This is a genomic window from Pseudomonas sp. 21 (genome assembly GCF_000955805.1).
Taxonomy (GTDB): domain Bacteria; phylum Pseudomonadota; class Gammaproteobacteria; order Pseudomonadales; family Pseudomonadaceae; genus Pseudomonas.
Map to the genome: position 1 here is coordinate 640,944 of NZ_JYOA01000003.1, position 113,893 is coordinate 754,836.

Annotated in this window: 103 protein-coding genes; 67 read left to right on the top strand and 36 right to left on the bottom strand. The window is 64.5% G+C overall.

Annotated elements, in window-relative coordinates; genetic code table 11:
* Nucleotides 1–39 precede the first annotated feature (39 nt).
* From dapC to map, 3 genes are all read right to left on the bottom strand, one after another.
* Nucleotides 40–1,236, bottom strand: a complete 1,197-nt coding sequence (dapC, locus tag UB43_RS08565) for a succinyldiaminopimelate transaminase (RefSeq protein WP_045210000.1) — start codon at nt 1,234–1,236, stop codon at nt 40–42.
* Between the two features lie 39 nt (nt 1,237–1,275).
* The gene (locus tag UB43_RS08570; RefSeq protein ID WP_045210001.1) at nt 1,276–3,975 is read right to left on the bottom strand and encodes a [protein-PII] uridylyltransferase; all 2,700 of its coding nucleotides are present in this window, start codon (nt 3,973–3,975) and stop codon (nt 1,276–1,278) included.
* Between the two features lie 146 nt (nt 3,976–4,121).
* The gene (gene map, locus UB43_RS08575; RefSeq protein WP_256205123.1) at nt 4,122–4,919 is read right to left on the bottom strand and encodes a type I methionyl aminopeptidase; all 798 of its coding nucleotides are present in this window, start codon (nt 4,917–4,919) and stop codon (nt 4,122–4,124) included.
* A gap of 303 nt (nt 4,920–5,222) precedes the next feature.
* Between map and rpsB the strand changes: the two genes are divergently transcribed.
* From rpsB to ispD, 23 genes are all read left to right on the top strand, one after another.
* Nucleotides 5,223–5,963, top strand: a complete 741-nt coding sequence (gene rpsB / locus UB43_RS08580; RefSeq protein WP_045210003.1) for a 30S ribosomal protein S2 — start codon at nt 5,223–5,225, stop codon at nt 5,961–5,963.
* Between the two features lie 125 nt (nt 5,964–6,088).
* Entirely contained in the window at nt 6,089–6,958 is an 870-nt protein-coding gene (gene tsf / locus UB43_RS08585) for a translation elongation factor Ts (protein WP_017521180.1), read from the top strand.
* Nucleotides 6,959–7,164: 206 nt separating this feature from the next.
* Entirely contained in the window at nt 7,165–7,902 is a 738-nt protein-coding gene (gene pyrH / locus UB43_RS08590) for a UMP kinase (protein ID WP_017521181.1), read from the top strand.
* A gap of 1 nt (nt 7,903) precedes the next feature.
* On the top strand, nt 7,904–8,461 hold the full coding sequence (frr, locus tag UB43_RS08595) for a ribosome recycling factor (protein WP_045210004.1): 558 nt from the start codon (nt 7,904–7,906) through the stop codon (nt 8,459–8,461).
* Between the two features lie 16 nt (nt 8,462–8,477).
* Nucleotides 8,478–9,233, top strand: coding sequence for a polyprenyl diphosphate synthase (gene uppS / locus UB43_RS08600; protein ID WP_045210005.1), 756 nt, complete (start codon nt 8,478–8,480; stop codon nt 9,231–9,233).
* The gene (locus UB43_RS08605; RefSeq protein WP_045210006.1) at nt 9,227–10,042 is read left to right on the top strand and encodes a phosphatidate cytidylyltransferase; all 816 of its coding nucleotides are present in this window, start codon (nt 9,227–9,229) and stop codon (nt 10,040–10,042) included. The genes uppS and UB43_RS08605 overlap by 7 nt, the downstream gene beginning before the upstream one ends.
* Nucleotides 10,039–11,229: a 1-deoxy-D-xylulose-5-phosphate reductoisomerase gene (gene ispC, locus UB43_RS08610; protein WP_045210007.1), complete on the top strand. Its 1,191-nt coding sequence runs from the start codon at nt 10,039–10,041 to the stop codon at nt 11,227–11,229. The genes UB43_RS08605 and ispC overlap by 4 nt, the downstream gene beginning before the upstream one ends.
* Before the next feature lie 16 nt (nt 11,230–11,245).
* Nucleotides 11,246–12,598, top strand: a complete 1,353-nt coding sequence (rseP, locus tag UB43_RS08615) for an RIP metalloprotease RseP (protein WP_045210008.1) — start codon at nt 11,246–11,248, stop codon at nt 12,596–12,598.
* 73 nt (nt 12,599–12,671) lie between these two features.
* Nucleotides 12,672–15,059: an outer membrane protein assembly factor BamA gene (bamA, locus tag UB43_RS08620; protein WP_045210009.1), complete on the top strand. Its 2,388-nt coding sequence runs from the start codon at nt 12,672–12,674 to the stop codon at nt 15,057–15,059.
* A gap of 48 nt (nt 15,060–15,107) precedes the next feature.
* Complete coding sequence (locus tag UB43_RS08625; RefSeq protein WP_045210010.1) at nt 15,108–15,611, top strand: OmpH family outer membrane protein; 504 nt, start codon at nt 15,108–15,110, stop codon at nt 15,609–15,611.
* Nucleotides 15,611–16,672, top strand: a complete 1,062-nt coding sequence (lpxD, locus tag UB43_RS08630; RefSeq protein ID WP_045210011.1) for a UDP-3-O-(3-hydroxymyristoyl)glucosamine N-acyltransferase — start codon at nt 15,611–15,613, stop codon at nt 16,670–16,672. The genes UB43_RS08625 and lpxD overlap by 1 nt, the downstream gene beginning before the upstream one ends.
* Nucleotides 16,673–16,720: 48 nt before the next feature.
* A complete protein-coding gene (gene fabZ, locus UB43_RS08635) occupies nt 16,721–17,161 on the top strand; it encodes a 3-hydroxyacyl-ACP dehydratase FabZ (RefSeq protein WP_024766076.1) in 441 nt (146 codons plus the stop codon).
* Complete coding sequence (gene lpxA / locus UB43_RS08640) at nt 17,158–17,934, top strand: acyl-ACP--UDP-N-acetylglucosamine O-acyltransferase (RefSeq protein WP_045210012.1); 777 nt, start codon at nt 17,158–17,160, stop codon at nt 17,932–17,934. The genes fabZ and lpxA overlap by 4 nt, the downstream gene beginning before the upstream one ends.
* A 2-nt stretch (nt 17,935–17,936) precedes the next feature.
* The gene (gene lpxB, locus UB43_RS08645) at nt 17,937–19,079 is read left to right on the top strand and encodes a lipid-A-disaccharide synthase (protein WP_045210013.1); all 1,143 of its coding nucleotides are present in this window, start codon (nt 17,937–17,939) and stop codon (nt 19,077–19,079) included.
* Nucleotides 19,079–19,690, top strand: coding sequence for a ribonuclease HII (rnhB, locus tag UB43_RS08650; RefSeq protein WP_045210014.1), 612 nt, complete (start codon nt 19,079–19,081; stop codon nt 19,688–19,690). Before lpxB ends, rnhB begins: the two co-directional genes overlap by 1 nt.
* Nucleotides 19,691–19,844: 154 nt before the next feature.
* On the top strand, nt 19,845–23,375 hold the full coding sequence (gene dnaE, locus UB43_RS08655) for a DNA polymerase III subunit alpha (protein WP_045210015.1): 3,531 nt from the start codon (nt 19,845–19,847) through the stop codon (nt 23,373–23,375).
* Between the two features lie 114 nt (nt 23,376–23,489).
* Nucleotides 23,490–24,440, top strand: coding sequence for an acetyl-CoA carboxylase carboxyl transferase subunit alpha (gene accA / locus UB43_RS08660; RefSeq protein WP_045210016.1), 951 nt, complete (start codon nt 23,490–23,492; stop codon nt 24,438–24,440).
* 69 nt (nt 24,441–24,509) lie between these two features.
* The gene (tilS, locus tag UB43_RS08665) at nt 24,510–25,829 is read left to right on the top strand and encodes a tRNA lysidine(34) synthetase TilS (RefSeq protein WP_045210017.1); all 1,320 of its coding nucleotides are present in this window, start codon (nt 24,510–24,512) and stop codon (nt 25,827–25,829) included.
* Nucleotides 25,830–26,000: 171 nt separating this feature from the next.
* Nucleotides 26,001–27,629, top strand: coding sequence for a CTP synthase (locus tag UB43_RS08670; protein WP_024766069.1), 1,629 nt, complete (start codon nt 26,001–26,003; stop codon nt 27,627–27,629).
* Between the two features lie 2 nt (nt 27,630–27,631).
* Complete coding sequence (gene kdsA, locus UB43_RS08675; RefSeq protein WP_045210018.1) at nt 27,632–28,477, top strand: 3-deoxy-8-phosphooctulonate synthase; 846 nt, start codon at nt 27,632–27,634, stop codon at nt 28,475–28,477.
* 104 nt (nt 28,478–28,581) lie between these two features.
* Complete coding sequence (gene eno, locus UB43_RS08680; RefSeq protein WP_045210019.1) at nt 28,582–29,871, top strand: phosphopyruvate hydratase; 1,290 nt, start codon at nt 28,582–28,584, stop codon at nt 29,869–29,871.
* Nucleotides 29,872–29,934: 63 nt separating this feature from the next.
* Nucleotides 29,935–30,219, top strand: a complete 285-nt coding sequence (gene ftsB, locus UB43_RS08685) for a cell division protein FtsB (protein WP_017521200.1) — start codon at nt 29,935–29,937, stop codon at nt 30,217–30,219.
* Nucleotides 30,216–30,914: a 2-C-methyl-D-erythritol 4-phosphate cytidylyltransferase gene (gene ispD / locus UB43_RS08690; RefSeq protein WP_045210021.1), complete on the top strand. Its 699-nt coding sequence runs from the start codon at nt 30,216–30,218 to the stop codon at nt 30,912–30,914. Before ftsB ends, ispD begins: the two co-directional genes overlap by 4 nt.
* A 151-nt stretch (nt 30,915–31,065) precedes the next feature.
* On the opposite strand, the gene yedF is transcribed toward ispD, so the two are convergent.
* From yedF to UB43_RS08705, 3 genes are all read right to left on the bottom strand, one after another.
* Entirely contained in the window at nt 31,066–31,314 is a 249-nt protein-coding gene (gene yedF / locus UB43_RS08695; RefSeq protein WP_045210023.1) for a sulfurtransferase-like selenium metabolism protein YedF, read from the bottom strand.
* Nucleotides 31,280–32,506 (bottom strand): selenium metabolism membrane protein YedE/FdhT, encoded by a 1,227-nt coding sequence (yedE, locus tag UB43_RS08700; protein ID WP_045210024.1) that lies wholly within the window; start codon nt 32,504–32,506, stop codon nt 31,280–31,282. The genes yedF and yedE overlap by 35 nt, the downstream gene beginning before the upstream one ends.
* A gap of 89 nt (nt 32,507–32,595) precedes the next feature.
* Nucleotides 32,596–33,480 (bottom strand): LysR substrate-binding domain-containing protein, encoded by an 885-nt coding sequence (locus UB43_RS08705; RefSeq protein WP_045210025.1) that lies wholly within the window; start codon nt 33,478–33,480, stop codon nt 32,596–32,598.
* A 216-nt stretch (nt 33,481–33,696) separates the two neighbouring features.
* On the opposite strand from UB43_RS08705, the gene UB43_RS08710 reads away from it, so the two are divergent.
* The 8 genes from UB43_RS08710 to rpoS all read left to right on the top strand — a co-directional run bounded on the left by UB43_RS08710 (nt 33,697) and on the right by rpoS (nt 40,723).
* Nucleotides 33,697–34,809 carry an S-(hydroxymethyl)glutathione dehydrogenase/class III alcohol dehydrogenase gene (locus tag UB43_RS08710; RefSeq protein ID WP_045210026.1) on the top strand — a complete coding sequence of 371 codons (1,113 nt, stop codon included), beginning with the start codon at nt 33,697–33,699 and terminating at the stop codon, nt 34,807–34,809.
* Nucleotides 34,810–34,854: 45 nt separating this feature from the next.
* Entirely contained in the window at nt 34,855–35,706 is an 852-nt protein-coding gene (gene fghA, locus UB43_RS08715) for an S-formylglutathione hydrolase (RefSeq protein WP_045210027.1), read from the top strand.
* A gap of 59 nt (nt 35,707–35,765) precedes the next feature.
* Nucleotides 35,766–36,239 carry a 2-C-methyl-D-erythritol 2,4-cyclodiphosphate synthase gene (ispF, locus tag UB43_RS08720; RefSeq protein ID WP_024766061.1) on the top strand — a complete coding sequence of 158 codons (474 nt, stop codon included), beginning with the start codon at nt 35,766–35,768 and terminating at the stop codon, nt 36,237–36,239.
* Nucleotides 36,236–37,294, top strand: coding sequence for a tRNA pseudouridine(13) synthase TruD (gene truD / locus UB43_RS08725; RefSeq protein ID WP_045210029.1), 1,059 nt, complete (start codon nt 36,236–36,238; stop codon nt 37,292–37,294). Before ispF ends, truD begins: the two co-directional genes overlap by 4 nt.
* Nucleotides 37,282–38,040, top strand: coding sequence for a 5'/3'-nucleotidase SurE (gene surE / locus UB43_RS08730; RefSeq protein WP_045210030.1), 759 nt, complete (start codon nt 37,282–37,284; stop codon nt 38,038–38,040). Before truD ends, surE begins: the two co-directional genes overlap by 13 nt.
* Nucleotides 38,041–38,065: 25 nt before the next feature.
* The gene (locus UB43_RS08735) at nt 38,066–38,701 is read left to right on the top strand and encodes a protein-L-isoaspartate(D-aspartate) O-methyltransferase (RefSeq protein ID WP_088418250.1); all 636 of its coding nucleotides are present in this window, start codon (nt 38,066–38,068) and stop codon (nt 38,699–38,701) included.
* A gap of 73 nt (nt 38,702–38,774) precedes the next feature.
* Nucleotides 38,775–39,623 (top strand): peptidoglycan DD-metalloendopeptidase family protein, encoded by an 849-nt coding sequence (locus tag UB43_RS08740; RefSeq protein ID WP_082085806.1) that lies wholly within the window; start codon nt 38,775–38,777, stop codon nt 39,621–39,623.
* A gap of 95 nt (nt 39,624–39,718) precedes the next feature.
* The gene (gene rpoS, locus UB43_RS08745) at nt 39,719–40,723 is read left to right on the top strand and encodes an RNA polymerase sigma factor RpoS (protein ID WP_045210031.1); all 1,005 of its coding nucleotides are present in this window, start codon (nt 39,719–39,721) and stop codon (nt 40,721–40,723) included.
* 435 nt (nt 40,724–41,158) lie between these two features.
* Here rpoS and fdxA read toward each other — a convergent pair whose 3' ends face one another.
* Entirely contained in the window at nt 41,159–41,482 is a 324-nt protein-coding gene (gene fdxA / locus UB43_RS08750) for a ferredoxin FdxA (protein WP_015476292.1), read from the bottom strand.
* Nucleotides 41,483–41,547: 65 nt separating this feature from the next.
* The gene (gene mutS / locus UB43_RS08755) at nt 41,548–44,121 is read right to left on the bottom strand and encodes a DNA mismatch repair protein MutS (protein ID WP_177329781.1); all 2,574 of its coding nucleotides are present in this window, start codon (nt 44,119–44,121) and stop codon (nt 41,548–41,550) included.
* Nucleotides 44,122–44,203: 82 nt separating this feature from the next.
* On the opposite strand from mutS, the gene UB43_RS08760 reads away from it, so the two are divergent.
* The 3 genes from UB43_RS08760 (at nt 44,204) to recX (ending at nt 46,327) form a co-directional block, all read left to right on the top strand.
* Entirely contained in the window at nt 44,204–44,716 is a 513-nt protein-coding gene (locus UB43_RS08760) for a CinA family protein (protein ID WP_045210033.1), read from the top strand.
* A gap of 85 nt (nt 44,717–44,801) precedes the next feature.
* A complete protein-coding gene (gene recA / locus UB43_RS08765; RefSeq protein ID WP_045210034.1) occupies nt 44,802–45,857 on the top strand; it encodes a recombinase RecA in 1,056 nt (351 codons plus the stop codon).
* A gap of 5 nt (nt 45,858–45,862) precedes the next feature.
* Nucleotides 45,863–46,327 (top strand): recombination regulator RecX, encoded by a 465-nt coding sequence (gene recX, locus UB43_RS08770; protein WP_017518009.1) that lies wholly within the window; start codon nt 45,863–45,865, stop codon nt 46,325–46,327.
* A 62-nt stretch (nt 46,328–46,389) separates the two neighbouring features.
* Here the strand turns inward: recX and UB43_RS08775 are convergent, their stop codons facing one another.
* Together UB43_RS08775 and UB43_RS08780 are read right to left on the bottom strand one after the other, a co-directional pair.
* Nucleotides 46,390–47,463, bottom strand: coding sequence for an LOG family protein (locus UB43_RS08775; RefSeq protein WP_045210035.1), 1,074 nt, complete (start codon nt 47,461–47,463; stop codon nt 46,390–46,392).
* A gap of 167 nt (nt 47,464–47,630) precedes the next feature.
* A complete protein-coding gene (locus tag UB43_RS08780; protein WP_045210036.1) occupies nt 47,631–49,052 on the bottom strand; it encodes an MBL fold metallo-hydrolase RNA specificity domain-containing protein in 1,422 nt (473 codons plus the stop codon).
* A 125-nt stretch (nt 49,053–49,177) separates the two neighbouring features.
* On the opposite strand from UB43_RS08780, the gene UB43_RS08785 reads away from it, so the two are divergent.
* Nucleotides 49,178–51,583 carry a xylulose 5-phosphate 3-epimerase gene (locus tag UB43_RS08785; RefSeq protein ID WP_045210038.1) on the top strand — a complete coding sequence of 802 codons (2,406 nt, stop codon included), beginning with the start codon at nt 49,178–49,180 and terminating at the stop codon, nt 51,581–51,583.
* Nucleotides 51,584–51,622: 39 nt separating this feature from the next.
* Here UB43_RS08785 and UB43_RS08790 read toward each other — a convergent pair whose 3' ends face one another.
* Together UB43_RS08790 and UB43_RS08795 are read right to left on the bottom strand one after the other, a co-directional pair.
* Nucleotides 51,623–51,838 (bottom strand): DUF3820 family protein, encoded by a 216-nt coding sequence (locus UB43_RS08790; protein ID WP_045210039.1) that lies wholly within the window; start codon nt 51,836–51,838, stop codon nt 51,623–51,625.
* A gap of 9 nt (nt 51,839–51,847) precedes the next feature.
* Entirely contained in the window at nt 51,848–52,255 is a 408-nt protein-coding gene (locus UB43_RS08795) for a quorum-sensing-regulated virulence factor family protein (RefSeq protein ID WP_017518004.1), read from the bottom strand.
* 299 nt (nt 52,256–52,554) lie between these two features.
* Here UB43_RS08795 and UB43_RS08800 point away from each other — a divergent pair, with 299 nt between their 5' ends.
* The gene (locus UB43_RS08800; protein ID WP_045210040.1) at nt 52,555–53,271 is read left to right on the top strand and encodes a tRNA-uridine aminocarboxypropyltransferase; all 717 of its coding nucleotides are present in this window, start codon (nt 52,555–52,557) and stop codon (nt 53,269–53,271) included.
* Nucleotides 53,272–53,434: 163 nt separating this feature from the next.
* Here the strand turns inward: UB43_RS08800 and UB43_RS08805 are convergent, their stop codons facing one another.
* A complete protein-coding gene (locus UB43_RS08805; RefSeq protein WP_045210041.1) occupies nt 53,435–54,319 on the bottom strand; it encodes a DMT family transporter in 885 nt (294 codons plus the stop codon).
* Nucleotides 54,320–54,584: 265 nt separating this feature from the next.
* On the opposite strand from UB43_RS08805, the gene erdR reads away from it, so the two are divergent.
* Both erdR and UB43_RS08815 read left to right on the top strand, forming a co-directional pair.
* Entirely contained in the window at nt 54,585–55,235 is a 651-nt protein-coding gene (gene erdR / locus UB43_RS08810; protein ID WP_024765291.1) for a response regulator transcription factor ErdR, read from the top strand.
* Nucleotides 55,236–55,343: 108 nt separating this feature from the next.
* Nucleotides 55,344–55,715, top strand: a complete 372-nt coding sequence (locus tag UB43_RS08815; RefSeq protein ID WP_024765290.1) for a diacylglycerol kinase — start codon at nt 55,344–55,346, stop codon at nt 55,713–55,715.
* A gap of 96 nt (nt 55,716–55,811) precedes the next feature.
* On the opposite strand, the gene UB43_RS08820 is transcribed toward UB43_RS08815, so the two are convergent.
* Nucleotides 55,812–56,738 carry a LysR family transcriptional regulator gene (locus UB43_RS08820; protein ID WP_045210042.1) on the bottom strand — a complete coding sequence of 309 codons (927 nt, stop codon included), beginning with the start codon at nt 56,736–56,738 and terminating at the stop codon, nt 55,812–55,814.
* Between the two features lie 222 nt (nt 56,739–56,960).
* On the opposite strand from UB43_RS08820, the gene fpr reads away from it, so the two are divergent.
* Nucleotides 56,961–57,737: a ferredoxin-NADP reductase gene (gene fpr, locus UB43_RS08825; RefSeq protein WP_045210043.1), complete on the top strand. Its 777-nt coding sequence runs from the start codon at nt 56,961–56,963 to the stop codon at nt 57,735–57,737.
* 173 nt (nt 57,738–57,910) lie between these two features.
* On the opposite strand, the gene UB43_RS08830 is transcribed toward fpr, so the two are convergent.
* Nucleotides 57,911–58,324 carry a VOC family protein gene (locus tag UB43_RS08830; protein WP_045210045.1) on the bottom strand — a complete coding sequence of 138 codons (414 nt, stop codon included), beginning with the start codon at nt 58,322–58,324 and terminating at the stop codon, nt 57,911–57,913.
* Nucleotides 58,325–58,384: 60 nt separating this feature from the next.
* On the opposite strand from UB43_RS08830, the gene UB43_RS08835 reads away from it, so the two are divergent.
* The gene (locus tag UB43_RS08835; protein ID WP_045210046.1) at nt 58,385–58,687 is read left to right on the top strand and encodes a putative quinol monooxygenase; all 303 of its coding nucleotides are present in this window, start codon (nt 58,385–58,387) and stop codon (nt 58,685–58,687) included.
* A gap of 8 nt (nt 58,688–58,695) precedes the next feature.
* Here UB43_RS08835 and tsaA read toward each other — a convergent pair whose 3' ends face one another.
* Together tsaA and UB43_RS08845 are read right to left on the bottom strand one after the other, a co-directional pair.
* Entirely contained in the window at nt 58,696–59,394 is a 699-nt protein-coding gene (gene tsaA, locus UB43_RS08840; protein ID WP_045210047.1) for a tRNA (N6-threonylcarbamoyladenosine(37)-N6)-methyltransferase TrmO, read from the bottom strand.
* 57 nt (nt 59,395–59,451) lie between these two features.
* Nucleotides 59,452–60,225, bottom strand: a complete 774-nt coding sequence (locus UB43_RS08845) for an SDR family oxidoreductase (RefSeq protein WP_045210048.1) — start codon at nt 60,223–60,225, stop codon at nt 59,452–59,454.
* Nucleotides 60,226–60,397: 172 nt separating this feature from the next.
* Here UB43_RS08845 and UB43_RS08850 point away from each other — a divergent pair, with 172 nt between their 5' ends.
* Nucleotides 60,398–61,981 carry a glycosyltransferase family 39 protein gene (locus tag UB43_RS08850; protein ID WP_045210049.1) on the top strand — a complete coding sequence of 528 codons (1,584 nt, stop codon included), beginning with the start codon at nt 60,398–60,400 and terminating at the stop codon, nt 61,979–61,981.
* On the opposite strand, the gene UB43_RS08855 is transcribed toward UB43_RS08850, so the two are convergent.
* Genes UB43_RS08855 through rimO form a run of 3 tightly spaced genes read right to left on the bottom strand, consistent with a single transcriptional unit; the run spans nt 61,929 to nt 64,142 of the window.
* Nucleotides 61,929–62,297, bottom strand: a complete 369-nt coding sequence (locus tag UB43_RS08855) for a DUF2784 domain-containing protein (protein WP_045210050.1) — start codon at nt 62,295–62,297, stop codon at nt 61,929–61,931. The two genes, UB43_RS08850 and UB43_RS08855, sit on opposite strands and share 53 nt — an antisense overlap.
* A gap of 7 nt (nt 62,298–62,304) precedes the next feature.
* The gene (locus UB43_RS08860; protein WP_045210051.1) at nt 62,305–62,766 is read right to left on the bottom strand and encodes a DUF1456 family protein; all 462 of its coding nucleotides are present in this window, start codon (nt 62,764–62,766) and stop codon (nt 62,305–62,307) included.
* Nucleotides 62,767–62,819: 53 nt separating this feature from the next.
* Nucleotides 62,820–64,142 (bottom strand): 30S ribosomal protein S12 methylthiotransferase RimO, encoded by a 1,323-nt coding sequence (gene rimO, locus UB43_RS08865; RefSeq protein ID WP_045210053.1) that lies wholly within the window; start codon nt 64,140–64,142, stop codon nt 62,820–62,822.
* 244 nt (nt 64,143–64,386) lie between these two features.
* Between rimO and UB43_RS08870 the strand changes: the two genes are divergently transcribed.
* A complete protein-coding gene (locus UB43_RS08870) occupies nt 64,387–66,291 on the top strand; it encodes a potassium transporter Kup (RefSeq protein WP_045210054.1) in 1,905 nt (634 codons plus the stop codon).
* Nucleotides 66,292–66,553: 262 nt separating this feature from the next.
* Here the strand turns inward: UB43_RS08870 and UB43_RS08875 are convergent, their stop codons facing one another.
* The 4 genes from UB43_RS08875 to UB43_RS08890 all read right to left on the bottom strand — a co-directional run bounded on the left by UB43_RS08875 (nt 66,554) and on the right by UB43_RS08890 (nt 69,319).
* A complete protein-coding gene (locus UB43_RS08875; protein WP_045210055.1) occupies nt 66,554–66,820 on the bottom strand; it encodes a DUF2790 domain-containing protein in 267 nt (88 codons plus the stop codon).
* Between the two features lie 254 nt (nt 66,821–67,074).
* Entirely contained in the window at nt 67,075–67,305 is a 231-nt protein-coding gene (locus UB43_RS08880; protein WP_045210056.1) for a cytochrome Cbb oxidase CcoQ, read from the bottom strand.
* A gap of 1 nt (nt 67,306) precedes the next feature.
* Nucleotides 67,307–68,734 carry a cytochrome-c oxidase, cbb3-type subunit I gene (ccoN, locus tag UB43_RS08885; RefSeq protein ID WP_045210058.1) on the bottom strand — a complete coding sequence of 476 codons (1,428 nt, stop codon included), beginning with the start codon at nt 68,732–68,734 and terminating at the stop codon, nt 67,307–67,309.
* A gap of 150 nt (nt 68,735–68,884) precedes the next feature.
* Complete coding sequence (locus tag UB43_RS08890) at nt 68,885–69,319, bottom strand: NUDIX hydrolase (protein WP_045210059.1); 435 nt, start codon at nt 69,317–69,319, stop codon at nt 68,885–68,887.
* Between the two features lie 121 nt (nt 69,320–69,440).
* Here UB43_RS08890 and rluB point away from each other — a divergent pair, with 121 nt between their 5' ends.
* Nucleotides 69,441–70,871 (top strand): 23S rRNA pseudouridine(2605) synthase RluB, encoded by a 1,431-nt coding sequence (rluB, locus tag UB43_RS08895; RefSeq protein WP_045210061.1) that lies wholly within the window; start codon nt 69,441–69,443, stop codon nt 70,869–70,871.
* Nucleotides 70,872–71,035: 164 nt separating this feature from the next.
* On the opposite strand, the gene UB43_RS08900 is transcribed toward rluB, so the two are convergent.
* The 4 genes from UB43_RS08900 to ubiG all read right to left on the bottom strand — a co-directional run bounded on the left by UB43_RS08900 (nt 71,036) and on the right by ubiG (nt 74,398).
* Complete coding sequence (locus UB43_RS08900) at nt 71,036–71,962, bottom strand: GGDEF domain-containing protein (RefSeq protein WP_045210254.1); 927 nt, start codon at nt 71,960–71,962, stop codon at nt 71,036–71,038.
* 266 nt (nt 71,963–72,228) lie between these two features.
* Nucleotides 72,229–72,972, bottom strand: coding sequence for a YciK family oxidoreductase (locus tag UB43_RS08905; protein WP_045210062.1), 744 nt, complete (start codon nt 72,970–72,972; stop codon nt 72,229–72,231).
* 53 nt (nt 72,973–73,025) lie between these two features.
* Nucleotides 73,026–73,703: an N-acetylmuramic acid 6-phosphate phosphatase MupP gene (gene mupP / locus UB43_RS08910; protein ID WP_156160373.1), complete on the bottom strand. Its 678-nt coding sequence runs from the start codon at nt 73,701–73,703 to the stop codon at nt 73,026–73,028.
* Nucleotides 73,700–74,398 carry a bifunctional 2-polyprenyl-6-hydroxyphenol methylase/3-demethylubiquinol 3-O-methyltransferase UbiG gene (gene ubiG, locus UB43_RS08915; RefSeq protein WP_045210066.1) on the bottom strand — a complete coding sequence of 233 codons (699 nt, stop codon included), beginning with the start codon at nt 74,396–74,398 and terminating at the stop codon, nt 73,700–73,702. Before ubiG ends, mupP begins: the two co-directional genes overlap by 4 nt.
* Nucleotides 74,399–74,408: 10 nt before the next feature.
* On the opposite strand from ubiG, the gene UB43_RS08920 reads away from it, so the two are divergent.
* Nucleotides 74,409–74,642 (top strand): hypothetical protein, encoded by a 234-nt coding sequence (locus UB43_RS08920; protein ID WP_156160374.1) that lies wholly within the window; start codon nt 74,409–74,411, stop codon nt 74,640–74,642.
* Nucleotides 74,643–74,780: 138 nt separating this feature from the next.
* Here UB43_RS08920 and UB43_RS08925 read toward each other — a convergent pair whose 3' ends face one another.
* Complete coding sequence (locus UB43_RS08925) at nt 74,781–76,106, bottom strand: TRZ/ATZ family hydrolase (protein ID WP_045210069.1); 1,326 nt, start codon at nt 76,104–76,106, stop codon at nt 74,781–74,783.
* Between the two features lie 152 nt (nt 76,107–76,258).
* Between UB43_RS08925 and mtnA the strand changes: the two genes are divergently transcribed.
* From mtnA to cmk, 7 genes are all read left to right on the top strand, one after another.
* Complete coding sequence (gene mtnA, locus UB43_RS08930; protein ID WP_045210071.1) at nt 76,259–77,335, top strand: S-methyl-5-thioribose-1-phosphate isomerase; 1,077 nt, start codon at nt 76,259–76,261, stop codon at nt 77,333–77,335.
* Nucleotides 77,336–77,568: 233 nt separating this feature from the next.
* Entirely contained in the window at nt 77,569–80,343 is a 2,775-nt protein-coding gene (gyrA, locus tag UB43_RS08935) for a DNA gyrase subunit A (RefSeq protein ID WP_045210073.1), read from the top strand.
* A 14-nt stretch (nt 80,344–80,357) separates the two neighbouring features.
* Complete coding sequence (gene serC, locus UB43_RS08940) at nt 80,358–81,443, top strand: 3-phosphoserine/phosphohydroxythreonine transaminase (RefSeq protein WP_045210075.1); 1,086 nt, start codon at nt 80,358–80,360, stop codon at nt 81,441–81,443.
* Entirely contained in the window at nt 81,443–82,540 is a 1,098-nt protein-coding gene (pheA, locus tag UB43_RS08945; protein WP_015478144.1) for a prephenate dehydratase, read from the top strand. The genes serC and pheA overlap by 1 nt, the downstream gene beginning before the upstream one ends.
* 87 nt (nt 82,541–82,627) lie before the next feature.
* Nucleotides 82,628–83,740 (top strand): histidinol-phosphate transaminase, encoded by a 1,113-nt coding sequence (hisC, locus tag UB43_RS08950; RefSeq protein ID WP_045210078.1) that lies wholly within the window; start codon nt 82,628–82,630, stop codon nt 83,738–83,740.
* A complete protein-coding gene (locus UB43_RS08955) occupies nt 83,733–85,958 on the top strand; it encodes a bifunctional prephenate dehydrogenase/3-phosphoshikimate 1-carboxyvinyltransferase (RefSeq protein WP_045210080.1) in 2,226 nt (741 codons plus the stop codon). Before hisC ends, UB43_RS08955 begins: the two co-directional genes overlap by 8 nt.
* The gene (gene cmk, locus UB43_RS08960) at nt 85,958–86,647 is read left to right on the top strand and encodes a (d)CMP kinase (protein WP_045210081.1); all 690 of its coding nucleotides are present in this window, start codon (nt 85,958–85,960) and stop codon (nt 86,645–86,647) included. Before UB43_RS08955 ends, cmk begins: the two co-directional genes overlap by 1 nt.
* 199 nt (nt 86,648–86,846) lie before the next feature.
* Here cmk and UB43_RS08965 read toward each other — a convergent pair whose 3' ends face one another.
* Nucleotides 86,847–87,407, bottom strand: coding sequence for a hypothetical protein (locus UB43_RS08965; protein ID WP_045210083.1), 561 nt, complete (start codon nt 87,405–87,407; stop codon nt 86,847–86,849).
* Between the two features lie 693 nt (nt 87,408–88,100).
* On the opposite strand from UB43_RS08965, the gene rpsA reads away from it, so the two are divergent.
* The 3 genes from rpsA to rarD all read left to right on the top strand — a co-directional run bounded on the left by rpsA (nt 88,101) and on the right by rarD (nt 91,686).
* Nucleotides 88,101–89,783: a 30S ribosomal protein S1 gene (rpsA, locus tag UB43_RS08970; protein ID WP_045210085.1), complete on the top strand. Its 1,683-nt coding sequence runs from the start codon at nt 88,101–88,103 to the stop codon at nt 89,781–89,783.
* Nucleotides 89,784–89,923: 140 nt separating this feature from the next.
* Nucleotides 89,924–90,793: a carboxylate/amino acid/amine transporter gene (locus UB43_RS08975; protein ID WP_045210086.1), complete on the top strand. Its 870-nt coding sequence runs from the start codon at nt 89,924–89,926 to the stop codon at nt 90,791–90,793.
* Nucleotides 90,790–91,686, top strand: coding sequence for an EamA family transporter RarD (gene rarD, locus UB43_RS08980; protein ID WP_045210087.1), 897 nt, complete (start codon nt 90,790–90,792; stop codon nt 91,684–91,686). The genes UB43_RS08975 and rarD overlap by 4 nt, the downstream gene beginning before the upstream one ends.
* 42 nt (nt 91,687–91,728) lie before the next feature.
* Here the strand turns inward: rarD and UB43_RS08985 are convergent, their stop codons facing one another.
* The 3 genes from UB43_RS08985 to UB43_RS08995 form a co-directional block, all read right to left on the bottom strand.
* Nucleotides 91,729–92,298 (bottom strand): C40 family peptidase, encoded by a 570-nt coding sequence (locus UB43_RS08985; protein ID WP_373420686.1) that lies wholly within the window; start codon nt 92,296–92,298, stop codon nt 91,729–91,731.
* 379 nt (nt 92,299–92,677) lie between these two features.
* Nucleotides 92,678–93,082 carry an NUDIX domain-containing protein gene (locus UB43_RS08990; RefSeq protein ID WP_045210089.1) on the bottom strand — a complete coding sequence of 135 codons (405 nt, stop codon included), beginning with the start codon at nt 93,080–93,082 and terminating at the stop codon, nt 92,678–92,680.
* Nucleotides 93,079–93,624 carry a dihydrofolate reductase family protein gene (locus UB43_RS08995; protein ID WP_156160375.1) on the bottom strand — a complete coding sequence of 182 codons (546 nt, stop codon included), beginning with the start codon at nt 93,622–93,624 and terminating at the stop codon, nt 93,079–93,081. The genes UB43_RS08990 and UB43_RS08995 overlap by 4 nt, the downstream gene beginning before the upstream one ends.
* A 171-nt stretch (nt 93,625–93,795) precedes the next feature.
* On the opposite strand from UB43_RS08995, the gene UB43_RS09000 reads away from it, so the two are divergent.
* A complete protein-coding gene (locus UB43_RS09000; RefSeq protein WP_156160384.1) occupies nt 93,796–95,133 on the top strand; it encodes a DEAD/DEAH box helicase in 1,338 nt (445 codons plus the stop codon).
* Nucleotides 95,134–95,193: 60 nt separating this feature from the next.
* On the opposite strand, the gene UB43_RS09005 is transcribed toward UB43_RS09000, so the two are convergent.
* Nucleotides 95,194–96,858, bottom strand: coding sequence for an MFS transporter (locus UB43_RS09005; RefSeq protein ID WP_045210095.1), 1,665 nt, complete (start codon nt 96,856–96,858; stop codon nt 95,194–95,196).
* A gap of 220 nt (nt 96,859–97,078) precedes the next feature.
* Here UB43_RS09005 and UB43_RS09010 point away from each other — a divergent pair, with 220 nt between their 5' ends.
* A complete protein-coding gene (locus UB43_RS09010; RefSeq protein ID WP_045210096.1) occupies nt 97,079–98,374 on the top strand; it encodes a phospholipase in 1,296 nt (431 codons plus the stop codon).
* 57 nt (nt 98,375–98,431) lie between these two features.
* On the opposite strand, the gene UB43_RS09015 is transcribed toward UB43_RS09010, so the two are convergent.
* Together UB43_RS09015 and UB43_RS09020 are read right to left on the bottom strand one after the other, a co-directional pair.
* A complete protein-coding gene (locus tag UB43_RS09015; protein ID WP_024766324.1) occupies nt 98,432–98,695 on the bottom strand; it encodes a DUF2790 domain-containing protein in 264 nt (87 codons plus the stop codon).
* Between the two features lie 465 nt (nt 98,696–99,160).
* Nucleotides 99,161–101,308, bottom strand: a complete 2,148-nt coding sequence (locus tag UB43_RS09020; RefSeq protein ID WP_045210097.1) for an FUSC family protein — start codon at nt 101,306–101,308, stop codon at nt 99,161–99,163.
* 347 nt (nt 101,309–101,655) lie between these two features.
* On the opposite strand from UB43_RS09020, the gene UB43_RS09025 reads away from it, so the two are divergent.
* The 11 genes from UB43_RS09025 (at nt 101,656) to argR (ending at nt 113,739) form a co-directional block, all read left to right on the top strand.
* Nucleotides 101,656–102,603 carry a LysR family transcriptional regulator gene (locus UB43_RS09025; RefSeq protein ID WP_045210098.1) on the top strand — a complete coding sequence of 316 codons (948 nt, stop codon included), beginning with the start codon at nt 101,656–101,658 and terminating at the stop codon, nt 102,601–102,603.
* A 216-nt stretch (nt 102,604–102,819) separates the two neighbouring features.
* Complete coding sequence (locus UB43_RS09030) at nt 102,820–103,851, top strand: TRAP transporter substrate-binding protein (protein WP_045210099.1); 1,032 nt, start codon at nt 102,820–102,822, stop codon at nt 103,849–103,851.
* 45 nt (nt 103,852–103,896) lie between these two features.
* Complete coding sequence (locus UB43_RS09035; protein ID WP_045210100.1) at nt 103,897–104,535, top strand: TRAP transporter small permease; 639 nt, start codon at nt 103,897–103,899, stop codon at nt 104,533–104,535.
* Nucleotides 104,532–105,812 carry a C4-dicarboxylate TRAP transporter large permease protein DctM gene (dctM, locus tag UB43_RS09040; RefSeq protein ID WP_045210101.1) on the top strand — a complete coding sequence of 427 codons (1,281 nt, stop codon included), beginning with the start codon at nt 104,532–104,534 and terminating at the stop codon, nt 105,810–105,812. The genes UB43_RS09035 and dctM overlap by 4 nt, the downstream gene beginning before the upstream one ends.
* 150 nt (nt 105,813–105,962) lie before the next feature.
* Nucleotides 105,963–107,918: an acetate--CoA ligase gene (acs, locus tag UB43_RS09045; RefSeq protein ID WP_045210102.1), complete on the top strand. Its 1,956-nt coding sequence runs from the start codon at nt 105,963–105,965 to the stop codon at nt 107,916–107,918.
* A 573-nt stretch (nt 107,919–108,491) separates the two neighbouring features.
* Entirely contained in the window at nt 108,492–109,271 is a 780-nt protein-coding gene (locus UB43_RS09050; RefSeq protein WP_045210103.1) for an ABC transporter substrate-binding protein, read from the top strand.
* A gap of 140 nt (nt 109,272–109,411) precedes the next feature.
* Nucleotides 109,412–110,101, top strand: coding sequence for an ABC transporter permease (locus tag UB43_RS09055; protein WP_045210104.1), 690 nt, complete (start codon nt 109,412–109,414; stop codon nt 110,099–110,101).
* Nucleotides 110,102–110,117: 16 nt separating this feature from the next.
* A complete protein-coding gene (locus tag UB43_RS09060; RefSeq protein ID WP_045210105.1) occupies nt 110,118–110,816 on the top strand; it encodes an ABC transporter permease in 699 nt (232 codons plus the stop codon).
* 10 nt (nt 110,817–110,826) lie between these two features.
* Nucleotides 110,827–111,939, top strand: coding sequence for a succinylglutamate desuccinylase/aspartoacylase family protein (locus UB43_RS09065; RefSeq protein WP_045210106.1), 1,113 nt, complete (start codon nt 110,827–110,829; stop codon nt 111,937–111,939).
* A 17-nt stretch (nt 111,940–111,956) separates the two neighbouring features.
* Nucleotides 111,957–112,721 (top strand): arginine/ornithine transport ATP-binding protein AotP, encoded by a 765-nt coding sequence (gene aotP, locus UB43_RS09070; RefSeq protein WP_024766334.1) that lies wholly within the window; start codon nt 111,957–111,959, stop codon nt 112,719–112,721.
* A 34-nt stretch (nt 112,722–112,755) separates the two neighbouring features.
* Nucleotides 112,756–113,739 carry a transcriptional regulator ArgR gene (argR, locus tag UB43_RS09075; protein ID WP_045210107.1) on the top strand — a complete coding sequence of 328 codons (984 nt, stop codon included), beginning with the start codon at nt 112,756–112,758 and terminating at the stop codon, nt 113,737–113,739.
* Nucleotides 113,740–113,893: the final 154 nt, after the last annotated feature.

The following is a 113,893-nucleotide window of genomic DNA, read 5'->3' on the forward strand; positions in this document are numbered from 1 at the left end:
TCGCGCCCATGGGGCGCTCCTACAGGAGGCGGCGTGCTATCAGAGGCTCTGCACGTACTGCTTGATGCGCTCGGCCGCTTCCACGCATTCGGCCAGCGGAGCCACCAGCGCCATGCGCACGCGGTTGGCACCGGGGTTCTCGCCGTTCACTTCACGGGACAGGTAGGAGCCCGGCACCACGGTGACGTGTTGCTGATCGAACAGGCCACGGCAGAACTCGGTGTCGGCCACCGGGGTCCTGGCCCACAGGTAGAAACTGCCGTCCGGGCGCTGCACGTCAAGGACGCCACCGAGGATGTCCAGCACCGCGTCGAACTTCTCGCGGTACAGATCGCGGTTGGCGCGCACGTGGTCCTCGTCCTTCCAGGCCGTGACGCTGGCCAGCTGGGTCTGAACCGGCATGGCGCAGCCGTGGTAGGTGCGGTACAGGAGGAATTTCTTCAGCACTTCGGCGTCACCGGCGACGAAGCCCGAACGCAGGCCCGGCAGGTTGGAGCGCTTGGACAGGCTGTGGAATACCACGCAGCGCTTGAAGTCCGAGCGGCCCAGTTCGGCGCAGGCGGTCAGCAGGCCGGCCGGCGGGTTCTGTTCGTCGAAGTACAGCTCGCTGTAGCACTCGTCGGCGGCGATCACGAAGTCGTGCTCGTCGGCCAGGGCGATCAGCTGCTTCAGGATTTCCAGCGGAACCAGCGCGCCGGTAGGGTTGCCCGGCGAGCAGAGGAAGAGGATCTGGCAGCGTGCCCAGACGTCCGCCGAGACGGCGTCGAAGTCCGGGTTGAAGCCGTTGTCTTCCAGGCACGGCAGGTAGTGCGGCTCGGCGCCGGCCAGCAGGGCCGCGCCTTCGTAGATCTGGTAGAACGGGTTCGGGCTGATCACCAGGCCCTTGGCGTTGCGGTCCACCACGGTCTGGGTGAAGGCGAACAGCGCTTCACGGGTGCCGTTCACCGGCAGCACGTGGCGCGCGGCGTCCAGCCAGCCGGCTGGCACCTGGAAGCGGCGCTCGCACCAGGCGGCGATGGCTTCGCGCAGGGCGGGGATGCCCAGCGTGGTCGGGTAGACAGCCAGTTGGTCGAGGCTGTCGGCCAGTGCCTTGGCGACGAAGTCCGGCGAGCGGTGCTTGGGTTCGCCGATGGACAGCGCGATGGGCTTCAGCTCCGCCGGCGGCTGGGCGCCGGCCAGCAGGGCGCGGAGCTTCTCGAAGGGGTAGGGCTGGAGCGAGTCGAGGGCAGGGTTCATGGCAAGGCTCTTTCTTTCTGACTTTTTACAAGGTCGGGATTAGATGCTGATGCGGACCGGCATCGTCTGCTGGCCGCCGTCGGAGAGGATGTCCACCAGGGCAGTCTGGATGCGCTTGCACAGCTCCGGGTCGGAGAGCGGCTGGTTGTGCGCATCGGTCACGAAGAACACGTCCTCCACGCGCTCGCCCAGGGTGGCGATCTTGGCGTTCTGTACCGACAGGTCGAAGTCCAGGAACAGCCCGCCAATGCGCGCCAGCAGGCCGGGGCGATCGGGGGCGGTGACTTCCAGCACGCTGACCTGGCGGGCCGCGTCGGTGGAGATGGTCACCTGCGGGTTGAAGGCAAAGTGCTTGAGCTGGCGCGGTACACGGCGCTGGATGATGGTCGGGTACTCGTCCGGGTCCTTCAGTGCGTTGACCAGACCTTCGCGAATTTCCTCGACCCGGCTGGGATTGTTGCCGATCGAGCCGCCATCGGCATCGAGCACTATGTAGGTGTCGAGGGTGAACAGGCTGGTGGAGGTGATGATCCGCGCGTCCTGAATGTTCAGGTTGAGCTGGTCCATCGCCGCCACGGTCACGGCGAAGAAGTCGTGCTGGTCGCCGGCATAGATGAAGATCTGCGTGCCGCCCTCGAATTCGCGCTGGGCGGTTTCCTTGATCAGTACCAGCGGGGTGCCGTCGTCGGGGTGCTGGAGGATGGCTTCGGTGTGCCACGCCACGTCGGCGGCGCTGTGGCGCAGGAAGTAGTCGTCGCCCAACTGGCTCCAGAGCTGCTCGGCGTCGTCCTGGTCGATGCCGCCGCGCACCAGGATGTCGATGGCCGCGCTCTGCGTCTGTCGGATCTGCTCCTCACGGTCCACCGGGTTCTCCAGACCGCGGCGCAACGCGCGCTTGGTCTCGGTGTAGAGCTGGCGCAGCAGGCTGGCGCGCCAGGAGTTCCACAACGTCGGGTTGGTGGCGTTGATGTCGGCCACGGTGAGCACGTAGAGGTAGTCCAGGTAGGTCTGGTTGCCCATCAGCTGGGCGAAGTCGTAGATCACCTGCGGGTCGGACAGGTCCTTGCGCTGGGCCGTGGTGGACATGATCAGGTGGTTCTGCACCAGCCAGGACACCAGGTTGGTGTCCCACGGCGGCAACTGGTGGCGCTGGCAGAAGTGCTCGGCGTCCACCGCGCCCAGTTCCGAGTGGTCGCCGCCGCGGCCCTTGGCGATGTCGTGGTAGAGGCCGGCGATGTAGATCAGCTCCGGCTTGGGCAGGCGTTCCATGATCTTGCTGGCCAGCGGGTACTTCTCCGCCATGTCCGGGCGGCGCAGCTTGCGCAGGTGCTTGATCAGGTTGAGGGTGTGCGCGTCCACCGTGTAGATGTGGAACAGGTCGTGCTGCATCTGCCCGACGATCAGGCCGAACTCCGGCAGGTAGCGGCCGAGGATGCCGTAGCGGTTCATCCGCCGCAGGTTGCGGTGGATGCCTTCCTGGCACTTGAACAGTTCGATGAACAGGCTGGTGTTGCGGATGTCATGGCGGAAGTCGTCGTCGATCAGGTGCCGGCTGTCGCGCAGCAGGCGGATGGTGTCGGCGCGCACGCCCTTGATCTCCGGGTGCTGGGCGAGCAGCACGAAGATTTCCAGCAGGGCGAACGGGGTGCGCTTGAAGACGTTGGCGTGGGTGACTTCCAGGTAGCCGTCGCGCAGCTGGAAGCGGCTGTTGAGCGACTGGATCTGGCCGTTCTCGCCGGCCCGCAGTATCACTTCCTCGAAGTGCTGGGTGATCAGGTCGTTCAGCTCGGAGACGGCCATCACCACGCGATAGTACTTCTGCATGAAGCGCTCGACGGCCAGCTTGGCGTCGTTGCCTTCGTAGCCGAGCATCCCGGCGATGCGCCGCTGATGGTCGAACAGCAGGCGGTCTTCGGCGCGGCCGGCGAGCATGTGCAGGGCGTAGCGGACCTTCCAGAGGAATTCCTGGCTGGAGGCCAGTACCGCGCACTCGCTTTCCACCAGGAAGCCTTCGCGGACCAGGGCGTGCAGGTTGAGGCTGCCGAAGTGGCGGCGAGCGACCCAGAGCAGTGTCTGGATGTCGCGAAGGCCGCCGGGCGAGCCCTTCACGTTGGGTTCGAGGTTGTATTCGGTGTCGTTGTATTTGGTGTGGCGGTGGATCTGTTCCTTGCGCTTGGCCAGGTAGAACTGCCCGCTGGGCCACATCTGTTTCGTACTGGTGGCTTCGAGCATGCGCTGGCGCAGGCTGTCCGGGCCGGAGATAGTCCGGCACTCCATCAGGTTGGTGACCACGGTGAGGTCGGCGCGCGCTTCCTCGGCGCACTCGGCCACCGAGCGCACGCTCTGGCCGACTTCCAGACCGATGTCCCAGAGCAGGGTGAGGAAGCCTTCGATGGGCTCGCGGAAGCTTTCCTGGTCTTCGCTGTCCAGCAGGATCAGCAGGTCGATGTCCGAGTGCGGGTGCAGCTCGCCGCGCCCGTAGCCGCCCACGGCAACCAGCGCGATGTCGGCGTCGTCGCCCCAGTCGAAGCGGTTCCAGGCCTGCTGCAGGATCTGGTCGACGAACCAGGCGCGGTCCTCGATCAGCCGGCGGATGTCGCGGCCGCCATTGAAGCGGGCGTCGAGCACCTCGTTGGCCTGACGAATGGCCTTCTTGAAGGCGGCGATAGGGCTGGATTTGAGGGCCAGTTCCGCCTGGAACTGCCCACGGTCGAACAACTCGGGATCCACCTGCGGCATGGCGGCCTTCCTGATCAATGGCTTAGGGGAGGGCAGGGGCAAGAGGGCGATCGGGCCTGGGCGCTTGGCGCCAGGCCCGGCAGCTGTGCCGGGCCGGGATTTCTATGTTCTACCCAGCCGTCGGCGAGATTGCAAACCGCTTCCGGTCAGGCCGGCGTGCGCGGGAAGCTTTCGTCGTTGCGCAGGGTCAGGATCTCGTAGCCGTCGGCGGTGACCAGCACGGTGTGCTCCCACTGCGCGGACAGCTTGCGGTCCTTGGTGATGGCGGTCCAGCCGTCACCCAGCAGGCGGGTTTCCGGGCGCCCCTGGTTGATCATCGGCTCGATGGTGAAGATCATGCCTTCCTTGAGCTCCAGGCCGGTGCCGGCGCGGCCGTAATGCAGTACCTGGGGCTCCTCGTGGAACACCTGGCCGATGCCGTGGCCGCAGTACTCGCGCACCACGGAGAAGCCGTTCTTCTCGGCGTACTTCTGGATCACTTCGCCGATGTCGCCCAGGCGCGCGCCCGGCTTGACCACGTCGATGCCCTTGTACATGCATTCCTGAGTGATCTGGCACAGGCGGTCAGCCCATTCCGGGGTCTTGCCGACGGAGAACATCTTGCTGGTGTCGCCGTGGTAGCCGTCCTTGATCACGGTAACGTCGATGTTGACGATGTCGCCTTCCTTGAGCGGCTTCTCGTTGGGAATGCCGTGGCACACCACGTGGTTGATCGAGGTGCAGATGGACTTGGGGAAGCCCTTGTAGTTCAGCGGCGCGGGAATGGCCTTCTGCACGTTGACGATGTAGTCGTGGCAGATGCGGTCCAGTTCGTCGGTGGTGACGCCGGGCTTGACGTGTTCGCCGATCATTTCCAGCACTTCGGCGGCCAGACGGCCGGCGACGCGCATTTTCTCGATGTCTTCGGGCGTCTTGATGGTGACGGTCATGCGACTTCTCTTCAGGCGCTGCGTGCGCGCGGGTAAATGAGAGGAATACGCAAGTCTATCAGATTTGGCGCCCTTCTATTAAGGGTGGATGGCCGGCAGGGCGGTCGGACGAGGCGGCAGGGGGAGGTGCCGGGCGTCCTTTCGGGTTTTGTTCTGGCCGAGGTTGTGGTATAAAGCGCCCCGCTCTGAAGGCTACGGCCATTTCGGGGCATTAACCCACACATGCATCGACACGATGGCCTGGGTGCCTTTCGACACAGTCGGAGGGTTGGCCGTTGGGATGCATGGAGGCCTAACCCGACTTATCGAGGAACTATCATGTCCCAAGTCAATATGCGCGATATGCTGAAGGCCGGTGTGCACTTCGGCCACCAGACCCGTTACTGGAACCCGAAAATGGGCAAGTTCATTTTCGGCGCGCGTAACAAGATCCACATCATCAACCTCGAAAAAACCCTGCCGATGTTCAACGAGGCCCTGACCTTCGTTGAGCGCCTGGCCCAGGGCAAGAACAAGATCCTGTTCGTCGGCACCAAGCGTTCCGCCGGCAAGATCGTTCGCGAAGAAGCTGCCCGTTGCGGCATGCCGTACGTCGACCACCGTTGGCTGGGCGGCATGCTCACCAACTACAAGACCATCCGTCAGTCGATCAAGCGTCTGCGCGAGCTGGAAGTGCAGTCCCAGGACGGCACCTTCGCCAAACTGACCAAGAAAGAAGCTCTGATGCGCTCCCGCGACCTGGAAAAACTGGATCGCAGCCTGGGCGGCATCAAGGACATGGGCGGCCTGCCGGACGCTCTGTTCGTGATCGACGTAGACCACGAGCGCATTGCTATCACCGAAGCCAACAAGCTGGGCATCCCGGTTATCGGCATCGTCGATACCAACAGCAGCCCGGAAGGCGTTGACTATGTTATCCCGGGTAACGACGACGCCATCCGCGCCGTACAGCTGTACCTGGGCTCGATGGCTGAGGCCGTGCTGCGTGGCAAGAACGCCGGTGGCGTGACTGCTGACGAGTTCGTCGAAGAAGCACCGGCCGAATCCGCCGAAGGCTGATTCCAGGACGTCCAGACGTCCTACGGTGAGCAGGAAGGGGGCTAGGCCCCCTTTTTGCCACCCTGAGAATTCCGCCCGGGTTGCCGGGCGATCTGGTTTTGAGAACAACTCAAGAGGATTTCGAAATGGCAGAAATTACTGCAGCACTGGTCAAGGAACTGCGTGAGCGTACCGGCCAGGGCATGATGGAGTGCAAGAAGGCACTGGTAGCCGCCGAAGGCGATATCGAGAAAGCCATCGACGACATGCGCGCTTCCGGCGCCATCAAGGCTGCCAAGAAGGCTGGCAACATCGCCGCCGAAGGCGCCATCGCCGCCAAAGTGGCTGACGACGGCAAATCCGCCACCATCATCGAAGTCAACTCGCAGACCGACTTCCTGGCCCTGCAGGACGACTTCAAGAACTTCGTCGCTGCCAGCCTGGACAAGGCTGTTGCCCAGAAGCTGACCGACGCTGCTCCGCTGATCGCGGAACAAGAGCCGGCTCGTGAAGCCCTGGTTGCCAAGTGTGGTGAGAACGTCAACATCCGTCGCCTGGCTCGCACCGAAGGCGAAGTGGTTGGCGCCTACCTGCACGGCCACCGCATCGGCGTTCTGGTTACCCTGAAGGGTGGCAATGCTGAACTGGCTCGCGACATCGCCATGCACGTCGCTGCCAGCAACCCGCAGTTCCTCGATCCGTCGCAGGTTTCCGAAGAAGCCGTTGCCAAAGAGAAGGAAATCTTCCTCGCTCTGAACGCCGACAAGATCGCTGGCAAGCCGGAAAACATCGTCGAGAACATGGTCAAAGGCCGTATCTCGAAGTTCCTGGCCGAAGCCAGCCTGGTCGAGCAAGCGTTCGTCAAGGATCCGGAAGTCAAGGTTGGTGACCTGGCCAAGAAAGCCGGCGCTGAAATCGTTTCCTTCGTTCGCTTCGAAGTAGGCGAAGGCATCGAGAAAGTCGAAGCTGACTTTGCTGCCGAGGTTGCTGCTCAAGTAGCCGCTTCCAAGCAGTAATAGACAGTCTCACGACTGTCGCCCCGCAAGAGGCTGCCCGCTAACGCGCGCGGCCTCTTTGCCAAACTGGGGAAACCAAAAGGGGCGGTTTCCACGGCGCAGGCCCGCAAGGCGGGTTTAAAGGCGCCGTAAGGCTGGCTGGTCCAAGCTTTCCGCCAAGCGCCCTCAAGGTGCACAGCATTCAATCGCCGCAGGAGAAAAAGGTCATGGCTCAGCAGCTGAGCGCTCGTCAACCTCGCTATAAACGCATTCTTCTAAAACTGAGCGGCGAAGCCCTGATGGGCTCCGAGGAGTTCGGCATCGATCCCAAGGTGCTGGACCGCATGGCGCTGGAGATCGGCCAGCTCGTCGGTATCGGCGTGCAGGTCGGCCTGGTGATCGGTGGTGGCAACCTGTTCCGTGGCGCGGCGCTGTCCGCGGCCGGCATGGATCGCGTCACCGGCGACCACATGGGCATGCTCGCCACCGTGATGAACGGCCTGGCCATGCGTGACGCCCTGGAGCGCTCCAACATCACCGCTATCGTCATGTCCGCCATTTCCATGGTCGGCGTGACCGATCACTACGACCGCCGCAAGGCCATGCGCCACCTGAAGAGTGGCGAAGTGGTGATCTTCTCCGCCGGTACCGGCAACCCGTTCTTCACCACCGATTCCGCCGCCTGCCTGCGCGCCATCGAAATAGATGCTGACGTAGTACTCAAGGCGACCAAGGTGGACGGCGTGTACACTGCCGACCCGTTCAAGGACCCGAATGCCGAGAAATTCGAACGTCTGACGTACGATGAAGTGCTCGATCGCAAGCTGGGTGTGATGGACCTCACCGCCATCTGCCTGTGCCGGGACCAGAAAATGCCGCTGCGCGTGTTCAACATGAACAAGCCCGGCGCGCTGCTGAATATTGTTGTAGGTGGTGCTGAAGGCACCCTGATCGAGGAGGATTGAGATGATCAACGAGATCAAGAAGGAAGCACAGGATCGTATGGGCAAAACCCTGGAGGCCCTGGGTCATGCCTTCGCTAAGATTCGTACCGGCCGTGCGCACCCGAGCATCCTGGATAGCGTGATGGTGTCCTACTACGGTTCCGACACTCCGCTGCGCCAGGTGGCCAACGTCACCGTGGAAGACTCCCGCACCCTGGCCCTGAGCGTGTTCGACAAGAGCATGATCCAGGCGGTCGAGAAGGCCATCATGACCTCCGACCTGGGCCTGAACCCGGCGACCGCTGGTACCACCATCCGCGTCCCGATGCCGGCGCTGACCGAGGAAACCCGCAAGGGCTTCACCAAGCAGGCTCGCGCCGAGGCCGAGCAGGCCCGCGTTTCCGTGCGCAACATCCGCCGCGACGCCCTGGCTCAGCTGAAGGACCTGCAGAAAGAGAAAGAAATCAGCGAAGACGAAGAGCGTCGCGCTGGTGACGATGTGCAGAAGATCACCGACAAGTTCGTCGCCGAGATCGAAAAGGCCCTCGAGGCCAAGGAAGCGGACCTGATGGCCGTTTGACGGTCGGGCTCTCGTCATGGAAAAGACCAAGCAGGTGACGCACGTGCCCCGGCACGTCGCGATCATCATGGACGGCAACAATCGCTGGGCGAAGAAGCGTCTGATGCCCGGAGTGGCCGGGCACAAGGCTGGCGTGGATGCCGTCCGTGCGGTGATCAAGACCTGCGCCGAGGCAGGCGTCGAAGTGCTGACGCTGTTCGCCTTCTCCAGCGAGAACTGGCAGCGCCCGGCCGATGAGGTCGGAGCGCTGATGGAGCTGTTCCTCATGGCCCTGCGCCGTGAGGTCCGCAAGCTCAGTGCCAACGGCATCCGCCTGCGCATCATTGGCGATCGCAGTCGCTTCGCCCCTGAGTTGCAGGCGGCGATGCGCGAGGCCGAGGCGCTGACCGCCAATGGCAGCAGCATGCTGCTGCAGGTGGCAGCCAACTATGGCGGCCAGTGGGACATCACCCAGGCTGCCCAGCGTCTCGCTCGTGAGGTGCAGGCCGGTCATCTGGCTGCGGAAGAGATTACCCCGGAGCTGATCCAGGGGTGCCTCTCCACCGGCGACCAGCCGTTGCCCGACCTGTGCATTCGCACGGGCGGCGAGCACCGCATCAGCAACTTCCTCCTCTGGCAGCTGGCGTACGCCGAGCTGTATTTCTCCGATCTCTACTGGCCCGACTTCAAGCACGAAGCCATGCAGGCTGCGTTGCAGGACTATGCCTCTCGTCAGCGCCGCTTCGGCAAGACCAGCGAGCAGGTCGAGGCCGAGGCCCCTCCGTCATGTTGAAACAACGAATCATCACGGCGCTGATCCTGTTGCCGATCGCGCTGGGTGGTTTCTTCCTGCTCGATGGTGCGGCGTTCTCGCTGTTCATCGGTCTGGTAGTCAGCCTCGGTGCCTGGGAATGGGCACGTCTGGCCGGTTACAACGAACAGTCTGCCCGCGTCGGTTACGCCGCCGTCGTCGCTGCGCTGATGCTGGTATTGGCCTGGCTGCCGCAGCTGGCGGGTGCGGTGCTGGTGCTGGCGCTGCTCTGGTGGGCGCTCGCGACCGTCATGGTGCTGACCTATCCGGATAGCGCTTCGAGCTGGGGTGGCCGCTGGCGCCGCCTGCTGATCGGTCTGCTGATCCTGCTGCCGGCCTGGCAGGGGCTGGTGCTGCTCAAGCAGTGGCAGCTGTCGAACTGGCTGATCGTTGCCGTGATGGTGCTGGTCTGGGCTGCCGACATCGGCGCTTATTTCTCCGGCAAGGCCTTCGGCAAGCGCAAGCTCGCTCCGCGCGTCAGTCCGGGCAAGAGCTGGGAAGGCTTCTTCGGCGGCATGGCGCTGTGCCTGGCGATCACCGTCGCCGTCTCCATCTACCGTGACTGGACCGTCCGCGAACTGCTGCTGGCGCTGCCGTGCGCGGCCATCGTGGTGGCCCTGTCGGTCATCGGTGACCTGACCGAAAGCATGTTCAAGCGCCAGTCCGGCCTCAAGGACAGCAGCAACCTGCTACCGGGGCATGGTGGCGTGCTGGACCGCATCGACAGCCTGACAGCCGCCATCCCGGTGTTCACCGCGCTGCTCTGGGCTGTGGGCTGGGGTGCGCCGTGAGCCGTCCGCAGTGGATCACCGTGCTGGGGGCGACCGGTTCGATCGGCCTCAGCACCCTCGACGTCATCGCGCGTCACCCTGATCGATACCGCGTCTTCGCGCTCAGCGGTTTTTCCCGGCTGGCTGAGCTCGAGTCGCTGTGCCTGCGCCATCGCCCGCGTTTTGTCGTGGTGCCGGAGGCTGAGCAGGCGCGTGCGCTGCAGGATCGCCTGAGTTCCGCGGGCCTCGAGGCTCGGGTGCTGGTTGGCGAGGCTGGGCTTTGCGAGATTTCCGCCCATCCCGACGTCGATGCGGTGATGGCGGCCATCGTCGGCGCCGCGGGTCTGAAGCCCACTCTGGCGGCCGTCGAGGCGGGCAAGCGGGTCTTGCTGGCCAATAAAGAGGCGCTGGTGATGTCCGGCGCGCTGTTCATGGATGCTGTGCGAGCCAGTGGCGCCGTACTGCTGCCGATCGACAGCGAGCACAATGCGATCTTCCAGTGCATGCCGGTGGACTACGCTCGCGGCCTGGGCGAAGTGGGAGTTCGTCGCATCCTGCTGACTGCCTCGGGCGGCCCGTTCCGCGAGACGCCGCTGGAGCAGTTGGCTCAGGTTTCGCCAGAGCAGGCCTGCGCACACCCCAACTGGTCGATGGGGCGGAAGATTTCCGTCGACTCGGCCAGCATGATGAACAAAGGCCTGGAACTGATCGAGGCCTGCTGGCTGTTCGATGCCGCGCCGTCGAAGGTCGAGGTGGTGATCCACCCGCAGAGCGTGATCCATTCCCTGGTGGACTACGTCGATGGCTCGGTGCTGGCCCAGTTGGGGAATCCGGACATGCGGACCCCCATCGCCCATGCCCTGGCCTGGCCGCAGCGGATCGATTCCGGCGTTTCGCCGCTGGACCTGTTCTCCATCGCCCGCCTGGACTTCAGTGCGCCCGATGAGCTGCGTTTCCCCTGCCTGCGCCTGGTGCGCCAGGCCGCCGAAGCGGGTGGCAGTGTACCGGCGATGCTCAATGCAGCGAACGAGGTGGCTGTCGCGGCGTTCCTCGAGCGGCGCATCCGCTTCACGGATATCCCGGTTATCATCGACGAAGTGCTGAACCGCGAGGCGCACACGCCGGTCGAATCGCTCGATGCGGTGCTGGCAGCCGACCAGCGTGCACGCGGCGCAGCACAGGCGTGGTTGCAGGAGCGCGGGCATTGAGCCCGAGGAGGTAGCGATGAGCGCCCTTTATATGGTGGTGGGACTGATTGTCGCCCTGGGCGTACTGGTCACTTTCCACGAGTTCGGACACTTCTGGGTCGCCCGCCGCTGCGGGGTCAAGGTCCTGCGCTTCTCCGTGGGCTTTGGCACGCCACTGGTGCGCTGGCACGATCGCCACGGCACCGAGTTCGTTGTTGCCGCCATTCCCCTGGGTGGCTACGTGAAGATGCTCGATGAGCGGGAAGGCGATGTCCCCGCCGAGCTGCTCGACCGCGCCTTCAATCGCAAGACCGTATTCCAGCGCATCGCCATCGTCGCGGCGGGACCGATCGCCAACTTCCTGCTGGCTATCCTGTTCTTCTGGGTCCTGGCCATGCTGGGCAGCCAGCAGATCAAGCCGATCATCGGCTCCGTGGTGGCGAACAGTCCCGCGGCCATCGCCGGTCTGGCGTCCGGTCAGGAAGTCGTTGCCGTGGACGGCGAGGTCGTCGATGGCTGGGGCGGCGTCAACCTGCAACTGGTGCGTCGTCTCGGTGAAACCGGCGAGCTGAGCGTTTCGGTGCTGGAGCAGGGCTCGAGCGTTCCGGCCGTGCACCAGGTGCGCATCAGTTCCTGGCTGAAGAACGAAGACAATCCCGATCCCATCGGTGGTCTGGGGATCCAGCCCTGGCGACCTGCTGTCGCCCCCGTGATCGCTGAACTGGACGAAAAGGGGCCGGCCAAGGCTGCCGGCCTGCAGATTGGTGACCGGCTCGTCAGTCTGGATGATCAGTCGGTCACGGATTGGCAGGAAGTGGTTTCGCGTGTCCGCGCCCTGCCCGAAGGCAAGGTGACGCTGGGTATCGAGCGCGCCGGCCAGCGCGAGGAGCTTGTCCTGACCCTGGCGGCCAAGGGGGAGGGCAAAGCCCGCACCGGCTACCTGGGTGCGGGTGTCGCGGGTGGTCAGTGGCCGCCGGAAATGCTCCGCGAAGTGAGCTATGGACCGGTGGCAGCGGTGGGGCAGGCTCTTTCCCGAACCTGGTCCATGAGCCTGCTAACTCTGGATTCTCTAAAGAAAATGGTGCTCGGGCAGCTCTCGGTAAAAAACTTGAGCGGGCCGATAACCATTGCTAAAGTGGCGGGCGCTTCAGCCCAGTCCGGCGTAGGGGATTTTCTGCATTTCCTCGCCTATCTGAGCATCAGCTTGGGGGTTCTCAACCTGTTGCCGATTCCCGTTCTCGATGGCGGGCATCTGCTGTTCTACATGGTCGAGTGGGTGCGAGGTCGCCCACTGTCGGAGCGGGTCCAGGCTTGGGGGATGCAGATTGGCATCAGCCTGGTAGTCGGGGTCATGTTGTTGGCCCTGGTCAACGATCTGAGTCGACTGTAACCGCCCATTGGTTTTCGGATCTGCCGCCCTTTGCGGCAGATTCTCTATTTGTCAGTTGGAATAAAAGGACTCCATGAAACGCTTTCTGCTTCCCGCGGCCCTTTCCGCGCTGATGATCGCCCAGGTTCACGCCGAGTCCTTCACTGTTTCCGATATCCGGGTCAACGGCCTGCAGCGCGTGTCTGCCGGCAGTGTGTTCGCGGCATTGCCGCTGAACGTCGGCGAGCAGATCGACGATCGCCGCCTGGTCGAAGCGACCCGCTCGCTGTTCAAGACCGGTTTCTTCCAGGATATCCAGCTCAGCCGTGATGGCAATGTGCTGATCGTCAACGTGGTCGAGCGCCCGTCCATCTCCAGCATCGAGATCGAGGGCAACAAGGCGATCACCACCGAAGACCTGATGAAGGGCCTGAAGCAGTCCGGCCTCTCCGAAGGCGAAATCTTCCAGCGTGCGACCCTCGAGGGCGTGCGCAACGAACTGCAGCGCCAGTACGTGGCCCAGGGCCGCTACTCCGCCGAGATCGAGACCGAAGTGGTGCCGCAGCCGCGCAACCGCGTCGCGCTGAAGATCAACATCAACGAAGGCACCGTGGCGGCCATCGCCCATGTCAACGTGGTGGGCAACACCGTCTTCTCCGAAGAAGACCTGACCGATCTGTTCGAACTGAAGACCACCAACTGGCTGTCCTTCTTCAAGAACGACGACAAGTACTCCCGCGAGAAGCTCTCCGGCGACCTGGAGCGTCTGCGTTCGTACTACCTGGACCGTGGCTACATCCACATGGATATCGCCTCCACCCAGGTGTCCATCACCCCGGACAAGAAGCACGTCTACATCACCGTCAACGTCAACGAAGGCGAGAAGTACACCGTCAGCGACGTGAAGCTCTCCGGCGACCTGAAAGTGCCGGAAGACGAAGTGAAGAAGCTGCTGCTGGTGAAGAAGGGCCAGGTGTTCTCCCGCAAGGTGATGACCACCACCTCCGACCTGATCACCCGTCGCCTGGGTAACGAGGGTTATACCTTCGCCAACGTCAACGGCGTTCCCGAGCCGAACGACGAGAACAAGACCGTATCGATCACCTACGTGGTCGACCCGGGCAAGCGCGCCTACGTCAACCGCATCAACTTCCGTGGCAACACCAAGACCGAGGACGAAGTACTCCGTCGCGAAATGCGCCAGATGGAAGGCGGCTGGGCCTCGACCTACCTGATCGACCAGTCCAAGCAGCGCCTCGAGCGCCTGGGCTACTTCAAGGAAGTCAACGTCGAAACCCCGGCGGTTCCGGGCACCGACGACCAGGTCGACGTCAACTACAGCGTGGAAGAGCAGCCGTCCGGCTCGATCACCGCGAGCGTGGGCTTCGCCCAGAGCGCGGGTCTGATCCTCGGTGGCTCGATCAGCCAGAACAACTTCCTGGGTACCGGTAACAAGGTCAGCATCGGCCTGACCAAGTCCGACTACCAGACCCGCTACAACTTCGGCTTCGTCGACCCCTACTGGACCGTCGACGGCGTGAGCCTGGGCTACAACGCCTTCTACCGCAAGACCGACTACGACGAGCTCGACACCGACGTATCCAGCTACTCCGTCAACAGCCTGGGCGCCGGCGTCAGCATCGGCTACCCGATCAGCGAGACCTCGCGTCTCACCTACGGCCTGACCGTTCAGCGCGACGATATCGACACGGGTGTCTACACCGTCGACGAGATCTTCGACTTCATCGACAAGGAAGGCGACAGCTTCACCAACTTCAAGGCGTCCATCGGCTGGTCCGAATCGACCCTGAACAAGGGCGTGCTGGCGAACCGTGGCCACTCGCAGAGCCTGGTGCTGGAAACCACCATCCCGGGTAGCGACCTGTCGTTCTACAAGCTCGACTACCGTGGCCAGATCTTCGCGCCGCTGACCGAAACCTACACCATGCGCTTCCACACCGAACTCGGCTATGGCGGCGCGTACGGTGACACCGATCGCCTGCCGTTCTACGAGAACTACTATGCCGGTGGCTTCAACTCGGTGCGTGGCTTCAAGGACAGCTCCCTCGGTCCGCGCAGTACCCCGAGTATCGCTCGCGACGCCAATGGTAATCAGATCCCCGGTCCGGACAGCAAAGGCCGCTACACCGATCCGGATCAGGATCGCGAAGCCTTCGGTGGTAATATCCTGATCACCGGTGGCGCCGAACTGCTGTTCCCGCTGCCCTTCGTGAAGGACCAGCGCCAGCTGCGGACCGTGCTGTTCTATGACATCGGTAACGTGTTCGATACCGATTGCCCGACTTCCACGACCCAGGGCTGCGATGGCGTCAAGTTCCAGGACATGGCCATGTCCGCGGGTGTCGGTCTGACCTGGATCACCGCTCTGGGTCCGCTGAGTTTCAGCCTGGCGACTCCGATCAAGAAGCCGGACAACGCCGAAACCCAGATCTTCCAGTTCTCCCTGGGACAGACCTTCTAATTGGCCGTATCGTTGTAATGACAACCATGCTTTGTGCAGGAGTGCATTGTGCGTAAGTTGACCCAGTTCGTCCTGATCACCGCCGCCCTGGCAGCGAGCCCCGCGTTCGCCGACATGAAGATCGCGGTGCTCAACTATCAGATGGCACTCCTCGAGTCCGATTCGGCCAAGCAGTACGCCGTCGACGCCGAGAAGAAGTTCGGCCCCCAGCTGACCAAGCTCAAGGCCCTGGAAACCGATGCCAAGGCCCTGCAGGACAAGCTGGTCAACGGCGGCAGCAAGATGTCCAATGCCGAGCGTGAAAAGGCTGAAGGCGACTTCAAGCAGAAGGCTCGTGACTTCCAGTTCCAGTCCAAGGAGCTGAACGAAGCCAAGGCCGTTGCCGACCGCGACATGCTGAAGAAGCTGAAGCCGAAGCTGGACCAGGCCGTCGAGGAAACCATCAAGAAAGGTGGTTATGACCTCGTGGTCGAGCGTGGTGCCGTGGTTGACGTCAAGCCGCAGTACGACATCACCCGCCAAGTCATCGAGCGCATGAACCAACTGCGCTGATGATGACCGAGCTGTCCTTTACCCTCGCCGAACTGGCTGCGCAACTTGATGCTGAGTTGCGCGGCGATCCCGCTCAGGTGATCAGCGGGCTGGCTACCCTGCAGGATGCAGGCGCCGGTCAGCTGAGCTTCCTGGCCAATCCGCAGTACCGCAAGTTCCTCGAAGGCAGCCAGGCCAGCGCCATCCTGCTGACTGCCGCTGATGCCGAAGGCTTTACCGGCAATGCGCTGATCGTCCCCAATCCCTACCTGGCCTATGCCGGCCTGTCCCACCAGTTCGACCGCAAGCCCAAAGCGCCGGTCGGCATTCATCCCACTGCGGTGGTCGATGAAGGTGCGCAGGTCGACGTGAGCGCCAGTGTCGGCCCCTATGCCGTGATCGAGGCGGGTGCGCAGATCGGTGCCAATGTCACCATCGGCGCCCATTGCTTCGTCGGTGCGCGCAGCGTGATCGGCGAGGGCGGCTGGCTGGCGCCCCGCGTGACGCTCTACCACGACGTGCGCATCGGCAAGCGTGTGGTGATCCAGTCCGGTGCCGTGCTGGGCGGTGAGGGCTTCGGCTTCGCCAACCACAAGGGCATCTGGCAGAAAATCGCCCAGATTGGCGGCGTGACCCTGGGTGATGACGTCGAGATCGGCGCCAATACCACCATCGACCGTGGCGCGCTGTCCGATACCCTGCTGGGCAATGGCGTGAAGCTGGACAACCAGATCATGATCGCCCACAACGTGCAGATTGGCGATCACACTGCCATGGCCGGCTGCTGCGGGATTTCCGGCAGCGCCAAGATCGGCAAGCACTGCATGCTGGCCGGCGGTGTCGGCCTGGTTGGCCACATCGAGATCTGCGACAACGTCTTCGTCACCGGGATGACCATGGTGACCCGCTCGATCACCGAGCCGGGCTCCTACTCCTCCGGTACCGCCATGCAGCCAGCGGCTGAATGGAAGAAGAGTGCCGCGCGCATTCGTCAGCTGGATGACATGGCCCGTCGTCTGCAGCAGCTGGAAAAGCGCCTGGCCGCCGTGACCCCAAGCGGAGACGCTCCATCAGATGCGTGATCCACGCATTTTTTGGCGTTTCCCTTTTCTGAACAGGCTCCCCTGAACATGATGGACATCAACGAGATTCGCGAATACCTGCCTCATCGCTACCCCTTCCTGCTGGTGGATCGGGTGGTCGAGCTGGACATCGAAGGCAAGCGCATTCGCGCCTACAAGAATGTCAGCATCAACGAGCCGTTCTTCAATGGCCACTTTCCGCAGCATCCGATCATGCCGGGTGTGTTGATCATCGAGGCCATGGCCCAGGCCGCTGGCATCCTCGGTTTCAAGATGCTCGACGTGAAGCCGGCCGATGGCACCCTGTACTACTTCGTCGGCTCCGACAAGCTGCGCTTCCGCCAGCCCGTGCTGCCGGGCGATCAATTGCAACTCAACGCCCAGTTCCTCAGCGTCAAGCGCGGCATCTGGAAGTTTGACTGCAATGCCACCGTGGACGGCAAGCCGGTATGCTCGGCTGAAATCATCTGTGCGGAACGCAAACTATGAGTTTGATCGATCCTCGCGCCATCATCGACCCGCGCGCAAAGCTGGCTGACGACGTAGAAGTGGGCCCCTGGTCCATGGTCGGGCCGGATGTGGAGATCGGCGAAGGTACGGTGATCGGTCCGCACGTGGTGGTCAAAGGCCCCACGAAGATCGGTAAGAACAATCGGATTTTCCAGTTCTCCAGCGTGGGTGAAGATACCCCCGACCTGAAGTACAAGGGCGAACCGACTCGCCTGGTAATCGGCGACAACAACGTGATCCGCGAGGGTGTCACCATCCACCGCGGCACCATCCAGGATCGCTCGGAGACCACCATCGGTGATCACAACCTGCTCATGGCCTATGTGCACATCGGCCATGACAGTGTGATCGGCAACCATTGCATCCTCGTGAACAACACCGCGCTGGCGGGGCATGTTCATGTGGATGACTGGGCAATCCTCTCCGGCTACACCCTGGTGCATCAGTTCTGCCGCATTGGCGCCCACGCGTTCTCCGGCATGGGCACCACCATCGGCAAGGATGTCCCGGCCTATGTGACTGTCTTCGGCAACCCTGCCGAGGCCCGCAGCATGAACTTCGAGGGCCTGCGCCGTCGTGGTTTCAGCGCCGAATCGATCCAGGCGCTGCGCCGGGCCTACAAGGTGGTCTACCGCCAGGGCCTGACGGTGGACGAGGCTCTGGCCGAGCTGGCCGAAGCCTCCGAACAGTTCCCGGAAGTTGCGGTGTTCCGCGACTCCATCCAGAGCTCCACCCGCGGCATCACCCGCTGACCATGCAACCGACCGCACGCAAGCTGCGCGTCGCCCTGGTCGCGGGCGAGGCGTCCGGCGATATCCTCGGCTCCGGCCTGATGCAGGCGCTCAAGCAGCGCCACCCCGACATCGAGTTCATCGGCGTCGGTGGTCCGCGCATGCAGGCAGAAGGGCTGCAGTCGCATTTCCCGATGGAACGCCTGGCCGTCATGGGGCTGGTCGAGGTGCTTGGCCGTCTGCGCGAACTGCTGCGCCGGCGCAAGGACCTGGTGAAGATGCTGATAGCGGCCAAGCCGGACGTGTTCATCGGCATCGATGCGCCGGATTTCAACCTCAACATTGAATTGAAGCTGCGCCGTGCGGGTATCCGTACGGTGCACTACGTCAGCCCCTCCGTCTGGGCCTGGCGACAGAAGCGTGTGCTGAAGATCAAGGAAGCCTGCGACCTGATGCTCGCGCTCTTCCCCTTCGAAGCGCGCTTCTACGAAGAGCACGCTGTGCCAGTGCGCTTCGTCGGCCATCCTCTGGCCAACACCATTCCACTGGAAGCCGATCGTGCCGGTGCGCGCGAGCGTCTCGGCCTTCCGCAGGATGCTGCTGTCGTCGCACTCCTGCCCGGTAGCCGGGGAGGCGAGGTCGGCAAGCTTGGCGCGCTGTTCCTCGATACTGCCCAGCGCCTGCTGCAGGGTCGCCCCGGCCTGCGATTCGTGCTGCCGTGCGCAAGCCCGGAGCGTCGTGTGCAGATCGAAGAGATGCTCGCTGGCCGCGACCTGCCGGTGCAGCTGCTCGATGGCGCCTCCCACGAGGCCTTGGCAGCCTGCGACGCGGTGCTGATCGCCTCCGGCACCGCTACGCTGGAAGCCCTGCTGTACAAGCGGCCGATGGTCGTCGCCTACAAGGTGGCGCCCATGACCTACCGCATCCTCAAGCGCCTGGTGAAGAGTCCGTACATTTCGCTGCCGAACCTGCTGGCCGGCCGCCTGCTGGTGCCCGAGCTGATCCAGGACGCGGCAACACCCGAGGCGCTGGCAACGACCTTGTTGCCCCTGCTCGCCGACGGCAGCGTGCAGACCGAATCCTTCGACGCCATCCACCGCGCGTTGCGCCAGGATGCGTCTGCGCAGGCCGCCGAGGCGGTGCTCACCCTGGTGGAGAAACGCTGATGCAGATGGGCCTGGACTTCACCCTGGTGGAAGAGCTGGTTGCCGGTGTCGACGAAGTCGGCCGAGGGCCACTGTGTGGCCCCGTGGTTACCGCGGCGGTGATCCTCGATCCGGCTCGTCCGATCAAGGGGCTCAATGACTCGAAGAAGCTCAGCGAAGCCCGCCGTGAGGCGCTGTTCGACGAGATCCGCGAGAAGGCCCTGGCCTGGTGCATCGCCCGTGCCGACGTGCATGAGATCGACCAGTTGAACATTCTCCACGCCACCATGCTCGCCATGCAGCGCGCGGTGGAGGGCCTGAGCGTCACGCCGAAACTGGCGCTGATCGATGGCAATCGCTGCCCGAAATTGAAGGTGCCGTCCGCGCCGGTGGTGCAGGGTGACGCCAAGGTCCCGGCCATCGCCGCCGCCTCGATCCTGGCCAAGGTCAGCCGCGACCGCGAGATGCAGGAAATGGAAGCGCTGTACCCCGGCTACGGCATCGCCGGGCACAAGGGCTATCCGACCCCGGTGCACCTCGAAGCCCTCCGGCGCCTGGGCCCGACGCCGATTCACCGTCGCTCCTTCGGCCCGGTGCGCGCGCTGCTGGAAAATCCTGCCGGTATCCTGTAACACCCTGTTATTACTCTGGAATTCCTCGCGGCCAGCGGCTCGTCGGTGACGTCAATCACCCGGCGCGACGGCTGGCCCATTGATCCCTGTAGCTTTGCGGAGAGCCCCGGTACAATCCGGGGCTTGCCGTTTTTCGCGTTTGCCAAGGACCACCATGACCGCCACCTTCGTTCACCTGCGTCTGCACACCGAATTCTCCCTGGTCGACGGCCTGGTACGGGTCAAGCCGCTGATCAAGGCAGTCGGCGGGGCGGGCATGCCGGCAGTGGCGGTGACCGACCTGAGCAACATGTGCTCGCTGGTGAAGTTCTACAAGACGGCCATGGGCGGTGGCATCAAGCCGATCTGCGGCGCCGACATCTGGCTGGCCAATCGCGACGAGGACGGCCCGCTGACCCGCCTGACCCTGCTGGCGATGAACGCCAAGGGCTACCGCAACCTCACCGAACTGATTTCCCGTGGCTGGCAGGAAGGCCAGCGCAACGGCGAGATCATCATCGAGCGGCAGTGGGTCAAGGACGCCGCCGAAGGCCTGATCGCGCTGTCCGGTTCCAAGGAAGGCGAGATCGGCATGGCGCTGCTGGAGGGTGACGACGCGCTGGCGGATTCCCTGCTGGCCGAGTGGCTGGAGACTTTTCCGGACCGCTTCTACCTGGATATCCAGCGCACCAGTCGCGTCAACGACGAAGAACACGTGCATGCCGCCGTCGCCCTGTCCGCACGCAGTGGCGCGCCGCTGGTGGCGACCAACGACGTGCGCTTCATCAAGGAAGCCGACTTCGAGGCCCACGAGACCCGTGTATGCATCGGCGAAGGCCGTGCCCTGGATGACCCGCGCCGTTCGCGCAGCTATTCCGACCAGCAGTACCTGAAGAGCCCGGAAGAAATGGCCGAGCTGTTCAGCGATATTCCCGAGGCTCTGGAAAACTCCGTCGAGATCGCCAAGCGCTGCAACATCGACGTGCAGCTGGGCAAGTACTTCCTGCCCAACTTCCCGATCCCCTACGACGACATGGACATCAACGACTACCTGCGCCATGTCTCCTACGAGGGCCTGGAGGAGCGCCTGGCGGTGCTCTGGCCGAAGGACACCACCCCGAACTACGAAGAGAAGCGGCAGATCTACGTCGACCGCCTGGAGTTCGAGCTGGGCACCATCATCCAGATGGGCTTCCCCGGCTACTTCCTGATCGTGATGGACTTCATCAAGTGGGCCAAGAACAACGGCGTGCCGGTAGGCCCTGGCCGGGGCTCGGGTGCCGGCTCGCTGGTTGCCTACGTGCTGAAGATCACCGACCTCGACCCGCTGGCCTATGACCTGCTGTTCGAACGCTTCTTGAACCCCGAACGTATTTCCATGCCCGACTTCGACGTCGACTTCTGCATGGAAGGCCGCGACCGGGTGATCGACTACGTGGCCGGCGCCTACGGCCGCAATGCGGTGAGCCAGATCATCACCTTCGGCTCCATGGCCGCGAAGGCGGTGGTGCGCGACGTGGCGCGGGTGCAGGGCAAGTCCTACGGCCTGGCCGACAAGCTGTCGAAGATGATTCCCTTCGAAGTGGGCATGACCCTGGAGAAGGCCTTCGAGCAGGAGGAAATGCTCCGCGATTTCCTCAAGACCGACGAGGAAGCCCAGGAAATCTGGGACATGGCGCTCAAGCTGGAAGGTGTCACCCGCGGTACCGGCAAGCACGCCGGCGGTGTGGTGATCGCGCCGACCAAGCTGACCGACTTCGCCCCCATCGCCTGTGATGAAGAGGGCGCCGGCCTGGTGACCCAGTTCGACAAGGACGACGTGGAAGCGGCCGGCCTGGTGAAGTTCGACTTCCTCGGCCTGCGTACCCTGACCATCATCAAATGGGCGATGGAGATCATCCACCGCATCCAGAAGAAGAACGGCGAGACCGACCTGGTCGACATCGACCGCATCCCGCTGGACGACAAGAAAACCTACGACCTGCTGCAGAAAGCGGAAACCACCGCGGTCTTCCAGCTTGAATCGCGCGGCATGAAGGAGCTGATCAAGAAGCTCAAGCCGGACTGCCTGGAAGACCTCATCGCACTGGTGGCGCTGTTCCGTCCCGGCCCACTGCAGTCGGGCATGGTGGACGACTTCATCAACCGTAAGCACGGTCGCGAGGAAATTTCCTACCCGCACCCGGATTACCAGTACGCCGGTCTCGAACCTGTGCTCAAGCCCACCTACGGCATCATCCTGTACCAGGAGCAGGTGATGCAGATCGCCCAGGTGATGGCGGGCTACAGCCTCGGCGGCGCTGACATGCTGCGTCGCGCCATGGGCAAGAAGAAGCCCGAGGAAATGGCCAAGCAGCGCGGCGGCTTCATCGAAGGCTGCTCCAGCAACGGCATCGACGAAAACCTCTCGGGCAACATCTTCGACCTGGTGGAAAAGTTCGCCGGCTACGGCTTCAACAAGTCGCACTCGGCGGCCTACGGCCTGGTGTCGTACCAGACCGCCTGGCTGAAGACCCACTGGAAAGCCCCGTTCATGGCCGCGGTACTCACCGCGGACATGCAGAACACCGACAAGGTGGTGACGCTCATCGAAGAGTGCCGCCACATGAAGCTGCGCATCCTGGCGCCGGACGTGAACAACTCCGAGTTCCGCTTCACCGTCGATGAGGACGACCAGATCGTCTACGGTCTGGGCGCGATCAAGGGCGTCGGCGAAGGCCCGGTGGAAGCCATCACCGAGTGCCGCAACGAAGGCGGGCCGTTCAAGACCCTGTTCGATTTCTGCGACCGCATCGACCTCAAGCGCGTCAACAAGCGCACCCTGGAAGCGCTGATCCGTGCCGGCGCGCTGGACCGCCTCGGACCGCACTTCCATGAAGAGCAGAAGGCCTACCACGCCCACGTCGACATCAACCGCGCCGTGCTGCTGGCGTCCATGGAAGAAGCCGTCAAGGCCGCCGAGCAGACCTCGCGCAGCCACGACAGCGGCCACATGGACCTGTTCGGCGGCGTGTTCGCCGAGCCCGAGGCCGATGTCTACGCCAACCACCGCAAGGTCAAGGAGCTCAACCTCAAGGAGCGCCTGAAGGGCGAGAAGGACACCCTCGGCCTGTACCTGACCGGTCACCCGATCGACGAGTACGAAGGCGAGGTGCGACGTTTTGCCCGCCAGCGCATTGTCGAGCTGAAACCCGCGCGTGATACCCAGACCGTCGCCGGCCTGATCGTCAACCTGCGGGTGATGAAGAACAAGCGCGGTGACAAGATGGGCTTCGTGACCCTGGACGACCGCTCCGGCCGTATCGAAGCCTCGCTGTTCGCCGAAGCCTTCGCCGCCAACCAGGCGCTGCTGCAGACCGATGCGCTGGTGGTGATCGAGGGCGAAGTCAGCCAGGACGATTTCTCCGGCGGCCTGCGCCTGCGAGCCAAGCGCGTGATGGGGCTGGAAGAAGCCCGCACCTCGCTGGCGGAAAGCCTGCGGGTGCGCGTCCATGCCGATGCGCTCAAGGGTGACCGTCTGCGCTGGCTGGCCGACCTGTGCACCCGTCACCGGGGCAGTTGCCCGGTCACCGTCGACTACAGTGGCGAGCAGGCGCGCGCCCTGTTGCAGTTCGGCGAGCAGTGGCGGATCGACCCGGCAGACAACCTGATTCAAGCGTTGCGTGACCAGTTCGGCCGCGACAACGTCTTCCTGAACTACCGCTAGTGAAGCCGGTGGCCAAAGGCCGCCCGCCCGCCAGTCTCGACCCTTGGCGCCCGATACCGTAAGGTAGGGCGCCTACGGACCAGGCCCAGCCGCCAACAGAACGACGGATAGCCCATGAACCCGAATTTTCTCGATTTCGAACAGCCCATTGCCGACCTGCACGCCAAGATCGAAGAGCTGCGCCTGGTCGGTAACGACAACGCGCTGAACATCACCGACGAAATCTCCCGTCTGCAGGAGAAGAGCAAGGCGCTGACCGAGAACATCTTCGGCAACCTGTCCAGCTGGCAGATCGCCCAGCTCGCTCGCCATCCGCGTCGTCCCTACACGCTGGACTACATCGAACACATCTTCACCGAATTCGAAGAGCTGCACGGCGACCGCCACTTCTCCGACGATGCCGCGATTGTCGGTGGCGTTGCCCGCCTTGAAGACCAGCCGGTAATGATCATCGGCCACCAGAAGGGCCGCGAAGTTCGCGAGAAGGTACGCCGCAACTTCGGCATGCCGCGTCCGGAAGGCTACCGCAAGGCCTGCCGCCTGATGGAAATGGCCGAGCGCTTCAAGATGCCGATCCTGACCTTCATCGATACCCCCGGCGCCTACCCGGGCATCGACGCCGAAGAGCGCGGCCAGAGCGAAGCGATTGCCTGGAACCTGCGCGTCATGGCGCGCCTGAAGACTCCGATCATCGCCACCGTAATCGGCGAAGGCGGCTCCGGCGGCGCACTGGCCATCGGCGTGTGCGACCAGCTGAACATGCTGCAGTACTCCACCTACGCGGTGATTTCGCCCGAAGGTTGCGCCTCCATCCTCTGGCGTACCGCCGAGAAGGCGCCGGAGGCAGCCGAAGCCATGGGCATCACCGCCAACCGCCTGAAGGACCTGGGTATCGTCGACAACGTCATCCCCGAGCCGCTGGGCAGTGCCCACCGCGACCCGGCTGCGATGGCCGAGACCATCCGCAAGTCCCTGCTCGGCCAGCTCGATACGCTGAACCAGCTGAGCAGCGAAGAGCTCCTCGCGCGCCGCTACGAGCGCCTGATGAGCTACGGCGTCGCCTGATCGACGCCTTCGGCGCAGCGCGGGTGACGAGGTATCCTGGCCTCGTCCCCGACCCTGCCGACCTGCGCCATGTCTGCTGAACTCGAATCCCGGCTGCTGAGTTTTCTCGCGCCCTGGCGCAATGCGCCGGCTTGGCGTGTCGCATTGTCCGGCGGGCTGGATTCCTCCGTTCTCCTGCATCTCCTGGCGCAACTCGCTTCCCGTGAGTCCTTGCCAGCGATTTCCGCCATTCATGTGCACCACGGCCTGCAGGCCGTCGCTGATGCCTGGCCGGCACATTGCCAGCGTTTCTGCGACTCCCTTGGCGTGCCGATGCAGGTGGTGCGCGTGCAGGTCGATGACGGCGCCAGCCTGGAGCGTGCAGCGCGCGAAGCGCGGTACGCGGCTTTCGCTGCAGCACTGGGGGAGGGTGAATGCCTGCTGGCCGGCCAGCACCGTGACGATCAGGCGGAAACCGTGCTGTTCCGGCTGTTCCGCGGAGCCGGGGTGCGGGGGCTGTCCGCAATGACCACCAGTCGTCCGCTGGGAGCTGGAATGCTGCTGCGTCCGCTGCTGGGGACCTATCGTGCGGAACTGGAGGGGTACGCCCGCAGTCATGGGCTGAGCTGGGTGGACGACCCGTCCAATGCGCGTGACGATTACGACCGCAACTACCTGCGCAACCGCGTGTTGCCCGGCATCGTCCAGCGCTGGCCCTCGGCCGTGGAAACCATCTCCCGCAGCGCCGAGCACCTGGCGGAAGCCGACGGACTGCTGGGCGAACTGGCGCAGAACGACCTGATTTCCGCCGGTGCGCGCAACGAATACAGCGGTATGCAATTGCCCTCGCTGGCCATTGCCGCGCTGGCGGAGCTGAGCGAGCCACGCCAGCGCAATGCCCTGCGCCACTGGCTCGCGCCCCTGGCGCGCTTGCCGGACAGTGCCCACTGGGCGGGCTGGCGAGACCTGCGCGATGCCCGCGAAGACGCCGAACCGATCTGGCGCCTCGCCGACGGAGAGCTGCGTCGTGCTCACGGTCGACTCTGGTGGCTGGCCAATCCCTGGCTGGGTTTCGTACCGGTAAATCAGACCTGGCGCGATCCTTCGAAGGTGCTTTCACTGCCGGGCAATGGTGAGTTGCGCTTTGACGGCGAAGCGCCGGAAGGGCCGCTGGAGGTTCGCTACCGGCAGGGCGGAGAGGTGATGGCGCTGGTCGGTCGCGGCAGCCGTGACCTCAAGCGCCTGCTCAACGAGGCCGCTGTGCCAGCCTTCCTGCGCGGCCGTCTGCCGCTGCTCTGGCGAGCCGACGAACTGCTCGGTGTGGCACTGCTACCGGGCTTGCGGGTGGAGGCGGGGCAGGGCTGGACCCTGCGCTGGACACCTCCGACGAATGACTCGGGTTTGAGCTGATAGCGGCTTTCCGGTAGACTACGCTCCCGTCTTGTACCGCTCCTGTTGATTCGTCTTCGAATCAGTGGGAGTTCGCTATTTTCACGACGAAGTCGTGAGCTGGGTCTTGTACCCGACACCTTCGCTTCCCCGGCGGCCGAGCCGCCTAAACGCTGACATTCAGGGCTTTTCATGACGCGCTACATCTTCGTCACGGGTGGTGTTGTTTCTTCATTGGGGAAAGGCATCGCCTCGGCTTCCTTGGCTGCCATTCTGGAAGCGCGTGGCCTGAAGATCACGATGCTCAAGCTGGACCCCTACATCAACGTCGATCCGGGCACCATGAGCCCGTTCCAGCACGGTGAGGTGTTTGTCACCCACGACGGCGCTGAGACCGACCTCGATCTGGGCCACTACGAGCGTTTCGTTCGTACCACGATGACCCAGAACAACAACTTCACCACCGGCCGCGTCTACATGGACGTGCTCCGCAAGGAACGCCGCGGTGATTATCTGGGCGCCACCGTGCAGGTGATCCCGCACATCACCGACGAAATCAAGCGTCGCATCATCAAGGGCGCCGGCGATGCCGACGTGGCCCTGGTTGAAGTCGGCGGCACCGTCGGTGATATCGAATCGCAACCCTTCCTCGAGGCCATCCGCCAGCTGCGTGTGGAGATCGGTTCGCGCCGTGCCATGCTGATGCACCTGACGCTGGTCCCGTACATCGCCACTGCTGGCGAGACCAAGACCAAGCCGACCCAGCACTCGGTGAAGGAACTGCGCTCCATCGGCCTGCAGCCGGACATCCTGATCTGCCGCTCCGACCATCCGGTGGACGTGTCCTCCCGCCGCAAGATCGCCCTCTTCACCAACGTGGAAGAGCGCGCGGTCATCTCGCTGGAAGACGTCGACACCATCTACCGCATTCCGTCGGTGCTGCATGCCCAGGGCGTGGACGACCTGGTCGTCGAGCGCTTCGGCCTGGAGTGCGGCCCGGCCGACCTGTCCGAATGGGACCGCGTGGTCGACGCCAAGCTCAACCCCGAGCGTGAAGTCACCATCGCCATGGTCGGCAAGTACATGGAACTGCTCGACGCCTACAAGTCGCTGATCGAAGCCATGACCCACGCCGGCATCCAGAGCCGCACCAAGGTCAACCTGCGCTACATCGACTCCGAGGACATCGAGCAGCAGGGCACCAGCCTGCTCGAAGGCGCCGACGCCATCCTGGTTCCGGGCGGCTTCGGCCTGCGCGGCGTGGAAGGCAAGATCACCGCCGTGCAGTACGCCCGTGAGAACAAGGTTCCGTACCTGGGCATCTGCCTGGGCATGCAGGTGGCCGTCATCGAGTACGCCCGCAACGTGCTGGGCTGGACCGATGCCAACTCCACCGAGTTCGACAAGTCCAGCGGCCACCCGGTCGTCGGCCTGATCACCGAATGGCAGGACGCCACCGGCGCCACCGAGGTGCGCACCGAAGCTTCCGACCTGGGCGGCACCATGCGCCTGGGCGCCCAGGAATGCCTGCTGTCGGCCGGCACCCTGGTGCACGATTGCTACGGCAAGGAAGTGATCGTCGAGCGTCACCGTCACCGCTACGAAGTGAACAACAACCTGCGTCCGCAACTGGAAGCCGCCGGCCTGAAGATCTCCGGCCGCTCTGGCGACGGCGCGCTGGTCGAAGTGGTCGAGGCTCCGGATCATCCGTGGTTCGTCGCCTGCCAGTTCCACCCGGAATTCACCTCCACCCCGCGTGATGGCCACCCGCTGTTCAGCGGCTTCGTCAATGCCGCCCTGAAACAAGCCGGGAAAGCCTGAACATGACCCAGAAGATCATCCGCGTCGGTGATATCCAGATCGGCAACGACCTGCCGTTCGTGCTGTTTGGCGGCATGAACGTGCTGGAGTCGCGCGACCTGGCGATGCAGGTCTGCGAAGAGTACGTGAAGGTCACCGAGAAGCTCGGTATCCCCTACGTGTTCAAGGCCAGCTTCGACAAGGCCAACCGTTCCTCGATCACCTCGTTCCGTGGTCCGGGCATGGAAGAGGGGCTGAAGATCTTCGAAGAGATCAAGAAGACCTTCAAGGTGCCGGTCATCACTGACGTGCACGAGCCCTACCAGGCCGCTCCGGTGGCCGAGGTCTGCGACATCATCCAACTGCCGGCCTTCCTGTCCCGGCAGACCGACCTGGTCGTGGCCATGGCCAAGACCAACGCGGTGATCAACATCAAGAAGGCCCAGTTCCTTGCACCGCAGGAGATGAAACACATCCTGCGCAAGTGCGAGGAAGCGGGTAACGACCAGTTGATCCTCTGCGAGCGTGGCTCCTCCTTCGGGTACAACAACCTGGTGGTGGACATGCTCGGCTTCGGCATCATGAAGCAGTTCGAGTACCCGGTGTTCTTCGACGTGACCCATGCCCTGCAGATGCCGGGTGGTCGCGCCGATTCCGCCGGCGGCCGCCGCGCCCAGGTCACCGACCTGGCCAAGGCCGGCATGAGCCAGGGCCTCGCCGGCCTGTTCCTGGAGGCCCATCCGGACCCCGAGAACGCCAAGTGCGACGGTCCGTGCGCCCTGCGCCTGAACAAGCTCGAGCCTTTCCTGTCCCAGCTCAAGCAGCTGGACGACCTGGTCAAGAGTTTCCCCACTATCGAGACTGCCTGAGAATCGGCTCGATGCCTGCCGCGCTGAGCACGGCAGGCCATTGAGCCGCTTCTGATGTCTCACCAGCCGCCCCGTTTATCTCTATCTTCGGAGTGTTATCAAGAATGGCAAAGATCGTCGACATCAAGGGCCGTGAGGTCCTGGACTCCCGCGGCAACCCGACCGTTGAAGCGGACGTGATCCTGGACAACGGCATCGTCGGCAGCGCTTGCGCCCCGTCCGGTGCATCCACCGGTTCCCGCGAGGCTCTCGAACTGCGCGATGGCGACAAGAGCCGTTACCTGGGCAAGGGCGTGCTGAAAGCCGTGGCCAACATCAATGGCCCGATCCGCGACCTGCTGCTGGGCAAGGACGCGGCTGACCAGAAAGGCCTGGATCAGGCGATGATCGACCTGGACGGCACCGAGAACAAAGGCAAGCTGGGCGCCAACGCCATCCTGGCCGTCTCCCTGGCCGCCGCCAAGGCCGCTGCCCAGGCCAAGGGTGTGCCGCTGTACGCGCACATCGCCGACCTGAACGGCACCCCGGGCCAGTACTCCATGCCGGTTCCGATGATGAACATCATCAACGGCGGCGAGCACGCCGATAACAACGTCGACATCCAGGAGTTCATGGTTCAGCCGGTTGGCGCCAAGAACTTCGCCGACGCGCTGCGCATGGGTGCCGAAATCTTCCATCACCTCAAAGCCGTGCTGAAGGCCCGTGGTCTGAACACCGCCGTGGGTGACGAAGGTGGCTTCGCGCCGAACCTGGCTTCCAACGAAGACGCGCTGGCTGCCATCGCCGAGGCCGTCGCCAACGCCGGCTACAAGCTGGGCGACGACGTGACCCTGGCCCTGGATTGCGCCTCCTCCGAGTTCTTCAAGGAAGGCCAGTACGACCTGGAAGGTGAAGGCAAGGTATTCAGCGCCGAAGGTTTCGCCGACTACCTGGCCGGCCTGACCCAGCGCTACCCGATCATCTCCATCGAAGACGGCATGGACGAGTCCGACTGGGCTGGCTGGAAAGTCCTGACCGACAAGATCGGCGAGAAGGTGCAACTGGTCGGCGACGACCTGTTCGTGACCAACACCAAGATCCTCAAGCGCGGTATCGACGAGAAGATCGGCAACTCGATCCTGATCAAGTTCAACCAGATCGGCTCGCTGACCGAGACCCTGGAAGCCATCCAGATGGCCAAGGCCGCCGGCTTCACCGCCGTGATCTCGCACCGTTCGGGCGAAACCGAGGACAGCACCATCGCTGACCTGGCCGTCGGCACTGCCGCTGGTCAGATCAAGACCGGTTCCCTCTGCCGCTCCGACCGCGTTTCCAAGTACAACCAGCTGCTGCGCATCGAAGAGCAGCTGGGCGCCAAGGCGCCGTACCGTGGTCGCGCGGAATTCCGCGGCTGATCCGAGTCTGGTACGGTGAAGGGGTGGCAGGAGCCACCCCTTTGCGTATAGGGAGCTGATGGTTTGAGGTTACGTAGCCCTTACTGGCTGTTCGTTGTGCTGATCCTGGCGCTGGCCGGCCTGCAGTATCGCCTGTGGGTGGGTGATGGCAGCCTGGCGCAGGTGCGCGACCTGCAGAAGCAGATCGCCGACCAGCAGGGCGAGAACGAGCGCCTGCTCGAGCGTAATCGCATCCTCGAGGCGGAAGTCGCCGAGCTCAAGAAAGGCACCGAGACCGTCGAGGAACGTGCGCGCCACGAACTCGGCATGGTCAAGGACAAGGAAACCCTCTACCAGCTCGCGCAATGACCACTCCCGCCTTCTGGGCCGTCATCCCGGCCGCCGGCATCGGTTCGCGGATGCGCGCCGACCGCCCCAAGCAATACCTCGACCTTGCCGGTCGCAGCATTCTCGAGCGCACCCTCGACTGTTTCCTCGGCCATCCCCGGCTGAAGGGCCTCGTGGTGTGCCTGGCCGCCGACGATCCCTGGTGGCCGACCCTGCCCAGTGCTTCCAATGAGCTGATCCAGCGCGCCGATGGTGGCCGCGAGCGCGCCGATTCCGTGCTCAACGGCCTGCTGCGTCTGACCGAGCTGGGCGCGACGCCGGACGACTGGGTACTGGTGCATGACGCTGCTCGCCCGAACCTGGCCCGCACGGACCTGGATCGCCTCCTGGGCGAGCTGGAGTTCGACGCCGTGGGTGGCCTGCTTGGCGTACCCGCGCGGGATACCCTGAAGCGCGTTGGCGCTGACGGCCGCGTGGTCGAAACCATCGATCGCAGCGTGGTCTGGCAGGCCTACACCCCGCAGATGTTCCGCCTCGGCGCCCTGCATCGCGCGCTCGCCGATGCGCTGGTGGCTGATGCGGCCATCACCGACGAGGCGTCTGCCATGGAATGGGCGGGCTATGCGCCGCGCATGGTGGAAGGGCGGGTGGACAACATCAAGGTCACCACTCCGGAAGACCTGCAGCGCCTGCAGCGCAACTTCGCCAAGCACTGATTCCTGCTGGCCGGCACTTGACCGTTCGCGGCATATCCGGCCTCTACAGGCTGCGCGCCGGACTGGACCGTAGGAGCGGACTGTGTCCGCGATTGGCTTCCGGCGCGATTCGGGCTCATCGCGGACGGAGTCCGCTCCTACAAAAGCAGCCTCAGCCCAACAGCGGCACTTCGATCAGGAAGCGGAACAGCGCCCCATGCTGTTCAACCGCCAGGCAATGGTAACCATGGCGCTGGGTGTCCTCCGGAATGCCATGCACCGATTGCGAGCAGTCGGTGACCACCTCCAGCAGATCGCCCGGCTTGAGCGTCTCCAGGGTTTCCAGGGTGGCGATGGCGTTGTACGGGCAGTGTTCGCCGCGCAGGTCAAGCGACAGCGTCGGCGTCTTGGTTTCGGACATCGTTGGTTTTCCGTCTACGAGTGAAGCGTTGCGCGTTGAGCTGCACCAGCAGCATGCACAGCGCGAGGCCGGCGAAAGTGATCAGCAGGCCGCCGCCGGGGCCGAACTCCTGCAGCAGGTTGAGCTTGGGATAAGGCAGCGCGAGGCTGGTGCCCAGTTGGTCCCAGAAAACGGCGACCAGGGTGCCGCCGATCACGTTGCCGACGCCGACCACCCAGAAATGCACCTGGCCTTCCATCGAGCGATACATCCAGCCGGTCTCGCAGCCGCCGGCCAGCACGATGCCGATGCCGAACAGCACGCCACCGATCACGGCGTTCGGTCCCATCCAGAAAATCTTCGGCGGCAGGCCGTTGTGGATCGCCGCGAAGGTGCCGATACAGGCAGCGGCCATGCCCAGCAGGATACCGAGTGCGGCCTGGGTGCGGCCGGTGGTCCAGAGGTCGCGGGCGGCGCTGGTGAAGCAGATCTGCGCGCGTTCGATCAGGCCACCGAACAGCAGGCCGAACAGGCAGGCCATGCCCAGCACCAGCGAGACCTCGAAACGCCAGGCGGCGAACAGCGCGGCGAGCGCCAGGACGCCCATGCCCAGTCGCCATTGCAGCTTGGCGCGGCGGGCCAGGGCTTCGGCGCTCGGCAGTGCTGCCGCCTTGCCGCCGACCTTCAAGGGAATGCGCAGGAAGGGCAGCAGGCTGATCTTCACGCCGAACCAGGCGCCGAGCACCGTGGAGAACATGAAGGCCCAGGCGTGCACGGAGAACATCGGGATGCCGGTGAAGAAGGCGGCGAGGTTACAACCCATCGCCAGGCGCGCGCCGAAGCCGGCGATCACCCCGCCGATCAGGCCCTGCAGCAAGCGGCGCTTGCTGGTCGGCCAGCGCAGGCTGACGTTGCCGGCCCAGAGCGCACAGGCCAGCGCGCCGAGGAACATGCCGATGATCATCACACCATCGATGCGATCCAGCGGCGTGCCCTGCAGGCCGATGATCTTGAAATAGCTCCATTCCTGCGGTTGCAGGCCGAACCAGGACAGCACGTGGCCGCCCCAGCGGGTGAACTCGCCGGTGACGGCCCAGAAGGTGCCGGTCATGGCGAAGTAGTAGGCGGAGATGACGCCCAGCGCGACCAGGGTCGGCAGGGGGGACCAGAAACGCAGCAGGTAGCGTTCGCGGAAGCTGGAAAGGGCAGACATGCTGTCGTCCTTGAAACTGTCGGTGGGAAACCGCCCATTTTAGCCAATCGAAGCCGTCGGTACTTGCCGCAAGACAAGGGAGAAAGGTCCTAAGCAGGCTGCAGGTGCTGCAAACCTTCCTTCAGATGGTCCACCAATTGCCGCACCTTGGGCGACAGGTGCCGCTGCTGTGGATAGAGCGCCCAGACCCCGGTGTTGGGTGGTTGGTGGGCCTCAAGCAGGGAAATCAGACGACCGCTGCGCAGGTGCTCCAGCACGTAGTAGTCGGGCAATTGGCACAGGCCGAAGCCGCGCAGTGCCGCATCGAGCACCGCCTGCCCGCTATTGCAGCGCCAGTTGCCCTGCACCCGGTGCTGGGTCTCGCGGCCGTCTTCCAGGAAGCTCCACTGGTCGCTGCTGCCCACCAGGCAGTTGTGCTGCGCCAGTTCGGCGACGCTCTGTGGTGCGCCGTGGCGGGCCAGGTAGTCCGGCGTAGCGCAGAGATACATCACACGCGGCGCCAGGCGGGTTGCCACCAGCCGTGAATCGCTCAGGCGGCCGAGGCGGATTGCCAGGTCGAAGCCTTCGTGGAGCAGGTCGAGCTGGCGGTTGGACAGCTCGATCTCCACCCGCAGTTGTGGAAACTGCGCCATGAACTCGTTCACCAGCGGCACCACGAAGCGCTCGCCATAGGCCACCGCGCAAGTCATGCGCAGCAAGCCCTTGGGTTCGGCGGACAGGTCGCTGACCGCGCGCAGTGCTTCCTCGCGCGCGTCCTGCAGGCGCCGGCAATGCTGCAGGAAAGTCTGCCCGGCTTCGCTGAGCGTCACCTTGCGGGTGTTACGGTAGAGCAGACGGGTCTGCAGGCGCTCCTCCAGCCGCGCGACCTGGCGGCTGACGTGGGACGACGATACGCCCAGGCGCTCGGCGGCGGCGGTGAACTGACCGGTTTCGGCGACGGCAACGAATTCGTCCAGTCCTTCCCAGCGGTGCATGCGGATTATCCCTGTATGGCAATAATGTTTTGATTATTGCCTGATTATTCCCTGAAAGGAGGTTTTCTACACTTCCAAGGCTTTGGGGCGCACTTTTCGTCGACCGCCCCGACTGTTCCCCGACGGGGCTCCGGCCCGTCCCGGTTTCTCGGCCGCCGCGCCGAACCCGTCCGCCCCAGGCGGGCGTTGTCGTTTCCTTCGTTCAGGAGTTTCCAGATGATCAAGTCCCGTGCTGCCGTTGCCTTCGCCCCCAACAAGCCGTTGGAAATCGTCGAAGTCGATGTGGCGCCGCCGCAGAAGGGTGAAGTCCTGGTGCGCATCGTCGCCACCGGCGTCTGCCACACCGACGCCTACACCCTGTCCGGCCAGGATTCCGAGGGCGTATTCCCGTGCATCCTGGGTCACGAAGGTGGCGGCATCGTCGAAGCAGTGGGTGAGGGCGTGACCTCGCTGAAAGTGGGCGACCATGTCATCCCGCTGTACACCGCCGAATGCCGCGAGTGCAAATTCTGCAAATCCGGCAAGACCAATCTCTGCCAGGCCGTGCGTGCTACCCAGGGCAAGGGCCTGATGCCCGATGGCACCAGCCGCTTCTCCTACAAGGGCGAGCCGATCTACCACTACATGGGCTGCTCGACTTTCTCCGAGTACACCGTGCTGCCGGAAATCTCCCTAGCGAAGATTCCTCAAGAGGCCCCGCTGGAGAAGGTTTGCCTGCTCGGTTGCGGCGTGACCACCGGCATTGGCGCCGTGCTCAACAGCGCCAAGGTGGAGGAGGGCGCTACCGTCGCCATCTTCGGCCTGGGCGGCATTGGCCTGGCGGCGATCATCGGCGCGAAGATGGCCAAGGCCTCGCGCATCATCGCGGTGGACATCAACCCGGCGAAGTTCGATATCGCCAAGGAACTGGGCGCCACCGACTTCGTCAATCCGAAGGATCACCAGAAGCCGATCCAGGAAGTGATTGTCGAAATGACCGACGGCGGTGTGGACTATTCCTTCGAATGCGTAGGCAACGTCCAGCTGATGCGTGCGGCGCTGGAGTGCTGCCACAAGGGCTGGGGCGAATCCACCATCATCGGCGTTGCCGGTGCCGGCCAGGAAATCAGCACCCGTCCGTTCCAGCTGGTCACCGGTCGTGTCTGGCGCGGTTCGGCCTTCGGCGGCGTGAAAGGCCGCACCGAGCTGCCGAGCTACGTGGAGAAGGCGCAGAAGGGCGAGATCCCGCTGGATACCTTCATCACCCACACCATGGGCCTGGAGAAGATCAACGAGGCCTTCGACCTGATGCATGAAGGCAAGAGCATCCGCTCGGTCATCCACTACTGATCGAACCGCCGGGCGCCTTGTGCGCCCGGTCCCACAGGAGGCTCCATGACGGATTCCATCGAACTGATCAGCAGCCAGAAGAGCTTTGGCGGCTGGCATCAACGCTATCGCCATCGCTCCGAGACGCTCGGCTGCGAGATGGTCTTTGCGGTCTACCTGCCGCCGCAGGCCGAGCCCGAGGCGGGCCTGCCGGTGCTGTACTGGCTGTCCGGCCTGACCTGCACCGACGAGAACTTCATGCAGAAGGCCGGTGCACAGCGCGTGGCCGCCGAGCTGGGGATTGTCATCGTTGCGCCGGACACCAGCCCGCGCGGCCCGGAAGTGCCGGGCGACCCGGATGGCGCCTGGGACTTCGGCCTCGGCGCCGGTTTCTACGTCAACGCCACCCAGGAGCCCTGGGCGCGCCATTACCGGATGCACGATTACGTGGTGCAGGAGTTGCCAGCGCTGATCGAAGCGAATTTCCCGGTCTCCCGCAAACGCGGCATCAGCGGGCATTCCATGGGCGGCCACGGCGCGCTGGTCTGCGCCCTGCGCAATCCGGGGCGCTACCTGTCGCTGTCCGCCTTTGCCCCCATCACCCACCCGAGCGATTGTCCCTGGGGACAGAAGGCGCTGGGTCGCTTCCTCGGCGAAGACCCGGTGGCGTGGCGCGAGTGGGACGCGGTGGAGTTGCTGGCCAACGCCAGCGAGCGCCTGCCGATCCTGGTGGACCAGGGCGAGCGCGACGATTTCCTCGCCGTGCAACTCAAGCCCGAAGCGCTGCGCGAGGCGGCTGCTGCGGCTGGTCATCCGCTGGACCTGCGGCTGCAGCCCGGCTACGACCACAGCTACTACTTCATTGCGAGCTTCATCGAAGATCACCTGCGCCACCATGCCGCGGCGCTCTGCGGCTGAGACCCTGAGCGCAGTGATCCGGTAGAATCGACGCCCTGACATCAACAGGGCGTTTTTTCATGCGTATCGGACATGGCTACGACGTGCACCGCTTCGGCGAGGGAGACTTCATTACCCTTGGCGGCGTGCGTATTCCCCACAAGTTCGGGCTCGTTGCCCACTCCGACGGCGACGTGCTGTTGCACGCGCTTTCCGATGCCTTGCTGGGCGCCTGCGCGCTGGGCGATATCGGCAAGCACTTCCCTGATACCGACCCGCAGTTCAAGGGGGCCGACAGTCGCGCGCTGTTGCGCCACGTGCTGAGCCTGGTGGAAGCCAAGGGCTGGAAGGTGGAAAACGTCGACACCACCATCATCGCCCAGGCGCCGAAGATGGCGCCGCACATCCAGAACATGCGCGAGACCATCGCTGCCGACCTGAAGGTCGAACTGGACCAGGTCAACGTCAAGGCCACCACCACCGAGAAGCTTGGCTTCACCGGTCGTGAAGAGGGCATTGCGGTCCACGCCGTCGCTTTGCTGGGGCGCGCATGACCGAGTTGGAACTGCTGGGCCCGCGCGCCCATGGCGACGCATGCGGGCAGGCTGTGCTCAAGGCAGTGGCCGAGGACTTCCAGGTCGACGAAGTGCTGGATATTCCGCTCTCGGGTGATGGCGAGCATCTGTGGCTGTGGGTGGAGAAACGCGGCCTGAACACCGAGGAAGCGGCGCGCCGTCTCGCGCGTGCCGCCGGCGTCCCGGTGAAGATGATCAGCTACGCCGGCCTCAAGGACCGCCAGGCGCTGACCCGCCAGTGGTTCAGCCTGCACCTGCCGGGCAAGTCCGATCCGGACCTGGCCGCCGCCGAGGACGACACCCTGCGCATTCTCGAGCGCAACCGCCATCGCCGCAAACTGCAGCGCGGCGCGCATTCGGCCAACGGTTTCACCCTGCGCCTGACCGAGTTGCAGGCGGACCGCGAGCAGCTTGAAGCGCGCCTGAAGGCCATCCTGGCCCAAGGCGTACCGAATTACTTCGGCACCCAGCGCTTCGGCCATGGTGGCGGCAACGTCTTCGACGCCCGTGGCTTCGCCGAGCGTGGCAAGTTGCCGGAACATCGCAACATGCGCTCGCGCCTGCTCTCGGCGGCGCGCAGCTATGTCTTCAACCAGGTGCTGGCTCGCCGGGTGGCCGAAGGCACCTGGAACCAGGCGCTGGTCGGTGACCTGCTGGCGTTCACCGACAGCCGCAGCTTCTTCCCTGCCGGCGAAGCGGAATGTTCCGACCCGCGTCTCGCCGCGCTCGACCTGCACCCCACCGGCCCGATGTGGGGCGAGGGAGATTCACCGGCTGCGAACCAGCCCGGAGAGATCGAAAGCAGCGTGCAGCAGGCGGAGATGGCGCTTTGCCAGTGGCTCGCCAGTGCGGACATGGCGCACGAACGGCGCATTCTGCGCCTCCCCATCCCGGGCCTTACATGGCATTATCCCGCCCCTGACATTCTGCAACTGGAATTCGTCCTGCCGGCTGGCTGCTTCGCCACCGTGGTAGTGCGCGAGCTGATCGACCTCGTGCCGGCAGGGCAGACGGAAAGCCCATGCGCATATTGATTGCCAACGACGACGGGGTCACTGCACCCGGTATCGCCGCGCTTCACGACGCGCTGTCCGACTATGCGGACTGCATCGTGATCGCCCCGGAAGCCGATCGTAGCGGAGCGAGTAGTTCGCTGACGCTGGATCGGCCGCTGCATCCCCATCGCCTGGGCAATGGATTCATCAGCCTCAACGGCACCCCGACCGACTGCGTGCACCTGGGCCTCAACGGCCTGCTCGAAGAGGTGCCGGAGATGGTCGTCTCGGGAATCAACCTCGGCGCCAACCTGGGCGACGACGTGCTCTATTCGGGCACCGTGGCAGCGGCCCTGGAAGGACGCTTCCTGTCGCGTCCGGCCTTCGCCTTCTCGCTGTGCTCGCGCCTGACGGACAACCTGCCGGCCGCGATGCACTTCGCCCGCCTGCTGGTGGAGTCCCACGAGAAGCTCGACCTGCCGCCGCGCACCGTGCTCAACGTGAACATTCCCAACCTGCCGCTGGAGCGCATCAAGGGCATCCAGCTGACTCGCCTGGGCCATCGCGCCCGCGCGAAGCCGCCGGTCAAGGTGGTCAACCCGCGCGGCAAGGAAGGCTACTGGATCGCCGCTGCCGGCGATGCCGAGGATGGCGGCGAGGGCACTGATTTCCACGCGGTCCTGCAGGGTTACGTGTCGATCACGCCGCTGCAGATGGACCGGACCTACCGGGAAGCGTTCAATGTCCTTGGCGACTGGCTCGGAGGGCTCGACCATGGCCAATGAATTGTCCCGCCGCGGCGGCATCGGCATGACCTCCCAGCGGACCCGCGAGCGTCTGATCCAGCGTCTGTACGAAGAGGGCCTGTCCAACGCCCACGTGCTGGAAGTGATCCGTCGCACACCGCGCCACCTGTTCGTCGATGAGGCGCTGTCGCACCGCGCCTACGAAGACACCGCGCTGCCCATCGGGCACAACCAGACCATCTCGCAGCCCTTCATGGTGGCGCGGATGACCGAGTTGCTGCTGGCCGCCGGCCCGCTGGACAAGGTGCTGGAGATCGGCACCGGCTCCGGCTACCAGACCGCCGTGCTGTCGCAACTGGTGGAGCGGGTGTTCTCCGTCGAGCGCATCCAGGCCCTGCAGGATCGCGCCAAGGAGCGACTTGCGGAGCTAAACCTGAGAAATGTTGTCTTTCGTTGGGGCGATGGCTGGGAAGGCTGGCCCGCCCTGGCGCCTTACAACGGCATCATCGTCACCGCAGCGGCGGCCGAGGTCCCGCAGGCGCTGCTGGACCAGCTGGCGCCTGGGGGGCGGCTGGTGATTCCGGTCGGCGGCGGCGAGGTGCAGCAATTGATGCTGATCGTCCGCACCGAGGACGGCTTCCAGCGTCAGGTGCTGGATTCCGTACGCTTCGTCCCGCTGCTCAACGGTCCGCTAGGCTGAGAGCAAGCCGGTCGAGGCTGCGGTAACTGCCGGCCAGTGAGGCTGGATGTCAATTCATGGATAAGGGGGATGGGTGAGCTTGACAGCGACCCTGTGTCAACGGAACTGGATCAAGGGCCTGGGCCACGCTGTGGTGGCCATTGCCGTCTGCTCTCTGCTGGCGGCCTGTTCTTCGACTTCGCGCAGCACCACGACCGTGGTTGATCGCAACGCCCAGCAGAAGCCGGCTGTCACCAGTGGGCAGTATCTGGTGCGTCGCGGTGACACGCTGTACTCCATCGCCTTCCGCTACGGCTGGGACTGGAAAGCCCTGGCCGCGCGCAACAACATCTCTGCGCCGTACACCATTCGCCCCGGTCAAACCATCCGCTTCGATGGTGGCTCGTCGACAGCACCGTCTGTCGCAAAAAATACGACGCCTGTCGCGCCGGTGGTCGTCAACAAACCGACATCTACCCCGGCGACCGCCAGCAAACCGACCACGCCTGCCGTCACGATTCCCGCGCAGCCACCCGTGAGCGGCGGAACTCCGGCGGTCGCAGGGGGCGCTCCGGGGGGGTGGATATGGCCAACCAATGGCACTCTTATTGGGCGTTTTGCATCAAACGGCAGTTTGAATAAAGGGATTGATATAGGCGGGCAATTGGGCCAGCCTGTCCTGGCTGCGTCTAATGGCACGGTGGTGTACGCCGGTAGTGGTTTGCGGGGCTACGGCGAACTCGTGATCATCAAGCACAGCGATACCTACGTAAGCGCCTACGGTCACAACCGCAGGTTGCTGGTGCGGGAAGGGCAACAGGTCAAAGTCGGGCAGAACATTGCCGAGATGGGCTCCACAGGGACCGACCGGGTGAAGCTGCACTTCGAGATTCGCCGCCAGGGTAAACCTGTAGATCCGCTGCAATACCTGCCAAGTCGTTGATGCTTGCTGTTCCCCTGCGTGGGTGAGCGGGCCTAGGTGTCCTAAGGATAAGGAAGCACCTGGGCTTGTTGTCGAACTCAGCAAGGGATAACGACATGGCACTTAAAAAAGAAGGGCCGGAGTTTGACGTCGATGATGAAGTGCTCCTGCTGGAGCCTGGCATCATCCTCGAAGAGTCATTTGCCGAAGAGCAGGTATCGCTTCGAGTCACTCCTAAAGCCACCTCACTTTCGTCTCTCAAGCAACACAAGCACATCGACTACAGCCGCGCGCTCGACGCGACCCAGCTGTATCTGAACGAAATCGGTTTCTCGCCGCTCCTGACTCCGGAAGAGGAAGTCCATTTCGCGCGTCTCGCGCAGAAGGGCGACCCGGCCGGTCGGCGGCGAATGATCGAAAGCAACTTGCGTCTGGTGGTGAAGATCGCGCGACGTTACGTCAACCGCGGCCTTTCCCTGCTCGACCTGATCGAAGAGGGCAACCTCGGGCTGATCCGCGCGGTGGAGAAATTCGACCCTGAGCGTGGCTTCCGCTTCTCCACCTATGCGACCTGGTGGATTCGTCAGACCATCGAACGGGCCATCATGAATCAGACCCGCACTATCCGTTTGCCGATCCACGTGGTGAAGGAGCTCAATGTCTACCTGCGGGCCGCTCGCGAGCTGACCCACAAACTGGACCATGAGCCGTCGCCCGAGGAAATTGCCAACCTGCTCGAGAAGCCGGTGGAAGAGGTCAAGCGGATGCTCGGTCTGAACGAGCGGGTCACTTCGGTGGATGTTTCCCTCGGCCCGGATTCGGACAAGACCCTGCTCGATACCCTGACCGACGACCGCCCCACCGATCCCTGTGAACTGCTGCAGGACGACGACCTCAGCGAGAGTATCGACCTATGGCTGTCGGAACTGACCGACAAGCAGCGCGAGGTGGTGATTCGCCGCTTCGGCCTGCGCGGCCATGAAAGCAGCACCCTGGAGGAAGTTGGCCAGGAAATCGGCCTGACCCGCGAGCGGGTTCGGCAGATTCAGGTCGAGGCTCTCAAGCGTCTGCGCGAAATCCTCGAGAAGAACGGCCTGTCGAGCGACGCACTGTTCCAGTAGCGCCCAGGTCGACAACGAAGAAGCCCGGATGATTCCGGGCTTTTTTATGCATCGCGATGTAAGCATTCGCTTACACAATGTGTGAGCGTTCAGCTTGAAGTGCCGCCAGCTCTGACGTCGAATTTTCGTATCTTATTGTTTTGTAAGAATTTTGTTTCATTGGTGGGGCACTGCAGGCGGTAGATGTGCGGAAGTGTCCCAGTTGCCGCGATCCGGCAGGTGGGTAATATCACTCCTGCGTACACGGAAAGACGCAGGCCGGTAAGGATGTCGGTCAGGATCCACCGCAGGATGCGGTTCATCGGGATGATGAAGAAGGGAAGAAAGAGTGGGCGGGTTATCCCGCCCCTTTTTTTTGCCCACAGAAAAGTGAAGCCCCGGATGCAAAAAGGCCCGCGCTAGGCGGGCCTTTTCTATTTCTGCAGGTGCTGGAAATCAGCGCTCCAGATACTGCATCTTGTTCGGCTTGCCGTCCCACTCTTCGGCGTCCGGCAGGGAATCCTTCTTCTCGGTGATGTTCGGCCATACATCGGCCAGATCCTTGTTCAGCTCGATGAACTCCTGCATGCCATCCGGGACCTCGTCCTCGGAGAAGATCGCCTGTGCCGGGCACTCCGGTTCGCACAGGGCGCAGTCGATGCACTCATCCGGGTGGATGACCAGGAAGTTCGGGCCTTCGTAGAAGCAGTCCACCGGGCATACTTCCACGCAGTCGGTGTATTTGCACTTGATGCAGTTGTCGGTGACGACGAAGGTCATTTCTAATTTTCTCCTCAGGCGGGCGGCTAAGCGCGCGCGATTCTAGCAGCTTGTCCAGCGGTCCGTCAGACCCGCATCTTCCATGCATATAACAATTCGAGAGCTTGACGCGGCGTCAGGTCATCGGGGCTGACACGCATCAGCTCTTCGACGATCGGGTGCGGCAGGCTGGCGAACAGGTCGCTTTGCAGTGGCGCCGGGCTTTTCGGGTCGGTCGAACGCGGTGCTTCATGGGGCAGGCTGGTGGTTTCCAGGCGCGACAGATGCTCGCGGGCGCGCTGAATTACCGCACCCGGCACGCCGGCTAATTGCGCAACCGCCAGGCCATAGCTCTGGCTGGCAGGGCCGGGCAGTACGTGGTGCAGGAACACGATGCGCTCGTTGTGCTCGGTGGCGTTCAGGTGAACGTTGGCCACTGCCGGTTCGCTTTCGGGCAGCACGGTCAGCTCGAAATAGTGAGTCGCGAACAGGGTAAAGGCGCGCAGTTTGGCCAGGTGTTCGGCGGCGGACCAGGCCAGCGACAGGCCGTCGAAGGTGCTGGTGCCGCGGCCCACTTCGTCCATCAGCACCAGGCTGCGGTCGCTGGCGTTGTGCAGGATGTTTGCGGTTTCGCTCATCTCCACCATGAAGGTGGAACGGCCGCCGGCGAGGTCGTCGGAGGAGCCGATCCGGGTGAAGATGCGGTCCACCAGGGACAGTTCGCAGCGCGCGGCCGGGACGAAACTGCCGATGTGCGCAAGTAGCACGATCAGCGCAGTTTGCCGCATATAGGTCGATTTACCGCCCATGTTAGGGCCGGTAATCACCAGCATGCGGGTGTCTTCGTCGAGGTTCAGGTCGTTGGCGACGAATGGAGTATCCAGCACCTGCTCGACCACCGGATGGCGGCCTTGCTCGATACGAATGCCTGACTCTTCGACGAAGCGCGGGCGGTTCAGGTCGAGGTTCAGCGCGCGCTCGGCGAGGTTGGACAGCACGTCCAGCTCGGCCAGGGCGGCAGCGGTGTCCTGGAGCGGCGCCAACTGGCCAATCAGCAGTTCCAGCAGTTCTTCGTAGAGCTGCTTCTCGCGAGCCAGAGCGCGGCTCTGGGCGGACAGCGCCTTGTCTTCGAAAGCCTTCAGCTCCGGCGTGATGAAGCGCTCGGCGCCTTTCAGGGTCTGGCGTCGGATGTAGTCGGCCGGAGCCTGTTCGGCTTGCACGCGGGGCAGTTCGATGTAGTAGCCGTGGATGCGGTTGTAGCCGACCTTCAGGTTTGGCAGGCCGGTACGGGCTTTTTCGCGAGTCTCCAGGTCCATCAGGTACTGGCCGGCGTTCTCGCTGAGCATCTGCAGTTCGTCCAGCTCGGCGTCGTAGCCACGAGCGATGACGCCGCCATCGCGGATGACGGCCGGCGGGTTCTCGATCACGGCGCGGGCCAGCAGGTCAGCTAGTTCCGGGTAGGTGCGGATGCTGGTGGCCAGTTCGCCCAGATGCGGGGCCTCCAGCTCGGTCATGCCATGCTGCAGTTCCGGCAGGGCGGCGAGGGCGTCGCGCAGTCGGGCGAGGTCGCGCGGGCGGGCATTGCGCAGGCCGATTCGGGCGAGAATTCGTTCGACGTCACCGATTTCCTTCAGCTGCGGCTGGAGAATTTCGAAGCGATAACGCTCGAGCAGGCAGGCAATGGACTCCTGGCGAGCTTCGAGCACGGCTCGGTCGCGCAGCGGGCGGTTCAGCCAGCGGGTCAGCAGGCGGCTACCCATGGCGGTCTGGCAACGGTCGACTACCGACTGCAGCGTGTTGTCGCGGCCGCCGGCGAGGTTGGTGTCCAGTTCCAGGTTGCGGCGGCTGGCGCCATCGAGGATCACGGTGTCGTCGATCCGCTCGTGACGCAGGCTGCGCAGGTGCGGCAGGGCGGTGCGCTGGGTTTCCTTGGCGTAGGTCAGCAGGCAGCCCGCGGCGCCAATGGCGAGGGTCAGTTCTTGGCAGCCGAAGCCCTTGAGATCCTGCACGCCGAACTGCTGGCACAGTCCCTTTTTCGCCGAGTCGCGATCGAAGTCCCAGGGCGCGCGGCGGTGCGCGCCACGGCGTTTCTCCGCCGGCAGGCCCTGGGGCCAGTCGTCGGGGATCAGCAGCTCGGCGGGGTTCAGGCGCTCCAGTTCGGCCAGCAGGGTTTCCCAGCCTTTTATTTCCTGGACGTTGAAGCGACCGCTGGTGATATCCAGCACGGCCAGACCGAAAAGGCGCTCGTCACCCAGTACGGCGGCGATCAGGTTATCGCGACGCTCGTCGAGCAGCGCTTCGTCGCTGACGGTACCGGGAGTGAGGATGCGCACGACCTGGCGTTCCACTGGGCCCTTGCTGGTGGCCGGGTCGCCGATCTGTTCGCAGATCACCACCGATTCGCCGAGCTTCACCAGCTTGGCCAGGTAGCCTTCGGCGGAGTGGAAGGGAATGCCGGCCATGGGAATGGAGTTGCCGGCGGACTGGCCCCGAGCGGTCAGTGTGATGTCCAGCAGCTTGGCGGCCTTCTTGGCGTCCTCGTAGAACAGCTCGTAGAAGTCGCCCATGCGGTAGAACATCAGTTGGTCCGGGTGCTGGTTCTTCAGCCTCCAGTACTGCTGCATCATCGGTGTGTGGGCGGAGAGGTCGCTCTGACTCATGGCTTCTGGCTGTCCGGCTTCAACATGCAAAAGCGCCTAGTGTACGGTATCCACCTGGCCTTCTTTAACCCCGGAGCGCACTGTGCCCGTCACCGATTCCTTTATTACAGAACTCTCGGCCCGAGTTGGCGCGCGTCTGGCCGTCAACCAACTGCGCGTCACCACGGCTGAATCCTGTACCGGTGGTGGCATTGCCGAAGCGATCACGCGTATCTCCGGCAGCTCGGCCTGGTTCGAGGCGGGCTATGTCACTTATTCCAACAACCAGAAGACCCGTCAGCTGGATGTGCCGGCCGAGTTGTTCACACAAGTCGGTGCGGTGAGCCGGGAAGTGGTCGAGGCCATGGTCGCGGGTGCCTTGCCGCGCAGTGGAGCGGACATTGCCGTGGCGGTCAGCGGTATTGCCGGGCCGGACGGCGGTTCTGCCGAGAAGCCGGTGGGCACCGTCTGGCTGGCCTGGAGGAAAGGTGGACAGGTGTTCAGCGAACGCCGTCTGTATGCCGGTGATCGGGAAGCTGTACGCCGGCAAACCGTGGCGACCGCTCTGGAAGGGCTGTTGCGACTGGCGGACGGGGAAAATCCGATTCAGGGGTAGGCGAGCGGCTTGCCCTGTGGAATAATACTGGCTACTTATACAGTTGTTCGTGGCCGCCCGGCCGCCTGACTTCGCGAGGACTTCAATGGACGACAACAAGAAGCGCGCCCTGGCCGCGGCCCTGGGACAGATCGAACGCCAATTCGGCAAAGGCGCGGTCATGCGCATGGGCGATCATGAGCGCCAGGCAATCCCCGCCATCTCCACCGGCTCGCTGGGTCTGGACATTGCACTGGGCATCGGCGGCCTGCCGCGCGGCCGTATCGTCGAGATCTACGGTCCGGAATCCTCGGGCAAGACCACGCTGACCCTGTCGGTCATCGCCCAGGCCCAGAAAGTCGGCGCCACCTGCGCCTTCGTCGACGCCGAACACGCCCTGGACCCGGACTACGCCGGCAAGCTGGGCGTCAACGTCGACGATCTGCTGGTTTCCCAGCCGGACACCGGCGAACAGGCCCTGGAAATCACCGACATGCTGGTGCGCTCCAATGCCGTTGACGTGATCATCGTCGACTCCGTGGCGGCCCTGGTACCCAAGGCCGAAATCGAAGGCGAGATGGGCGATCAGCACGTTGGCCTGCAGGCCCGCCTGATGTCCCAGGCGCTGCGCAAGATCACCGGCAACATCAAGAACGCCAACTGCCTGGTCATCTTCATCAACCAGATCCGCATGAAGATCGGCGTGATGTTCGGCAACCCGGAAACCACCACCGGCGGTAACGCGCTGAAGTTCTACTCCTCCGTCCGTCTCGACATCCGCCGTACCGGCGCGGTGAAGGAAGGCGACGAGGTGGTCGGCAGCGAAACCCGCGTCAAGGTCGTGAAGAACAAGGTCGCTCCGCCGTTCCGTCAGGCCGAATTCCAGATCATGTACGGCCGCGGTATCTACCGCACCGGCGAGATCATCGACCTGGGCGTACAGCTGGGCCTGATCGAGAAGTCCGGCGCCTGGTACAGCTACCAGGGCAGCAAGATCGGCCAGGGCAAGGCGAACGCCGCCAAGTTCCTGGAAGACAACGCCGAGGTTTGCACCACCCTGGACAAGGCTATCCGTGACCAACTGCTGTCCAAGCAGACTCCGCCGACCAAGGCCGAGCTCGCTGCGGCGGAAGCCGAAGCAGAAGCTGAAGCCGACTACTGATAGCGATGGCCGTCGAGCTCGATAACCCCGTCGCGGTGCGGCGGGTCGCCATGGACCTGCTGGCAAGGCGCGAGCATGGCCGGGCGGAGCTCTCGCGCAAGCTGCGGCAACGCGGCGCCACGCAGGATCTGATCGACCCCGCCCTCGACCGTCTGGCCGAGGAGGGGTTGCTCAATGAAAGTCGCTATCTGGAAAGCTATATCGCCAGCCGTGCGCGGGCCGGTTACGGTCCGGTGCGGATTCGTGAGGAGCTGTCGCAGCGCGGTTTGCCCCGTGGCGAGATCGACGGCGCGCTGAGCGAGTCGGATGTCGACTGGAACGAAAACCTGCGTGAGGTCTGGCGCCGCAAGTTCGCCCGGCTGCCGCAGGATGCCCGCGAGCGAGCCCAGCAGGGCAGGTTCCTGAGCTATCGGGGCTACTCGATGGAAGCCATCAGCCGGCTCCTGAGCGGTCGACGATCAGATGATTGAACAAGGAAGGCACCCAACCGGGTGCCTTTTTTGTTTCCTGGCTCTGGAAAGCGCCCTGGCAATCAGCGCTCCCAGTTCTCCGGCTGGTTGATGAAGTTCAGCAGTTCCCGCAGACGCCCCTGGTCACGGCCGTTGAAGGCAAAAGCCAGCCGAGTCAGGTGAGCAAATTCCGGCTCGTCGAGTTCCGATTCGCTGTAGGGCTGCTGGTGGAAACCGTCGGTGACGCACAGGTTGCCGAACTCGCGCTCCAGCAACTGCAGCGCGCGTACGCTCAGCGGGTGGTTCAGGCGGATCACGAAGCGATCCTTGAGCCAGCGGCTGGAGTGGAAGTTGCTATAGAACTGGGCGATTTCCTCGGCGGCTTCCTCGGCGGTATGCACCAGCGTCATCAGGTTCATGTCGCTGGGCAGGATGTAGCCGTTGTCCTCCAGTTGTTCCTTGATGAACTCCAGGGCGTGATCCCAGTAGTGCCCGCCTGGCTGGTCGAGCAGGACCACCGGGACCAGCGGGCTCTTGCCGGTCTGGATCAGCGTCAGCACTTCCAGCGCTTCATCCAGCGTGCCGAAGCCGCCCGGGCAGAGCACCAGGGCATCGGCTTCCTTGACGAAGAACAACTTGCGCAGGAAGAAGAAGTGGAAGGACAGCAGGTTGCTGGTGCCGTCCACGGTGCGGTTGGCGTGTTGCTCGAAGGGCAGGGTGATATTGAAGCCAAGGCTGTTTTCCAGCCCGGCGCCTTCGTGGGCCGCGGCCATGATGCCGCCGCCGGCACCGGTGATGACCATCAGGTCGTAGCGGGCGAGCGTTTCGCCCAGTTCGCGGGCCAAGGCGTAGACGGGGTGGTCGGACGGAGTACGGGCAGAGCCGAACACCGTGACTTTGCGGCGACGCTTGAACTGCTCCAGGGTGCTGAAGGCGTGCTCCATCTCGCGCAGGGTTTGCAGCATGATCTTGGCGTCCCAGCGGTTGCGGTCGGCCTGGGCCATGCGGGCCACGGTGGTGAGCATCTCGCGGTATAGCGGCAGGTTCTGGCTGTTGCCGGGAGCGGCCAGTTCGGCCAGTTCCTCGATCTTCTGTGCGAGGTCGGTGCCGCTGGTCTGGAAGTGTCTGGAGAGGTAGTCGTCGGGCTCATAGGGCATGTTGATACTCCTTGTTCATCAACCCCTGATCGCCTGTCCATGGGCGGCGCCGGCCACGCAAGGTGGCTCTGGCGGTCATGCATTGGCGCTTCGCCGCACGCACAGGGTTCAGCAGGAGGCCTGCCGAGTCTGGCACGCGGGGTGTGACAGTCGGTGAGGCCCCGGTTTCAGATGGCGATCCGGTCTCCGGGCTCCGGAATGTTGGCCGTCCAGTTCAGGCGATCCTGGAGTGCACCCTTGAGTACATCCATCTTTTCCCGCTCGCCATGTATCAGGTATAGCTCGGGTTTGTTCTCGAAGTGGCCAACCCACTGAATTAATTGTGATTGTCCTGCGTGAGCGGAGAATCCGCCGAGGGTATGGATCTGCGCTTTCACGCTGATGCGCTGGCGCAGGATACGCACCGTCTCCGCGCCGTCGACGATGGCGCGGCCCAGCGTGCCCTTGGCCTGGAAGCCGGGGAAGACGATATGGCACTCCTCGCGCCAGAGGTTGTGCTTGAGGTGGTGGACGATACGCCCGCCGGTGCACATGCCGCTGCCGGCAATGATGATGGCGCCGCTCTTGATCCGGTTCAGTGCCATGGACTCATCCGCGCTCTGGGTGGTGCGCAGGATTGGCAACCATTCGCCGACCTTCGCCGTGCCGGTGCCGCGCATGTACTCGCGGTCGACGTCGGCGATCTCGCCGATGTGCTGCAGGTAGATGTTGTTGGCCCGGGCCGCCATCGGGCTGTCGAGGTAGACGACCTGCTGTGGCAGGCGGCCTTCCTGGTAGAAGCGCCCGAGGTAGTAGATCAGGTCCTGGGTGCGGCCCACGGCGAACGATGGGATCAACACGTTGCCGCCCTCGTTCTGTGCCCGCTGCAGGATGCCGGCGAGTTCCAGCAGGGTTTCGTTGGCGTCGCGGTGGTCGCGGTCGCCGTAGGTCGATTCCAGCAGCACCACGTCGGCGCGGGTCAGCGGCGTCGGTGTGCGCATCAGCGGTGAGCAGGTGCTGCCCAGGTCACCGGAAAACACCAGGCGGCGGGTCGAGCCGAACTCATGGATTTCCAGTTCGACGATGGCCGAGCCGAGGATGTGCCCGGCGTTGTGGAAGGTCACACGGATGCCGCGAGCCACGTCCACGGTGCTGCCATAGCTGACGCGGCGGCGCTGGTTCAGTGCTCGGGAAGCGTCTTCGACGGTGTACAGCGGCTTCACTGGCGGCTTGCCCAGGCGCGAGCGCCATTTGTTCTCCCACTCGGCGTCCTTCTCCTGGAGGTGCGCTGAGTCCATCAGCATCAGCTCCAGCAGGTCGCAGCAGGATTCGGTGGCGTAGATCGGCCCCTTGTAGCCTTCCTTCGCCAGGCGCGGCAGCAGTCCGCTGTGGTCCAGGTGGGCGTGCGAGAGGACGACGGCGTCCAGTTCCTTCGGATCGAAGGGGAAGGGCGTGCGGTTGGTCGCCTCGTTGTCGCGGGTGCCCTTGTTGCCGCTGCGCCCCTGGCGCATCCCGCATTCGAGCAGTACGCGGACGCCGTCGCGGGTTTCCAGCAGGTAGCAGGAACCGGTGACTTCCTGGATCGCGCCGATGAAGGTGAGAAGCGCCATGTCGTCTCCTTGTCGGAATTCTCTTTCAGCCTTGCTCGATTGGTCGGGGCGCTCGTTGATACATGTCATCGCCCCTCGGATCTGTGGCGACCTAGACTTTCCGTCATAGCCAAGGGAGAGCCGACATGTCACAGATCCTGCCAAGCCCCGAGGAGCTTGCCGCCCATGCGGTAGCCGAGCCGGAATATGCCCGCTGGCTGCGAGGCCGTGGTCCGCTTCAGCATAGCGTGCACACCCAGGCGGCGGTCTTTCGTGTCGCTCATCAATTGGTCCAGTACGGACTGCAGCCTGATCTGGCCAGCGTCTACCGCCTGTTTGGCGCGCTGGATCGCCTGACCAGCGCCGGCCTCTGGCTGGTGGCGCACATGACTTACGCCAGGCGCGTCCGCCTCGACGGCGCACCCTTGCAGGCCGAGGACTTCAAGGAGCAGCCCGAAGGTCATACCGGCGGCGCGCTGAACATGGTGCCGGCCTATGCCGGTTACCTCGCCCTGAATGCCCTGAGCGGCAAGACACGCGGCTGGCTGATGGGCCAGGGGCACTGTGTGGCGGCGATCGACGCACTCAACGTGCTCACCGGAAACCTGCATCCGGAGCAGGCCGCGGCCTACGGAAGTGGCGAGGCCGGGCTGGATCGGCTGGTGCAGGATTTCTACAGCTACGCGCAGAAGCCGGACGGCAAGGTCGCCGCGCCGCTGGGCAGCCACGTCAACCCGCATACCGCCGGCGGCGTTGCCGAAGGCGGCTACCTCGGTTTTGCCGAACTGATGTATGCGCACATGCCGCTACCGGGCGAGACCCTGGTGGCCTTCCTCTCCGACGGTGCCGCCGAGGAGCAGCGTGGCAGCGACTGGATTCCCCGCTGGTGGCGTGCCGAGGATTGCGGTACGGCCTTGCCGGTGATGATCGCCAACGGACGGCGCATCGAGCAGCGCACCGACCTGGGCACCCACGAAGGGCTGGAGGGTTTCAAGCTGCACCTGCGGCGCTGTGGCTTCGATCCGGTGAGCTTCGACGGGCGTGACCCGGCGGCATTCGTCTGCGCCCTTTGGGAGATGGAGGAGCGCCTGCAACACCGTGTCGACGAGAAGGAGCACGGTATCCTGCGCTATCCGCTGCCGATTCCCTATGGTATTGCCGAAACGACCAAGGGCTACGGCTTCTACGGTGCTGGCAGTAACGCCGCGCACAACCTGCCTTTGCCCGGCAACCCCAGCGTGGACGCCGAGGCGCGCGACCTGTTCAACCAGCATGCAGCGCCGTTGTGGGTCGAGCCGGAAGAGCTCGCCGAGGCCTGCGGGCTGTTCTCTGCTTCACACAGCGGCCGGGTGCTGGAGCGGGACAATCCATTGGCTGTGCGTCGACCCATAGAGCCTTCGATTCCACCGCTGCATTACCGCAACGACGAATGCTCGCCCATGGCGGCGCTGGATCGTTTCTATGTCGATCTGTGCGGCGCCAACCCGGACCTGCGTGCTCGCGTCGGCAACCCGGACGAGCTGGCGAGCAACCGCCTGGGCGGCGTGCTCAAGGCGTTGCGGCACCGGGTGTGCGAGCCGGAAAGCGATCTGGAGGCCATAGATGGCCGGATCGTCACGGCGCTCAACGAGGAAGCGGTGGTTTCCGCCTGTCTGGCCAACCAGGGGGGATTGAACCTGGTGGCCAGCTACGAAGCCTTCTGCGTGAAAATGCTCGGGGCCGTGCGCCAGACACTGATCTTCGCCCGCCAGCAGAAGGAAGCCGGGCGTCCGGCGGGCTGGCTCGGCTGGCCGCTGGTGGCAACTTCGCATACCTGGGAGAACGGCAAGAACCAGCAGTCGCACCAGGACACCACTTTCTGCGAAGCGCTGTTGGGCGAGATGAGCGACATGGTGCGGGTGGTATTCCCGGCTGATCACAATAGCCACCTGGCCCTGCTGCCGGACATCTACCGCAGTCGCGGGCAGCTGGCCTGCATCGTGGCGCCCAAGCGTGACCGTCCGGCAGTGTTCAACCAGGCCCAGGCAGAACAGCTGGCCCGCGATGGCGCGATCCTGATGGACGAACACCCCGGCAACGAGCCGCTGCTGCTGATTGCCAATGGCAGCTACCAACTGGCCGAGATGCGCCGCGCCGCGTTGCGGCTGGAGGAGGCGGGTTACCCGTATCGCCTGGTCTATCTGCAGGAGCCGGGGCGCTTCCGCGCGCCGCGTGATAACTGGGAGTTGCAGGCGCTGACGGATGAGTCCATCGCCATGCGGCTGTTCCCTGATCAGTACGAGCGCCGCGTGCTGCTCACCCACATGCGCCCGGAAGTGGCACGCGGGCACCTCTGGCCGATCCTGCCGGATGCCTTGAAGACGGCGGTACTGGGCTATCGCAACCAGGGCGGTACGCTGGACGAGGCGGGCATGCTGTTCGCCAACCGTTGCAGCTGGGCCCACGTGCTGGCGGCCTGCGCGCGCTTGCTGGACGTGCCGCGCAGCGCCTTGCTGGCGCCGGAAGAAGCGGCGGCGGTGGCCGGCAAGGAAAATCCGCTCGTGCTGCGCTGACCAGCGCTGGCGCAACCGCCGCAGGGCGGTTGCGCGGCGTCAGCGCTTGAGCGCTTTGATCAGGTCGTCGAGGCCATCGATCTTCAGTTCCAGGGTCAGCTGCATCAGCCGGCCCAGTTCGCCGGCCGGAAACTGTCCCTTCTTGTGGAACCACAGCAGGTACTCGTCGGGCAGGTCGACCAGCATGCGACCCTGGTACTTGCCGAAGGGCATCGGCGTGCGCGCGATCTTCAGCAGCATTTCCTTGTCGAGCATGGGCGCGGCTTACTTTTTCAGCTTGATCTTGCAGCTGCCAGCGTCGAAGCGCTCGGTGGCGACCGGAGCGTTGGTCTTGTACTCGGTGAAGCTGTAGGTGAGGATCGCGCCTTCGGCCAGCAGCTGGCGGTAGGCGGTGTTGCTGCAGACGCTGTCGCCCAGCTGGCTGCGCACGCTGTCGGGGTTCTCGCGCATGCGCTCGGCATGGCTGGCGCGTACGCTCAGGTGGTTGATCAGCTGGGGGCCGTCAACGGTGTAGCCCTGGTCGAGAATGTCCTCGTTGATGGCGCGGGGAGTGCCTTCGCTGCTTTCCTTGGCGACCTTTTCCAGGGTCTGGGTCAGTTCGAAGTCCTTCTTCGACGCGGCGTGCGCGACGGGAATGACGAGGCAGAGGGCGAGGGCGGTGAGGCGCAGCATGGGCATCTCCTGACAATGGTGCCGATTCGACCGTGGCGAGCCTTCCGGGTTCGCGGGTCATTACAGCCGCCTATTGTCCCTGAAAACGACCGCCCTGCCGAGATTCGATTGCCGCAGGCCGCTGGCCGGCCCGCAGGGTCGCCAAGTTCGTCAAGGAAGGGAGCAGTTTCGCCGGCCGATCGACAGCCGGCCGTGCGAGGGGGCGGGTCATGGCTCTGGTACAATCGGCAGTCCGCAACCGTCGTCCCGTTCGAGCCTTCGATGTCCCGTCCGCTTTCCCTCATCCCGGTGGCCGCAGCATGAGCCACGCCGTCGCCCGCCTTCGCGATGAACGCCTGGCCCGCTGCATCAAGCCGTTCTTCGCCCGCGGCTCGCGCTCGCCGCGCTGCCCCGGCTGCCGCCTGCGGCCGAACTACTGCATGTGCAGCCTGCGGCCGCAGGTCGAGTCCAACTCGGCAATGTGCCTGGTGATGTTCGACACCGAGCCGCTCAAGCCCAGCAACACCGGTTGGCTGATCGCGGAAACCGTGCCCGAGACCTGGGCCTTCGGTTGGTCGCGCATCGAGGTCGACCCGGCGCTGCTGGCGCTGCTCGATGATCCGCAGTGGCAGCCGTACGTGGTGTTTCCCGGCGAGTTCGTCCAGCCCGAGCGCGTGGTCACCACGGTGGAGCCGCAGGACGGCAAGCGTCCGCTGTTCATCCTGCTCGACGCCACCTGGAACGAAGCGCGCAAGATGTTCCGCAAGAGCCCTTACCTGGACCGTTTCCCGGTATTGAGCATTACCCCCGATGCGCTGTCACGCTATCGCCTGCGCCGCTCCAAGTTCGACGAGCACCTGTGCACCGCCGAAGTCGCTGCGCTTTGCCTCGGGCTGGCCGGTGACCGCCGCGCCGGCGATGCGCTGGATGCCTACCTGGACGTTTTCAGCGAACGTTACCTGGGCTCCAAGCGCCAGCAACCGCTGGACGAGCAGAGCCCGGCGCATCAGGCGTTGAGACCGTTTACCGAGCGCTAGATCGGCCCTTCATCGCATGCATGTTTCTGACTTTCAGGGCGGGCGCCGAGGTGTGCGGTTCGCGAGCAAGCTCGCTCCTACGAAGAGCGCTCGTGCCGCCGAATCCCCAGCCTGTAGGAGCGAGCTTGCTCGCGAACAGTCTCGCTCCGTTGGGTAGTAGAGATCAGACCGCCTTCATCTCGGCTTTCTTCGGCCACAGCTGTGCCACCAGCATGCCGGCCAGCATCAGCGCGCAGCCGAAGTAACCGCGCACATGCAGGGTTTCGTTGAGGAACAGTGCGCCGGCGATGGCGGCGAACACGGCTTCCAGCGAGAGGATGATCGCCGCGTGGGAGGCGATGGCGTGCTTCTGCGCGATGACCTGCAGGGTGAAGCCGGTGGCGACGCCGAACAGGCCGCCGTAGAGCAGCGCGGGGCCGGCCTGGATGATGGCGTCAAGGTGGATTTCTTCGAACACCAGCGCCAGGATCATGCTTACCACCGCGCAGGTGGCGAACTGCAGGAAGGCCAGGCGGATCGGGTCGTAGCGGCTGGCAAAAAGACCCACCAGCAGCACGTGGCCGCCCCAGACGAAGGCGCCGGTCAGTTGCAGCCAGTCGCCGGAGGCGACGTGGAAGTCCGGGCCGATGCTCAGCATAGCCATGCCGGTCACGGCCAGTGCGCAGCCCAGCCAGGTGCCCATGCCGGCGCGATGGCCGATCAGCAGGCCGAGCAGCGGCACGATGATCACGTACAGGCCGGTGATGAAGCCGGAATTAGTCACGCTGGTGAACATCAGACCGACCTGTTGCAGGTTGATCCCCACGGTCAGCGCGGTACCGATGGCCAGGCCCGCCAGGACCAGGCCGCGGTTGAACGGCTGGGCGCCGCGCTTGCTCGACCAGGCCAGCAGCGGCAGCAGTGCCACGGCGCCGAGGGTGAAGCGCAGGCCGGTATAGAGGAAGGGACCGATGGCATCCATCCCGAGGCGTTGCGCGACGAAGGACACCCCCCAGATCATGGCGGTGAACAGCATCAGGAAATCGGCGCGCAGCGCGTGGCTTTTCATCTTGTTCTCGTAACGGGCAGGAAAAAAAGCGGAACTCTGCCGTAACGCCGGGCCTTTGGAAAGGGGACAGGGTTCCCGGCGGGTACAGTGGCAGGGGCTTTCAGGCCACGGTGTAAGTACCGGCGGCGATGTATTCGCGGCGGACACCGGGGGTGGTCTTTGCGTACAATGTGACAAGTAGTGCTCTATCCGTGCTCCGACCTTTCGTGCGCAAGTCTGGCTGTTATCCACGGCGGGACTTCGGCGCGGCCTTCAAGGAAAATTCATGGCTTCCTACGAGATCCTGATCGCTGACGATCACCCGCTGTTCCGCAGTGCCCTGCACCAGGCCCTGACCATCGGTCTCGGTCCCGAGGCGCGGCTGTCGGAGGCGGCGAGTATCGCGGAGCTGGAGACGCGCCTGAACGAGAAGGCCGACTGGGACCTCGTGCTGCTGGACCTGAACATGCCCGGCGCCTACGGCTTCTCCGGCCTGGTGCTGCTGCGCGGGCAGTACCCGCAGATTCCGGTGGTGATGGTCTCGGCCCAGGAAGACGCCGCCGTGGTGCAGCGCTCCCGCGAGTTCGGCGCCAGCGGTTTCATTCCCAAGTCCAGCGAGTTGAGCGTACTGCAGCAAGCCGTGCGTGCGGTGCTCGACGGTGATGTCTGGTGGCCGCCGCAGGTGGACGCCGTGACCGAGATGAGTGACGACGTGCGCGCCGCCAGCGCCGGTCTGGCCAGCCTCACTCCGCAGCAGTTCCGTGTGCTGACCATGGTCTGCGAAGGCCTGCTGAACAAGCAGATCGCCTTCGAACTGAGCGTTTCCGAAGCCACGGTGAAGGCCCACGTGACCGCGATCTTCCGCAAGCTGAATGTGCGCACCCGTACCCAGGCGGCGCTGTTGCTGGCGCAGATGGAATCGGTGCCGGGGGCCTGAGGCCTGTCACATCCCGGCTCCGGGGCCGTCACATTCTGTAATGGCCTTGACCCCTTTTTGACGATCGCTGGTATAGAGTGCCGCGACCTTTGCCTGTGAGAACCACACGTGTCCGCCTCCCCCTTCAAGGGCCAGACCGGCCTGAAACGCATCTTCAACGCCGCCGGCTACTCCCTGGCCGGCTTCGCCGCCGCCTTCAAGGGTGAAGCGGCCTTCCGCCAGCTGGTGCTGATCAACGTCATCCTGATCCCGCTGTCGTTCTTCTGCGATGTGACCCGTGGCGAGCGCGCGCTGATGATCGCCGTGTGCCTGCTGGCGCTGATCGTCGAGTTGCTCAACTCCGCCATCGAGGCGGTGGTGGACCGGGTTTCCCTGGAGCGCCACCCGCTGTCGAAGAACGCCAAGGACATGGGCAGCGCCGCCCAGTTCGTGGCGCTGACCATCATCACCGTGACCTGGGCGGGCATCCTGCTCGGCTGACGGCCTGCAGGAGCGAGCTTGCTCGCGAACCGCCTGACACTGTTGTCGCCGGCGTGAAGCGTTCGCGAGCAAGCTCGCTCCTACTAAAAGCCCAACTCAGGGAATCATCGGCAGGACGATATCGTCGCTGCGCGTCACCCCGGCGGTTTCGCTGCGGCACAGTTCCAGGAACTCGCGCATGGTCGCGGTCTGGTATTTCTGCCGGTGCCAGATGAAATAGAACTGCCGGCGCAGGTCCAGGTCCGGGGTTTCCACGGGGACCAGGCTGCCGCGGCGGAAGGCGTCGCGCAGGGCCAGGCGCGAGATGCAGCCGATGCCCAGCCCCGATTCCACCGCGCGTTTGATCGCCTCGGTGTGCTCCAGCTCCAGCCGCACGTTCAGCGGCTCGACGTGGTGACGCATGGCCTGGTCGAAGGTCAGCCGCGTGCCAGAGCCCTGTTCCCGCAGAATCCAGGCTTCCTCTGTCAGCCGCTCCAGGCTCGCGTGGCCTTCACGGGCGAGCGGGTGCTGCGGCGCGCAGAACACCACCAGTTCATCTTCCATCCAGGGCTGCACCTCGATGTCCGGGTGCTGGCAGTCGCCTTCGATCAGGCCCAGGTCGAGTTCGTAGTGGGCCACGCGCTGCACCACGTGGGCAGTGTTGTGCACGTGCAGGCGCACCCGGCAGTCGGGCTGGCGCTGCATGAAGGTGCCGATCAGCAGGGTCGCCAGGTAGTTGCCGATAGTCAGGGTGGCGCCCAGGTCCAGCGAGCCGAAGGCGCTCTTGCCGTTGAGCATGTTCTCGATCTCGCTGCCGCGGTCGAGCAGCGCCACCGCCTGGGGCAGCAACTGGCGGCCAAGGGCGTTGAGGGTCAGGCGTTTGCCGGAGCGGTCGAACAATTTGCAGTCGAACTGCCGCTCCAGTTCGCCCAGCGAAGTGCTGGTGGCCGACTGCGACATGGACAGGGCTTCGGCCGCGCGGGAGACGCTTTCCTGCTGGGCGACGGCGACGAAGACTTCGAGCTGGCGCAGGGTGAACTTCATTCAGAGGGGCTCCGGAGAGGGCTGCGCGACATTTCGTCACCCCGGCGTAGGAAGAGCCTGACGGTATCCTTTCGCGGCGACGAAGCGGCCTTATCTGCGTTTTGGATTAGCAATATCCAGATAATTTATTTTGCGGATATTGTCGCCGCCTATAAAATGTCGCGCAATTGCGCTACGTCCGGGATCTGCTGGGGTGCGCCACGTTTCTCCTAGGAGTCCTTGATGAGCAACCTGTACACCGAGCGCGTTCTCAGCGTGCACCACTGGAACGACACCCTCTTCAGCTTCAAGACCACCCGTAACCCGGGTCTGCGCTTCAAGACCGGTCAGTTCGTGATGATCGGCCTGGAAGTCAACGGTCGTCCGCTGATGCGCGCGTACAGCATCGCCAGCCCGAACTACGAAGAGCACCTGGAGTTCTTCAGCATCAAGGTACCGGACGGTCCGCTGACCTCGCGTCTGCAGCACCTGAAGGAAGGCGACGAGCTGATGGTCAGCCGCAAGCCCACCGGCACCCTGGTGCTGGACGACCTCAAGCCCGGCAAGCACCTGTACCTGCTGAGCACCGGTACCGGCATGGCGCCGTTCCTGTCGGTGATCCAGGACCCGGAAGTCTACGAGCGCTTCGAGAAGGTCATCCTGGTCCACGGCGTACGCTGGGTCAGTGAGCTGGCCTACGCGGACTTCATCACCAAGGTCCTGCCGGAGCACGAGTACTTCGGTGACATGGTGAAAGAGAAGCTGATCTACTGCCCGCTGGTCACCCGTGAAGAGTTCCACAGCATGGGCCGCCAGACCGACCTGATGCGCAGCGGCAAGCTGTTCGCCGACATCGGCCTGCCGCCGATGAACCCGCAGGACGACCGCGCGATGATTTGCGGCAGCCCGAGCATGCTCGACGAGACCAGCGAAGTGCTGAATGGCTTCGGCCTGCAGATCTCCCCGCGCATGGGTGAGCCGGGCGACTACCTGATCGAGCGCGCCTTCGTCGAGAAGTAAGCAGCGTCCGACGCTTCGGTTGAAAGAACGCCGCGATTCCTTTGGGAGCGCGGCGTTTTTTTATGCCTGGATTTCTGCCCCAGGCAGCAGTTCTTTGTAGGAGCGAGCTTGCTCGCGAACCTGCAAGGCACGGAGCATCCGCGTTCGCGAGCAAGCTCGCTCCTACAGGTGCCTCATGTGAGGCGCTGCCCGGATACCGCGGGGTGATACAGCGGCTGCACCTTGTTCCCCGCCGGGTCCAGCAGGTGGAAGCTGCGCGCGCCGTCGCCATGGTCGAAAGGGCGGTCCAGCAGCGTCACGCCACGTGCCTTGAAGTACTGGTACCAGGCTTCCAGCTCCTCCACGCTGTCCACCACGAAACCATAGTGATCCAGGGTCTGTAGCCCGTTGGCGGCACCGAAGCCGCGGCCCAGCGAGAGGTTGTCGTTGCCGCAGGTGAGGTACACCAGGTCCTCGTTGGCACGGTTCAGCACTTCCATGCCGAGCACATCGACATAGAAGCGCTCGCACTCTTCCAGGTTCGGCACCAGCAGGGCGAGATGGCGCAGGCCGTTGAGGCGGCCGGGGCGGGCAGGGAGATCGGACATGGACGTGGTTCCTTTTTTGTATACAATTTGTTTTCAAATTTAAAACAAAAGGAACGCCCTGTGTACAGTCTGTTCATCAAGACCCGCGTGAAACCCGGCAGCGCCGAAGATTTCCTCCATGCCATCAAGGCCAATGCCGCCGCTTCCGTGTCCAGCGAGCCCGGCTGCCTGGTCTTCGATGTGTCCCAGGATCGCCTCGATCCGGACGTGATTTATCTCTACGAAATCTACCGCGACGACGCGGCCTACGAGGCGCACACGCAAACCTCACACTTCCGCGACAGCCGCCCGCTGGTGGAGCCGCTGATCATCGAGCAGGAGTGCTTCGAGAGCGACGTGATCGCCCTCAATCCGGTGGACTGAGGCAGGCTTCAGTCGGCGGCGCGCTGCACGTCCAGCACGCAGATTTCGCCGTCGGTGGGGTAGTGCCAGTGCACATCCAGGTCCCACAGGCGCACGCCATAGCGGCGCTCGGGCGGCGGCTTCTGGTAGGCCGGGCGCGGGTCCTGGGCGAGGCATTGCTCGATCAGTTCACGCACCGGCTGGCCGAGGCGCAGGCCGTGCTCGTGGGCCTGGCGCAGGGCTTCGCCGCTCCAGTGCACGGCGATGGGGGCGGGCGGGGCGTCGGCGATGGCGTTGCGTGCGTCCGGCACGATGTCGGCGTAGGGCACGTAGGGCTTGATGTCGATGACCGGGGTGCCATCCAGCAGGTCGATGCCGGACAGCCAGAGGCGACCGGGCTGGACCTTCTCCAGTTTCACCACGGATTGGCCGAGGCCGTTGGGCCGGTGGGTGGCGCGGGTAGCGAACACGCCCATCGACTGGTTGCCGCCCAGGCGAGGCGGGCGCACCTTCAGCCGTGGCTTGTCTTCCAGCGCCTGGTGGAAGAGGAAGATCAGCCAGACGTGGCTGACCTGCTCCAGGCCAGCCACCGCATCGCCCGTGTCGAACGGCGGCAGCAGCTCCAGTACGCCGGTCGCGGCCGGGGCCAGTTGCGGCTGGCGCGGAATGGCGAACTTTTCCTTGAAGCAGGAGCGGACGTGGCCGATCGGCGAGACGGTGTGGGACATGGCGGCACAGGCTGTTGCAGGGGCCGCCATGGTACCCGATTCCCCCCGCAGCGGGTTTCAGCCGAGGTGGAAGCCGCCGTCGATGGGGATGATGTTGCCGGTCATGTAGGCGCCGGCGGCGCTCGCCAGGCTGATGGCCAGGGCGGACATCTCTTCTTCGCGGCCCCAGCGGCGCATGGGGATGACGGCGGTGTCCTCGGCCATGGCCTGTTCGTCGTTGGCGATGTGGCGGGTCATCTTGCTGGGGAAGCGGCCGGGGGCGATGACGTTGACGTTGATGTGGTCGCCCACCAGCTCGCGGGCGAGCATGCGTGACAGCTGGTGCAGCGCGGCCTTGCTCGGGCCGTAGGCATAGGCGTTCTCGCCGTGGGAGGTGACGCCGGCCACCGAGCCGATGTTGATCACCCGCGCCGGGCTCTGCGCGTTGCCGGCCTTCTTCAGCAGCGGCAGCAGTTGCTGGATGCAGCTGAATACGGCGGTGACGTTGAGCTGCATGACCTTCTCCCAGCCCGCGGCCGGGTAGCTTTCCAGCGGTGCGCCCCAGGTGGTGCCGGCGTTGTTCACCAGGATGTCGAGGTGCTCCAGGCGCTCGTTCAGCTCGGCGGCCAGCGCGCGGGCGCCTTCCTCGGTGGCGAGGTTGGCCGGCAGGCCGATGCACTCGCCGTACTGCGACAGTTCGGCGGCGGTGTCGGCACAGGCGGCGCCGTCACGGGCGCAGATGATCACCTTGGCGCCGGCTTCGAGCAGGCCCTGGGCGATCATCCGGCCGATACCGCGGGTGCCGCCGGTGACCAGTGCGGTCTTGCCTGCGAGGGAAAAGTACGGGTGCATGAGCCTCTCCTGGCTGGTTTTTCGCCTCACCCTAGCGGGATGAGCGGGGCGCTCCGAGCACTATCCAATCGGGAAATGGCGGCGCATTACGCGACGGCTGCATTTTCTTAACCTGCACATAACCTTCGCTGCCCTAGTGTCCGCCGCACATTAGGGTGGTCGGGGCCAGGTGATGCAGGGTTGGAGCGAGGATCGGAAGGCGCTGGCGTTGCTGCTGGGCGTCTCGGCGTTGCTGTTGCTGTTCGGGTTGGGCTGGCGCGAGGTCTGGGGCCCGGAAGTGCGCTGGGCGGATATCTCGCTGCAGATGCTGCAGTCAGGCGACTACTTCGATCCCTACCTGCGTGGCGCGCCGTATTACGACAAACCACTGCTGTCTTACTGGCTGATCACCGCGCCGGCCAGCCTGTTCGGTCTCAACCACTGGACGCTGCGCCTCAGCACCGTGCTGGCCGGGCTGGGCAGCATCTGGCTCACCTGGTGGCTGGGCGAACGCCTGCTGCGCAAGGGCACGGGCATACTGGCCGGCTGGTTGCTGGCGACCACTTTCTACTTCCTGTTCTGGGCACGGGTGGCGACGGCGGACATGCTCACGGTGTTCGGCGTGCTGGCGGCTCTGGCCTGGTACTGGCGTGACCCGGAAGACACTCGATTCAGGAGCTACCTGGGCTTCTTCCTGATCCTGTCGCTGACCTCGTTGTGCAAGGGGCTGATCGGTTTCGTCCTGCCGGGGCTGGTGCTGCTGCCGCATCTGCTTTGCGAAGGACGCTGGCGCCGCCATCTGAACCTGCGGTTGCTGGCGGCGCTGGTGGTGGCCGCTGCGGCCTACGCGATTCCCTTCGTGCTGTCGCACTTCTATGGCCAGCCCAGCTATGGCGAGAGCGGACTTGCGCTGGTATTCCGCGAGAACGTGGTGCGTTTCTTCCAGCCCTTCGACCACGAGGGGCCGATCTATACCTACCTGCTTTACCTGCCGGCCTACACGCTGCCCTGGGCGCCGTTGTGGATACTCGGCCTGTGGTACGCCGCGCGCCGCTGGAAGCAACTGGAGCCCAACGCGCGCTGGCTGGTCTGGGCGCTGGTGCTGCTGTTCGCGTTCTTCACCGCCAGCGGCGGCCGGCGCAGCTACTACGTGCTGCCGCTGGTGCCGTTCGCCCAGTTGCTGGCGGCCTGGTGGGTGGTCGAGTGGCGACATGAGCGCGGGCTGGTCGGCTTGGGCCGTGGATGGCCCCGAGCAGTAGGCGCGGGTGCCGTGCTGATGTTGCTGGTGGTGGGCGTGGCCTATCCCTGGAGCAACGGCGGCGGCGGGATTCCGCTGTTCGCCAAGGAGGTGCGCGCTGCGGCAGAGCAGACCGCGCCCTGGTCGCAGTGGCGGGTGCTGATTCTCGGCGATGACGATGCGCGCCTGCCGATCTATCTGCAGAAGCACGGCGAACGGCAGGCCCATCCCTTCCTCTATGTCCATTCCGATTATCCGCAGGGCGACAGCGCCGCGTTGTTCGCCTGGCTGCGCCAGCGTACCGGCGAGGACTGGGACCCGGCGCGCACCCTGATCATTTCCCAGGTGACGCACGAAGGCGAGAAGCCGCTGAGCTGGCTGACGGCGGATCACCGGCTGATCGAGTCGAGGCTCAACAATGGCCAGCGCCTGGGCCATGCGAAGAACAAGGAGGCCAGCCTGGCCTACCTGCCAATGGGTAAGCCGCTCAGCGCGAACGCAACGCCCGGCGCAACAGAACCAGGTAAGGCGGCAGATTGACTGTGGCCACGATGAGGCCGAGGACGACCTGGGTCGCCTCGGTCAGGCCGGCGGGGTAGATCAGCGGGATCAGGTAGTGCTCGATGAAGCCGCCGCTGTAGCCGTGGTCGCCGGCCAGGGCGCGGAAGTGATTCTCCAGCGGCGTGAGTGGGCAATAGAGGTGGAAGAACTCCACCGCCATGCCCCAGGCCGCCGCCGGCAGGTGCAACCACGCCAGGCGTGGCCAGCGCAGCACCAGCAGGCCGCCGAGCAGCACGAAGAGGATGAAGCCCAGATGGAACAGGACAACGACGTCGGCGGCCAGGCGATAGAGCATGTCGATCTCAGCGCTGCTGGCGCTGGGTCAGGCCCTTGAGGAAGTTGCGCAGCAACTGGTCGCCGCAGGGGCGGTAGTTGTTGTGGCCGGGCTTGCGGAACAGCGCGCCCAGTTCCGTCTTGGTGACGATGAAGCTGACGCTGTCGAGGATCGCCAGGATGTCGTCATCGCGCAGCTCGAAGGCGACGCGCAGCTTCTTCAGGGTGATGTTGTTGGTCAGCGGCAGTTCCACCGGCGGCAGCGGGCGCGATTCGTCGCGGCCACGGCGATGCACGATCAGGCCGTCGAGGAAGTGCGCCAGCACGCGGTCGCTGCACGGCTTGAAGTCCGGCTCGTCGTCGCGGGCGAGGAAGGCACCGATTTCCTCGGCACTGACGTTGAAGCCGGCCAGCGCGGTGATCTCGGCGACCTGCGCATCGCGGATGTCCAGCAGGTAGCGCAGGCTGCGCAGTACGTCGTTGTTGGTCATGGGCTTTCCAATAGCAGAAATGAAAAGCCCCGCATCAGCGGGGCTTTTGCGGATCAGACCAGTTCGGCCCAGAGGTCGTACTCGTCGGCGTCGGTGATGCGTACGCGCACCTTGTCGCCCGGCTTCACATCGAAGCTGTCGATGTACACGGCGCCGTCGATTTCCGGGGCGTCGGCGAAGGAACGGCCGACCGCGCCTTCATCGTCCACTTCGTCGATCAGCACGTCGATTTCCTTGCCGATCTTCAGCTGCAGACGGGCAGCGGAGATCGCCTGCTGGTGCGCCATGAAGCGCTCCCAACGGTCCTGCTTGACGTCATCGGGGACGATTTCCAGGCCCAGGTCATTGGCCGGGGCGCCTTCCACCGGGGAGTACTGGAAGCAACCGACGCGGTCGAGCTGGGCTTCGGTCAGCCAGTCCAGCAGGTACTGGAAGTCTTCCTCGGTCTCGCCGGGGAAGCCGACGATGAAGGTCGAGCGGATGGTCAGCTCGGGGCAGATCTCGCGCCACTTCTTGATGCGCGCCAGGGTCTTGTCCTCGAAGGCGGGGCGCTTCATGGACTTGAGCACTTTCGGGCTGGCGTGCTGGAAGGGGATGTCCAGGTAGGGCAGCAGCTTGCCCTCGGCCATCAGCGGGATCACGTCGTCGACGTTGGGGTACGGGTAGACGTAGTGCAGGCGTACCCACACGCCCATGGAGGAGAGCGCCTGGCACAGCTCCAGCATGCGGGTCTTCACCGGCTGGCCGTCCCAGAAGTCCATCTTGTACTTCAGGTCGACGCCGTAGGCGCTGGTGTCCTGGGAGATGACCAGCAGCTCCTTCACGCCGGCCTTGACCAGGCGCTGGGCTTCGCTGAGCACGTCACCCACCGGGCGGCTGACCAGCTTGCCGCGCATGGACGGGATGATGCAGAAGCTGCAGCTGTGGTTGCAGCCTTCGGAAATCTTCAGGTAGGCGTAGTGACGCGGGGTCAGCTTGATGCCCTGTGGCGGCACCAGGTCGATCAGCGGGTTGTGCTCGGCCTTGGGCGGGATCACCTCGTGGACGGCATTGACCACCTGCTCGTACTGCTGCGGGCCGGTCACGGCCAGCACGCTGGGGTGCACGTCACGGATGCTGTCTTCGGCGACGCCCATGCAGCCGGTGACGATCACCTTGCCGTTCTCGGCGATGGCTTCGCCGATGGCGTCCAGGGATTCGGCCTTGGCGCTGTCGATGAAACCGCAGGTGTTCACCACCACCACGTCCGCGTCCTGGTAGGTGGGGACGATTTCGTACCCTTCCATGCGCAGTTGGGTGAGGATGCGTTCGGAGTCGACAGTCGCTTTCGGGCATCCGAGCGAGACGAATCCGACTTTGGGTGTGGCGGTGGACATGTGCGGCTAACCTCGAAGGGCGCGCTGGCGGCGCCTCTGATCAAAAAGTGCGCAATTCTAGCGGCGTCCCGCGCACTTGACCAGCCTCTCTGGGACAAGCTGTCGCACGCCGCCTGACAGCCCCGTCTGCCCGGTAATTCCGGGCAACAGGCTCTATAGTCAATCAGAACCTTCGAACCCGGCTCTTGCATCGACGAAAAGGTCGGAGCAGGATGCGCCGAATTTTTTTGAGGAATTTTGTTACATGTCCGATGCAAGCGCCGGCACCGTTGAGCATGAGCAGCCCCATTCCAGCTCCGCCGTCGGCCTGATGGTCGGCGCCGTGGGCGTCTGCTACGGCGATATCGGCACCAGCCCGCTGTACACCCTCAAGGAAGTCTTCGTCGGCGGTTATGGCGTACAGGCCAACCACGACGGCGTGCTCGGCGTGCTGTCGCTGATCTTCTGGTCGCTGATCTGGGTGGTGTCGATCAAGTACGTGATCTTCGTCCTGCGCGCCGACAACCAGGGCGAGGGCGGGGTGATGGCGCTTTCCGCGCTGGCCCGCCGTGCGGCCACCGGGCGCCGCCGCCTGCAGGCGATGGTGGTGATTGCCGGCCTGATCGGCGCGGCACTTTTCTACGGCGACAGCATGATCACCCCGGCGATTTCGGTCCTCTCGGCCATCGAGGGCCTGGAGATCGCTTTCGACGGCCTGGAGCACTGGGTGGTGCCGCTGTCGCTGATCGTGCTGGTCGGCCTGTTCCTCATCCAGAAACACGGCACCGCGCGCATCGGCATTCTCTTCGGCCCGGTGATGGTGGCCTGGTTCGTGGCGCTGGCGGCGCTGGGCGCCTATGGCGTGTCGCGTCAGCCGGAAGTGCTGAAGGCGATGAACCCGGCCTGGGCCGTCAATTTCTTCGTCTCGCATCCGGGCATCGGCGTGGCCATCCTCGGCGCCACCGTGCTGGCGCTGACCGGCGCCGAAGCGCTGTACGCCGACATGGGCCACTTCGGCCGCAAGCCCATTGCCCGCGCCTGGTTCGCCCTGGTGCTGCCGGCGCTGGTGCTGAACTACTTCGGCCAGGGCGCGACCATCCTGGTCAACCCGGAAGCCGCGCGCAATCCCTTCTACCTGACCGCTCCGGGCTGGGCACTGGTGCCGATGGTGGCGCTGTCCACCGCGGCCACGGTGATCGCGTCCCAGGCGGTGATTTCCGGTGCCTTCTCGCTGACCCGCCAGGCTATCCAGCTCGGCTACGTGCCGCGCATGGTGATCCAGCACACCTCCAGCCATGAGCAGGGGCAGATCTACATCGGCATGGTGAACTGGGCGCTGATGGTCGGTGTGGTGCTGCTGGTGCTGGGCTTCGAGTCTTCCGCCGCGCTGGCCTCGGCTTACGGCGTGGCGGTGACCGGCACCATGCTGATGACCACGCTGCTGATGGGCGTGGTGATCTGGCTGATGTGGAAGTGGCCGCTGTGGCTGGCGATTCCGTTCTTCCTGATGATGCTGTTCGTGGACACCCTGTTCTTTACGGCGAACCTGCCCAAGGTCGTCCAGGGTGGTGCTTTCCCGGTGATCGCCGGTATGGGTCTGTTCATCCTGATGACCACCTGGAAGCGTGGTCGCCAACTGCTGGTGGATCGCCTGGACGAAGGCTCGCTGCCGCTGCCGCTGTTCATTTCCAGCATCCGCTCGCAGCCGCCGCATCGCGTGCAGGGCACTGCGGTGTTCCTCACCGCCCGCACCGACGCCGTGCCCCATGCGCTGTTGCACAACCTGCTGCACAACCAGGTGCTGCATGAGCAGGTCGTGCTGCTAACCGTGGTCAACGAAGACAGCCCGCGGGTGACCCAGGACCGTCGCTTCGAGGTGGATGCCTACGGCGAGGGCTTCTTCCGCGTGGTGCTGCACTTCGGCTTCATGGAAGACCCGGACATCCCGCAGGCGCTCAAGCTGTGTCACCTCAACGAGCTGGACTTCAGCCCGATGCGCACCACCTACTTCCTCAGCCGCGAGACGGTGATCCCGTCCAAGCTGATCGGCATGGCGCGCTGGCGCGAGGCGCTGTTCGCCTTCCTGCTGAAGAACGCCAACGGCAACCTGCGTTACTTCAACCTGCCGCTGAACCGGGTGATCGAGCTGGGGACACAGGTGGAAATCTGATCCGCCCCTGTATGAAAAAGCGCGCCAATCGGCGCGCTTTTTCGTTGGCGCGGGACCACGAGCAAGCTCGCTCCTACAAAGAGCATGCCGCGCTGACCTGTAGGAGCGAGCTTGCTCGCGAACCGCTTCAATCCGGCGCTTTGGCCTGGCTCGATTGGAGGGCACGGTCATTCCTGCAGGTTGAATCAGGATCGCCCCCCGACCGCCACCACTGGCTCGCGGGGTTTGGCCAAGACGGCCGGAGGACGATGTGCGGTGAGGCTCAGCCCTGGCTGGTGCTGCCGCCCCATTCGAGGAAGCGCACCTTGTGGGTCTGGCCTTCGTGATCCTGGTAGACCATGTACGCCGGCACGATGCCGACCTTGCCGGAGTTGTCGGTGCGGTGCAGAACCTTGTCGACGTCCAGGGACATGCCGTAGTGGTATTCGGTAACCGGCAGCTCGGCGCCGGGGTTCTTGATTGCGTCCTGGGCAAAAGCCATCGGGGCGAGGCTGGAGATGACAGCCGACACGACAGAGGCAAGCTTCATTCTTTATTTCCTCGGTGAAGGGCCTGTGGCCCTTGAATGGGTTTGAAAGCCCCACCGGGGAGCGCTGGCATCGATGATGTCTGTCCTGGGGTCCAGACAGGACAGGGGACGATGCTTCAGGCGTCCATCAGGTGGCGGGGCACGGGAGTGATATTCCTCCTCGGGACCGCCGCCGGGAAATTGATGTGCTTGCTAATGAAAATTGATGGAGGTGATGTGGCGCTCTGTCGCAGGCATGCCCGAAAAGTGGCGCGCTAGGGCTGCCAGTCACGCCAGTGCTCGCAGTCACCCTTGCAGCGACCGGGGCAGGCGCAGCCGGTGCGGCTGCGTCCCGTGGCGTTCTCCATGCGCTGGGCGGCTTCCTCGTCATCGGCGAAGGGCAGCATGCTCGCCTCTTCGATGCCGCGCTCGCGGTGCGCCCGCAGGCACCAGCCGACGCCGAAGTACAGCGCCAGCAGGCCGCACAGCCCCAGCCAGAGCGTCATCTCAGGCCATCCGCTCGGCGACGCGCATCGCCTCGGGGCGCGCCTGGCGCACGGTAGCCCAGGTATTCCAGGCCATCAGCAGCATGCCGCTGAGGAACATCAGCCCGCCGGTCATGCGCACCACAAAACCGGGGTGGCTGGCCTGCAGTGCTTCGACGAAGGAATAGGTGAGCGTGCCGTCGGCGTTCACCGCCCGCCACATCAGGCCCTGGGTGATGCCGTTGACCCACATCGAGGCGATGTAGAGGACTGTGCCGATGGTGGCCAGCCAGAAGTGAGCGTTGATCAGACCGATGCTGTGCATCTGTTCGCGACCGAAGACCTTGGGAATCAGGTGATAGAGCGAGCCGATGGAAATCATCGCCACCCAGCCCAGCGCGCCGGCATGGACGTGGCCGATGGTCCAGTCAGTGTAGTGGGACAGGGCGTTGACGGTCTTGATCGCCATCATGGGGCCCTCGAAGGTCGACATGCCGTAGAACGCCAGGGAGACCACGAGGAAGCGCAGGATCGGGTCGGTGCGCAACTTATGCCAGGCGCCGGAGAGGGTCATCATGCCGTTGATCATCCCGCCCCAGCTGGGCGCCAGGAGGATCAGCGACATCACCATGCCGAGGGATTGCGCCCAGTCGGGCAGGGCGGTGTAGTGCAGGTGGTGCGGGCCGGCCCAGATGTACAGGGTGATCAGCGCCCAGAAGTGGACGATGGACAGCCGGTAGGAATACACCGGGCGCCCGGCCTGCTTGGGCACGAAGTAGTACATCATCCCGAGGAAGCCGGTGGTGAGGAAGAAGCCCACGGCGTTGTGTCCGTACCACCACTGCACCATGGCATCGGTGGCGCCCGAGTACACCGGGTAGGACTTGAACCAGTCCACCGGAATGGCCAGGTGGTTGACGATGTGCAGCATCGCCGTGACCAGGATGAAGGCGGCGAAGAACCAGTTGCCCACATAGATGTGCGGCGTCTTGCGCTTCATCAGCGTGCCGAAGAACACCACGGCGTAGGCGACCCAGACGATGGCCATCCATACGGCGCCGGTGAACTCGATCTCGGCGTATTCCTTGGTGGTCGTGTAGCCCAGCGGCAGGCTGATCATCATCACCACGATCAGCGCCTGCCAGCCCCAGAAGGTGAAGGCCGCGAGGCTGTCGGAAAACAGCCGCGTCTGGCAGGTGCGCTGCACCGTGTAGTAACTGGTGGCGAACAGCGCGCAACCGCCGAAGGCGAAGATCACCAGGCTGGTGTGCAGCGGGCGCAGGCGCCCGAAACTGGTCCACGGCAGGTCCAGGTTCAGTTGCGGCCAGACCAGTTGGGAGGCGATCAGTACCCCCATGGCCATGCCGACGACGCCCCAGACCACCGTCATGATGGCGAATTGGCGAACCACCTTGTAGTTGTACGCCTGCTCCGTGCTTCTCGTGTTCATGCTGGATTCCCGCTTGTGACAGAACGTCCGGGCGCACCGCTGGAGGAAAACCAGGGCGCTCCGGTGAGCGGGCAATCTAGGAAAATGCGGGCGGGGGAAACAGATTCAGATGGGCCGCTCAAATGCGTATCAGCGACCCGGCGCGCGGATTCAGGCGATGTCCATGCGTCCTGCGAGGAAATGCCGCAGGCGTTCCTGCAGGTAATCCACCGCCTGTTCCTCGGCGAGGTATTCGCTGACGCGCATCAGGCGCCAGTACTGGCCTTCATCGCCGAAACGGATGGCCTCGAACTCCGCCGGCTGCAGCCGCGCCACCAGGAACCAGGCCCAGGGTGCCGGGCCGTGCGTAGCAGGGTAGCGGCGTTGCCATTCGATGCGTTGTTCGTCCAGGCGCAGGGAAAATTCTTCCTCCAGCTCGCGCAGCGCGCATTGCGCCGGCGTTTCGCCGGCTTCGCGGCCGCCACCGGGGAAGTCCCAGCAGCCGGGGTAGGGGATGCCGGGCTTGTCGTCGCGCTTGTAGACCACCAGTTGGCCGGCGTGGAACAGCGCGAGCTTGGCGCCGGTGAAGTCGTCTTCGTGCTGCATGGCTTCGTTCTCCCTGTAAGTCGACTAGTCTTTCCCGACTGCGGGCGGTGCTTTGCCGCGCACAAGCGCGTATGATGCGCGACCTTTTTCTTCGTTGCACGACACACCGGGAGGTGCCGAGATGAACGACCAGCACGAAAACACCGAACTGACCCCCGCTCCGGAAGGCGAAAAGCTGCAGAAGGTCCTGGCCCGCATGGGCGTGGGCTCGCGCCGCGACGTCGAGGCCTGGATCGAGGAAGGCCGGGTCAAGGTCAATGGCGCCGTCGCCACCCTTGGCCAGCGCGTGGGCGACCGCGATGCCATCGCCGTCGATGACCGCCTGCTCAAGCGCGAGAAGATCGAAGAGCATGTGCGCCGCGTCCTGATCTACAACAAGCCCGAGGGCGAAGTCTGCACCCGCGACGATCCGGAAGGCCGTCCGACCGTGTTCGACCGCTTGCCGCGCCTGCGCAGCGGCCGCTGGATCAACGTCGGCCGCCTGGACATCAATACCACCGGCCTGCTGATGTTCACCACCGACGGTGAGCTGGCCAACCGCCTGATGCACCCGTCCTACGAGATGGACCGCGAGTACGCCGTGCGCGTACGCGGCGAAGTCGACGAAGAGATGATCGAACGCCTGAAAGCCGGCGTGATGCTCGAAGACGGCCCCGCCAAGTTCAGCGACATCCAGGAAGCGCCCGGCGGCGAAGGCTTCAACCACTGGTACCACGTGGTGGTGATGGAAGGCCGCAACCGCGAAGTTCGCCGCCTGTGGGAATCCCAGGGCGTGATCGTCAGCCGCCTGAAGCGCGTACGCTTCGGCCCGGTGTTCCTGACCTCCGAACTGACCATGGGCCGCTACCGCGAAATGGGCCAGCGCGAGCTGGATATCCTCAGCGAGGAAGTCGGCCTGACCCCGGTCGCCCTGCCCGCCGTTTCCACCAAGACCAAGGAAAAGGTCGAGCGCCAGGAGCGCAAGCTCGGCAAGAAGCTCGCGCCCAGCGAGCGTCCGGGCCGTGGTTCGCGCACCCGCACCGAGCGCGCCGAAGGCGAGCGTCCGCAGCGTGCTCCGCGCCCGGCGGCTGGCGAGCGTCCGGCTCGTGCTTCGCGTGATGGCGACGAGCGTCCGGCTCGCGCGCCGCGCGACAGCGCTGACCGTCCCGCTCGCGCTCCACGTGATGCCGGTGATCGTCCGGCCCGTGGCCCGCGCAGCGATTCCGCTGACAGCCGTGCCCCGCGCAAGCCGCGTGACGCCGGTGGTGATCGTCCCGCTCGCGCTCCGCGTGATGCCGGCGACCGCCCGGCCCGTGGCCCGCGTGGCGATTCGGCCGACAGCCGCGCCCCGCGCAAGCCGCGTGATGCCGGTGGTGATCGTCCTGCCCGTGGCCCGCGTAGCGATGCCGGTGAGAACCGTGCGCCGCGCAAGGCTCCGAGCGACCGTCCGGCGCGTGAAAAAGGCGCCCCGCTGGCCGAGCGTCCCGGCAGCAAGCCGGTCGCGCGCAAGCCGATCGCCAAGCGTCGTCCGCAGGCTGCCGGCGACGGCATGCGTCCGGGCTTCAAGCGCTAAGCGTCAGCGGTAAATGGAAAAGGGCTCCTCGGAGCCCTTTTTCTTGCCTGCGATTTGCCGGGAATCCCTGGTAGGAGCGAGCTTGCTCGCGAACCCGCTTGACGCCAGAGCTGCCGGGAAATCCGTTCGCGAGCAAGCTCGCTCCTACAGGGGGCTCTCGCTAGTCAACTGGCGCAGGCCAGGCGGTTGCGGCCGTCGCGCTTGGCTTCGTAAAGGGCGCTGTCGGCGCGGCGCAGCAGGTCGTCCACCGACTCGCCACCATTGAGCGTCGCGCAGCCCAGGCTGATGGACAGCGGCAAGCGCTTGCCGTTGGCGGCCAGGTTCAGCTCCTCCACGGCAGCGCGAAGCCGTTCGCCCACCTGCACGGCGGAGATGCCGGGGGTGTTGGAGAGCAGTACGAGGAATTCCTCGCCGCCGAAGCGGAACACCATGTCGACGTTGCGCAGGCTGTTCTTCAGCGCCGTGGCCACGGCGCGCAAGGCGTCGTCGCCGACACTGTGGCCGTGCTCGTCGTTGATCTGCTTGAAGTGGTCCAGGTCGAGCATGAGGATCGACAGCGGCAGCAGATGCCGCCGGGCTACCTCGACCTCGCGGCCCAGGGTCTGGTCCATGGCGATGCGGTTGCCAGTGCCGGTCAGCGCATCACGCAGCGCCGACTGCACGGCGGCGCGGTAGAGCAGGGCGTTGCGCAGCGGGTAGAGCAGGCAGGCCATCAGCGATTCCAGCTGCGACAGCTCGACCTCGGAGAAGCGCCGGGCGCGGCGGAAGCTGATCTCGCCGAGGTATTCGCTGGCGTGGGTCAGGCGGTAGTCGGCGCTGTGCCGGGCCGCTTCGCCGAACTCCAGGCGCAGGTCGGCGCCGGCGTGGTAGTAGGCCATGTATTCCACCGGCAGCATCTGCTGGATCTCGCGGAAAAACACCGCCAGGATGCGCTCGGCCTCCAGGCTCACCTGCAATTGCAGGTTCAGCTGCTGGCGCAATTCCAGCAGGTCCAGCGGACGCCGCGAGAGGGTGCGGGTGTCCTGGCTGGCTGCGCGCTGGAGCTTGGCAGCATCGAAATCGATGGTGTTGGACTGCTTGGGAGGAACCATGGCGGTGACCATTTTTACGGCGTTTGCAGGGACAGAGCGATTTCCGTGCCAGGGCGCGGGAAGGCCTGAAAAGACGCCGTATTGACCGACCGATGGTGGTCAGGGTTCCCGAGGGGAGGAAGGTTTCGCCAGAAGTCTGGCGAAATAGTGGCACTTTGCCGGAGGGTGGCGAGCGGTGGAGCCGGAAAATTGGCGGAAAGCGGCGTCGTTGCTGGGCTGCAGGCCGACGCCGCTGGTACGTCAGTACCGAATATTCAGGGGCGGGATCAGTCCTGGGCGTTGAAGGCCTGGCCGTTCACACCCTTGCTGTCCGGACCCATGAGGTACAGGTAGACCGGCATGATCTCTTCCGGCGTCGGGTTGTTGTAGGCGTTCTCGCCCGGATAGGCGTGGGCGCGCATGGCGGTCCGGGTGGCGCCGGGGTTGACGCTGTTGGCGCGCACGCTGGTGATGTCCTCGCACTCGTCCGCCAGCACCTGCATCAGGCCCTCGGTGGCGAACTTCGACACCGCGTAGGCGCCCCAGTAAGCACGGCCCTTGCGACCGACGCTGCTGGAGGTGAAGACCACCGAGGCGTCCTCGGAGAGCTTGAGCAGCGGCAGCAGGGTGTGGGTGAGGCTGAACATGGCGTTGACGTTCACCTGCATGACGCGGGTGAAGTTGTCGGTGGAAATCTGCTCGATGGGTGAGCGCAGTCCGAGGATCGAGGCGTTGTGCAGCAGGCCGTCGATCTTGCCGAACTCTTTCTCGATCATGGCCGCCAGTTCGTCGTACTGGTGCGGCAACGTGGTTTCGAGGTTCAGCGGGATCACCACGGGTTCCGGGTGGCCGGCGGCAACGATCAGGTCATAGACCTCGTTGAGGAAATCCTCGGTCTTGCCCAGCAGCAGCACGGTGGCGCCGTGGGCGGCGAAGGTGAGCGCGGCGGCTCGGCCGATACCGCGGCCGGCGCCGGTCACCAGGATCACGCGGCCCTTGAGCAGGTCGGGGCGGGCGGAATAGTCGAACATGGTTTCTCCTTGGCGGAGCCCGTCAGCGCGCTGACGAGCTCGCGAGGTTCGGTTCAGCAGGAGCAGAGGGCGCGGTCGAGAACCGCCAGCAGGTCGCGGGGATGGTCGACGATGACGTCGGCGCCCCAGTGCGCGGGGTTGTCGTCCGGGTGGATGTAGCCGTAGCGCACGGCGGCGGTCTTGGTCCCGGCGGCGCGGCCCGACTCGATATCGCGCAGGTCGTCACCGATGAACAGCACCTCGGACGGATCGACCTTCAGCTGGCTGCAGGCCAGCAGGAGCATTTCCGGGTCCGGCTTGCTCTTGGTCACGTGGTCCGGGCAGACCAGCACGGCGGAGCGTTCGGCCAGGCCCAGCTGCTCCATGATCGGCGCGGCGAAGCGCACCGGCTTGTTGGTGACCACGCCCCAGATCAGGCGCGACTGCTCGATGCTCTCGAGCAGCTCGGCCATGCCGTCGTACGGGCGGGTGAAGACGGCGCAATGCTCCTGGTAGCGGTCGAGGAACTCCTGGCGCAGGGCCTCGAAGCCGGGGGCTTCCGGGTCCATGTCGAAGGTCGCGGCGACCATGGTGCGGGCGCCGCCGGACACCACGTCCTGGATGCGCTGGTCGTCGATCGGCGCGCGGCCATGGGCGACGAGCATCGCCTGGCACACGGCGATGAAGTCGGGCGCGGTGTCCAGCAGCGTGCCGTCCATGTCGAAGAGAACCGCTCTGAGCATGCGATTCACTCCTCGCGCAGGGTCTGGATCATGTAGTTGACGTCGACATCGTTGGCCAGCTTGTAGTGCTTGGTCAGCGGGTTGTAGGTCAGGCCGATGATGTCCTTGACCGCCAGGCCCGCATCACGCGACCAGGCGCCCAGCTCGGAGGGGCGGATGAACTTCTTGAAGTCGTGGGTGCCGCGCGGCAGCAGGCGCATCACGTATTCCGCGCCGACGATGGCGAACAGGTAGGCCTTCGGGTTGCGGTTGATGGTGGAGAAGAACACCTGGCCGCCGGGCTTGACCATCTTGTAGCAGGCACGGATCACCGAGGCCGGGTCCGGCACGTGCTCAAGCATTTCCAGGCAGGTCACCACGTCGAACTGCTCGGGCATCTCTTCGGCCAGTTCTTCGGCGGTGATGCGGCGGTATTCCACCGGCACGCCGGACTCCAGCTGGTGCAGCTGGGCGACTGCCAGGGGCGCTTCGCCCATGTCGATGCCGGTGACGGTAGCGCCGCGCTGGGCCATGGCTTCGCTGAGGATGCCGCCGCCGCAGCCGACGTCGAGCACCTTCTTGCCGGCGAGGCTGACGCGCTCGTCGATCCAGTTGACCCGCAGCGGGTTGATGTCGTGCAGGGGCTTGAACTCGCTTTCGCGGTCCCACCAGCGGTGGGCGAGGGCCTCGAATTTGGCGATCTCGGCGTGGTCGACGTTGCTCATGGTGTCCCTATTGATCAAAAAGCTGGAAACGAAGACTGGCTATGATGCCAGCTTCGTGGAATGGATGGGGCGCGGCATGACAGATTGTCGCAGTGGCGCCTTGCTGGGCGCGTGTGGCAATCAGCAGGATGCGATCTTGAAGTGGCCTACCGTGGCCTACCGTGGCTTTGAAGTGCTGGTGCTGGGCGTTACCCTCTCCCCAGCCCTCTCCCTGAAGGGAGAGGGAGCGTTCTGGGCAGCGTGAAGGATTCTGCGCTTCCAGCTGCCATAGTATCAGGCGACCTTCAGGCTCAACTTTCGCGCCGATCCAGTCCCCTCTCCCTTCGGAGCGGGGCGCGCAGCCAGGGTTAGGGAGAGGGACTCTTCCTGAGCGGAGTATCTATCAGGCCCCGGCGATCTTCCTGCCCCACTCGCCTGCTACGGCGATCAGGCGCTCCTCGTCCAGGCGGGTGAGCTTGCCGTCCTCCAGCAACTGCTTGCCGCCGACCCAGACGTGACGGACGCAGTCGCGGCCGCTGGCGTAGATCAGTTGGGAAACCGGCTCGTACACCGGCTGTTGGGCCAGTCCGGAGAGATCGAAGGCGGTGACGTCGGCGGATTTTCCTAGCTCCAGGCTGCCGGTTTCCTGTTCCATGCCCAGCGCGCGGGCGCCGTTCAGGGTGGCCATGCGCAGCGCACGGTGGGCGTCCAGCGCGGTGGCCTGGCCGGCCACGGCCTTGGCCAGCAGGGCGGCGGTACGGGTTTCGCCGAGCAGGTCGAGGTCATTGTTGCTGGCAGCGCCGTCGGTGCCGATGGCGACGTTGACACCGGCCTGCCACAGGCGCTCCACCGGGCAGAAGCCGCTGGCCAGCTTGAGGTTGGATTCCGGGCAGTGCACCACCGAGCTGTTGGTTTCCACCAGCATGGCCAGGTCTTCGTCGTTCACCTGGGTCATGTGCACGGCCTGGAAGCGAGGGCCGAGCAGGCCGAGGCGGTGCAGGCGGGCCAGCGGCCGTTCGCCGTTCTTCTCCAGCGCCTGCTGGACCTCGAAGGCGGTCTCGTGGACGTGCATGTGGATGCCGGCGTCCAGTTCTTCGGCGAGCATCAGGATGTTTTCCAGCTTGTCGTCGCTGACCGTGTAGGGCGCGTGCGGGCCGAAGGCGACCTTGATGCGCGGGTGGTGCTTGAGATCGTCACGCAGCGCCAGGCCCTGGCGGATCGCCTCGTCGGCTTCGCGGGCGCCGGGGATCGGGAAGTCCAGTACCGGCACGCTGATCTGCGCGCGCACGCCGGCCTTGTGCACCACCTCGCAGGCGACCTGCGGGAAGAAGTACATGTCCGAGAAGCAGGTGATGCCGCCCTTGAGCTGCTCGGCGATGGCCAGTTCGGTGCCGTCGCGGACGAAGTCCTCGCTGACCCACTTGGCTTCCGCCGGCCAGATGTGTTCCTGCAGCCAGGTCATCAGCGCCAGGTCGTCTGCCAGGCCGCGGAACAGGCTCATCGCTGCGTGGCCGTGGGCGTTGATCAGTCCGGGGGAGAGCAGCATGCCCGGAAGCTCGCGGGTTTCCGTGGCCGGGTGGCGCAGCGCTTCGGTGCGCGGGGCGAGCAGGGCGATGCGACCGTCGCGGATGCCAAGGCCGTGATCACGCAGGACGACGCCGGCGGGCTCGACAGGGACGATCCAGGTGGGGAAGAGCAGCAGGTCGAGCGGGGCTTTTTCGGTCGGCATGAAGCGCATCCTGGGCGCGTGGATAAAGGCGCGGAGTATAGCCGAGCACCGGGGCTTCAGGCTCGGTATACTCGGTCGTTTCCCGGTGTTCCCGGGGCGATTTCCGTGGCGCCGGAGCGGCCCGCGATTCCATTGAAATGAAGAGGTGTTCCATGCGTGAGCGACTGTTGGCGGCCGAACGGGTCACGGCCATTGATTGGCGCAAGGGCACACTCCGTCTGCTGGACCAGCGCCTGTTGCCGCTGGAGGAAACCTGGCTGTCCTACGAGACCGCCGAAGGCGTAGCCGACGCCATTCGCCAGATGGTCGTGCGCGGCGCGCCGGCCATTGGCATCGCTGCCGCCTATGGCCTAGTGCTGGGCCTGCGTGCCCGTGTGGCCGCTGGTGGTGACTGGCGCGCGGCGCTGGAAGACGATTTCACCGTGCTGGCCGAGTCGCGTCCCACCGCGGTCAACCTGTTCTGGGCGCTGAACCGCATGCGCGACCGCCTGGAACGCCTGAAGCCGGGCGAAGACCCGCTGCCGCTACTGGAAGCCGAGGCCGTGGCGATCCACGAAAGTGACCGCGAAGCGAACCTGACCATGGCCCAGTTGGGCGTGGACCTGATCCGCAAGCACCACGGCGGCCCGCAGAAGATTCTCACCCACTGCAACACCGGCGCCCTGGCTACCGGCGGCTTCGGCACCGCGCTGGGCGTGCTGCGCGCGGCGCACCTGGAAGGGCTGATCGAGCGTGTCTACGCCGACGAGACCCGCCCCTGGCTTCAGGGCGCTCGCCTGACTGCCTGGGAGCTGGCCAACGAAGGCGTGCCAGTCACCCTGAACGTGGATGCCGCCGCCGCGCACCTGATGAAGACCGAAAGCATCACCTGGGTCATCGTCGGCGCCGACCGCATCACCGCCAACGGCGACGTCGCCAACAAGATCGGCACCTACCAGCTGGCGGTTACCGCCATGCACCACGGCGTGCGTTTCATGGTGGTGGCGCCCAGTTCGACCATCGACATGGGGCTGGAAAGCGGCGAGGACATCCCGATCGAGGAGCGCGACGGTCGCGAACTCCTGGAAATCGGCGGCAAACGTGTCGCTGCTGACGTCGAAGCCTTCAATCCGGTGTTCGATGTGACTCCGGCCGACCTGATTGACGCCATCGTGACCGAGCGCGGCGTCGTCGAGCGTCCGGACGCTGAACGGATGGCCCAGCTGATGAGCCGCAAGCGCCTGCACTGACGGGGGCTGCGGCAATTCATCGAGGGGCTTGGCCGAGGGTAGGGTTTGACCCTGGCTTGTGGTAAGCTCCGACGGTTCTTGATGGGGCATTTTTTCGGCCCCCACAGCATCGCGGATCAACGGCCAAGTCGTTGATTTGTAGAGAGTCGGTGGCGCTTTGATGGCGCACCGCGCTCCGCCACGCCCAGGACGGGCATGACGGAGACCCATTTGAAAAAGGAACCAGGCTTCTCATGGGCGAACTGGCCAAAGAAATCCTCCCGGTCAACATCGAAGACGAACTCCGACAGTCCTACCTCGATTACGCCATGAGCGTGATCGTCGGTCGTGCCCTGCCCGATGCACGCGATGGCTTGAAGCCCGTGCACCGCCGCGTCCTGTACGCCATGAGCGAACTGGGCAACGACTGGAACAAGCCCTACAAGAAATCCGCCCGTGTGGTCGGCGACGTGATCGGTAAGTACCACCCGCACGGCGACACCGCGGTGTACGACACCATCGTCCGCATGGCCCAGCCGTTCTCGCTGCGCTACATGCTGGTCGACGGCCAGGGCAACTTCGGTTCGGTGGACGGCGACAACGCCGCTGCCATGCGATACACCGAAGTGCGCATGTCCAAGCTCGCCCATGAGCTGCTGGCGGACCTGGACAAGGAAACCGTCGACTGGGTGCCCAACTACGACGGCACCGAGCAGATCCCGGCGGTCATGCCGACCAAGATCCCGAACCTGCTGGTCAACGGTTCCAGCGGTATCGCCGTGGGCATGGCGACCAACATCCCGCCGCACAACCTCACCGAGGTTATCGACGGCTGTCTGGCGCTGATGGACAACCCCGAGCTGTCCATCGATGACCTGATGCAGTACATCCCCGGTCCGGACTTCCCGACCGCAGGCATCATCAACGGCCGTGCGGGCATCATCGAGGCCTATCGCACCGGTCGTGGCCGCGTCTACATCCGTGCCCGCGCCACCATCGAGGACATGGAAAAGGGCGGCAACCGCCAGCAGATCATCATCACCGAGCTGCCCTACCAGCTGAACAAGGCCCGTTTGATCGAGAAGATCGCCGAGCTGGTGAAAGAGAAGAAGATCGAAGGCATCACCGAGCTGCGCGACGAGTCCGACAAGGACGGCATGCGCGTGGTCATCGAGCTGCGCCGCGGCGAAGTGGGCGAGGTCGTGCTGAACAACCTCTACGCCCAGACCCAGTTGCAGAGCGTCTTCGGCATCAACGTGGTGGCCCTGGTCGATGGCCAGCCGCGCACGATGAACCTCAAGGACATGCTCGAAGTCTTTGTCCGCCACCGCCGTGAAGTGGTGACCCGCCGGACCGTCTACGAGCTGCGCAAGGCCCGCGAGCGCGGCCACATCCTCGAAGGCCAGGCCGTCGCCCTGTCGAACATCGACCCGGTGATCGAACTGATCAAGACCTCGCCGACCCCGGCCGAGGCCAAGGAGCGCCTGATTTCCACCGGTTGGGAATCCAGCGCCGTGGAAGCGATGGTCGAGCGCGCCGGCGCCGATGCCTGCCGTCCGGAAGACCTGGACCCGCAGTACGGCCTGCGTGACGGCAAGTACTTCCTGTCGCCGGAGCAGGCCCAGGCCATCCTTGAGCTGCGCCTGCACCGTCTGACCGGCCTGGAGCACGAGAAGCTCCTGTCCGAGTACCAGGAAATCCTCACCCTGATCGGCGAGCTGATCCGCATCCTGACCAGCCCCGAGCGCCTGATGGAAGTCATCCGCGAGGAGCTGGAGAAGGTCAAGGCCGAGTTCGGCGACGCCCGCCGCACCGAGATCGTCGCGTCGCAGATGGACCTGACCATCGCCGACCTGATCACCGAAGAAGAGCGCGTGGTGACCATCTCCCACGGTGGCTATGCCAAGTCCCAGCCGCTGGCTGCCTACGAGGCGCAGCGTCGTGGTGGCAAGGGCAAGTCCGCCAGTGGCGTGAAGGACGAGGACTACATCGAACACCTGCTGGTCGCCAACAGCCACGCCACCCTGCTGCTGTTCTCCAGCAAGGGCAAGGTCTACTGGCTGCGCACCTTCGAAATCCCGGAGGCCTCGCGTACCGCCCGTGGCCGTCCGCTGGTGAACCTGCTGCCGCTGGACGAAGGCGAGCGCATCACCGCGATGCTGCAGATCGACCTGGAGGCCGTGCGCGCCCAGTTCGCCGGTGACGAGAACGACGATGACGACGTGGTCGCCGAGCAGGTCGCCGAAGTGGTGGAAGCCGAAGAAGGCGAAGAGGGCGACGACGCCGACTTCAGCCAGGACGAGCCGACCGGCGCGTACATCTTCATGGCCACCATGAAAGGCACCGTGAAGAAGACCCCGCTGATCCAGTTCACCAAGCCGCGCTCCAACGGCCTGATCGCCCTGAAGCTGGAAGAGGGCGATTCGCTGATCGCCGCCGCCATCACCGACGGTTCGAAGGACGTGATGATGTTCTCCGACGCCGGCAAGGTGATCCGCTTCAAGGAAAGCAAGGTGCGCATCATGGGCCGTAACGCCCGTGGCGTGCGCGGCATGCGCCTGGGCGAAGGCCAGCGCATCATTTCCATGCTGATCCCCGAGTGCCGCGAAGCGCAGATCCTCAGCGCCTCCGAACGTGGCTACGGCAAGCGCACCCCGCTGGCCGACTACCCGCGTCGCGGTCGTGGTGGCCAGGGTGTGATCGCCATGGTGATCAACGAGCGTAACGGCAACCTGGTGGGCGCCGTGCAGGTGCTGGACGGCGAGGAGATCATGCTGATTTCCGACCAGGGCACCCTGGTGCGTACCCGCGTCGACGAAGTTCGTGGCGCTGGACGTAACACCCAGGGCGTGATCCTCATCAAGCTGGCCGCCGACGAAACCGTCGTAGGCCTGGAGCGGGTGCAGGAGCCGACCGTCGTCGAAGGCGAAGAGATCGAAGGCGAGATCGTCGACGGCGAAGTACCGGATGAGAACCAAGAAGCAGGCGAAGTCGCGGCTGAAGAAGCCCCGCAAGCCAGCGAAGACTGATAGCGAGAGTGGATGTGAGCAAGCGAGCCTTTAACTTCTGCGCCGGTCCCGCGGCGCTTCCCACCGAGGTACTGGAGCGCGCCCGCGCCGAGCTGCTGGATTGGCAGGGCAAGGGCCTGTCGGTCATGGAGATGAGCCACCGTAGCGACGACTACGTGGCCATCGCCGAGAAGGCCGAGCAGGACCTGCGCGACCTGATGGGTGTGCCGTCGAACTACAAGGTGCTGTTCCTGCAGGGGGGCGCCAGCCAGCAGTTCGCCGAGATTCCGCTGAACCTGCTGCCCGAAGACGGCGTGGCGGACTACGTGGAAACCGGCATCTGGTCGAAGAAGGCCATCGAAGAGGCTCGTCGCTACGGCAACGTCAACGTCGCCGCCAGCGCATCCAAGTACGACTACTTCGCGATCCCCGGCCAGAACGAGTGGAACCTGTCCAAGGACGCGGCCTACCTGCACTACGCGTCCAACGAGACCATCGGCGGCCTGGAGTTCGACTGGATCCCGGAAGTCGGTGACGTCCCGCTGGTGGTGGACATGTCCTCGGACATCCTCTCCCGCCCGACCGACGTGTCGAAGTTCGGCCTGATCTACGCCGGCGCGCAGAAGAACATCGGACCAAGCGGTCTGGTGGTCGTCATCGTTCGTGAAGACCTGCTGGGCCGCGCCCGCAGCATCTGCCCGACCATGCTCAACTACAAGGTCGCTGCCGATAACGGCTCCATGTACAACACCCCGGCTACCTACTCCTGGTACCTCTCCGGCCTGGTCTTCGAGTGGCTGAAGGAGCAGGGCGGCGTCGACGCCATGGAGCAGCGCAACCGCGCCAAGAAGGACATGCTGTACGGCTTCATCGACAACAGCGACTTCTACACCAACCCGATCCAGCCCAGCGCCCGCTCCTGGATGAACGTGCCGTTCCGCCTGGCCGACGAGAAGCTCGACAAGGCCTTCCTCGAAGGCGCCGACGCGCGCGGCCTGCTCAACCTGAAGGGCCACCGTTCGGTGGGCGGCATGCGTGCCTCCATCTATAACGCCCTGGGCCTGGACGCCATCGAAGCCCTGGTTGGCTACATGGCCGAGTTCGAGAAGGAGCACGGCTGATGAGCGACGCTGACCAGCTCAAGGCGTTGCGCGTACGCATCGACAGCCTCGACGAGAAGATCCTCGAGCTGATCAGCGAACGCGCCCGCTGCGCCACCGACGTGGCGCGCGTGAAAATGGCCGCCCTGCCCGAAGGCGAGAAACCGGTGTTCTACCGGCCCGAGCGCGAGGCCTGGGTGCTCAAGCACATCATGGAGCTGAACAAGGGCCCGCTGGACAACGAGGAAGTCGCTCGTCTGTTCCGCGAGATCATGTCCTCCTGCCTGGCCCTGGAGCAGCCGCTGAAAGTGGCCTACCTCGGTCCGGAAGGCACCTTTACCCAGGCCGCCGCGCTCAAGCACTTCGGTCATGCGGTGATCAGTACGCCGATGGCGGCCATTGACGAAGTGTTCCGCGAAGTCGCCGCCGGTGCGGTGAACTTCGGTGTGGTGCCAGTGGAAAACTCCACCGAGGGTGCGGTCAACCACACCCTCGACAGCTTCCTCGAACACGACATGGTGATCTGTGGCGAGGTCGAATTGCGTATCCACCACCATCTGCTGGTGGGCGAGAACACCAAGACCAGCAACATCACCCGCATCTATTCCCACGCCCAGTCCCTGGCCCAGTGCCGCAAGTGGCTGGACGCGCACTATCCGAACGTCGAGCGCGTGGCGGTTTCGAGCAACGCCGACGCCGCCAAGCGGGTGAAGAGCGAGTGGAACAGTGCGGCAATTGCCGGCGACATGGCCGCGAGCCTGTACGGCCTGGACAAGCTGCACGAGAAGATCGAGGACCGCCCGGACAACTCCACGCGCTTCCTCATGATCGGCAACCAGGAAGTGCCGCCCACGGGTGATGACAAGACTTCCATCATCGTCTCCATGCGCAACAAGCCGGGTGCTCTGCACGAGCTGCTGGTGCCGTTCCACAACAACGGCATCGACCTGACCCGCATCGAGACCCGTCCGTCGCGCAGTGGCAAGTGGACCTACGTGTTCTTCATCGACTTCGTCGGCCACCACAAGGACCCGCTGATCAAGGACGTCCTGGAAAAGATCAACAGCGAAGCCGTTGCCCTGAAGGTGCTGGGCTCGTACCCCAAAGCGGTTCTCTGAACCGACAGCCGCAAGCCAGGGCCGCAAGCTGCCGACACGTCGGTAGACGGTTGATGGCTTGCGGCCCATAGCTTGAGGCTTTTAGCGATGTCGTGTGATTTCCTTGCCCTGGCCCAGCCGGGCGTGCAGAAGCTTTCCCCCTACGTGCCGGGCAAGCCGGTCGATGAGCTGGCCCGCGAGCTGAAGCTCGATCCCGCCGGCATCGTCAAGCTGGCCAGCAACGAGAACCCGCTGGGCCCGAGCCCGAAGGTCCTCGACGCCATTCGTGCCGAGCTGGCCGAACTGACCCGCTACCCTGACGGCAACGGTTTCGAACTTAAGAGCCGGCTGGCCGCCCGTTGCGCCGTCGACACCGCGCAGGTCACCCTGGGCAACGGTTCCAATGACATTCTCGACCTGGTTGCCCGCGCTTATCTCGCGCCCGGCCTGAACGCCGTGTTCAGCCAGTACGCCTTTGCCGTCTACCCGATCTCCACCCAGGCCGTCGGCGCCCAGGGCAAGGTCGTGCCGGCGAAGGACTGGGGCCATGACCTGGAAGCCATGCTGGCGGCCATCGACGCCAATACCCGCGTGGTCTTCATCGCCAACCCGAACAACCCCACCGGCACCTGGTTCGGCCCGGACGCGCTGGAGCGCTTCCTGTCGCAGGTTCCGGAAAGCGTCCTGGTGGTGCTCGACGAGGCCTACATCGAGTACGCCGAAGGCGAGGAGCTGCCGGACGGTCTGAAGTACCTGGCCCGCTACCCGAACCTGCTGGTCTCGCGCACCTTCTCCAAGGCCTATGGCCTGGCGTCGCTGCGCGTCGGCTACGCGATCTCCTCGGCGCAGGTCGCCGATGTGCTCAACCGCGTACGCCAGCCGTTCAACGTCAACAGCCTGGCCCTGGCCGCTGCCTGCGCCGCGCTGGATGACGCGCAGTACCTGGCCGAAGGCAAGCGCATCAACGACGAAGGCATGGCCCAGCTGGAAAGCGGCCTGCGCGCACTGGACCTGCAATGGATTCCCTCCAAGGGCAACTTCATTGCCGTGGACCTCAAGCGCGACGCCGGCCCGGTCTACCAGGCGCTGCTCGCCGAAGGTGTGATCGTCCGTCCGGTGGGCGGCTACGGCATGCCGCAGCACCTGCGCATCTCCATCGGCCTGCCGGCCGAGAACGCCCGCTTCCTCGAAGCGCTGGCCAAGGTGCTTGCCCGTGCCTGATGTCCAGCCGCACAAGCTGCGCCGCCTGGTGGTGGTGGGGCTCGGCCTGATCGGCGGCTCCTTCGCCAAGGGCATCCGCGAAAAGGGCCTGTTCGAGGAAGTGGTCGGCGTCGACCGTGACCCGCAGACCCGCCGCCTGGCGGTGGAGCTGGGCGTGGTCGATCGCTGCGAGGAAAGCCTTGCCATCGGTTGCCGTGACGCCGACGTGATCCAGCTTGCCGTGCCGATTCTGGCGATGGAGAAGGTGCTCGGCGAACTTGCCACCTTCGACATCGGTAATGCCATCCTCACCGACGTGGGCAGCGCCAAGGGCAACGTGGTGCGTGCTGCGAAAGCGGTATTCGGCGGCATGCCGGCGCGCTTCGTCCCCGGCCATCCCATCGCCGGTTCCGAGCAGAGCGGGGTGGAGGCGGCCAACGCAAAACTGTTCCGCCGTCATAAAGTTATCCTCACTCCGTTGGATAATGCCGACGCGGACGCGATCCAGTGCGTCGAGAGCCTCTGGCGCGAGCTGGGCGCGGATGTCGAGCAGATGGCCGTCGAACACCACGACGAAGTCCTCGCCGCCACCAGCCACCTGCCGCACCTGCTGGCCTTCACGCTGGTCGACTCGCTGGCCAAACGCAGCGAGAATCTGGAAATCTTCCGCTACGCCGCTGGCGGCTTCCGCGACTTCACGCGGATTGCCGGCAGCGACCCGGTGATGTGGCACGACATCTTCCTCGCCAACCGCGAGGCGGTGCTGCGCATCCTCGACGTATTCCGTGACGACCTCGACGACCTGCGCGAGGCCGTCGATCAAGGGGACGGGCAACAACTGATGGGCGTCTTCACCCGCGCCCGGGTTGCCCGCGAGCATTTCAGCAAAATCCTGGCCCGCCGGGCCTATGTGGACGCCATGCACAACAATGACCTGATTTTCCTGGCCCAGCCGGGTGGCCGCCTCTCCGGGCGCGTACGCGTACCGGGCGACAAGTCCATTTCCCACCGCTCGATCATGCTCGGCTCGCTGGCCGAAGGCACGACCGAGGTGCAAGGCTTCCTAGAGGGTGAAGACGCCCTCGCCACCATCCAGGCGTTTCGCGACATGGGCGTGGTCATCGAAGGTCCGCACCACGGTCGCGTGACCGTGCACGGTGTGGGCCTGCATGGCCTCAAGACCCCGCCCGGTCCGATCTACCTGGGCAACTCCGGCACCTCCATGCGCCTGCTCAGCGGCCTGCTCGCCGCCCAGCCGTTCGACACCACCCTGACTGGCGACGCGTCGCTGTCCAAGCGCCCGATGAACCGTGTCGCCAAGCCGCTGCGCGAGATGGGCGCGGTGATCGAGACCGGTCCCGAAGGCCGCCCGCCGCTGACTATCCGCGGTGGCCAGAAACTCACCGGCATGCACTACGACATGCCGATGGCCAGCGCCCAGGTGAAGTCCTGTCTGCTGCTCGCCGGCCTCTACGCCGCCGGTGAAACCTCCACCACCGAGCCGGCCCCGACTCGCGACCACACCGAACGCATGCTGCGCGGCTTCGGCTACCCGGTCGACGTCGAAGGTGCCACCGCTCGCGTCGAGTCCGGCCACAAGCTGACCGCCACCTCGATCGAAGTCCCGGCCGACATTTCCTCCGCCGCCTTCTTCCTGGTCGCCGCGAGCATCGCCGAAGGTTCCGACCTGACCCTGGAACACGTCGGCATCAACCCGACCCGTACCGGCGTCATCGATATCCTCAAGCTCATGGGCGCCGACATCACCCTGGAAAACCAGCGTGAAGTGGGCGGCGAGCCGGTCGCCGACATTCGTGTGCGCTCGGCGCAGCTGAAAGGCATCGACATCCCTGAAGATCTGGTGCCGCTGGCCATCGACGAGTTCCCGGTGCTTTTCGTCGCCGCTGCCAACGCCGAAGGCCGCACCGTGCTGCGTGGCGCGGAAGAACTGCGGGTGAAGGAATCCGACCGTATCCAGGTCATGGCCGATGGCCTGCTCGCCCTGGGCGTGAAATGCGAACCGACCCCGGACGGCATCATCATCGACGGCGGCAGCTACGGCGGCGGCGAAGTCTGGAGTCACGGCGATCACCGTATCGCCATGTCCTTCAGCGTGGCCTCCCTGCGTGCGGGCGCGCCGATCCGCATCCACGACTGCGCCAACGTCGCGACTTCGTTCCCGAACTTCCTCGGGCTGGCGTCCGGCGCGGGCATCCGCGTCGCCGAGGAGAAGAACTGATGAACGGTGAATGGCCGGTCCTCGCCATCGACGGCCCCAGCGGCTCGGGCAAGGGCACCGTCGCCGGTCTGCTGGCGAAGCGTCTGGGCTGGAATCTGCTGGACTCCGGCGCGCTGTATCGCCTGCTGGCGTTTGCCGCCGGTAACCACGGCATCGACCTGACCAACGAGGAAGCCCTCAAGGTACTGGCCGCGCACCTGGACGTGCAGTTCACCCATGCCAGGGGCGGACAGGGCCAGCACATCATCCTCGAAGGCGAAGATGTCACCGATACCATCCGTACGGAGCAGGTCGGCGCTGGTGCCTCGCAAGTCGCTGCGCTGCCGGCGGTACGCGATGCACTGCTGCAACGCCAGCGCGCCTTCCTCGAAGCGCCGGGCCTGGTGGCCGATGGCCGTGACATGGGCACCGTGGTCTTCCCCAGCGCCCCGCTGAAAATCTTCCTCACCGCGTCGGCAGAAGAGCGCGCCCGTCGCCGCTACCTGCAGTTGAAGGGCAAGGGTATCGACAGCGACCAGGCGCAACTGGCCGAAGAAATCAGCGCCCGCGACGAGCGCGACAGCCAGCGCGCCGTCGCTCCGCTCAAACCCGCCGAAGGCGCCATCCTGGTGGACTCCACCTCGATGAGCATCGAGGAGGTGGTGGACAGCATCCTCGCCGAGGTTTCGCGCCTGGGATTGGCCGATTAGCTGCCGCTACGAACAGAGAGCGGTCGGCTCCATCCCGATTGTGCTTGTTCCGGGCGAAGAGCGGCACATTAGGTTGTTGCGCGCCCTGAGCCCAAGGCCAGATCGGTGAGGAGGCAGGTTCTGCAGCACCTGCCTCCATGTCATTGCTTTGCTGTCTGGGGCGTGCGCCGATAATAACGCCGCTCCTTTTGAGCGGGCGTTACGGCATGACGGTTACGTCGGCGGACTTGGTCACCGAGCCGCCGGGCCCCATGCAGGTGATCTGGTAGGTGTTGGAGCTATAGATCGGCTCGGTTACCCACGCGCCGCTGGTGGCGAGGGGGGTGCCGGTTTTGCTTTGACAGCCGGAAGTGTTTTCCGAGGTCCAGTAGCGGGTCACCTTTTCACCTGCCTTGATCTGTAGCGGGTTCACCGAGAAGGTCATGGTCGGCGGTTTCGGCTTTACGGTGACGTCTACATACTTGGTGACGCTGCTGGTTCCGCCATAACAGATGACGGTGAACCGTTTGCTCTGTGCCAGAGGCTTGCTGTTCCAGTTGCCATTGGAGGGCTGCGTTCCGGACTCTGCACCGTTGATTTGGCAGAACTCGGTATTGGTCGAGCCCCAGTTGATGCTGGCAGATTCGCCTTCGTTGATGACCGAGGGGTTGGCGGTCACAATCAGCTCCTGTGCTGGTGCAGCGGAGGCGCTGGCAGCCACTAGCAGTACGCCCATACCGCCGATGAATTTTGCCTGGTAGTGCTTGATTGAATGCTTCATAGAGTTTCTCCAAGTGGAAAGTGGCGAGAGATTTCGCCTGTTTGAAAGGCCCTTGTGGGGCCTCTTCGGTAGCGGGCCTTGGTGAGGCCAAGGTCCGTAAAGGGGAGGCACGGCCCTATTTCGCGGCCACAAAAAAGCCCGGCGTGGGGCCGGGCTTTTCTGAGGGGCGTCAGTGGCTTGCTGTGGACGCAACGTTACAAGGATGGCTGCTTTGTACGCGTCGATTCCCGGAGCGGCAACGCCTTGCGGTCAATGCACGCTAATAGGTGCGCGCCGCACCGCCTTGACCTGGCTAGGCACCTAGATATCTGCCTGGAAAATCGACGCCGGAGCGGCGTTAGCCTGTGAGTCGTAAAGTGGCTGACAGGCGGTCCCTCCCTCGTCACGACACTGAGCGAAAATACGCAATCAAGGCTGGGATTCGTATTCATACGGACGGTGGTGGCGGCCAGGCCCGTGGATTGACGCGGGCTGCATCCATTGCTACCATTCCAGACCTTATATCGGGAGGGTTTCGCCCATATCGAGCGAAACGTTCCCTTAAAATCTGAATGTGGAGCATCCGTTTCGGCGGGTGCAACAGGGGGCCGGCGGGATACCAGTCTTGATCCCGCTGGCTTCTTTTTCATCACTTGACCGTGTCTGCTGGTGGCGCGGAATCGGGCTTACAAGCCTTTGACTACAGGTATAGACATGAGCGAAAGCTTCGCAGAACTCTTTGAAGAAAGTCTGAAATCCCTCGACATGCAGCCGGGTGCAATCATCACCGGCATCGTGGTCGACATCGATGGTGACTGGGTCACCGTCCATGCCGGTCTGAAATCCGAGGGCGTCATCCCGGTCGAGCAGTTCTACAACGAACAGGGCGAGCTGACCATCAATGTGGGTGACGAAGTCCACGTTGCGCTGGACGCGGTAGAAGATGGCTTTGGTGAAACCAAGCTGTCCCGCGAAAAAGCCAAGCGTGCCGAGAGCTGGATCGTTCTGGAAGCTGCTTTCTCTGCCGACGAAGTGGTCAAAGGCGTCATCAACGGCAAGGTCAAGGGTGGCTTCACCGTCGACGTCAACGGCATCCGCGCGTTCCTGCCGGGTTCGCTGGTCGACGTGCGTCCGGTGCGTGACACCACTCACCTGGAAGGCAAAGAGCTCGAGTTCAAGGTCATCAAGCTGGACCAGAAGCGCAACAACGTTGTCGTTTCCCGTCGCAGCGTCCTGGAAGCCGAAAACAGCGCCGAGCGCGAAGCTCTGCTGGAATCGCTGCAGGAAGGCCAGCAGGTCAAAGGTATCGTCAAGAACCTCACCGACTACGGTGCGTTCGTTGACCTGGGTGGCGTCGATGGTCTGCTGCACATCACCGACATGGCCTGGAAGCGTATCAAGCATCCGTCGGAAATCGTCAACGTTGGCGACGAGATCGATGTCAAGGTTCTGAAGTTCGACCGCGAGCGCAACCGCGTATCCCTGGGCCTGAAGCAACTGGGCGAAGACCCATGGGTTGCCATCAAAGCCCGTTACCCGGAAGGCACCCGCGTTACCGCGCGCGTCACCAACCTCACCGACTACGGCTGCTTCGCCGAGCTGGAAGAGGGCGTGGAAGGCCTGGTACACGTCTCCGAAATGGACTGGACCAACAAGAACATCCACCCGTCGAAAGTCGTTCAGGTTGGCGACGAAGTGGAAGTTCAGGTTCTGGACATCGACGAAGAGCGTCGTCGTATCTCCCTGGGCATCAAGCAGTGCAAGTCCAACCCGTGGGAAGACTTCTCTGGCCGCTTCAACAAGGGCGACAAGATCTCCGGCACCATCAAGTCGATCACCGATTTCGGTATCTTCATCGGCCTGGAAGGCGGCATCGACGGTCTGGTTCACCTGTCCGACATCTCCTGGAACGAAGTTGGCGAAGAAGCCGTTCGCCGCTTCAAGAAGGGCGACGAGCTGGAAACCGTCATCCTCTCCGTTGATCCGGAGCGCGAGCGCATCTCCCTGGGCATCAAGCAGCTGGAAGACGATCCGTTCTCCAACTACGCCTCGCTCAACGAGAAAGGCACCATCGTTCGCGGCACCGTGAAAGAAGTCGACGCCAAAGGCGCTGTCATCAGCCTGGGCGGCGAAATCGAAGGCGTTCTGAAAGCCTCCGAAATCAGCCGTGACCGCGTTGAAGACGCTCGCAACGTTCTGAAAGAAGGCGAAGAAGTCGAAGCCAAGATCATCAGCATCGACCGTAAGAGCCGCGTCATCTCCCTCTCCATCAAGTCGAAAGACGTTGATGACGAGAAAGATGCAATGAAAGAACTGCGTCACAAGCAAGACGTAGAAGCCACTGGTCCGACCACCATCGGTGATCTGATCCGTGCTCAGATGGAGAACCAGGGCTAATCCCTGATTCACCATCCAAGGAAAAGGGCGACTTCGGTCGCCCTTTTTCGTTTCTGCCTTATGCAGGGCGCGGGCGCGCAGCGCTTTTCCCACGCTGAGACTGACGCTATGTTGCCTGCCCCGTTCCGGTCGCCTTTTCCATGCCTTACCTGCTTTTTGTTACCGTCCTCTGGGCGTTCTCCTTCAGCCTGATCGGCGAATACCTCGCCGGGCAGGTCGACAGCTATTTCGCCGTACTGACCCGCGTGGTGCTGGCTGGCCTGGTGTTCCTGCCGCTGACCCGCTGGCGCGGCGTCGAGCCGCGCTTCATCGCTGGCGTGATGCTGGCGGGCGCGCTGCAGTTCGGCATTACCTACGTCTGTCTCTACCAGAGCTTCCGCGTGCTGACGGTGCCGGAAGTGCTGCTGTTCACCGTGCTGACGCCGCTGCACGTGGCGCTGATCGATGATGCGCTGAACCGCCGCTTCAACGCCTGGGCGCTGCTGGCTGCCGCCGTCGCGGTGCTGGGCGCCGGGATCATTCGTTACGACGGCGTCAGCGGCGACTACATCCAGGGCTTCCTGTTGCTGCAACTGGCCAACGCGACCTTCGCGGCGGGGCAGGTGTTCTACAAGCACCTGGTGCAGCGCTATCCCTCGGGTATCCCGCAATACCGCCGCTTCGGCTACTTCTTCGTCGGCGCGCTGCTGATTGCACTGCCGGGCTGGCTGCTGTTCGGCAATCCGCAGAAGTTGCCAACCACCGACCTGCAGTGGGGCGTGCTGGTGTGGATGGGCCTGCTGGCCACCGCGCTGGGACAGTTCTGGTGGAACAAGGGGGGCACGATGGTGGATGCCGGCACCCTGGCGGTGATGAACAACCTGCACGTACCGGTGGGCCTGCTGATCAACCTGTTGATCTGGAACGAGGCCGCCGACCTGCCGCGCCTGGCGCTGGGTGGTGTGGTGATCGTCGCGTCGTTGGGCGTCAACCGTTTCGGTCTGCGTCGTCAGAGGGAGCGCTTCGCATGAATATCTCCGGACGTGGTGTAGCGCTGTCCCTTGCGTCTTCCGTGCTGTTCGTGACCCTACCGGGTTACATCCATTCGCTGGAACCGCTGAGCAGCATCCAGGTGATTGCACACCGGGTGGTCTGGTCGATTCCCATGGTCCTGCTGCTGGTGCTGTTCACCCGCCAGGGCGGCGTACTGCGCGATGCGGGGCGGCGCCTGCTGCGCGAGCCGTGGTTGCTGGCGTGCTTCCCGCTGACGGCGGCGATGATGCTGATCCAGTGGGGCGTGTTCATCTGGGCGCCGATGGTCGGTCGCACGCTGGAGCTGTCGCTGGGCTACTTCCTGCTGCCGCTGACCATGGTGCTCTGCGGCCGGGTGTTCTACGGCGAGCGCCTGACCACGCTGCAGGGTATCGCCGTGGCCTTTGCGCTGGCCGGCGTGCTGCACGAGTTGTGGCTGACCCGCGCGTTCTCCTGGTTCACCCTGATCACTGCGCTGGGCTATCCGCCGTACTTCATGCTGCGCCGCAAGATGGCGGTGGATTCACTGTCGGGCTTCGTCTTCGAGATGATCGTGTTGCTGCCGTTCGCCCTGGCGACCCTGTGGCTGACCGATAGCGGCAAGGTGCTGGAGGAGGTGCCGCGCCTGTGGGCGCTGCTGCCGCTGCTGGGCCTGATCAGTGCGCTGGCGTTCGGTGCGATGATGGCCGCCAGCCGGCTGCTGCCCATGGGGCTGTTCGGGATTCTGAGCTACGTCGAGCCGGTGCTGCTGTTCGCCATCGCCGTGCTGTTCCTGGGCGAGGCTTTCAACCCGGCGCAGATCTGGACCTACGGGCCGATCTGGATTGCCGTGCTGCTGACCGGTTGGGATAGCGCGCGACTGCTGCGCCGACAGGCGCGTCGCGGCTTGTAAGTAAGGAGCATGCGCTCTCCCGGAGGGGGAGAGCGCTCGGCGTCAGTCGAAGCGACCGCCGACGTCAGCCTTGGCCAGGGTTTCCGGCAGGATGCGGCGGGCGGCGGTGTAATGCTTCTTCCAGTAGTCGCCCCCCAGGTCGGAGACGCGGACCTTCTGGCCGCGGCGCGGCGCGTGGACGAACTGGTTGTCGCCGACGTAGATGCCCACGTGGTCGACATTGCGGCGGTTGTGGATGCGGAAGAACACCAGGTCGCCGGGCTGCAGGTCACCACGCGCCACTTTCGAGTTGCCGCGCATGCTGAACATCTGCTGCGCGGTGCGGGGCAGGTCGACTTCGTCGACGTTCTGGAACACGTAGTTCACCAGGCCGCTGCAATCGAAGCCGCGCTTGGGCGAAGTGCCGCCCCAGCGGTACGGCGTACCGATCATGCTGTAGGCACGCAGGGTAACCTGGTGCGCCTCGCTCTTGGTCTGCTTGACCGGCTTGGCGTTGAAGGTCAGCAGGGCGCTGCCCTGGATCGGGACACGGAGATCAACCGGGGCGGGTTGATAGGTGCGCGTGATCTTGGAGGAGGCGGTTGCCTCAGTGGCGGCTAAAAAAGTCGCCAAGCCTATGGAAAGGCATGTCAAAAGGGTACTTCGCATTCGGCATGTCTTCTTGCTGGTTGATATCGCCCAGACTCCGCTGGATCGCCATTGTTGTCGGCGTGGTTTCCTTTGGTCCGCTCAAAAATTCCACGCATTCTGAACGACTTTTCATGACAGTTCGTACCGTCTGTCGATTCTGACTTTTCCCTTGTGACTTGTAGGACGCCGCGTGACATGTGTTCAGACGCATCAGTCACGGCCTGACCTTATAGCCGGAAGCCCTATAAAACGGGGCTTTCGGCAGGGCGGCAGAAAACTGACGGGATGCTAGCCAGAAGCCAGTTCCTTAAGGCTGCTTAAGGAAAAACCCGACGAAATGCAGGTATTTGAGCTGGGCGAATCAGCCCAGATGGGCAAGCAGTGCGGGAAGAACCTGCTCGCTCAGCAGCGGGGCGAGGTTGTGCGGGTAGTCGCCGGCGGGGTCCAGCCAGGCGAGCTCTTCCAGTTCGGCGGCGGGCTGTACGGCGTGGGGCAGGGCGGCGACGTAGACCTGCGCGTCCACGCGCATGTCCGGTTCGTTGGCGGCGTTGGCCTGGAAGTGGCCGAGCGGGGTCAGCGCGGAGGTCGCCAGGTGCAGGTCGAGCTCTTCGCCCAGTTCGCGCAGCAGGGCCTGGACCGATGTCTCGCCGGGCTCGTGCTTGCCGCCGGGCAGCATGAAGGCGCGGGTGCCACGCTTTCGTACCAGCAGCAGGCGTCCAGCTTCATCCAGCAGGCAGGCGGCGGCGATACGAATGGTGGTGGTCATGGCGAGGGCGTTTCCTTCAGAACCTGGTAGCGCATCTGCACGATGCCGCTGGGGAAGCTGCGCTGCTCGAGCAGCTGCAGGCGTTGCTCGAGGCCGATGCTGAAGAGGGGAATGCCGGCGCCGAGCAGGTGCGGAATGATGCTGACGATCACTTCGTCGAGCAAGCCTGCGGCGAGGAAATTGCCGGCCAGGCTGCCGCCGCCCACCAGCCAGATGCGCTCGCAGCCGCGCGCTTCCAGTGAGGCGAGTGCGTCTACCGGGGTGTAGTGCTCCAACTCCACCTGTGGCGCGGCCTTGCGCAGATGGTTGGAGCGGGTCATGACCAGCGCGGGCTTGTCCGGGTACGGCCATTCGTCCTGCTTCAGGCAGAACAGGTAGGTGGCGCGGCCCATGAGCAGCCCGTCGATGCCGGCATAGAAGGCGTTGTAGCCGTGGTCGTCGGCTTCGCTGCCGTAACCTTCGAGCCAGTCCACGCTGCCGTCCGGGCGGGCGATGTAGCCGTCGAGGCTGGCCGCCACGTAATAAATGAGAGTCGATGGCACCTGTATTCTCCTTTTTGTCAGGCCCATCAGAGCATGGCATCGCCTGTGGGCTGGCGCCGGTACGTTTGTCGGGTTATTGACGCTGCGGGGCGCGCACAGGGGCCGTCGGCAATAATTCCAGCGCGCCGGCTCGGCAAACATTAAGCTATGCAGCTATTTGGTCTTTACGTGATATCGAGGTCTGCCTTGTTCTCCCAATTCGCCCTCCACGAACGCCTGCTCAAGGCGCTCGATTCGTTGTCCTTCACCGAGCCGACCCCGGTCCAGGCCGCGGCCATTCCGAAGGCCCTGGAGGGACGCGACCTGCGGGTGACGGCGCAGACCGGCAGCGGCAAGACCGCCGCCTTCCTGCTGCCGCTGCTGCATCGCCTGCTCACCGAGGAGAAGCCCAAGAGCGGCGCCCGCGCGCTGATCCTGCTGCCCACCCGCGAGCTGGCCCAGCAGACCCTCAAGGAAGTCGAGCGCTTCGCCCAGTTCACCTACATCAAGGCCTGCCTGATCACCGGCGGCGAAGACTTCAAGGTGCAGGGCGCGCGCCTGCGCAAGAATCCGGAAATCATCATCGGCACCCCGGGCCGCCTGAACGAGCAGTTCAACGCCGGCAACCTGCCGCTGGGTGACGTCGAAGTGCTGATCCTCGACGAAGCCGACCGCATGCTCGACATGGGCTTCTCCGAGGACGTGCTCAAGCTCGCCGCGCAGTGCCCGGCCGAGCGCCAGACCCTGCTGTTCTCCGCCACCAGCGGCAGCGGCCTGCACGAGATGGTCGAGAAGGTCCTGCGCGAGCCTGAGGTCCTGCAGCTCAACCGCGTCAGCGAGCTGAACGAGGACGTTAGCCAGCAGGTGATCCTGACCGACCACGTTGGCCACAAGGAACAACTGCTGCAGTGGCTGCTGAGCAACGAGACCTACGAGAAGGCCATCGTCTTCACCAACACCCGCGTCGCTGCCGACCGTCTGACCGGCCGCCTGATCGCTGCCGGGCACAAGGTCTTCGTGCTGCACGGCGAGAAGGATCAGAAGGATCGCAAGCTGGCTATCGAGCGCCTGAAACAGGGCGCGGTGAAGATCCTCGTCGCCACCGACGTGGCCGCACGCGGCCTGGACGTCGACGGACTGGACCTGGTGATCAACTTCGATATTCCGCGCCGCGGCGATGAGTACGTGCACCGCATCGGTCGTACCGGTCGTGCAGGCGCCGCGGGTGCGGCGATCTCGCTGGTGGGGCACGGCGACTGGAACCTGATGTCGAGCATCGAGCGCTACCTCAAGCTGCGCTTCGAGCTGCGTGTCATCAATGAGCTGAAGGCTACCTACAAGGGGCCGAAGAAGGTCAAGGCTTCCGGCAAGGCGGCCGGCACCAAGAAGAAAAAGGACGATGCGAAGAAGGCCGGCGGCAAGGCGGCGGCAAAGAAGAAGCCCGCTGCCAAGCGCAAGGCAGGCCCGTCCAAGGTCGTGAGCCAGGATGGCTTGGCGCCGCTCAAGCGCAAGAAGCCTGCAGCGGAATAAGTCGTTCGCGTTACCCCAAACGCCTCCCTTGACCGGGGAGGCGTTTTTGTTTGTGCGCTGCTAGCCCAGCGTCTCCGGCGGCGCCTCGTAGCTGCCCGATTCATAGCTCACCCCGTGGCGGATCACCGGCGGCGCGTCACCCACGTGCAGGCTGGTGACGTTGTCGATGATGGTCTTGTCCTCCAGGGTGAGGCGGTCGAGCATGCGCAGGTGGCCGATCCAGTTGTCCACCAGGAACAGTTCCTGCCAGACCTCCGGGTTGCTCACGTCGCGGTACAGTGCCCAGCGTTCCGCGCCGTTGCGCAGGCGCAGGCGGCGTAGCGGTTTGGCGGAACGGACGAAGTCGCGGGTGCGCTCGGCGGGGATGTGGTACTCGATGGAGACCAGTACCGAGCCGCGCTCGGGGTTGAACACGAAGGTCGGCTGTCCCGGCACGCCGCTCGGTGCGCGGGCAATGCTGGTCGAATCGAGTTCCGGCAGCCGAGAGTTGTAGAGCAGCGCCACCGAGACCAGCAGCAGGCAGCCGGCGGCAATCAGCGCGCCCTGCACACCCATGGTTTCGGCGAAATGCCCCCAGAGGAAGGAGCCTGCTGCCAGTCCGCCGTAGATCGCGGTCTGGTACAGCGCCAGGGCGCGGGCCTTGACCCAGTCGGGCACGAGGATCTGCACGGCGGAGTTGTAGGTGGCCACCGCCGCGATCCAGCAGGCGCCGCCCAGCACCAGTGCGGGGAAGATCACCCAGAGATTGTCGACCCAGCCGAGGATCAGCATGACCACGGCAAGCGTGGCGGCGGCGAAGCTGATCAACCGGCTGCTGCCCAGCCACTGCCGCGCCTTGCTTACCATGGTACTGGCGACGATGGCGCCCAGGCCCAGGGCGCCGAGCATGTAGCCGTACACCGAGGCGCTGCCGTCCGGGTTGCGATGCGCCAGTAGTGGCAGCAACGCCCAGACTGCACTGGCTGACAGGCCGAAGACGGCTGAACGCAGCATCACCAGGCGGGTGACGCTGGAGTACTGGGTGAAGCGCAGCGCGGCGATCACGCCTTCGAAGATGTGCTCCGGCGGCAGGGTGCGCTTGGGCACGTCGCGGCGCCATTGCCAGATCGCCCAGATAAGTGCGGCGTAGCAGATGCAGTTGAACAGGAATACCCAGGAGGCCCCGGTGGCTGACAGCAGCAGGCCGCCGATGGCCGGGCCGACGGCGCGGGCGACGTTGTAGTTGACGCTGTTGAGCAGCACTGCATCGCCGAGCATGCGCGGCGGTACCTGCTCGTTCACCGCCGCCTGCCAGGCGGGGATGGTGATCGAGCTGCCCAGCGACAGCCAGAGGATCGACACGATCAGCATCAGCGGGTCGAGGTAGCCCATGAACGCCAGCACCGTCACCAGCGCGGCGCCGGAGAGCTCCACCGTCAGGCCGACCAGCATGATCTTTCGGCGGTCGTGGTTGTCGGCCAGCACGCCGGACATGATCGACAGCAGTACCAGCGGCAGCGCCGAGGCGACCTGGATCATCGCCACCATCAGCGGGCTGGCATGGGCCTCGGTGACGACCCAGGCGGCGGCGACCGATTGCGCCCAGGTGCCCAGGTTGGCGAACAGGTTGCAGATCCAGATGATGCGGAACGCGGCGATGCTGAAGGGGGCGAGGACGCCGCTGCGGGGTTCGGCTGGATCGGGCTTGAGGGGAAGGTCTTGCTTGGGTGAAACGGACTGCAGCATGGGGACGCCCTTATTTCGAGTGGCCGGCACGCGCGCGCAACCGGTGCCTTTCCATGCCGGGCAAGTGTAGTGGCTGGGAGGGTTCGTGCCATTGATGATCGTCAGCCGTGGCGTTATCGGTGACACGCGCTGGCAAGCTTCGACAGTGCCGGCGGGGCTTCGGATTGTTAGGCTGCGTGGGAATTTTCCGATTTGCACTGCCAATAAGAGCGAAGAGCCGATGAAGCGACTTTCCACCTGCCTGCTGGCCGGCCTGCTGGCCCTGCCGCAAAGCCTCTGGGCCTGGTCCAATCACACCTTGGGCAGCTATATCGCCCTGCAACAATTGCCCGCGGTCGCCCAGGCACCGGAAGTCGAGGTCGAGCCGCTGGAAAGCTTCGTCAGCCAGCAGCGCGCCGGCCTGGTGCAACTGCTGGACGAGCAGGAGGCCTATGCCCGCGAGCACTTCCGCCAGTACCCGCCGCGCCCGGACGATCTGCGCCTGACCGAAGACGGCCGCGACGACCTGCGCCAGGCCTTCCTCATGGCGCTGCGCCTGAATCCCGAGATCAAGCTGGCCACCGCCGTGCAGCCTCCGCCTGGTGGTGAGTTGCCGAATCATGTGGCGTTGCAGCCGGCCGAGGTGCTGGTGTTCCGCAACCTGTCTGGCTGGAACCAGTGGCGTTTCGTCCAGTTGCAGGCTGGCGAGAAGATTCCGGCCATCGACGTGCTGGCCAGCGCCGCCGACGAGCCGGACTTCGGCCACGACATCAACCTGTTCAGCGACAACCCCGGCCAAGCCGGCCAGCGCTACGGCTTCGGCACCCAGCCGTTCGGCGACCCGCGCTACGAGTTCAGCTCCCAGGCGCCGTTCCACATGGGCTTCTACCACGAGGACGCGATCATCTTCACCGGCGCGCCGTACCTGGAGCGCAACTGGCCGGAATGGCGCGCCTACCAGTTCTACGGCCTGGCGCGCTTCGCCTTCGAGAAGGGCCATCCTTACTGGGGCTACCGTTTCCTTGGCTGGGCGATGCACTACATCCAGGACATGACCCAGCCTTACCACTCGACGCCGCTGCCGGGTGAGACCACCACCAGCATGCTGTGGACGGCGGGCAAGTCCATCGCCGGTTTCGATGCCGACAAGCAGGCGGCGATCCAGCGTGTGGCGGACCGGCATACGGGGGTGGAGCGGTATCAGGTGGACTGGCTGCGCGAGACGCTGCGCCTGGGCGGGCAGTCGCCATTGCTGGCGGCCTATGCGGATGTCAGTACCGACGGCACTTATCCACCGTACTCGACGGAGTATCTGCGTGAGGTGGTAGCGAGCGAATCCCATGCCCATGCAGCGGCGTTCGATGAGGCGATCGGCCATTGGCTGGAAAACGAGAAGGCGCCGGCGGGGGATTTCAGCGCGGGGAACTCACCGGAGCCGTTCCGGCACGATGAGGCGTTGGATGAGCAGATTCTGCAATTGATCCGGCATTTCGGCGCACACAGTCGCAACATTGCGAAGGCGGCCCTGCAGCCGTAAAGAGGGCTGGCCGTTGCGCCGGGGCTGCGTGGGCCTCGGCGCAACCGCACAAGTCGCTTAGCCGCCGGAGCAGCCGTTGCCCCACACCTGGTATTCGACGGTGTGGCGCTGACCCTGGGTATCTTCGTAGGTCATGCGCGCCGGCACGATGCCGCACTCGTTGGACACGTCGGTGGTCGAGATCACGTGGGCGACGTCCAGTTTCATGTCGTAGGTGTACTGCTCCACGGCCGCGCTTGGCGCCTGGTCGGCGGCGTTCACCTGCTCGGCCAGGGCGAGCGAAGAGAAGCCCAGCATGGCCAGGATGACTACAGCTTTCATGAATTTACCTGCCTTGTTCCCGGTGTCCGGACGTGACGGGTCCGTGACGTTCAGCGGATGGCTGCGTCGGGAATCGTTGGGGATGATTACGGGTCTTGGGTGGTGTTGCGGCGCGCGCTGTAACAGCACGGAAATAATAGGATTTGCCTGACCTGAGTCATATATCCAGGCGCCAACAAGACTTCGTACTCAGAGGCAACAATCCAGGATCGACGCGGGTTGCAGGGGTTGTTCCGCGGCGGGTGGTCGCAGGTTGGGTCGATTTGCGATGCGGTTGCGGATGGCGTGGGAGCGGGCTCCGCCCGCGATCGATTCGTGGCGCGCCGGAAGCCAATCGCGGACGGAGTCCGCTCCCACGCAGCGATCAGATGCTGTGCCGTGCCGTGTGGTTCGCGAGCAAGCTCGCTCCTACAGGTGGGCGTCGGCTTTTGTGTAGGAGCGAGCTTGCTCGCGAACCCGCCCCGCTCAATCGCGCAGCGGCGACTGCGGATCGAGCAGCGAGGTGCGGATGAAGTGCAGGTAGCTGCACACCCGGCGCAGGGGCGAGGAGTCGAAGTGCGGCGGGCGCCGGTCATCGGTGTTGCGGGTTGCGTGGATGGCGTGCTCCACGGCGGCCAGCGCGCGCTGGCGGTTGCTCTCGCTGGGCTGGATGAACAGGCGGATCAGCGCGCGGCCCAGCGCGCGGATGGCCCGGCGCCAGGGCATGCGCTCGGCGTACCAGGGCTCCTTCGGCAGGGCGGCCTGCTCGCGGCGCAGCTCGATGATCGACAGGCCGATCTCCTGCACCTGGAAGGTCCAGCGCAGCAACCGGCGCTGCACGTCCGGACGGCCTGTGGATAACCCATAGGCCTGGTTCAGCAGGTCACGGGTGCCGCTTTCGAAATTCGACGACAGACCCTTCAGTGGATCGCTGATCACCCGCACCACGCGCAGGCGCAACTCGGCTTCCAGGCGCTCCCACAACCAGGGTCGGTTCGGCGGCAGGATGACGATCGCCGCGACCACGGCCATGCCCATGGACAGCAGCATCGCCAGGTATTCGTTGATGAAGGTGTAGGCGTCGTAGCGCGCCAGGTTCGCCGGCAACGAGGCGATGCAGAACCACACCAGCAGGCCGACGCCGTAGCCGCTCCACTTCGGCCGGGTGATCAGGAAGGCACCGAGGGCGAACACCGGCGCGAGTACGAAGCACAGCAGCGGGAAGCCGTCGATGTGCGGCAGCACGCGGAAGGTCAGGATGAAGCCCAGCGTCGCGCCGAGCAGGGTGCCGAGGGTCAGTTGCAGCGACAGGCGCTTGGGATTGGGCGAAGCGGAGGAGAGCGCGGCGATCAGTACCGAGGTCAGCGCGAAGGTGGCGCCGCTGAGCCAGGAGGTCTCGATCCAGAACACACCACCGACTATCACCAGCAGTGCGCAGCGGAAGCCCGCGACGGCGGCGGCAAGCGCATTCGCCTTGGGCGTGAAGCGCTCCTTCCACTGCTCGCGCTCGTGCTTGTGTGCGGCGAGCGAGGCGTGGGTCTGCGCGTAGTTGTGCATGTCGTCGACGAAGCGGAAGAGCAGCTCGGCGGCGGTCTCGAAATCCAGTTGGTCGGCTTCCCGCGGGCAGGTGTGGCCGAGGTTGGCGCGGGCTTCGCGGATGCGTGGCATCAGGTGGTGCTTGCACAGTTCCAGCTGCACGCTCAGGCGCTCGGCGTCCGCTTCGCTGAGTGGCCGGCCGTGCCAGCTCGCAAGCAGCTCGCTGACGTCGATCAGGCACGGCATCAGCACTTCCAGCACGTTGCTGGCCTGGCGTTCGCGCAGGCGGTCGAGCAGGCGCTGCAGGGCGTGGAAGCGCGTGGTCAGTTGCATGAACTCGCTGTTCAGCCGCGCCAGGCGGCCACTGCGCAGGCGCATGTGCGGGTCTTCGAAGGCGGTGACGTTGCGCAGGCTTTCCAGGCCCACCACTTCGGCGGCGATGCGCGCGCTGGCCTGCTCGAAGCGCTCGCGCTCCAGCGTGCCGTTGAGGCCCGCGCTGGCGAGGCCGGCGAAGTCGCCGAAGCGGGTGTTCAGCGCATTGCGCAGGGCGGCAGTGCTGGTCTGCGGCAGGACGATGGCGCTGACCACGCCAGTGCAGAGAATCCCCAGGGTGATCTCGATCACCCGCCACAGCGCCTGCATGAAGGCGCCTTCGGGGTGCAGCGTGGCGGGAATGCCGATCATCACGGCGGTGTAGCCGGCCAGCAGGCAGGCATAGGCGCGGAAGTCGCGATAGCGTGCCGCACCGGCGGTGCACAGGCCGACCCAGATCGCCACGCAGAGCAGGAACAGCACACGCTCCTGGGCGAACAGCGCGATGAAGGTGACCATCACCGTGAGCCCGGCCAGCGTGCCGAGGATGCGGTAGAAACTCTTTGCCAGCACCTGGCCGCTCTGCGGCTGCAGCACGATGAAGGCGCTCACCAGCACGGTATTGGGCTGCGGCAGTTCCAGGCGGTAGGCCAGCCACAACGCCGTGAAGGCGGTGATCAGCGTCTTGAGGATGAACATCCAGGTGACGCCATCGGTGTGCGCCCAGTCGGACAGGGCGAAACGCACCGCGGCGGCCTTGGGCAGGCGCACGGACAGACTGCTCATCGGGCTTATCTCGGCAGGCGGTGGTCGGGCTGGGTCGGGTTTTGATAACCCTGTAGTTGGATGGCAGAGCGAAGGGGTGGCAGCACGTTGCACGAAAGGCGGAGCACGGGTGCGAATCCTGGGGTGTCGCGGCGGGCCGCGTTGGGGAGGGCGATTCTAGAAGTGCGCCGGGGGGCAGGATAAGCTGACGGTTGGATGAATTATTGTTGCCTGAAAGGACAATAATCCCGTCGCGACAGGTATGCGACAATTCGCCGCCTGTCATGAATCTGTAACAAGGCGTTGCTCGTTCGAGCGCCGTTGCAGAGGCCGCCCGCCGTGGCGTGGACAGGCTCTCAGGAGAAATGATGGACCTGCTGCACAACATGCGTGCTTTCGTCTGTGTCGCCGAGACCGGCAGCTTCACCGCCGCCGCCCAGCGCATGGACCTCACCACCGCCTACGTCTCGCGGACGGTGGCCAAACTCGAAGCGCACCTGCGTACCCGCCTGCTGCACCGCACTACCCGCCGAATCGCCCTCACCGAAGCCGGCCAGCGCTACCTGCAGCGCTGCCAGCAGATCCTCGGCTATATCGAGGAGGCCGAGGCCGAGGCCGGCGACGCCCACGCCCGGCCCCACGGCAAGGTGAAGGTGCATGCCATGACCGGCATCGGCCAGCACTACCTGATTCGTGCGATCTCGCAGTACTGCGAGATCTACCCCGAGGTCACCTTCGACCTGACCCTGGCCAACCGCATCACCGACATCCTCGACGAGGGCTACGACATCTCCGTGGTCATCGCCCAGGAGCTGCCGGACTCGGGCTTTGTCTCCAAGCGCATCGGCAAGACCTACAGCGTGCTTTGCGCCTCGCCCGAGTATGTGGCGCGCCACGGCATGCCGAAGAAGCTCGCGGAGCTGACCGATCACCGCTGCCTGCGCCTGGTCAACTCGGTGATGTCCCTGGACAAGTGGCTGTTCGACGGCCCCGACGGCCAGGAAATGGTCGGCATCAACCAGACCCATTTCCAGGTCAACACCGCCGACGCCATGACCGAGGCAGTGCGCGCCGGCATGGGTATCGGTGCGCTGCCGGTGTACTCCGCCGTGCAGGGGCTGAAGGACGGCAGCCTGGTGCGCGTGCTGCCCGACTACAGCCTGTTCCACCTCAACGTCTATGCGCTGTACCCGTCGCGCCAGTACCTCGACGCGAAAATTCGTACCTGGGTGGAATTTCTCCGTGACTGTGTGCCCGGCATGCTCGAAGAACACGAGCGGATGATGCTCGAGCACCGTACGCAGGTACCCGGCTGACGCGCCATTCCGCAGCCTTGAGCTTCTGAACCGCTCCGCGCCCGGCCTTCGCCGGGCGCGTCTTTTCGCACCTTGCGTTCCGCTGTGTCGAACGCCGCTTTGGGAAAAGATGAATTCTCCGAACGCCAACATTTGCGTCAGTCTCCCTGCGAGCCTGCCGCCAGGCTCACCTCGCAAGCACAAGAACAAATTGAGGGTGACGCGATGTTTGGATCGATGTTTGGATCGACGGGGCGGGCGTTGCTCGCCGTCCTGGCGTTGGCCTGCGCTTCTGTCATACAGGCTGCCGATGAACCGCAGGCTGCCACTGAACCGACTGTTCATGAACCCATAGTGATCAAGTTCGCCCACGTGGTCGCGGAGAACACGCCCAAGGGGCAGGGCGCGCTGATGTTCAAGCACCTGGCCGAAGAGCGCCTGCCCGGCCGGGTGCGCGTGGAGGTCTACCCGAACTCCTCGCTGTTCGGCGACGGCAAGGAGATGGAGGCGCTGCTGCTGGGCGACGTGCAGATGCTCGCGCCGTCCCTGGCCAAGTTCGAGCAGTACACCAAGAAGGTGCAGATCTTCGACCTGCCATTTCTCTTCGACGACATCCAGGCCGTCGACACCTTCCAGCGCAGTCCGCAGGGCCAGAGCCTGCTGACCAGCATGCAGGGCAAGGGCATCCTCGGCCTGGCCTACTGGCACAACGGGATGAAACAGCTGTCGGCCAACCGCCTGCTGCTGGAGCCGGGCGATGCGCGGGGGCTGAAGTTCCGCGTGCAGGCCTCGGACGTGCTCAACGAGCAGTTCCGCACGCTGCGCGCGATCTCCCGCAAGATGTCCTTCGCCGAGGTCTACCAGGGCCTGCAGACCGGCGTGGTGAATGGCACCGAGAACACCTGGTCGAACTACGAGAGCCAGAAGGTCAACGAGGTGCAGAAGTACTTCACCGAGTCCAACCACGGGCTGGTGGACTACATGGTGATCACCAACGCGACGTTCTGGAACGGCCTGCCGCCGGACATCCGCGACGAGCTGCAGAAGATCATGGCCGAGGTCACCGTGCAGGTGAACCTGGAAGCCGAGCGCCTGAACCGTGACGCCCGCCAGCGCATCCTCGCCAGCGGCGGCAGTGAGATCCACCCGCTCACCGCGCAGCAGCACGCCGACTGGCGCGAGGCGATGCAGCCGGTGTGGCAGAAATTCCGCGACAACGTTGGCGCCGACTTCCTCCAGGCCGCCGAAGCCTCCAACCGCCCCCATTGATCCGTCCGGCCCCGCCGGTTGGCGGGGCTTTGTGGAGTGCCTTGTATGAATCGACTCGTGCGCGTCTGGAACCACTTCGAGGAGGGTGCCATCGCCTTCCTGCTGGCGGCGATGACGCTGGTGACTTTCGTCTACGTGGTGATGACCAACGTCTTCACCCTGTTCTATGACCTGGGTGATCGCCTGCCTTCGCTGCAGGTGCCGTTCTACGCCATTGGCGACGCGATCCTCGGCGTCGCCCAGGACATGTCCTGGAGCAACGCGCTGACCAAGGCGCTGTTCGGCTGGCTGATCTTCTTCGGCATCGCCTACGGCGTGCGCACTGCCGGCCACCTGGGCGTGGACGCGCTGGTGAAGCTGGCGCCGCGCCCGGTGCAACGCTGCATCAGTGTGCTCGCCTGCCTCTGCTGCCTGGGCTACGCCGGGTTGTTCATGGTCGCCAGCTTCGACTGGGTGAAGACGTTGTTCATCGCCGGCATCGGCGCCGAAGACCTCGACCACTTCGGCATCCTCCAGGCCTATATCGCGGTGATCGTGCCCATCGGCTTTGGCCTGGTGCTCCTGCGTTACCTGGAAATCCTCGTCAACCTGTTGCGCGGCCGCCAGCTCGGCCTGGGCCTTGCCGACGAGGCCGCGGAGGCCTCGAAACTGGCTGGCGAAGAAGCCGCGGAGAATCGTCCATGACCGTGATGATGCTGTTCCTCCTGCTGTTCGTCTTCATGTTCATCGGCGTGCCCATCGCCATTTCCCTGGGGCTTTCCGGCGCACTGACGATCCTGCTGTTCAGCCCGGACTCGGTGCGCTCGCTGGCGATCAAGCTGTTCGAGACCTCCGAGGCCTACACGCTGCTGGCGATTCCGTTCTTCCTGCTCTCCGGCGCGTTCATGACCACCGGCGGCGTGGCCCGCCGGCTGATCGACTTCGCCAACGCCTGCGTCGGCCACATCCGTGGCGGCCTGGCGATTGCCGCGGTGCTGGCGTGCATGCTGTTCGCTGCGCTGTCGGGTTCGTCGCCGGCAACGGTGGCGGCGGTGGGGTCGATTGCCGTGGCCGGCATGGTGCGTTCGGGCTACCCGCGGGAGTTCGGTGCCGGGATCATCTGCAACGCCGGCACCCTGGGCATCCTGATTCCGCCGTCGATTGTCATGGTGGTGTATTCGGCCGCCACCGAGACCTCGGTGGGCAAGCTGTTCGTCGCCGGCGTGGTGCCGGGCCTGCTGCTGGGCGTGATCCTGATGGTGGTGATCTACATCGTCGCGCGGGTGAAGAATCTCCCGGCACAGCCGCGCGCCAGCCTGCGCGAGTGGCTGTCCGCCGCACGCCGCGCCGGTTGGGGGTTGTTGCTGCTGGTGATCATCCTCGGCGGCATCTACTCCGGACTGTTCACGCCCACCGAGGCGGCGGCGGTGGCGGCGGTCTACTCGGCCTTCGTCGCGCTGTTCGTCTACAAGGACATGAGCCTGCGCGATTGCCCCAAGGTGCTGGTGGAGTCGGGGCGGCTGAGCATCATGCTGATGTTCATCATCGCCAACGCCATGCTCTTCGCCCACGTGCTGACCACCGAGCAGATTCCCCAGCAGATCACCGAGTGGGTGATGCAGGAAGGGCTGACGCCGATCGGCTTCCTGCTGATGGTCAACGTGGTGCTGCTGGTGGCCGGCAGCTTCATGGAGCCCTCGGCCATCGTGCTGATCCTGGCGCCGATCTTCTTCCCCATCGCCATACGCCTGGGGATCGACCCGATCCACCTGGGGATCGTCATGGTGGTGAACATGGAGATCGGCCTGGTGCACCCGCCGGTAGGGCTCAACCTGTTCGTCACCTCAGCGGTCACCGGCCTGCCGCTGGGCTCGACCATCCGTGCGGCGTTGCCGTGGCTGATGATCCTGCTGCTGTTCCTGATCCTGGTGACCTACGTGCCCTACATCTCGCTGGCGCTGCCGCACGCGCTGGGCATGTGACAGGTTGTCGCGGCCCCATGGCAGTAAGGCTGATGGGGCCCATCACTACGACTAAGGATTGGTAAGACCATGGTCGAATGGCCCGGGGAAGGGTGTCGCCGTTACAACTTAGGGCAACAAAAACAACACTCTTCACCGAGGTAAAACGCCATGACAGCGGCATCCGTGTACCCCGTGCGTCCCGAAGTGGCCGCGACCACTCTGACCGACGAGGCCACCTACAAGAAGCTGTACCAGCAGTCGGTGGTCAACCCCGACGGCTTCTGGCGCGAACAGGCCCAGCGCATCGACTGGATCAAGCCGTTCACCAAGGTCAAGCAGACCTCATTCGATGACCACCACGTGGACATCAAGTGGTTTGCCGACGGCACCCTGAACCTCTCCTACAACTGTCTCGACCGTCACCTGGCCGAGCGCGGCGACCAGCTCGCCATCATCTGGGAAGGCGACGATCCTTCCGAGCACAAGGAAATCACCTACCGCGAGCTGCACGAGCAGGTCTGCAAGTTCGCCAACGCCCTGCGCGGCCAGGACGTGCACCGTGGCGACGTGGTGACCATCTACATGCCGATGATCCCGGAAGCCGTGGTCGCCATGCTGGCCTGCGCCCGCATCGGCGCGATCCACTCCGTGGTGTTCGGCGGCTTCTCCCCCGAAGCCCTGGCCGGCCGCATCATCGACTGTCGCTCCAAAGTCGTTATCACCGCGGACGAAGGCCTGCGCGGTGGCAAGAAGACCCCGCTCAAGGCCAACGTCGACGACGCGCTGACCAACCCGGAAACCAACAGCGTGCAGAAGATCATCGTCTGCAAGCGCACCGGTTCGAACATCAAGTGGAACCAGCACCGCGACGTGTGGTTCGAGGACCTGATGAAGGTCGCCGGTTCCACCTGCGCACCGAAGGAAATGGGCGCCGAGGACCCGCTGTTCATCCTCTACACCTCCGGCTCCACCGGCAAACCCAAGGGCGTGCTGCACACCACCGGCGGCTACCTGGTCTACGCCTCGCTGACCCACGAACGCGTGTTCGACTACCGTCCGGGCGAAGTCTTCTGGTGCACCGCCGACATCGGCTGGGTCACCGGCCACACCTACGTCGTCTACGGCCCGCTGGCCAACGGTGCGACCACCGTGCTGTTCGAGGGCGTGCCGAACTACCCGGACATCTCCCGCGTGGCGAAGATCGTCGACAAGCACAAGGTCAACATCCTCTACACCGCACCGACCGCCATCCGCGCCATGATGGCCGAGGGCAAGGCCGCGGTCGAAGGCGCCGACGGTTCCAGCCTGCGCCTGCTGGGTTCGGTCGGCGAGCCGATCAACCCGGAAGCCTGGCAGTGGTACTACGAGACCGTCGGCCAGTCGCGCTGCCCGATCGTCGACACCTGGTGGCAGACCGAGACCGGCGCCTGCCTGATGACCCCGCTGCCGGGCGCCCACGGCCTGAAGCCGGGCTCCGCCGCCAAGCCGTTCTTCGGCGTGGTGCCGGCGCTGGTGGATAACCTGGGCAACATCCTGGAAGGGGCCACCGAGGGCAACCTGGTAATCCTCGATTCCTGGCCGGGCCAGGCGCGTACCCTGTACGGCGACCACGACCGCTACGTGGACACCTACTTCAAGACCTTCAAGGGCATGTACTTCACCGGCGACGGCGCCCGTCGCGACGAGGACGGCTACTACTGGATCACCGGCCGCGTGGATGACGTGCTCAATGTCTCCGGCCACCGCATGGGCACCGCCGAGATCGAGAGCGCCCTGGTGGCCCACCCGAAAGTCGCCGAGGCCGCGGTGGTTGGCGTACCGCACGACATCAAAGGGCAGGGCATCTATGTCTACGTCACCCTGAATGCCGGTGAGGAAACCAACGAGCAACTGCGCCAGGAACTGCGTGCGTGGGTGCGCAAGGAAATCGGCCCGATCGCCACTCCGGACGTGATCCAGTGGGCGCCCGGCCTGCCGAAAACCCGCTCGGGCAAGATCATGCGCCGCATCCTGCGCAAGATCGCCACGGCCGAGTACGACACCCTGGGTGACATCTCCACCCTGGCCGACCCGGGCGTGGTGCAACACCTGATCGACACGCACCAGGCCATGCGCGCGGCCTGATCTGCCAGCCGATGAAAAACGCCCCGCTTGCCGGGGCGTTTTTCTTTTCTGCGTTCTGGTTTTTCGTAGGAGCGAGCCTGCTCGCGAACGCATGACGCCGAGCCAATCCGGTTCGCGAGCAAGCTCGCTCCGGCAGTGTGCTTACTGCCCACCGGTAACAATTCCCTGCGACAAAATGAGGCGCCAGGAAACAATTCGCACAGCTTCGGTGCGACTTTTCTGTCTGCGCGGAATGAGTCAATATCGCGCACCCCGCGCAGGAGCTGGGATTGGATAGTTGTGGCCCAATTTCTGCAGGTAAATTGGGTTTTACTACTCGCTTTCCGATCACGTAAAATCCGCGCCGTCAAGCCGCCGGGGCTCTGTCTCCGGCGCTTCTATAATTACTTGTCGCATTGAAGAAATAACCGCTCCGGGGCTGTCGCTAGAATGCCGCTCACCCCGGTAGGCGCGCTTTTCACAAGAATCGCGCCGGCAATGCGCAGACGAACAATAACCTTCACTTCTGCACGGGCAGCCTGGGCCAACCCCTTTCTCCTGCCAATCGAAGTCCTACCCTCGAAGGAGTTACTGATGAAGAAGTTTGCACTTCTCGGTGCGCTGGCCCTGTCCGCGCTTTCCCTGGTTGCCCACGCTGACGACAAGCCGGTTCGCATCGGCATCGAAGCCGGTTATCCGCCTTTCTCCTTCAAGACTCCCGACGGCAAGCTCGCCGGTTTCGACGTGGATATCGGCAACGCCCTGTGCGAAGAGATGAAGGTCAAGTGCACCTGGGTCGAGCAGGAGTTCGACGGCCTGATCCCGGCACTGAAGGTCCGCAAGATCGACGCCATCCTCTCGTCCATGACCATCACCGACGAGCGCAAGAAGTCCGTCGACTTCACCAACAAGTACTACCACACCCCCGCGCGCTTCGTGATGAAGGAAGGCGTGACCCTGAACGATCCGCTGGCGGACCTGAAGGGCAAGAAGGTCGGTGTGCTGCGCGCCTCCACCCATGACCGCTACGCCACCGACGTCCTGGCGCCGGCCGGCATCGAAGTGGTGCGCTACAACTCCCAGAACGAAGCCAACATGGACCTGGTCTCCGGCCGCATCGACGCGACCATGGCCGACTCGGTCAACCTCGACGATGGTTTCCTGAAAACCGACGCTGGCAAGGGCTACGCCTTCGTAGGTCCGGAATACAACGATCCGAAGTACTTCGGTGGTGGCGCCGGCATCGCCGTGCGCAAGGGCGATACCGCCCTGGCCGAGAAATTCAACGCGGCCATCGCCGGCATCCGTGCCAACGGCAAGTACAAGGAAGTACAGGACAAGTACTTCAAGTTCGACGTCTACGGCGAGAACTGATCCACGTCCAGAAGTGGCGCAAACCCAGGCCTGATCCTGAAGTTTGTGCCACTTTTTTATTGGGGGTGAGCCTGCGGTCGCGCTCGCCCTGAGCGTCCGTGTCGTTGCGGGCGGCGTCCGGTTTCACGAGGTACGAAATTATGCTCAATGGCTATGGAGCCACCATCGTCGATGGTGCCTGGCTGACGCTTCAGCTGTCCCTGCTGTCGATGGCCCTGGCGATCGTGCTGGGTCTGCTCGGCGCGGCCATCCGCCTTTCGCCGGTGAAGTGGCTGGCCTGGTGCGGCGACCTCTATTCCACCGTGATCCGCGGCGTACCGGACCTCGTGCTGATCCTGTTGATCTTCTACGGCGGCCAGGCCGTGGTGAACTGGATCGCGCCCATGGTCGGCTATGACGACTATATCGACCTCAACCCCTTCGCCTCCGGCGTCGGCACCCTGGGCTTCATCTTCGGCGCCTACCTGTCCGAGACCTTCCGTGGCGCCTTCATGGCCATCCCGAAAGGGCAGGGCGAGGCCGGCTTCGCCTATGGCATGAGCCCGCTGCAGGTGTTCTTCCGCATCCAGGTGCCGCAGATGATCCGCCTGGCCATTCCGGGCTTCACCAACAACTGGCTGGTGCTGGTCAAGGCCACTGCGCTGATCTCCGTGGTCGGCCTGCAGGACATGATGTTCAAGGCCAAGCAGGCCTCGGACGCCACCCGCGAACCCTTCACCTATTTCCTCGCCGTGGCGGCGCTGTACCTGGTGGTCACCAGCGTTTCCCTGGTGCTGCTGCGCATGCTCGAACGCCGCTATTCGGTCGGCGTGAAAGTCGCCGAGCTTTGAGACCGGGAGCCTGATCATGATCTTCGACTTCTCCGTCATCTGGGACAGCCTGCCACTCTACTTCAGTGGCCTGCTGGTGACCCTCAAGCTGCTGGCGATCTCGCTGTTCTTCGGCCTGCTCGCGGCGGTGCCGCTGGCGCTGATGCGCTGTTCGAAGAACCCGGCGGTGAACCTGCCCGCCTGGCTCTACACCTACGTGATCCGCGGCACCCCGATGCTGGTGCAGCTGTTCCTCATCTACTACGGCCTGGCGCAGTTCGAGTTCGTGCGTGAAAGCGCGATGTGGCCGCTGCTGTCCAACGCCACCTTCTGCGCCTGCGCTGCATTCGCCATCAACACCAGCGCCTACACCGCCGAGATCCTTGCCGGCAGCATCCGTGCGACCCCGCATGGCGAGATCGAAGCCGCCAAGGCCATGGGCATGTCGCGCCTGAAGATGTACCGGCGCATCCTGCTGCCCTCGGCCCTGCGCCGCGCGCTGCCGCAGTACAGCAACGAAGTGATCATGATGCTGCAGACCACCAGCCTGGCGTCCATCGTCACCCTGGTGGATATCACCGGCGCCGCGCGTACCGTGTACTCGCAGTACTACCTGCCGTTCGAGGCGTTCATTACCGCCGGCATCTTCTACCTGATCATGACCTTCACCCTGGTGCGCCTGTTCAAGCTGGCCGAGCGCCGCTGGCTGGCCTATCTCGCGCCGCGCAAGCACTGAGGAATACACCGTGGAACGTATCGATCATCTGCTGCCGTGGAGCAGCCTGGGCAGCGAACGTCGCCTGAGCGTGTTCCGCTACGGCAAGGGCCCGCGCAAGGTCTACATCCAGTCCAGCCTGCACGCCGACGAGCTGCCGGGCATGCGCACCGCCTGGGAACTCAAGCAGCGCCTGGCCGACCTCGAGTCGCGCGGGCAACTCAACTGCGTCGTCGAACTGGTGCCGGTGGCCAACCCCATCGGCCTGGGCCAGACCCTGCAGGCCAGCCATCTGGGCCGTTTCGAGTTCGGCAGCGGGAAGAACTTCAACCGCGACTTCGTCGAGCTGAGCGCTCTGGTTGCCGAGCGTGTCGGCGCAAAGTTGGGCGCTGACGAGGCCGCCAACGTCGAGCTGATCCGCCAGGCCATGCGCGACGGCCTCGATGCACTGCCGCCGGCTTCGTCCGAGCTGCAGGGCATGCAGCGCATCCTGCTGCGCCACGCCTGTGATGCCGAGGTCGTACTCGACCTGCACTGCGACTTCGACGCCGCCATCCATGTCTATGCGATCCCGCAGCACTGGCCGCGCTGGAAGTCCCTGGCCGCGCGCCTGAAGGCTGGCGTGGCGCTGCTCGCCGAAGACTCCGGCGGCAGTTCCTTCGATGAATCCTGCTCGCTGCCCTGGCTGCGCCTGGCGCAAGCCTTCCCGCAGGCAGCGATTCCGCTGGCGTGCCTGGCGACCACCGTCGAGCTGGGTGGTATGGGCGATACCCGCGTCGACCAGGCGCAGGACAATTGCGAAGCCATCCTCGGCTTCCTGGCCGAGCAGGGGCTGGTCGCCGGTGACTGGCCGGCAGCCCCGGCCGAGTGCTGCGAAGGCATGCCCTTCGAAGGCACCGAATACCTCTACGCGCCCCACGTCGGTGTCGTGAGCTTCCTGCGCAAGGCGGGGGAGTGGGTGGAGAAGGGCGACGCGCTGTTCGAAGTGATCGACCCGCTGAACGACCAGGTCAGCACCGTACGCGCCGGGACCTCCGGCGTGCTGTTCGCCATCGAGCGTGGGCGCTACGCCCAGCCAGGGCTTTGGCTGGCCAAGGTGGCCGGGCGTGAGCCGTTCCGCAAGGGCCGGCTGATCAACGACTGAATTCGAGAACCGACACCATGTACAAACTTGAAATCCAGGACCTGCACAAGCGCTACGGCACCCACGAGGTGCTCAAGGGCGTCTCCATGGCGGCCAAGGCAGGCGACGTGATCAGCATCATCGGCTCCTCCGGCTCGGGCAAGAGCACCTTCCTGCGCTGCATCAACCTGCTGGAGCAGCCCCACGCCGGCAAGATCCTGCTCAACGGCGAAGAGCTCAAGCTCACCCCGAACAAGGACGGTGCGCTCAAGGCTGCCGACGCCAAGCAACTGCAGCGCATGCGCTCGCGCCTGTCGATGGTGTTCCAGCACTTCAACCTGTGGTCGCACATGAGCGCTCTGGAAAACGTCATCGAAGCGCCGGTCCATGTGCTCGGCGTGTCGAAGAAAGAAGCGCTGGAAAAGGCCGAGCACTACCTGGCGAAAGTCGGCGTGGCGCACCGCAAGGACGCCTACCCCGCGCACATGTCCGGCGGCGAGCAACAGCGCGTGGCGATTGCCCGTGCGCTGGCGGTCGAGCCGGAAGTGATGCTGTTCGACGAGCCGACCTCGGCGCTCGACCCCGAGCTGGTCGGCGAAGTGCTGAAGGTCATGCAGGACCTGGCCCAGGAAGGCCGCACCATGGTGGTGGTGACCCACGAGATGGGCTTTGCCCGTGAGGTTTCCAACCAGCTGGTGTTCCTGCACAAGGGCCTGGTGGAAGAGACGGGCTGCCCGAGGGAAGTCCTCGCCAATCCGCAATCGGAACGCCTCAAGCAGTTCCTTTCCGGCAGCTTGAAGTAAGCTGTCCGTTACAGTCGCCAGGTGACCTGACCGCATGACCGCACAACGCATCGGATTCCTGCTCTGGCCGCACACGCGGGCGCTGACCCTCGCGCTGGCCGAGGAGGCCCTGCGGGTCGCCCGCCGGCTGCACCCTGAAGCGCTCTACGAACCCGTGTTCATGAGCGCCGAACCGGTGGCCGAAGCGGACGGCTGGCGCCTGCCGGGGCAGTCCTGGAACGGCGTGCTGGAACAGTGCCAGCGTATCTTCCTGGTCGCTGACGAGATTCCGCAGACGGTCTCCGCGCCGCTGGGCGCCGTGCTCAAGCAGCTGTCACGCAGTGGCGTGAGCATCGGCGCGCTGTCCGCCGGCATCTACCCGCTGGCGCAGCTCGGCCTGCTCGACGGCTACCGCGCCGCCGTGCACTGGCGCTGGCACGACGACTTCACCGAGCGTTATCCCAAGGTCATCGCCACCAACCACCTGTTCGAGTGGGATCGCGATCGCCTCAGCGCCTGCGGCGGCATGGCGGTGCTCGACCTGCTGCTGGCCGTGCTGTCCCGCGACCATGGCGCGGAACTGGCTGGCGCGGTTTCCGAAGAACTGGTGGTGGAGCGCATCCGCGAAGGCTCCGAACGCCAGCGCATCCCGCTGAAGAACCGCCTCGGCTCCAGCCACCCGAAGCTCACCCAGGCGGTGCTGCTGATGGAAGCGAACATCGAAGAGCCGCTGACCACCGACGAGATCGCCCAGCATGTGTGCGTCTCGCGCCGCCAGCTGGAGCGCATCTTCAAGCAGTACCTGACCCGCGTGCCCAGCCAGTACTACCTGGAACTGCGCCTGAACCGCGCGCGGCAGATGCTCATGCAGACCAGCAAATCGATCATCCAGATCGGCCTGTCCTGCGGCTTCTCCAGCGGCCCGCACTTCTCCAGCGCCTACCGCAACTTCTTCGGCGTGACCCCGCGCGAAGACCGCAACCAGCGCCGTGGCCAGGGTGTTGCCGAAGCTGCCCCGGCCTCCACAGAGCGTGGCTGATCACTGCACGACTGGCGAACGGCTGCGCGTGTTCACGGGGCGAACGTCCTGCGGCACTTGCTGCCAGCATGAAGTTCGTCGAGCACAGTTTCTCGCATTTTTGCCAGTCGCTCGACGTGGCATCGGCGCCTATGTTTCTAGTGAAAAGCGGTTT

Bases quoted from the DNA above. Each gene is read 5' to 3' on its own strand.
- UB43_RS08800 (WP_045210040.1), top strand. From the start codon at position 52,555: ATGAGCCACGCCGTCGCCCGCCTTCGCGATGAACGCCTGGCCCGCTGC.
- UB43_RS08925 (WP_045210069.1), bottom strand. From the start codon at position 76,106: ATGCCGACCGAAAAAGCCCCGCTCGACCTGCTGCTCTTCCCCACCTGG.
- pheA (WP_015478144.1), top strand. From the start codon at position 81,443: ATGAGCGACGCTGACCAGCTCAAGGCGTTGCGCGTACGCATCGACAGC.
- aotP (WP_024766334.1), top strand. From the start codon at position 111,957: ATGTACAAACTTGAAATCCAGGACCTGCACAAGCGCTACGGCACCCAC.
- UB43_RS08880 (WP_045210056.1), bottom strand. From the start codon at position 67,305: ATGACGCTCTGGCTGGGGCTGTGCGGCCTGCTGGCGCTGTACTTCGGC.
- recX (WP_017518009.1), top strand. From the start codon at position 45,863: ATGGCCGTCGAGCTCGATAACCCCGTCGCGGTGCGGCGGGTCGCCATG.
- tsf (WP_017521180.1), top strand. From the start codon at position 6,089: ATGGCAGAAATTACTGCAGCACTGGTCAAGGAACTGCGTGAGCGTACC.
- rimO (WP_045210053.1), bottom strand. From the start codon at position 64,142: ATGTCCACCGCCACACCCAAAGTCGGATTCGTCTCGCTCGGATGCCCG.
- erdR (WP_024765291.1), top strand. From the start codon at position 54,585: ATGGCTTCCTACGAGATCCTGATCGCTGACGATCACCCGCTGTTCCGC.
- rpsA (WP_045210085.1), top strand. From the start codon at position 88,101: ATGAGCGAAAGCTTCGCAGAACTCTTTGAAGAAAGTCTGAAATCCCTC.
- UB43_RS08860 (WP_045210051.1), bottom strand. From the start codon at position 62,766: ATGACCAACAACGACGTACTGCGCAGCCTGCGCTACCTGCTGGACATC.
- UB43_RS08900 (WP_045210254.1), bottom strand. From the start codon at position 71,962: ATGGTTCCTCCCAAGCAGTCCAACACCATCGATTTCGATGCTGCCAAG.
- UB43_RS08780 (WP_045210036.1), bottom strand. From the start codon at position 49,052: ATGGCGCTTCTCACCTTCATCGGCGCGATCCAGGAAGTCACCGGTTCC.
- rpoS (WP_045210031.1), top strand. From the start codon at position 39,719: ATGGCACTTAAAAAAGAAGGGCCGGAGTTTGACGTCGATGATGAAGTG.
- kdsA (WP_045210018.1), top strand. From the start codon at position 27,632: ATGACCCAGAAGATCATCCGCGTCGGTGATATCCAGATCGGCAACGAC.
- gyrA (WP_045210073.1), top strand. From the start codon at position 77,569: ATGGGCGAACTGGCCAAAGAAATCCTCCCGGTCAACATCGAAGACGAA.
- UB43_RS09005 (WP_045210095.1), bottom strand. From the start codon at position 96,858: ATGCTGCAGTCCGTTTCACCCAAGCAAGACCTTCCCCTCAAGCCCGAT.
- hisC (WP_045210078.1), top strand. From the start codon at position 82,628: ATGTCGTGTGATTTCCTTGCCCTGGCCCAGCCGGGCGTGCAGAAGCTT.
- UB43_RS08975 (WP_045210086.1), top strand. From the start codon at position 89,924: ATGCCTTACCTGCTTTTTGTTACCGTCCTCTGGGCGTTCTCCTTCAGC.
- yedF (WP_045210023.1), bottom strand. From the start codon at position 31,314: ATGTCCGAAACCAAGACGCCGACGCTGTCGCTTGACCTGCGCGGCGAA.
- surE (WP_045210030.1), top strand. From the start codon at position 37,282: ATGCGCATATTGATTGCCAACGACGACGGGGTCACTGCACCCGGTATC.
- accA (WP_045210016.1), top strand. From the start codon at position 23,490: ATGAACCCGAATTTTCTCGATTTCGAACAGCCCATTGCCGACCTGCAC.
- fpr (WP_045210043.1), top strand. From the start codon at position 56,961: ATGAGCAACCTGTACACCGAGCGCGTTCTCAGCGTGCACCACTGGAAC.
- uppS (WP_045210005.1), top strand. From the start codon at position 8,478: ATGGAAAAGACCAAGCAGGTGACGCACGTGCCCCGGCACGTCGCGATC.
- ispF (WP_024766061.1), top strand. From the start codon at position 35,766: ATGCGTATCGGACATGGCTACGACGTGCACCGCTTCGGCGAGGGAGAC.
- tsaA (WP_045210047.1), bottom strand. From the start codon at position 59,394: ATGTCCCACACCGTCTCGCCGATCGGCCACGTCCGCTCCTGCTTCAAG.
- eno (WP_045210019.1), top strand. From the start codon at position 28,582: ATGGCAAAGATCGTCGACATCAAGGGCCGTGAGGTCCTGGACTCCCGC.
- bamA (WP_045210009.1), top strand. From the start codon at position 12,672: ATGAAACGCTTTCTGCTTCCCGCGGCCCTTTCCGCGCTGATGATCGCC.
- UB43_RS08710 (WP_045210026.1), top strand. From the start codon at position 33,697: ATGATCAAGTCCCGTGCTGCCGTTGCCTTCGCCCCCAACAAGCCGTTG.
- UB43_RS09020 (WP_045210097.1), bottom strand. From the start codon at position 101,308: ATGAGCAGTCTGTCCGTGCGCCTGCCCAAGGCCGCCGCGGTGCGTTTC.
- UB43_RS08570 (WP_045210001.1), bottom strand. From the start codon at position 3,975: ATGCCGCAGGTGGATCCCGAGTTGTTCGACCGTGGGCAGTTCCAGGCG.
- UB43_RS09025 (WP_045210098.1), top strand. From the start codon at position 101,656: ATGGACCTGCTGCACAACATGCGTGCTTTCGTCTGTGTCGCCGAGACC.
- dctM (WP_045210101.1), top strand. From the start codon at position 104,532: ATGACCGTGATGATGCTGTTCCTCCTGCTGTTCGTCTTCATGTTCATC.
- UB43_RS08795 (WP_017518004.1), bottom strand. From the start codon at position 52,255: ATGCTGCGCCTCACCGCCCTCGCCCTCTGCCTCGTCATTCCCGTCGCG.
- UB43_RS08845 (WP_045210048.1), bottom strand. From the start codon at position 60,225: ATGCACCCGTACTTTTCCCTCGCAGGCAAGACCGCACTGGTCACCGGC.
- UB43_RS08775 (WP_045210035.1), bottom strand. From the start codon at position 47,463: ATGCCCTATGAGCCCGACGACTACCTCTCCAGACACTTCCAGACCAGC.
- UB43_RS09030 (WP_045210099.1), top strand. From the start codon at position 102,820: ATGTTTGGATCGACGGGGCGGGCGTTGCTCGCCGTCCTGGCGTTGGCC.
- UB43_RS08890 (WP_045210059.1), bottom strand. From the start codon at position 69,319: ATGCAGCACGAAGACGACTTCACCGGCGCCAAGCTCGCGCTGTTCCAC.
- UB43_RS09050 (WP_045210103.1), top strand. From the start codon at position 108,492: ATGAAGAAGTTTGCACTTCTCGGTGCGCTGGCCCTGTCCGCGCTTTCC.
- frr (WP_045210004.1), top strand. From the start codon at position 7,904: ATGATCAACGAGATCAAGAAGGAAGCACAGGATCGTATGGGCAAAACC.
- lpxB (WP_045210013.1), top strand. From the start codon at position 17,937: ATGCAACCGACCGCACGCAAGCTGCGCGTCGCCCTGGTCGCGGGCGAG.
- rnhB (WP_045210014.1), top strand. From the start codon at position 19,079: ATGCAGATGGGCCTGGACTTCACCCTGGTGGAAGAGCTGGTTGCCGGT.
- UB43_RS08830 (WP_045210045.1), bottom strand. From the start codon at position 58,324: ATGTCCGATCTCCCTGCCCGCCCCGGCCGCCTCAACGGCCTGCGCCAT.
- UB43_RS09010 (WP_045210096.1), top strand. From the start codon at position 97,079: ATGAAGCGACTTTCCACCTGCCTGCTGGCCGGCCTGCTGGCCCTGCCG.
- tilS (WP_045210017.1), top strand. From the start codon at position 24,510: ATGTCTGCTGAACTCGAATCCCGGCTGCTGAGTTTTCTCGCGCCCTGG.
- UB43_RS08790 (WP_045210039.1), bottom strand. From the start codon at position 51,838: ATGCTCGACAAGGAAATGCTGCTGAAGATCGCGCGCACGCCGATGCCC.
- mutS (WP_177329781.1), bottom strand. From the start codon at position 44,121: ATGAGTCAGAGCGACCTCTCCGCCCACACACCGATGATGCAGCAGTAC.
- UB43_RS09015 (WP_024766324.1), bottom strand. From the start codon at position 98,695: ATGAAAGCTGTAGTCATCCTGGCCATGCTGGGCTTCTCTTCGCTCGCC.
- UB43_RS08855 (WP_045210050.1), bottom strand. From the start codon at position 62,297: ATGCTCTATCGCCTGGCCGCCGACGTCGTTGTCCTGTTCCATCTGGGC.
- ispD (WP_045210021.1), top strand. From the start codon at position 30,216: ATGACCACTCCCGCCTTCTGGGCCGTCATCCCGGCCGCCGGCATCGGT.
- UB43_RS08785 (WP_045210038.1), top strand. From the start codon at position 49,178: ATGTCACAGATCCTGCCAAGCCCCGAGGAGCTTGCCGCCCATGCGGTA.
- argR (WP_045210107.1), top strand. From the start codon at position 112,756: ATGACCGCACAACGCATCGGATTCCTGCTCTGGCCGCACACGCGGGCG.
- UB43_RS08605 (WP_045210006.1), top strand. From the start codon at position 9,227: ATGTTGAAACAACGAATCATCACGGCGCTGATCCTGTTGCCGATCGCG.
- UB43_RS09055 (WP_045210104.1), top strand. From the start codon at position 109,412: ATGCTCAATGGCTATGGAGCCACCATCGTCGATGGTGCCTGGCTGACG.
- UB43_RS08705 (WP_045210025.1), bottom strand. From the start codon at position 33,480: ATGCACCGCTGGGAAGGACTGGACGAATTCGTTGCCGTCGCCGAAACC.
- ubiG (WP_045210066.1), bottom strand. From the start codon at position 74,398: ATGAGCAACGTCGACCACGCCGAGATCGCCAAATTCGAGGCCCTCGCC.
- fdxA (WP_015476292.1), bottom strand. From the start codon at position 41,482: ATGACCTTCGTCGTCACCGACAACTGCATCAAGTGCAAATACACCGAC.
- rarD (WP_045210087.1), top strand. From the start codon at position 90,790: ATGAATATCTCCGGACGTGGTGTAGCGCTGTCCCTTGCGTCTTCCGTG.
- dnaE (WP_045210015.1), top strand. From the start codon at position 19,845: ATGACCGCCACCTTCGTTCACCTGCGTCTGCACACCGAATTCTCCCTG.
- UB43_RS09035 (WP_045210100.1), top strand. From the start codon at position 103,897: ATGAATCGACTCGTGCGCGTCTGGAACCACTTCGAGGAGGGTGCCATC.
- UB43_RS08670 (WP_024766069.1), top strand. From the start codon at position 26,001: ATGACGCGCTACATCTTCGTCACGGGTGGTGTTGTTTCTTCATTGGGG.
- mtnA (WP_045210071.1), top strand. From the start codon at position 76,259: ATGCGTGAGCGACTGTTGGCGGCCGAACGGGTCACGGCCATTGATTGG.
- UB43_RS08870 (WP_045210054.1), top strand. From the start codon at position 64,387: ATGTCCGATGCAAGCGCCGGCACCGTTGAGCATGAGCAGCCCCATTCC.
- UB43_RS08735 (WP_088418250.1), top strand. From the start codon at position 38,066: ATGACCTCCCAGCGGACCCGCGAGCGTCTGATCCAGCGTCTGTACGAA.
- truD (WP_045210029.1), top strand. From the start codon at position 36,236: ATGACCGAGTTGGAACTGCTGGGCCCGCGCGCCCATGGCGACGCATGC.
- pyrH (WP_017521181.1), top strand. From the start codon at position 7,165: ATGGCTCAGCAGCTGAGCGCTCGTCAACCTCGCTATAAACGCATTCTT.
- UB43_RS08965 (WP_045210083.1), bottom strand. From the start codon at position 87,407: ATGAAGCATTCAATCAAGCACTACCAGGCAAAATTCATCGGCGGTATG.
- rseP (WP_045210008.1), top strand. From the start codon at position 11,246: ATGAGCGCCCTTTATATGGTGGTGGGACTGATTGTCGCCCTGGGCGTA.
- ccoN (WP_045210058.1), bottom strand. From the start codon at position 68,734: ATGAACACGAGAAGCACGGAGCAGGCGTACAACTACAAGGTGGTTCGC.
- acs (WP_045210102.1), top strand. From the start codon at position 105,963: ATGACAGCGGCATCCGTGTACCCCGTGCGTCCCGAAGTGGCCGCGACC.
- UB43_RS08850 (WP_045210049.1), top strand. From the start codon at position 60,398: ATGCAGGGTTGGAGCGAGGATCGGAAGGCGCTGGCGTTGCTGCTGGGC.
- UB43_RS08875 (WP_045210055.1), bottom strand. From the start codon at position 66,820: ATGAAGCTTGCCTCTGTCGTGTCGGCTGTCATCTCCAGCCTCGCCCCG.
- recA (WP_045210034.1), top strand. From the start codon at position 44,802: ATGGACGACAACAAGAAGCGCGCCCTGGCCGCGGCCCTGGGACAGATC.
- rluB (WP_045210061.1), top strand. From the start codon at position 69,441: ATGAACGACCAGCACGAAAACACCGAACTGACCCCCGCTCCGGAAGGC.
- rpsB (WP_045210003.1), top strand. From the start codon at position 5,223: ATGTCCCAAGTCAATATGCGCGATATGCTGAAGGCCGGTGTGCACTTC.
- UB43_RS09060 (WP_045210105.1), top strand. From the start codon at position 110,118: ATGATCTTCGACTTCTCCGTCATCTGGGACAGCCTGCCACTCTACTTC.
- lpxA (WP_045210012.1), top strand. From the start codon at position 17,158: ATGAGTTTGATCGATCCTCGCGCCATCATCGACCCGCGCGCAAAGCTG.
- lpxD (WP_045210011.1), top strand. From the start codon at position 15,611: ATGATGACCGAGCTGTCCTTTACCCTCGCCGAACTGGCTGCGCAACTT.
- dapC (WP_045210000.1), bottom strand. From the start codon at position 1,236: ATGAACCCTGCCCTCGACTCGCTCCAGCCCTACCCCTTCGAGAAGCTC.
- cmk (WP_045210081.1), top strand. From the start codon at position 85,958: ATGAACGGTGAATGGCCGGTCCTCGCCATCGACGGCCCCAGCGGCTCG.
- yedE (WP_045210024.1), bottom strand. From the start codon at position 32,506: ATGTCTGCCCTTTCCAGCTTCCGCGAACGCTACCTGCTGCGTTTCTGG.
- fghA (WP_045210027.1), top strand. From the start codon at position 34,855: ATGACGGATTCCATCGAACTGATCAGCAGCCAGAAGAGCTTTGGCGGC.
- UB43_RS08805 (WP_045210041.1), bottom strand. From the start codon at position 54,319: ATGAAAAGCCACGCGCTGCGCGCCGATTTCCTGATGCTGTTCACCGCC.
- UB43_RS08990 (WP_045210089.1), bottom strand. From the start codon at position 93,082: ATGACCACCACCATTCGTATCGCCGCCGCCTGCCTGCTGGATGAAGCT.
- UB43_RS08905 (WP_045210062.1), bottom strand. From the start codon at position 72,972: ATGTTCGACTATTCCGCCCGCCCCGACCTGCTCAAGGGCCGCGTGATC.
- UB43_RS08820 (WP_045210042.1), bottom strand. From the start codon at position 56,738: ATGAAGTTCACCCTGCGCCAGCTCGAAGTCTTCGTCGCCGTCGCCCAG.
- fabZ (WP_024766076.1), top strand. From the start codon at position 16,721: ATGATGGACATCAACGAGATTCGCGAATACCTGCCTCATCGCTACCCC.